Here is an 82,500-nt window from a genome sequence, read left to right as displayed (position 1 = left end):
CGGCCTTCCGCCCCCCAGACGGACGCGCTAACCAGGCTGCGCCACGGCCCGACGCTGGCCATATAGAGCGAAGCCGCCCCTTAGCACAAGGGGGTGCAAGCAGGTATTTTCGCATTTCCAGAACGAATTAACGCAGCGCCGAAAGGCGGTCGCGCAACGCGCCCAATTCGGCCGGGGCGGGTGGGGCGACGGTGCGCAGACGCACGGCGGCGGTGACCAGCCGGTCCAGCCAGTCGGCAGGTTGAACCCGGTCGATCCCCGAAAACAGCGGCAGCGGTTCGGCAGGGGCGGGGCGCGGCTTCTTCGCCGCCGGGCGTGGCCGGGCCGGTTCGGTTTTCGCGGCGGGGGGGCGTTGACCGGGTGCGGGGCGCACCAGTCGAACGGCGGGCGGGGCGTCCTCGGCAGGTGTTTCACCCAGCCTTGCGGCCCCGATCTCGCGCAGGCCCGCCCCGCGATCCGAGGCGATCAGGCGCTTGGCGCCGCGGATGCTCAGCCCGTCCTCGCGCAGCACCTGACACAGGCCCGCGACCAGCCGCACATCGTCGGGGCGGTAATAGCGCCTGCCGTCCGCGCGCTTGACCGGGGACAGTTGGGTAAACTGCGCCTCCCAATAGCGCAGGACGTGGGGTGCGACCCCGACAAGGCGGGAAACCTCTCCGATGGAACGAAAGGCGTCGGGGGATTTGCTCATGGCACCTTAGCGTTTGTTGCCCGCTGCGACCCGGTCCTTCATCAGATGCGAGGGGCGGAAGGACAGGACGCGCCGCGGTGTGATCGGCACTTCTTCGCCGGTTTTTGGGTTTCGGCCGATTCGTTCGTTCTTGTCGCGAACCGAAAACGTGCCGAAGGACGAGATCTTGACCTGTTCGCCCCGGACCAGCGCGTCCGAGATATGGGTCAGGACACTTTCGACCAGCTGCGCCGATTCGTGGCGGGACAGCCCCACCTCTCGAAACACTGCTTCAGCCAGATCCATGCGAGTCAGGGTGGAGTCGCTCATTGCCTCAACCTTTCTTTTCGTGGGCAGGATGGTCGTTTCGATGCTGCAAGTCAACAACCTGCATTGTGAATTTGTTCCCCTTTTCCACGGGTTGCCAGCGAAATGACGCCGGCTGCGTCTCAGCCTTTGGAATCGATTTGAATTCCGCCCGCGTTATCCTATCTGAATCAGCGGTCAGGTTGAGAGGTATCGCCATGGCAGGAGGGTGGGCGCGCGACGGCGCCGTGAACGAACAGATCGAGGCTTCGGTCTCGGACGAACTGGCCCGGATGCGGGCGCAAAACCTTGCCCCGCGCGGTCCCAGCCGCGCCGAATGCGAGGATTGCGGCGAGCCTATCCCCGAGGCGCGGCAGAAGGCCGTGCCCGGCGTGCGGCTATGCGTGGAATGCCAGCAGGAACAGGACCGTTCCTATCGCGACCGGGGCGGCGTCAACCGCCGCGGGTCCAAGGATTCGCAGTTGAAATAAGGGCTTACCAGCGCAGGACGACGCTGCCCCAGGCCAGGCCGCCGCCGATCGCCTCGGCCACCAGCACATCGCCCGGCTTGAACTGTCCCCGGCTGTCGGCCACCGACAGCGCCAGCGGGATCGAAGCCGCCGAGGTATTGCCGTGATCGGCGACCGTCAGCACGACCTTTTCCATCGGCAGGCCCATGCGGCGGGCGGTGGCCTCGATGATGCGCAGGTTGGCCTGATGGGGAACCAGCCAATCGACCTGCTCGGGCGAAAGCCCGGCCTTGTCCAACGCAAGATGGGCGGTCGCGGCCAGCTTTTCGACCGCGTGGCGGAAGACCAGGTTGCCCTGCATGCGCAGGTGCCCCGCCGTCCCGGTCGAGGCGACGCCGCCATCGACATAAAGCAGATCGCGATAGCGCCCGTCGCTGTTCAGGTCCAGCGCAAGGATGCCGCGGTCGGTATTGTCGCCCTTGCCCTCGGCTGCCTCAAGCACGACCGCACCGGCGCCGTCGCCGAAAAGCACGCAGGTCGAGCGGTCGGTCCAGTCCATGATCCGGCTGAAGGTTTCGGTCCCGATCACCAGCAAGCGGTCGGCCAGGCCCGCGCGCAGCATCGCATCGGCATTGGCCAGCGCATAGACGAAGCCCGCGCAGACCGCCTGCACGTCATAGGCAAAGCCGCGCTGTATCCCCAGCCCCGACTGGATCATCGTCGCGACCGAGGGGAATGTCAGGTCGGGGGTCGAGGTCGCGACGATCACCGCGTCGATGTCGGCGGCGCTCAGCCCGGCCTTGTCCAGCGCGGCCTGCGCGGCGCGCATGCCCAGGTCGCTGGTCGTCTGGCCGTCCTCGGCGAAATGGCGCCGCTCGATCCCGGTGCGGGTGCGGATCCATTCGTCCGTGGTGTCCAGCATCTGCTCGAAATGCTTGTTGTCGACGATCCTCTCGGGCAGGTAGTGACCTGTGCCCCTGACCACTGCCCGACGTGTCATCAGCTCTCCTTGGCTACGCCGGTGTCGCTGTCGCCCGGCGTGGCGTCCTTTTGCGATTCGTTTGCGATCGCCGCTTGCGATTGGGCGACCCGAGCCGCCAGTCTGTCCTGAAAGCCGGATTGTGCAAGTCGAAACGCCAGCTTGATCGCGGCGGAAACCCCGGTCGCATCGGCTGCACCATGCGATTTCACGACCGTTCCGTTCAGTCCCAGGAAAACGCCGCCGTTCACCCGGCGCGGGTCGATCCGCTTTTGCAGCCGCTTGAGCGAGGTCATCGCCAGCAATGCGGCGAACCTGGACAGGATCGAGTTGTTGAAGGCGTCGCGCATGAACCCGCCCACCAGCTTGGCGGTGCCTTCGCCGGTCTTCAGCGCGATATTGCCGGTAAACCCGTCCATGACGATCACGTCGACCTTGGACGAGGCCAGATCGCCCCCCTCGACAAAGCCGATATAGTCGAAATGCCCGCCGCTTTCGGCGGCGCGGGCGATCATTTCCTGCGCCAGCTTCAGTTCGGCCTTGCCCTTGTGTTCCTCGGTCCCGACATTCATCAGCCCGATGCGGGGATGTTCGACGCCAAGCCCGTTGCGCGCGTAAGAGGCGCCCATCAGCGCATATTGCAGCAGGTCCGGCGCATCGGCGCGCACATCCGCGCCCACGTCCAGCATGATGTTGAAGCCCTGCGGATTGCGCGACGGCCAGAGGCAGGCGATGGCGGGGCGGTTCACGCCGGGCAGCTTGCGCAGGCGAATCATCGAAAGCGCCATCAGCGCGCCGGTATTGCCGCAGGAAACGGTCACCGTCGCCTCGCCCGTGCGGACCGATTCGATGGCGGACCACATGCTGGTGCCTTCGCCGTTGCGCACGACCTGGCTTGGCTTGTCATGCATCGTCACGACGCCCGCCGCGTCGCGGACGGTGCAGCGGTCCGCCAGCACCTTGTGGCGTGCGATCAGCCGGTTCAGTTCGTCCCGGGGTCCGTGAACGACAAAGCGGACGTCGGGATTCTTCCCGGCGCTTTTCGCCATGCCCGCGACGACCACGGCGGGGCCGCGGTCGCCCCCCATGGCGTCAACCGAAATCACCACGCTGCTGCCGCTTTCGGCTGCGCGCGGTGAATTGGTGGAGGCGGCTGAAGACATATCCGCGGTCTGTCCGCTCAGGCTGCGTCGTCGTCCAGATCGACTTCGTTCGCCTGCGCAACGATTTCGCGGTCGCCGTAGTGGCCGCAGGACGGGCAGACGTGATGCGGGCGCTTCAACTCGCCGCAGTTGGTGCATTCGTTGGGGTTGCCCGCAACCAGCGCATCATGCGAACGGCGCATGTTGCGGCGCGAACGGGTAACTCGGTTCTGAGGGACGGCCATGTCTCAACCTCGGGTGGTTCGGGGGACCGTCGCCTTTGCGCGGCCCCGTGTGATGCGTTTCGTGTCGATGCGAGGCAATAGGCCAGACAGAGCGTGGCCGCAAGTCGAAAGGGGCCACGATCCGGGACCGCCCCGCCGATCGAATGAAGGCGCGAACATAGCCGGATTCCCGCATGGCGCAAGCGGAATATGCGCCGCCGGCAAGGCAAAAGCGCATATTTCGGCGGCACTGTGGCCCTGATGCCCCGTCCTAGCGGCCCAGCTTGGCGTGGACCTCGGCGATATCGACCTCGCCCTTGGGCATCTTGTTGTCGGGATCGTCGAAATCGTAGCGGAAAAGCTGGAAGTCCTTCTTGTAGACCTCCCACATCAGATGGCGCGACAGGTCGTCGAAATATTCGCTGACCTTGTGCAGGCGTTTCGGCCCGTGGCCTTCCGATTCGTTGAAGCGCGGGACGTCCTCGACATCGAGCTTGACCGGGGTGGGGGCGGCGTCCAGGACGCGCTGCATGCCCTCGTTGAACCTTTCGGTGAAAAAGATCTGGTCGTAGCGCCCGCCGTTCACGATGAAGGTGGCGATATGGCCCGACATGGCCGACCAGTGGATGTCCGGCTCCATCGGGCGGCGCCAGCGGATGGTGTCGCGCGCGAACAGCAGGAACCGGCGGAAGCTGCGGATCTGGTCGAACTCGAACCCGTTTTCGGGGTTGCCGACGTCGATGCCGTATCGCTGGATCAGTTGGGGGACCAGGTTGCCCCGATACCTGCGCCCGTTACGCTGGATGCCCGCGATCTTGTCGAAGAAGGACGACAGGATGCGCGCATAGGGGTTGCGCACGCAGGTGAAGGTGACGGCATCGCCCGCCAGCACGCGCCGCTCGATCGCTTGCTGGCTGTGTTCCTGCGCCCATTTGTGCAGGCCCGCCGTCGAATCGTGGATATCGCCGTCGAAATACCGGCCATGATCCGAATGGAACATGATCTGTCCGATGGACGAACATGCGCATTTCGGAACCACCCGATAGACCATGCTTTCGCTTTCCGTCATCCATGTGCCCGGAAATCCCATGTCCTGTCCCTCTTACTCGCTACAACATGCCGGCTGATATCCGCCCGGCTTGCCCTACCTGCTAAAATCGTTAGACACAAAATGCAAATGGCAGCCGGAACAGCGGCCGGTTTTCCGCTGAAGTCAGTGTTGTTGATTGGTATTTGGCCATCATGGCGAAGATCGCATTCATCCTGTTGTGCCACAAGGATGCGCCGGGCGTGATCGCGCAGGCGCGTCGGCTGACCGCCTCGGGCGATTTCGTCTCGATCCATTTCGATGGCCGCGCGGACCCCACGGCCCATGCCGCGATTCGCGCGGCGCTGAACGACAATCCTTCCGTCACCTTCGCGCAGCGGCGGCACAAATGCGGCTGGGGCGAATGGTCGCTGGTCGCCGCCACGCTCGAGGCGGTGCGGGCCGCCGTCGCGGCCTTTCCCACCGCTTCGCATTTCTACATGCTGTCGGGTGACTGCATGCCCATCAAGTCCGCCGAATATGCGCATGGCTTCCTGGATGCCGAGGATTGCGATTATATCGAGAACTTCGACTTCCTGACTTCGGACTGGATCAAGACCGGGCTGAAGGAAGAACGGCTGATCTATCGCTTCTGGTTCAACGAACGAACGCAGACGCGGCTCTACTATGCCTCGCTGACGATCCAGCAGAGGCTGGGGCTGACGCGGAAGGTGCCCGCCGACATCCGGGTGATGATCGGTTCGCAATGGTGGTGCCTGCGCCGCCAGACCGTCGAGAAGGTGCTGGAGTTCTGCGATGCCCGCCGCGACGTGCTGCGCTTTTTCGCGACGACCTGGATCCCGGACGAGACCTTCTTCCAGACGCTGGTGCCCCATCTGGTGCCGCGAAACGAGATCAGGGCGCGGACGCTGACCTATCTGATCTTCACCGATTACGGGATGCCGGTCACCTTCTACAACGACCAGTATGACCTGCTCTTGCGCCAGGACTACCTGTTCGCCCGCAAGATCAGCCCCGAGGCGCTGGAACTGCGCGCCCGGCTTGGCGAGCTGTGGACGGCCGAGGGGGTGCATTTCCCGACCTCGAACGAGGCGACGGGGCTTTTCCGTTTCCTGACCGGGCGCGGGCGCGTGGGCCGCCGTTTCGCGCCGCGCTTCTGGGAAACCGAGGGTTCGCTGGGGCGCAACAACTCGTTGCTGCTGGTGGTGTCGAAGAAATGGCATATCGCCAAGCGCCTGACCGAGGCGATCCGCCAGCACACTGACATTCCCGCCGTCGATTACCTGTTCAACGAGGACGAGGCCCATCTGCCCGACCTTGGCGGCGTGGAAAAGACGGTCGAGAAACGCCAGCGCCACCGCCGCGCGCTGCTGCGGCTGCTGTTCGCGCAATTCGGGCAAAACCGGCTGGTGATCTGCCTCGATCCTTCCGCGCTGGACCTGATCCAGGATTTCCTGGGCGACAAGGCCGATACCCGGCTGCTGCTGATCGAATCGCTCTTCGACGACGACTATCTGCGCGGCCATATCGAGCGTGTCGGACTGGCGGGCCGCAATGTCGATCCCGAGGTGGTCGAGCGGTTGCTGCCCACCGTCCGGCGCGACCTGCTTTATGAGGCCGAGCGCCTGCGCGACATGGAATTCGCGCGGTTCCATGTCATTTCGCCCGCCCGCGACATGGCCGCCAATGCCGGGGAACTTGCGAAGTTTCTGGATATCGCGCCCGATGTCGCCCATGATCTGGCGGCGACGGAACATCTGTTCAGCGACTGAGAGGACATGAGGACGAAATGCCCGAATACGACGACCAGAACATCTTTGCCCGCATCCTGCGCGGGGAAATTCCCAACGATACGGTGACCGAGACCGAACATACGCTGGTCTTTCGCGACATTCGCCCGCAGGCCCCGGTCCACCTGCTGGTGATCCCCAAGGGTCCCTATGTCAGCCTGGACGATTTCGCCGCCAATGCCTCGGATGCCGAACTGGTCGATTTCATGCGCACCGTCGCGAAGGTGTCGCGGGACGAGGGCGTCTCGATCGACGCCGGGGCGGGCTTTCGCGCGGTCGCCAATACCGGCGAACACGGCGTGCAGGAGGTGCCGCATTTCCACATGCATATCCTGGGCGGGCGCGTCCTTGGCCGGATGCTGCCCGAATAGGGCGCCCGCGTCAGGCCGATCCGGCGGCAGGCCGCTGGCCGGTCATCGACAGGAACACATCCTCGAGGTCAGGGGTTTCGCTGGCGATGTCGTTGATCGGCAGGCCGGCCCCCCGCAGCGCGTCGATGATCGCGTCGGCACGGATGCGCGAAGGGGGGTAGGACACCGCCAGCCGCCCGTCCTCGCGCCGCGCGGCACGGACATGGTCGGGCAGCGCCGGGATCGCGGCCATGCCGCCGGTGTCCATCACCAGCGTCTTGGCGTCGGCCTGTTCCAGGATCCGGCGGGTGTCGTCGCACAGGACCAACTGGCCGCGGTCGATGATGGCGATGCGGTCGCACATCTCTTCCGCCTCTTCCAGGTAATGGGTGGTCAGGATGATCGTCATGCCCTGGCGGTTCAGCTTGCGGACGTTGGACCAAAGCATTTCGCGCAGGGCGATGTCGACGCCCGCGGTGGGTTCGTCCAGCACCAGGATGCGCGGGCGGTGGACCAGCGCCTTGGCCAGCAGCAGGCGCCGCTTCATCCCGCCCGACAGGCTGCGGGCATAGCTTTCGGCCTGCTCGGTCAACCCGACCAGTTCCAGCAATTCGTCGGTCCAGCGTTCGGACCTGGGGACGCCGTAAAGACCCGCCTGCACCTCGAGGCTGGCGCGGGGGGTGAAGAACGGGTCCATGTTCAGTTCCTGCGGCATCACGCCGATCGCCGCGCGCGCCTGGCGGGGATTGCGGTCCTGGTCGAAGCCGTGGATGAGAACGCGGCCCGCCGACTTGCGCACCAGCCCGGCAAGGATGTTGATCGTCGTCGATTTGCCCGCCCCGTTCGGTCCCAGCAGGCCGAAGATGCTGCCCGCCGGGATCGACAGGTCCAGCCCCTTCAGCGCATGTTTGGCCGGGCTGGTGCCGCTGGCGGCGTAGGTCTTGGAAAGACCGGTGATCTGGATGGCGTTTGGCTGTCGAGGGTCTGGCATCGCGGCTTGGCTGTGGCTAATATCGGGGCCGGTTAAACCCCGTTTCGCGTCAAAGCTCAAGGAACCTCCATGACCATTCCGGCACCCGAGACCCAGACAGTCACCACCTGGAAGGTCGCCTGTGAAGGCGACGAAAGCCTGGCAGTGGGCCATCCCAGGGTCTGGCTGGTCATCCCGCCCGAACAGGGTTGGGTCGAGTGCCCCTATTGCGACAAGCGTTTCGTCATCGACCGCGATCACGCGCAGGCGGGTCACTGACGCCCGACGGCGGTCCGTCCAGGCAGGTCGCATCGCCGCCCCCCATCGAGGGGGCCGTCGATGCGCCGCGGCCTTCGGCCACGGTTTCGCCGCCGGGCCGCACGGCCCTTTGCCCCGCGCCCGGTTTCTGTCAAAACAGGGCGAGATTCGCGAGATTAAGGAGCGTCAGATGAGTTTCGGCAAGGGCCATCACCTTCACCTGATCGACGGATCGGCCTTCATCTTCCGCGCCTATCACGCGCTGCCGCCGCTGACGCGCAAATCCGACGGGTTGCCCATCGGGGCGGTCGCGGGTTTCTGCAACATGATCTGGAAATACATCCAGGACGCCGGCGGCTCGGATGCGCCGACCCATGCGGCGGTGATCTTCGATCATTCCTCGAAGACCTTCCGCAACGAGATCTATCCGCTCTACAAGGCCAACCGCCCCGACCTGCCCGAGGATCTCAAGCCCCAGTTCCCCCTGACGCGCGAGGCGACGCGGGCCTTCAACATCCCGTGCATCGAGGTGCAGGATTACGAGGCCGACGACATCATCGCCACGCTGGCCTGCCATGCGCGGGACGCGGGCGGGCGGGTGACGATCATCAGTTCGGACAAGGACCTGATGCAGCTTCTGGGCGGTGGCGTCGAGATGATGGACCCGATCAAGGGCAAGGCGATGGGCCCCGACGAGGTGCGCGAGAAATTCGGCGTCGGGCCGGATCGCGTCGTCGACGTGCAGGCGCTGGCAGGCGATTCCATCGACAACGTGCCGGGCGCGCCGGGCATCGGGATCAAGACCGCCGCCCTGCTGATCAACGAATACGGCGATCTTGAGCAGCTTCTGGCCCGCGCGGCCGAGATCAAGCAGCCCAAGCGCCGCCAGACCCTGATCGACCATGCCGAGCAGATCCGCATTTCGCGCCGGCTGGTCGAGCTGGATTGCGAAACCCCTCTGGATTTCACGCTGGAAAGCCTTGAGGTCCGCGACGCCGATCCCGAACCCCTGCTGGATTTCCTGTCGCGGATGGAGTTCCGCACCCTGTCGAATCGCGTCGCCGGCCGTTTCAAGGTCGAGGCGCCGGTGATCGCCATTCCCGCCCAGCCCGTGGCCCAGGACACCGCCGACGACACCCCCCCGCGCATCGACCATCAGGGCTATGTCACCATCCGCGACGCCGCCACGCTGAAGGAATGGCTGGACGAGATCGCCACGCTTGGCGCGGTCGCCATCGACACCGAGACGACCTCGCTTGACGAGATGCGGGCGGAACTGGTCGGCGTTTCGCTTTGCACGGGGCCGGGGCGGGCGGCCTATCTGCCGCTTGGCCATGTCGAGGGGTCGGCGGACCTGTTCGGCTCGGTCGAGCGGGTCGCGGGGCAGATGGACCCCGCCGAGGCGCTTGGCCTGCTGGCACCGATGCTGGAGAACGACGCGACGCTGAAGATCGGGCAGAACGTCAAATACGACTGGAAGATATTCGCCCGCCACGGCCAGAGCCTGCTGGGCCGCCCGATCCGCATGCACCCGGTCGAGGATACGATGCTGATGTCCTTTGCGCTGTCGGCAGGCGACGGCGGGCACGGCATGGACGAGTTGGCCGAGCGTCACCTGGGCCACCGCTGCATCCCGATCAAGGAACTGATCGGTTCGGGCAAGTCGCAGATATCCTTTGCCCAGGTCGAGATCGACAAGGCCGCGCGCTACGCTGCCGAGGATGCCGAAGTCACCTGGCATCTGTGGCACCGCCTGCGCGGGCAGTTGTCGCCCAACCGCGTGACGACGCCCTATCGCACGCTGGAACTGCCCATGATCCCGGTTCTGGCGGATATGGAGATGGCGGGGATTTCCGTCGATACCGGCCACCTGGCGCGCATGTCCAACGCCTTCGCGCAGAAGATGGCGCAGCTTGAGGACGAAATACATCAGCTTGCGGGCGAGCGTTTCAACGTCGGCAGCCCCAAGCAGTTGGGTGAGATCCTGTTTGGCAGGATGGGCCTCGCCGGCGGCAAGCAGGGCAAGACCGGCGCCTTTTCCACCAGCGCCGATGTGCTTGAGGACCTTGCCGCCGAGGGCCACGACCTGCCCGCCCGCGTGCTGGACTGGCGCCAGATCGCCAAGCTGAAATCGACCTATACCGACGCGCTGCAAACCCATGTCGATCCCGATACGGGGCGGGTCCACACCAGCTATTCGATCACCGGGGCGCAGACCGGGCGGCTGGCCTCGACCGAGCCGAACCTGCAAAACATCCCCGTGCGCACCGATGAGGGCCGCCGCATCCGCGAGGCTTTCGTGGCGGCACCGGGCCACAGGCTGGTCAGCCTGGACTACAGCCAGATCGAGCTGCGCATCCTGGCCCATGTCGCCGATATTCCCGCGCTGAAACAGGCGTTTCGCGACGGGATCGACATTCACGCCATGACCGCCAGCCAGATGTTCGGCGTCCCGGTCGAGGGCATGGATCCGATGATCCGCCGCCGCGCCAAGGCGATCAACTTCGGCGTGATCTACGGCATCTCGGGCTTCGGCCTTGCCCGCAACCTGCGCATTCCGCGCGCCGAGGCGCAGGCCTTCATCGACACCTATTTCCAGCGATTCCCGGAAATCCGCGCCTATATGGACCGCACCGTGGCCGATGCCAGGGAAAACGGCCATGTCCGCACGCTGTTCGGGCGCCGCATCCTGACACCCACGATCAACGACAAGGGACCGGCGGCGGGCGGTGCGCGGCGGCAGGCGATCAACGCCCCCATCCAGGGCGCAGCCGCCGACATCATCCGCCGCGCCATGATCCGCATGCCGCAGGCGATTCGCGGCCTGCCCGTCAGGATGCTGTTGCAGGTCCATGACGAACTGGTGTTCGAGGCCGAGGAATCCGCCGTGGACGAGCTGATCGCCGTCGCGCGCCAGGTGATGGAGAACGCCCCCGATCCCGCGGTCCGTCTGGCGGTTCCGCTGGTGGTGGACGCGGGGCAGGGCGACAACTGGGCGCAGGCGCACTGAGCGCAGGTTTTCGGCGAAAATCTGCCATGTTTTCAGATGCTCGCTTAATATTTGCGCGGCGGGTCCTATTCTGGCGCGGTGCAGGGGCGACGGTTGCCCCACCCTCGCCGGAGATCATATTCATGTTCCGTTACGCATTCGCGATTCTTTTCTCGATCATTTCTTCGGCCGCCGTGGCGCAGGACCGGGTTTACGAGACCGCCTCGGGCCAGATCAGCGCGCCGGTGGGCCTGACGGTGCAGGTCCGGTCGCTGACGGTCGGGGACAGCCTGACAAAGGTCGACCTGATCGCCAGCTTCGACGGTCGCGCCAGCCGTCTCTCGGCCGATCTGAATGGAAACCAGAACGCCTATATTTCCTGGGGACCCGAAGAACAGGAGCGTATTTATCTGCGCCGCGTCGCCGAAAACCCCCAGTTGACGATCGAGAACGGCCAGACCATGCAGGGCGAACTGATCTTCCCCGGCGTCATCCCCGCCGGTGTCCAGCAGGTGGAACTGGTCTTCAACCCCGGTTTCAGGTTCGACCATCCCCGCGCGCCGGGCATCAACCTGCCGCTGGAACTGGCCGAGTGATGCGCGCCCGAATCCTGGCCTTGTTGCTGGCGCTGCCCGTGGTGGCGATGGCGCAGAACGTGCCTGCGCCGCCAACGCCTCCGGCGATCCCCGAGATCCAGGTTCCCGAAATCCGCGTGCCCGAGATAGCTGTGCCCGACATTCGCGTGCCTGAAATCCCGCAGGCTCCGGTTGCCGAAATCCCCCCGCCTATCCCGTTCCCGGATATGACCGCCGAGGACGGCCCGCCGTCGACCTTCGCCCCCTTCGACCTGCCGCCTTCGCGTTTCGAGCCGCTGGACGAGGGCGGCAGCTTCGGCCCGACCGAGACCGGCTCCAGCTTCGGCCAGATCGAGATCGACCCCGAACTGCAAGAGCAGACGCTGGAAATCCTGTCCGATTTCGGCGCCGCCCCGCAGGATTCGCGCCTGCTGGTCACGCTGCCCGGAGACGTATTGTTCGATTTCGACAAATCCGACATCCGCCCCGATGCCGAACCCGTGCTGGAACGGCTGGCGACGGCCTTCGCCGCGCTGGACGGCAATGCCATCCTGATCCTTGGCCATACCGATTCCAAGGGCGCGGACGATTACAACCAGGCCCTGTCGGAGCGGCGTGCCGATGCGGTCCGCGACTGGCTGGCCGGGCATGACGTGCGCGCGGATGCGATGACCACCGAAGGGCGGGGCGAGGCCGAGCCGGTGGCCCCGAACCAGCATCCCGACGGTTCGGACGATCCCGAGGGCCGCCAGCAGAACCGGCGCGTCGAATTCATCGTCACGGCAAACTAGGCCGCCGGGGGCGGCGATCCGCCGGGAAACCTGCGTTTCCGGGGGCGGATTCGGTCCTTGGTTCTTGCTATGGCCCGCAAAATCCCATAGCTAACGCGCTGACAGCGGCAGGGCTGGCGTGGGCCGGGCCTTGGCGTCGCATGGCGTTGGGGGTCAGGCCCCTTGGGCCGCACCATGATGGATGAAGGAACACAGATGCAGGTCACGGAAACCCAGAACGAAGGGCTGAAGCGCGGCTACAAATTCACCCTGACGGCCGACGAACTGGCCGCCAAGGTCGATGCCAAGCTGAAAGAGGCCCAGCCTGAAGTCGAAATGAAGGGCTTCCGCAAGGGCAAGGTGCCGATGGCGCTGCTGAAAAAGCAGTTCGGCCCCCGCGTCCTCGGCGATGCCATGCAAGAGGCGATCGACACAGCCCTGCGCGAGCATCTGGAAAAAAGCGGCGACCGCCCGGCCTTGCAGCCCAAGATCGAGATGGAAAACGGCGAAGGCTGGAAAGAGGGCGACGATGTCGTCGTCGATGTCACGTATGAGGCGCTGCCTGCGATCCCCGAGACCGACCTTTCCGGCATCGAGCTTGAGCGTCTGGTGGTGAAGGCGGAAGAGGCCGCCGTGACCGAGGCGCTGGAAAACCTGGCCGACAACGCCAAGTCTTTCGACGACAAGAAAAAAGGCGCCAAGGCCGCCGACGGCGATCAGGTCGTGATCGACTTCAAGGGCATGGTCGATGGCGAGGCGTTCGAGGGCGGCACCGCCGAGGATTATCCGCTGGTCCTTGGCTCGGGCAGCTTCATCCCCGGCTTTGAGGATCAGCTTGTCGGCGCCAAGGTCGGCGATGCGGTCGAGGTCAAGGTCAAGTTCCCCGAGGAATATGGCGCACCGAACCTGGCCGGCAAGGACGCCGTTTTCGAAACCACGGTGAAGGCCGTCAAGGCGCCCAAGAAGGCCGAGATCGACGACGAGCTGGCCAAGAAATTCGGCGCCGAGGATCTGGACGCGCTGAAGACGCAGATCACCGAGCGGCTCGAGGCCGAGTATCAGGGTGCGTCGCGCCAGATCCTCAAGCGCGCGCTGCTGGACAAGCTGGACGAAATCGTCAGCTTCGACCTGCCTGAAGCGCTGGTCGATGCCGAGGCGGCGCAGATCGCCCATCAGCTTTGGCACGAAGAAAACCCCGATGTGCAGGATCACAACCACGACCACATCGAACCGACCGACGAACACAAGAAGCTGGCCGAGCGCCGCGTCCGTCTTGGCCTGCTGCTTGCCGAGATCGGCCAGAAGGCCGAGGTCAGCGTCTCGGACCAGGAAATGACGCAGGCCGTGCTGCGCCAGGCCCGCCAGTTCCCCGGTCAGGAACGTGCCTTCTTCGAATTCGTCCAGCAGAACCAGCAGGCCCAACAGCAGTTGCGCGCCCCGATCTTCGAAGACAAGGTCGTGGACCACATCGTCGAGGGCGCCAAGGTCACCGAAAAGACCGTGACCAAGGAAGAACTGGAAAAAGCCATCGAGGCGCTGGACGAAATCTGATCGTCCCGCCGAAAGGGCCGCCCGCCGGGGCGGCCCTTTTTCACTCCGCGCCGTCGTTCTTGCGGCGCAGATACCTGTCCACTTCGGAATTGAGCTCGGCCCCCAGCATGATGATGATCGAGGCGATCCACAGCCACATCATCGTCACCACGATTGCGCCGAGCGAGCCATAGGTCCGGTTGTATTCGGCGATATTGGCGACATACCACGAAAACCCGATCGAGGCGGCGACCAGCGCCACTGACGCCACGAAGGCGCCGGGGATCGCGCGCGGGCGCTTGCCGTTCCGGCTGGCGGGCGCCCATCGGTAAAGCATGGCGATGGCGACGGTCAGCGCGGCCAGCAGCACGGGCCAGCGGGCAAGGGCGATCAGGCTTTGCAATTCGGGCGGGAAATGCAGCCAGCGGGTGACGGCGGGCAGTAGCGTGATGACGCCAAGCGTCGTCAGCACCAGGAAGATCGCGCCAAGGGTAAAGGCCAGCCCGATCAGGTTCAGGTGGATCAGGCCGCGCGTTTCGCGCTGATACCAGGCCAGGTTCAGCGATTCGATCATCGCCTTCATGCCCCCGGTCGCGGAATAAAGCGCCATCAGCGCCGCCAGGATGCCCGTCGCCGACAGGGTCGCGCTGGAGGTCGCGGTGATATGCCGGATCTGCCCCTGCACGATGCCCACGACATCGCCGGGCAGGAAGCGGGCGAGCATCTCGATATGCTGGCTGATGGTCTGGGGGTCCGCGAAAAGGCCATAGATCGAAACGAAGGTCGTCAGCACCGGCACCAGCGCCAGCAGCACGAAAAAGGTGACGCCGCCCGCCACCGACAGCACGCGATCCTGGCTGAACTGCCCCACCACGCCGCGCAGGATATGCCACCAATCGCGCCAGCGCAGGTGGCGCATGCGCATGCGCGCGCCCTGTTGCGCATCGCTGCGGATTGCTTGCATGGGTCGCGGCCCCGTCCGGCTAAAGGCGGTGAAATCGGTCGGTATCGGCGTCCGGTGCGTCGTCGCGGTGTCGGGGTTCGGGCTGCCGGGGTTCCGCGCGGCGGTTCAGCAGGCCGCGAACCAGTTCGGCGGTATCGCCGAACTCTCGCGCGATGCTTGCGGCTTGCGAGGCGACGCTGCGAAACCCGGCGACCGCGGAACCCAGCGAGCCGACGACGCCATCGACGGTCCCGGTCAGGCGGCGGGTGTTTTCCTCGATCTCATCCATCAGATGCGGCTGCGGCGGCTTGCGGCGCGGCGCGGGCTGCGGGCGTGGGGCGACGGGTTGCGGGTCCTTGCGGCGGTGCGGCTTCGGTCCGGGTTCGCCCGCGATCAGATCGACGACATGGCGCATCGCCAGCACCGTGCCCGCCGTCGCGGCGGCGACCGCGATGCCGGTCCCGCCCCAGACGATCAGCCGCGCCGTCAGCGAGGGCCGCGGCCAGGCGCGTTTACCGTCGGGCGACACTTCGCCATGCGGGATGACCCGGCGCGATTCGTGGCGCTGCCCGTGCGGGATGTGGCCCTTGGGGACCGGACGCGGACCGAAGCGGGTCTGGCTGGTCCGATCGGCTTCGGTTTGGGGGGTGAACTCGTCACGGTCGCTCATCTCGCATCCTCTTCTGTCCGAACTTGCAGGATAAACCTTCCACGGGCGGGGATTGTTCCGGCGCAGGGGCGGGGCGCGCAACAAAAAACGCGCCGTCGAGGCGGCGCGTTTTCCGGTTTCTTGCGGTGATGCCCGATCAGGCGTCGCCGCGCGGGGCGATGTCGCCTTCGTCGTCGTCGCGGCCTGCGGCGCCGATGTCGTCGAACAGCTCGGCGATCTCGAATTCGGCTTCGGCCTCGGCTTCGGCGGCCAGTTCACGAATGGACTTGCCGGAAGCCTGCAACTCGGCCTCTTCCTGCGAGCGGGCGACGTTCAGCACGATGGTCGTGTCCACTTCGGGGTGAAGCTGGACAGAGACCTCGTGCAGGCCCAGTTCCTTGATCGGCGCGTTCAGGACGACCTGACGGCGCTCGACCTCGAAACCGGCGGCATTCGCGGCATCGGCGGCATCGCGGGTCGTGACCGAACCGTAAAGCGCGCCGGCGTCGGACGCCGAACGGATGATGATGAAGGTCTGGCCGTTCAGTTTTTCGGCCTGTTTCTGCGCCTCGTCACGGGTTTCCTCGTTGCGGGCGGCCAGATCGGCCTTCTGGGCCTCGAATGCCTGGATATTGGCTTCCGAAGCGCGCAGGGCCTTGCCTTGCGGCAGCAGGAAGTTGCGCGCGTAACCGTCCTTGACCCGGACGACCTCGCCAAGCTGGCCCAGTTTGGCCACGCGTTCCAGCAGGATGACTTGCATGATCGTCTCTCCTTACTTCACGGCGTAGGGCAGCAGGGCCAGGAACCGCGCGCGCTTGATCGCACGGGCCAGCTCACGCTGCTTCTTCGCCGAAACGGCAGTGATTCGCGAAGGAACGATCTTGCCGCGCTCGGAAATGTAGCGTTGCAGCAGACGCGTGTCCTTGTAGTCGATCGCCGGAGCATTATCGCCCGAGAAGGGGCAGACCTTGCGGCGGCGGAAAAAGGGCTTGTTCGCCATGTCTTTCAGATCCCCTTGCTCAGTTACGGTCTTCGCGGTCGCGACGTTCGCGGCGCTCGCCCCGGTCGCGGTCCTCGCGCTTCTGCATCTGGACCGACGGGCCTTCCTTGTGCTCATCGACCTTGATGGTCAGGACGCGCATGACGTCGTCGTGCAGGCGGGCCAGGCGTTCCATTTCCTGCACGGCGTCGGACGGCGCGTCCGAGCGCAGGAAGGCGTAATGGCCCTTGCGGTTCTTGTTGATCTTGTAGGCGAGCGTGCGGACGCCCCAATATTCGTGATCCACGACCTTGCCGCCGTTATCGGCCAGCACGGTGGAAAAATGTTCGATCAGCCCTTCGGCCTGCGCATTCGACAGGTCCTGGCGGGCGATCAGCACATGCTCGTAAAGCGGCATGGCGTTCCCTTTTCGATTCAGGCGGGCTTCACAGGCGGGTCATGCCCTTCCGCGCCCCGCCACGAGAGGCTGCGCCGGTTTCGCGATTGCGGAAGGATGCGGTCTTATAGCGGCACCGCCCGATTTTGCAACAGGATTCGCGCGAGCGATGATCGCGCCGCCATCACGGCAAATTCAAGAGCGAAAGCCTTGGTTATCGTGCAGGGTCGGCTTAGTCGTTCATTCAAAGCAACCAGTTCAGGGTAATACCATGAAATCGTCTTTCTTTGCCATTGCCGCCGCAGGCGCCTTCAGCCTTTCCGCCCTTGTCCCCGCCGTCGCGCAAGACAGCGTGCCGTCGGGTGAATATACCTTCGATCCCGATCACAGCGTCATTTCGTTCCATTACGACCACCTGGGCTTTTCGACCAGCTACGGTCTGGTGCGGGGCGTGACCGGCGCGATCAACCTGGATGTCGAAAACCCCCAGAATTCGTCGGTCGAGGCCAGCTTCCCGCTGTCGAACCTGCTGTCCGTGGCCGAGGAGATGGACGGGCACCTGCGCGGCGAGGATTTCTTCAACTCGCCCGAGGGCGATCAGCAGATCACATTCACCTCGACCAGCGTCGAACTGGACGATGACGGCGATGAGGCCCGCGTGACGGGCGATCTGACCCTGAACGGCGTCACCAAGGAGGTCGTGCTGGATGTCGAACTGAACAAGGCCGGCAACCATCCGATGGGCAATGTCCCGACCGTCGGTTTCTCGGCCGAAACCAAGCTGAACCGTTCGGATTTCAACCTGGGCGCCTTTGCCCCCGCGATCGCGGATGAGGTCGAGATCGAAATCTCGGTCGAGGCCAGCCAGCAGGCCGAATAAGCCGCTGCCGTCCAAGCGAATCGAAAAGGGCCTTGCGAGGCCCTTTTTGCCGTGCAGGCCGGTGCCTGCCACTTGCGGTCCCCCAAGGCGTGACCTGCCCGGCCCGACGGTCGTGGGTGACGGGCAGGGGCACGAATGCCCTCTGCCCCTGTTTTGTGTCCTTACATCGGTGCGGGCAGCGGCGTTTCGTCGCGGCGCATCGGCAGGATCGGGTGGACGACCTCGGGCTGGTCGCCCGTCAGCGTGTGCAGGAAGGCCACGATGTCGTCGACCTGCTCATCCGACAGTTCGGTGCCAAGCTGGGACGAGGACATGATCTGCACGGCCTCTTTCAGGTCCCAGACGACGCCCGAGTGGAAATAGGGCGCGGTCAGCGCGATATTGCGCAGCGGCGAGGCACGGAAGACATATTCGTCGTCCACGGTCTGCGTCACCTCAAAGCGCCCGCGGTCGCCTGCGGGCAGGACCTCGGCGCCCGGACGGGCGATCACGCCGAAGGGGTGATAGTCCTGGCCACCGAAGTTCACGCCGTAGTGGCAGGCGGTGCAGCCGGTTTCCATGAAGGCTTGCAGCCCGCGCTTTTCCTGTTCGCTCATGGCATCGTCGTCGCCGTTCAGGAACAGGTCGAACTTGCTGTTGGGCGTGATCAGCGTCGCCTCGAACTGCTCGATCGCCTCGGCGAAATTGTCGAAGTTCACCGGATCGTTGTCGCCCGGAAAGGCGGTCTGGAAGGCCTCGACATATTCGGGCATCGAGTTCAGCGTTTCCACCACCGCATCCGGCGTGTTGCTCATCTCGACGCTGGCCTGGACCGGACCCTTGGCCTGTTCGGCCAGGTCGGCGGCGCGGCCATCCCAGAACTGGGCGGCGTTGAAGATCGCGTTCAGCATGGTGGGCGAGTTGCGCGGCCCGGACTGCCAGCCGTGACCGATCGACACCGCCAGCCCATCAACGCCGCCAAGGCCGACGTTGTGGCAGGTCTGGCACGAGATCAGGCCCGAACTGGACATGCGGGGATCGAAGAACAGCCAGCGGCCAAGCTCGATCTTCTCGGACGTCAGGGGCACGCCCTCGGGCTGATCCTCGGTCTGCTTGATCACGCTGATTTCGGTGGGGATGGCTTCAAAATAGAATTGTGCCTCTTCCCGCAGTTCCGCATCTTCCGCCGCCAGGGCGGGAAGTGCGGAAAGGGCGACGGCTGTTGCCGACAAAAGGGGGACGAGTTTCATTGGCTCTCCATTGGCTTACTTGCTCGCGCGCGAGTCACTCCTAGCATTCACAATCGCAGGCGACATTGATCTGGGTCACATCCCGCCGCGATGTTGCCCCCCGACATCACCCCGTGGCGCGCTTGTCACTTGCCTGTGCGCGGTGCTGCGGGTAAATGCCGCCTCATGCTGCCCGAAGACAAGCTTGCCCAGATCATCCAGCGTTTCGAGTATCTCGAAGCGCAGTTGAACGCAGGGGCATCGCCGGACCAGATCGCCGCGATCAGCCGCGAATATGCCGAACTGAAACCCGTCGTCGCCCAGATCACCACCTGGCGCGCCGCCCGCGCCGAACTGACCGAGGCGCAGGCCATGCTGGCCGACCCCGAGATGCGCGAACTGGCCGAGGACGAACTGTCCCGCCTGCGCGGATTGCTGCCCGGCCTGGAGCAGGAGCTGCGCGTCGCCCTGCTGCCGCGCGACGCCGCCGACGCCCGCCCCGCCATCGTCGAGATCCGCCCCGGCACCGGCGGCGACGAGGCCGCGCTTTTCGCGGGCGACCTCTTGCGCATGTATCAGCGTTACGCCGAGGGCCGGGGCTGGGGCTTCCAACTGCTCGACCTCAGCGAATCCGAACTGGGGGGCGTCAAGGAAGCGGTCGCGCGGATCGAGGGCGAGGGCGTCTTTGCCCGGCTGAAATTCGAATCGGGCGTTCACCGCGTCCAGCGCGTGCCGGAAACCGAATCGGGCGGGCGCATCCATACCAGCGCCGCCACCGTCGCCGTCCTGCCCGAAGCCGCCGAGGTCGATATCGACATCCCCGCCAGCGACATCCGCATCGACACGATGCGCGCCAGCGGGGCGGGCGGCCAGCACGTCAACACCACCGATTCGGCGGTGCGCATCACCCACCTGCCCACCGGTATCGTCGTGACCAGCAGCGAAAAATCGCAGCACCAGAACCGCGCCAACGCGCTGGCGGTGCTGCGCGCGCGGCTGTTCGACATGGAACGCTCGCGCGCCGACGCCGAACGCGCCGCCGACCGCAAGTCGCAGGTGGGCAGCGGCGACCGCAGCGAGCGCATTCGCACCTACAACTTTCCGCAGGGCCGGATGACCGACCACCGCATCAACCTGACGCTTTACGCGCTGGACCGGATCATGCAGGGCGACCTGGACGATATCCTCGATGCGCTGGTCGCCCATGACCAGGCCGCGCGGCTGGCCGAGGCCGAATGACACCGCTGGCGGCCGAGGCGCTGCGCGTGGCGGCCGCCCGGCTGGCAGTGGCGGGGGTGTCCGATCCCGAACGCGATGCGCAGGTCTTGCTGGCCCATGCGCTGGACGTGCCGCGCCACCGGCTGCGCGACGCGCTAGCGGCGCCGCTGGGGCAGGCGGCGCAGGATCGTTTTCAGCGCGCCGTCCAGGCCCGCGCCAGCCGCCAGCCGGTCAGCCAGATCATCGGGCGGCGTGCCTTCTGGAAACATGAATTCGAGGTGACGCGCGACACGCTGGACCCCCGCCCCGAAACCGAGACCCTGATCGAGGCCGCGCTGGAACGGCCCTTCCGGCGGGTGCTGGACCTGGGAACCGGAACCGGGGCGATCCTGGTCTCGCTGCTGGCGGAACGTCCGCAGGCAGGCGGCACAGGGACCGACATTTCGCAGGCCGCGCTGGATGTCGCCGCCCGTAATGCCGCCCGGCTGGGGGTCGTGGCCGATTTCGTCCGGGCCGACTGGTTCGCGGGGGTGACGGGGTGCTATGACCTGATCGTGTCGAACCCGCCCTATATCGCGCTGGCCGAGATGGACGCGCTGTCCCCCGAGGTCCGCCACTGGGAGCCGCGCAACGCCCTGACCGACGAAGGCGACGGGCTTGGCGCCTATCGCCTGATCGCAGCCGGTGCGGCTTCCCACCTTGCCCCCGGCGCGCGCCTGATCGTGGAAATCGGCCCGACCCAGGCCGCCGAGGTCGCGGCGATCTTTCGGCTGGCGGGTTTCCCTGAAACCGGGATTCGCCGCGATCTGGATGGCCGCGATCGCGTGATCGTGGCCCAATGGCCCGGTTGAACTGCTAAAAACCGTCGCAAGGGGCGGTATTTCTGAAATTTGCCCTTGTAAGGCGGGCGCTGGCATGTTTATTCGAAACTGTGACGGGGGCAGGGTGCCCACGCACGGGTCAACCGTATCAGCTAAGCTAGGCAAAGATTTCGGGCGCGCCTCACCCAGATGGGTCGGTTGGCCGCAGACCCCCAACCATATCCGGCGCTATTCCGGTTAACCTGACAAACAAGCTGATGAGATCATCCAAATCACGTTCGCGCAACAAGTCGAACCGCCAACGCTCGTTGGGAAACATTGTCAACCGCGTCTTCGATTCGTCGGGACCCGAGGGCAAGGTTCGCGGAACGCCGCAGCAAATCATTGAGAAATACCTGACGCTTGCCCGCGACGCGCAACTGTCCAACGACCGCGTGGCCGAGCAGAGCTTCCTGCAACATGCCGAGCATTACACCCGCCTTCTGGGCGAGGCGCAGCGCGAGCAGGCCGAAAGGCAGCAACAGCAGCAAGCCAGCCAGCGCGACGACGACACGCGCGAGGACGGCGGCGATCCGCGCAATGGCGGCGGGCGGCAGGGCGAGAACGGCTCGGCCCGCCATCGCGGCGACCAGCAACCCCGGTCGCAGGCCCCCCGGCAGGACGAGGCCGGTGCCACGCCCGATCCCCAGCCGGTGGTCGAGGCGCCTGCGCCCGAACCCGAATCCGGCCCGCCCGCCGTGCAGGCATCGGACATCGGCCTGCCACCGGTCATCGCCACGGATGACGAGGCCGGTCCGGTCGAGACGCCCGAAGCGACCGCCGACACCGCAGCCGCCCCCGAGCCGCCGCAGGAGGCACCCCGCGCCGCCCCGCGCCGCCGGACCACGCGCAGCACCACCCCGCGCACGCGCAAGAAGCCCGCTGATCCCGAGCCCCCCGTCTCGAAAGAGCCTGCCAGCGAGGGCTGAACCCCGCCTTTCGTCCGGGCCGCATCGACCGCGCGAATCCGGTCCCCGCGCGTTTCCCGGCAACGGGTTGCGCGGCGGGGGAACTGTGCCTAGCATGATGCTATGAGCCTTGGGGGGAGGCCAGCCGGAATGCTCGATATACTGATCGTCGAGGATGAGCCGATCATCCTCGAAACCCTCAGCTTCCTGTTGTCGCATGAAGGTTGGACGGTGGATTCCGTCGGCCACGGCGATGAAGTGATGGGTGCCATCCGCCGCAAGCGGCCCGGCGTCGTCCTGCTGGACGTCATGCTGCCGGGGCGCAGCGGCTTCGACGTGCTGCGCGCGCTGCGTGCCGATCCCGACCATGCGGATACCCCGGTGCTGATCCTGACCGCGCGGGGGCAGAACCACGACCGGCAACTGGCGCAGGACCTGAAGGCCGACGCCTTCATCACCAAGCCCTTTGCCAATGATGCGCTGGTGGCGGGGGTCCGCCAGCTCATGACCCTGCGCGCCGGCCGCGCCCGGCAGGGCTGACCCCATGCCCGCGCCGAATCGCCACCGCGACGCCGCCTTTGCCGTGCCGCTGTTCGGTGCGGTGCTGCTGCTGCCGGTGTTCGTCAACCTGTTCAACCGCCGCCTGGCGATCTGGGGCGTCCCGCTCGAGGTGATCTATCTTTTCGCGGTCTGGCTGGGCCTTGCCGCAGGGGCGTTCTGGCTGTCGCGCCACCTGCGCCCCTCGGATGAGCCGACCCGTCGGCGAAGGGCGGGGAAGGACGGCGGCTGATGCTGTCGCCCGATTTCGTCATCCTGACCGCGGTCGCCTATGTCGGCCTGCTGTTCCTGCTGGCCTATCTGTCGGACGGGCTGGACCGGCGGGGGCGGGGCGGGTTCCTGCGCTCGCCCCTGGTCTATACGCTGTCGATCTCGGTCTACTGCACGAGCTGGACGTTTTACGGCGCCGTCGGCACGGCGGCGCTTTCGGGGCTGGAGTATCTGGCGATCTACATGGGACCGACGCTGGTCTTTGCGGGCTGGTGGTTCCTTCTGCGCAAGCTGTTGCGGATCGGGCACAGCCAGCGCATCACCTCGATCGCGGACCTGCTGTCCTCGCGCTTCGGCAAGTCCAGCGGGCTGGCGGTGCTGGTCACGTTGATGGCGGTCTTTGCCATCACCCCCTATATCGCGCTGCAACTGAAGGCGATCACCGGCTCGATCCAGGCGGTGTCCACGGCGCGGGGAAGCGGCGGCCCGCCCGCCGGGCTGGATGAAACCAGCCTGGCGCTGGCCGTCGCGGCGGGGATGGCGCTGTTCACGATCCTGTTCGGCACCCGCAACGTCGATGCGCGCGAGCAACACCTGGGCGTGGTCGCCGCCATCGCCTTCGAGGCGGTGGTCAAGCTGCTGGCGCTGGTCGCCGTGGGGCTGTTCGTCACCTTCGGGCTGGGCGGCGGCCCGGTCGAGATCCACGCCCGCGCCATCCAGGCCGCGGTGGATGTCCATGAAGGCGCGGGTTTCGGCAGCCGCTGGGTCACCGTGCTGCTGCTGTCGGCCATCGCGATCATCTGCCTGCCGCGCCAGTTCCAGATCACCGTGGTCGAGAACGCGGACGAGGATCACCTGCGCACGGCAAGCTGGGCCTTTCCGGCCTACCTGATCCTGCTCAGCCTGTTCATCGGGCCGATCGCGCTTTACGGGCTGGCGACCATGCCCGCCGGATCGAACCCGGACATGTTCGTGCTGACCCTGCCGATGGCCGCCGGGCAGGACGGGCTGGCGCTGTTTGCCTTCATCGGGGGGTTTTCCTCGGCCACCTCGATGATCATCATCGCCTCGATCGCGCTGTCGATCATGGTCTCGAACCACATCGTCCTGCCGCTGGCGCTGCGCATGTCCGACGACCTGCCGGGCCGCGACAGCCGGGGTATCGCGCGGCTGATGCTGTATAGCCGCAGGCTGTCCATCGCCGCGATCCTGCTGCTGGGGTTTCTCTATTTCCAGATGACCGGCGATTCGGGGGCGCTGGCGCCCATCGGCCTGATCTCTTTCGCCGGGGTGGCGCAGTTCATGCCGGCGCTTCTGGCCGCGCTTTACTGGCGCCGCGCCACGGTCAGGGGCGCGGTCTGGGGCATGGCGCTGGGTTTCGCCGTCTGGGCCTGGACGCTGTTCCTGCCCAGTTTCGCCAGCGGCAGCGCCGATATCGCCCGGCTCGTGGCCCACGGTCCCTGGGGCATCGCCCTTCTGCGCCCCGAGGCGCTTTTCGGCATGGTGGGCCACGACCCGCTGGTCCACGCGACGTTCTGGAGCCTCAGCCTGAACACGGCGGTGCTGATCGTGGTTTCGCTGGCCACCCGCCAAAGCGGGCTGGAGCAGGTGCAGGCGCGGGTTTTCGTCGATGTCTTTGCCACCGATCCTACCGGCGCGGATCCCGCCCCACGCCGTTCCGCCAGCGCCGAGGACCTGTTCTTCCTGGCCGAGCGTGTCCTGGGCCACCCGCGTGCGCGCGATCTGTTTCGGGCCAGCGGCATCCCGCGCGGCCCCGAGGCGCGCCAGCGGATGGTGCCCGCCGAGTTCATCCACCGGCTGGAACGCCAGCTTGCCAGCGCCATCGGCGCGGCCTCGGCCCATATCCTGCTGTCGAAGGTGGTCGGCGGCGACGCGCTGTCGCTTGAGGAAGTCGTGCGCATCGCCGACGAAACCCGGCAGGTCATTTCCCACTCGAACGAGCTGGAGCGCAAATCGCACGAATTGCGCCTGACCGCCCTGAAGCTGCGCGAGGCGAATGCGAAATTGCAGGCGCTGCACCGGCAAAAGGACGATTTTCTCAGCCATGTCAGCCACGAGGTGCGCACGCCGATGACCTCGATCCGCTCGATTTCCGAGATCCTGATGAAAGAGCCGGGGCTGGATGCCGGGCAGCGCCAGCGTTTCGTCAGCCTGATCCATCGCGAAAGCGCGCGGCTGACGCGGCTTCTGGACGAGATCCTGGATCTCAGCGCGCTGGAACATGGCGAACGCAACTGGACCAATGCGCCGGTCGAGGCCGAGGCCGTGCTGCTGCGCGCCTTCGACGTCTGCGAGGCGTGGGCGCGCCAGCATTCGATACGCCTTGTCCGGCGCAGCGAGGCGCCCGAGGCGATGATCCTGGGCGATCCTGACCGGCTGTGCCAGGTGTTCATCAACATCATCGCCAATGCCATCGCCCATAACCGCAATCCCGATCCGCAGGTCCTGGTCTGGTCGGGCCTGCGCGATGGGCCGGACGGGGGGCCAGACGGGGGGCCGGACGGGCGCGAATATGTCGTCGAGGTTTCCGACAATGGCGAAGGGATCGCGCCGGAATACCGCAGCGCCATATTCGACAAGTTCATGCGGGTCGGCGGGCCGCAAACCGCCGTCGCGGGTGGTGCGCCGGGGCTGGGGCTGGGGCTGAACATCAGCCATACGATCGTCGGCAAGCTGGGCGGGCGGATCGCGTTGGTCGATGGGCCGCTGCCGGGGGCGACCTTCCGCATTTCCCTGCCGTTGCTGGCCGAGGGGGACCAGATGCGCGATCAACCTCGGGCCAGCGAGGTCTCTTCCTGACGGTGGCCGCAGTTTTCGCGCGGGCAAAGCAGGCAGGACGGCCCGACGGGCACGCTGATGCGGCTGTCCGCCAGGTCCAGCCCGTGGGCGTAGACGGTGCGGTCGGCGTGGTGGATGTCGCAGGCCAGCATGATCGAGAAGGCCAGCGGTCGCTCCTGCCAGCTTGCGACCCGCTTCGACACCGATTTCGCGATCAGCAGGAAACGCGATCCGTTGGGAAATTCGGCCACCTGCCGCAGGATGCCCGGCGCTCCCGCCGCGCCGTAGATCGGCCACAGCAGGCAGCCATGCCCGCCGCCGGGCAGGGTCAGGCCCGGCAGGGGGAATCGCTTGGTCAGCCTGCCAGACGGGTCGGCGCGCAGGAAGCCGAAGGGCAGGCCCTCGTCATTGCGGCGGCGCAGGGTGATCAGCCGATGGGCGACCTGCTCGAAACTTGCGCGGTAGTGGTGGCTGAGCAGGTCGATGTCGTAGCGATGCGCCTCGGCATTGTCGCGAAACGCGCGGTAGGGCATGATCATCGCCCCCGCGACATATGAGGCAAGCGCGGTCAACGCGATTCCCCGCGCCTCGTCCGAGCGCAGCGCCAGGCCCTCGCAGGTGCGGGCCAGAACCTCGGTCGCGCCCAGTTCCGCGATCTGGCGGCAGAGGCGGAACTGGCGCGTGGCGTAGCGCGCCGATCCGCGCAGCCAGAGCGTTCCCGCCCTGCCGTCCATCCAGACCTGTTCAGCCGGTCCCGGTCCGTCGCTTCCGCCGCCTTCCGGCCAGACGCGGCAGGTGACGCCATATTCGCCGTGCAGATGCGCCGACAGTGCCGGTTCGCCGAATTCGCCCGCCACCGCCCCGCGCAGGGTCTGGGCGGCTTCTTCCAGTTCGGGGAAGTGGTTGCCCGCGGTGATGAAGGCATCCTCGACCTCGCGCATGGGCGAGATCGAGCGGCGTTGCAGCGAACTGCTGTCGAAATAGCGCACCAGCCCGTTGATCGACCCGGTGACCTCGCGCGCCTCATGCGTGATGGCGGCGATGAAGCGGTCGCGATCCGCCTCGGCCAGCCCCTCGACACCCGAGACGATCTCGGCGCTGGAGCGGATGCCGGCGATGCGGTTCAGCACCTCGTGCAGCATTTCGGCCAGCATCGGGTCGGAATGGAAGCGGTTGGCATAGGCCTCGATCTCGGCCCCGGCATCGCTGTAGCCGCGATGCAGCGCGATGACGACCTGCACGATCTCGGGGAAGCCGGCGATCAGTTCGCGCAGGTCGGTCTGATCCAGCGCCAGCCCCTGCAACAGCGGGTCGCCCAGGATCTCGCGCAGGCGGTGCAACTGCCTTTCGGCCCGCGTGCCGGTCAGTTCGTCGACGTCAAGCCGCAACTGCGCGGCGATGCGCAGCAGCAAGCTGCCCGCGATATCGCGCTTGTTCTTTTCGATCAGGTTGAGATAGCTGGCCGAGATACCCGCCTGACGCGCCAGCGCCGCCTGGGTCAGGCCCATCTCGATCCGCTTGCGGCGGATATGGCTGCCGGTCAATGCGCGCATGATGTCCCGTTGCGGTCCCGTATTGACAGAAGAACTCTTTCGTCAGCCCCGCATGTTTACAAGAAAGCGCATGAGTATCAAACGATTGTTTGCGCCGTTGTCAGATATCGCGGCGAAAGTCCTCAATCAGCGACATGACGACGGCGCGGAATGCCTCGTCCTGCCCGGCCCCTGCGGCGATGGCCTGCGCGTAAAGGCGGCGCTGGCGTTCGGCGGCGCTGCCCTTGGCGACCATGTCGCGCAGCCCCGCGACGGCGGGCTGGCTGTCCAGCGCGTCGGCATCCTCGGCGATGGCGGCCAGCCAGTCCTCGGCCAGTTGCTCGAAGGGGACCACCCGCCCGGTGCCGAAGTCGATCAGCCCCTCGGTCATGCCATAGCGCAGTGCCCGCCAGCGGTTTTCGCCCAGCAGGAAGTTGTCATATTCGCGCCAGCGCAGATTGTGGCGCGACATTCGCCACAGCATCCGCATCGTCGCCTGGATCAGCGCTGCCAGCGTGATCGTTTCCGACAGGCGCGGGCAGGCGTCGCAGATCCGCGTTTCCAGCGTGGGAAAGTTGCACGAGGGGCGCAGGTCCCACCAGATCTTGCTGGCGTCCTCGATCACCCCCGTCCCGGTCAGCGCCGCGACCGAGCGGTCGTATTCCGCCCAGCTTCCCATGCGTGGCGGCAGCCCGGTGCGGGGATAGCCGCCAAAGACCGTCGTGCGATAGGATGCCAGCCGCGTGTCGTCGCCCTGCCAGAACGGGCTGGAGGTCGAAAGCGCCAGCAATTGCGGCAGGAACCAGGAAAACTGGTTCATCAGGTCGATGCGCATGTCGCGGTCGGGGATGCCGACATGGACATGCATTCCGCAGATCAGCATCCGCTGCGCGACCCCGCCCATCTCGTGCCAGATCCGGTTGTAGCGGTCCTTGTCCGTATGGGGCTGGTCGCGCCAGTCGGCGACAGGGTGGCAGGCGACCGAAACCGGGGCCAGCCCGAATTCCGCCGCCTGTCGCGCGATGCTGCCGCGCAGGCGCGAAAGCTGCGCGCGCGCGTCGGAAATATCGGCGCAGACGGGGGTGCCGATCTCGATCTGGCAGCGCAGGAACTCGGGGCTGACCTGATCGGCAAGTTCGGCCTTGCAGGCGGCCATCAGCGCATCGGGGGCAGGGCGCAGATCACCCGTTTCGGCATCGACCAGAAGATATTCCTCTTCGATGCCGATCGTGAATTCCATGTCCTCGGCCATCGCGCTTCCCCTTGCTTGAACAGGGGGACAACCCGCGGCCGGTCGGGTTGTTCCGCGCGCCGCCGCCCGAACCCCCGTCAGCCGGGGGTGCGGGCCTTGGCGCCGGGCATGTCGATGTTGATTTCCAGGCTGGACAGGTCGTCGCTGCGTTCCAGCTTGATCTCGACCGCGTCGCGGTCGATCTCGATATGGCGGCGGACGACCTCGAGGATGTCGCGTTGCAGCGATGCCAGGAAATCCGGATCCGAACCGCCGCCGCTGCCGCGTTCATGCGCCAGCAGGATCTGCAAGCGTTCCTTGGCGGTCTGCGCCGAGCTTGGCTTGCGTGAACGAAGGAATCCGAACATGGTCAGCCCCCCCGTCCCAGAAGGCGCTGGAAGAAGCCGCGGCGTTCCTCGCCCTGCACGGCGCGGACTTCGGTGGTTTCACCCAGCAGGCGCCCGACGGCGTCCTGATAGGCGCGGCCCGCCGCCGATTTCTCGTCCAGCGCGACCGGCATCCCCTCGTTCGAGGCCTTCAGCACCGAACTGCTTTCGGGGATGATCCCAAGCAGCGGGATGGCCAGGATTTCCAGAACGTCCTCGACGCTCATCATCTCGCCCCTGGCCGAGCGGGCGGGGTCGAAGCGGGTCAGCAGAAGCTGGGCCTTGACCGCGCTGCCGTCGCCCTTTTCCGCAAGCGCGCTCTTGGAGTTGAGCAGCCCCAGCACCCGGTCGCTGTCGCGGACCGAGGACACTTCGGGGTTGGTCACGACGATGGCCTCGTCGGCGTAATACATCGCCAGATGCGCGCCGCGCTCGATCCCTGCCGGGCTGTCGCAGATGATATAGTCGAAATCCTCGCGCAATTCGTCCAGAACGGCCTTCACGCCCTCTTTCGTCAGCGCGTCCTTGTCGCGGGTCTGCGAGGTGGGCAGGATCGACAGGTTTTCCAGCCGCCGGTCCTTGATCAGCGCCTGCTTCAGCTTGGCGTCGCCCTGGATGACATTGATGAAATCGAAGACGACGCGGCGTTCGCAGCCCATGATCATGTCCAGGTTGCGCAGCCCCACGTCGAAGTCGATCACGACCGTCTTGTGCCCGCGCATGGCAAGCCCTGCGCTGATGGCGGCGGACGAGGTCGTCTTGCCGACGCCGCCCTTGCCGGAGGTGACCACGATAACCTTGCTCACGAACGCTTCCTTTCGGTCATTGGTATTGGAAGGGGTTACTTGAGGGATTCGATTTGCAGCCGGTCGCCGTCCAGCCATGCCTGCACATGCTGGCGTGGCGTGTCGGTGCCCATCTGCTCGCTGGTGCGGTAAAGCCCGGCGATGGCCAGCAGTTCGGCGTCCAGCGCATTGCAGAAGATCCGGGCCGAGGTATCGCCGTTCACCCCTGCCAGCGCGCGGCCCCGCAACCGGCCGTAGATGTGGATATTGCCCGCCGCGATCACCTCGGCCCCCGAACTGACGGGACCGACGACGATCAGGTCGCCACGGTCGGCAAAGACCGTCTGGCCGGAACGGACGGGCTGGGTGATCAGCCTTGCGGGTGCGGGGGGCTGTTCGACGACGGCGGGCGGGGTGGCCGCGGCAGCGGCGGGGCGCTTGCCGGGACGCGAGACGCGCTCCAGCGGCGCGTCGCGGCCCGCGGCCAGCGCCACCAGCCCGATCTCGCCCGCCGCCTGCGCCTGCACGTCGTCGCCCGACTGGATGCCGATGACGGCCAGCCTGCGGGCGCGCAAGGACTCGATCAGGGCCATCAGGTCGGCGGTGCTGTCGATGCCCTGCGCCTTTTCAAGGTCGATCACGACCGGCGCATCCTGGAAGAAGCGCGGGGTCTGGCGCAGGCGCATGTCCAGCGCATCCATGAATGCGTGGTCGGGGTGCCCTTCCAGGTGCAATGCGACCGCAGTCAGGAAACGACCGCGGATCTGTAGGGGTCTGACCGAGGCGACCGATTGGGCCGTCCTGCTGCCGTTGTGCATATGCTCTGCCGCTCTTTTCTTGTTCTGGCTTGTTCCGGGGCACCGCAACGCACGCGCCCAGGGTCGGGTTCTTCTAATCGTTCCGCGCGCCATCGTCCACGCCATGCGATGCCCTGACCCCATATCGGCAAAACCGCGCCGCCGGGGCAGGGGCGCGTTTCGCGGTCCGGGCGCGGTCACGAATGGGTGATCGGTGGTGCCGCAACGCGAACGGCCGGGTCCGCGCCCGGCCGCCTGCCTTGCCGATTCGGGCCTGCTCAGAAGGTCCGGGCCAGCGACAGCTTGAAGTTGCGCCCCGGCTCGGCCAGATAGGACAGGTTGTTCTTGTATTGGCGGTCAAAGACGTTTTCCACGCCCAGGTCCACGGCCAGCCCGGCCAGCGGGCCGGTTTCCGGTTCGTAGCGCAGGGTCAGGTCGTGGACCGCCCAACCCGGCCCTTCCGAGGTGGTGCCCGGACGCGCCAGTTCGACCCCCTTGGCGGCATGCATGTGCCAGGCCAGGTCGAATTCGCGCCAGCGTTGCCCGACGGTCAGGGTCAACTGGTCGGCGGCGGTATAGATATAATCCTGCCGGATCAGCCCCTCGGCTGCGGTATAATAGTCCTCGCTGTGGTTGTTGATCGTCAGCGCGCCGCGCGCGTAGAAGCCCTGCGCCATGTCATAGCGGGCCTCAAGCTCGACCCCGCGCATGGTGAAGCCGGTATATTCCGCCGATGCCGAGGTCGAGACGCCATAAAGCGCGTCCCAGATCACCGTCTGGTAGGCCGAGGCCGAGGCGGTCAGCCGGTCGCCCGCCGCCACCAGGTCGTTGCCCGCGTATTTCAGCCCGGCCTCCCACACCCGGCTTTTCTGGACCGTATCGCCGTAATAGGTGCCGCGCGTGGGCGAAAGCGAGGGCGCGACGTCCAGCGTCGCCAGCCCCTCGCCATAGGTGAACGAACCGAAGGCGCTGAAGCCCGCGCCCAGCCCCTTCTCGATCCCCAGGCCCGCCGTGCGGGCGGTGGTGGTGAATGGGCCGAAGGCGGCGCCGCCCTGTTCGGCACCCTCGATCTTCTGCCGCTCGACCCGCAGGCCGGCGGACAGGTTCAGGTCGCCCGCCAGTTCCATTTCATCCAGGACGAAGACGCCGAAGCGCGTGAACCGGCCCGAGGGCGTATAATTCGCCGCATCGCGTTCCTGCCGCTGCCAGTCCAGCCCCGCGCGCAGGTTGTGGGCGACGCCCGCATGGGCAAAGCGGGCCGTGTTCTTCAGCGTGATGCGGTCGGTGTCCAGGTTATAGCGCCCCTCGAACATGGCGGCGGGGGTGCCGGGGACCAGCGCCTCGATATCGACGACCTGCTCGGAGCGGGTGTATTTCAGTTCCAGGTCGATCAGGTCGTTGCCTGCGGGATCGTAATTCCACGCGACCGAGGCCACGGACCCCTCGCGGTCGCGGTTGACGTTGCCGAAGATGGGCGAGCCGGTGGCCTGCGCATAGGGCACGTCGCGTTCGGCGCTTTTCGAATCGGTGTAGGACAGGGTGACGGTGTTCGCCTCGTCGATGCGATAGCGCGCCTTGACCAGCAGCGAGGGCAGGTTGAATCCCTCGTTGGCGATGGTGTCGCCGTCGCCGTCCTCTTGCTCGGCCAGGCGGCGGCGGGAATAGTTCAGCAGGAAGTCGAAGCGATCATCCGCCTGCCATGCCAGCGTCGAGGACGTCACCCAGCCGTCGCCGTTGGAGTTGGCGCCCAGCAACTGGCGAAAGCGGTAGCCGGGCTGGCCGCCGGTCAGGTCGGCGCCGTTGATCGTGTCCAGCCGCACCGTGCCGCCATTGATCCCCGAACCATATTCCAGCGAGGCCAGCGGCCCCTTCAGCACCGAGGCCGAGCGCAGCAGCGCCGGGTCCGCCGCCTGTCCGGTCACGTTCTGATAGACCCGCCCGCCGTCGGTGTTCGTCCCGTCGATGGCCACCTGGACCGAGGGGTCGCTGGCCATATGCGCCGTTCCGCCGAAACCCCGGATATTGGGCGCCGCGCTCAGCACATTGCCGCGATGGGCGGCGCTGATGCCGGGCACATCGCGCAGGATGTCGGCGACCGACCCCGCTTGGCGCCGCGCGATCTCGTCCGCCGAAATCGTGGCGACCGGCGCGGTTCCCGCCGGTCCCTCGTCCGTGGCGGTCAGCACCACCTCGTCCAGCCGCACCTGGGGCAGGGGTGCCTGCTGCGCGGCAAGGATCAGCGGCCATGCGGCGGCGGTGAAGAGAGAGGAGGTGAAAAGGGCGCTCGGTCTCATCGATAGCTCCGTTGGAGAAGGGGATGAGGCTGGCGGGCGCTGGCGTTTCAACGGGCTTGTAGTCGTATCCTAGTGAAAGTGTCAAGAAATCATGCGGGTGTCGATCCCGTGTCTTGAACCAGCAGGTTCGCCTGCCGGTGCGCCAGGGCGTCGATCAGGTCGGTCCGGGTCACGATGCCGATGATGCGCTGGCCTTCAAGCACCGGCACCGCGTCGCAATCGCTGCGTGCCAGCAGCGGCAGCACCTCGGCCAGGGGTGCCGTCGCCGCGACCGAGGGCACCGTGACCGACATCACCTGCGCCGCCGAGGGCGGGGTGCCGGACTGCGGGCTCAGCAGCGAGCCGATCGAGCGCAGGAAGCCCTGATCCGTGCGCTCGGCCAGTTCCTGCCCGCGCCGGATCAGATGGATCTGGAAGATCAGCCCAAGATAGCGCGCATCCGGTCCCACCACCGGCAGCGAGGTGAAGCCGTGGTCCCGGAACAGCCGCGCGACATTGGACAGGCGGGTATCGGGGGCGACTGTGACCAGGTCGCGGGACATGACATCGGCGACCTCGATCCCTTCCATCTGGTGCTGGGCGGCCAGCATCTCGACCGCGCCGACCAGCCGGGCCAGATCCTCGACGCCGATGTTGGTGGTCTGGCGGAACTGTTGCAGGATCCCGGCCAGCTCGGCGCGCGTGACATGCAGCCGGTCCACGTTGTCGGTGGTGCCGTGGCGGTTGACCTCGTCCTGCTGGCGGAAGGGATAGCGCCGCCCGGTCAGCCGCGCCCAGATCACCGCCACCGCCGCAAGGCAGGCGGTTCCGGCAAGGACCGGGGACAGCGCGAAGCTCCAGCCGAGTTCGCGGATCTGTTCGGCCGACAGGGCGGCGGTCAGGGCGACCGCGCCGCCGGGCGGATGCAGGGCGTTGCACAGGTGCATGGCGAAGATCGCGCCGCCGACCGCCACCGCCATGCAAAGCGCGGGATCGGCCACGAAGAATACTGCCCCGACGCCTGCCAGCCCCGATACCAGGTTGCCGACCATCGCCGACCAGGGCTGTGCCAACGGGCTGTTGGGCACGGCGAAAAGCAGGACGGCGCTGGCGCCGAAGGGCGCGATCATGAACAGGCCGTAATCGTGGCGGGCCAGGAAGATCACCGCGACCGCCAGCAGGCCAAGCCCGGCAAAGGCGCCGATGCTGGCGCGCAGGGCCTCGCGCAGGCCCAGGAAGGGCATGGAAGGTCCAAGCTGCCGCAAGAACCTTGCCAGGGGGCCGGAGGGGGGCATCGCGGTCATTCCTTTCGGGAGGGGGGTCAGCCCTGCCGCGCGGCCTGGACGGCGCGGGCAAGCGTGCAGAACTGTTCCAGCCCGACCTCTTCCGCGCGGGCGGTGGGGGGGATGCCGCATTCCTCAAGCAGGCGCTCGATTTCCGGGTGGATCGATTTCAGCGAGGCGCGCAGCATCTTGCGGCGCTGGTTGAAGCCCGCCGCGACGACCGAGGAAAGCACCTTCGCATCGGCGGGATAGCGCGGTTGCGGCAGGGCGGTCAGGTGGACGACCGAGGAATGGACCTTGGGCGCGGGCACGAAAGCCTCGGGCGGGAGCGTCATCACGATGCGCGCGTCGGCCCGCCATTGCGCCAGCACCGCCAGCCTGCCATAGGCCTTGCCGCCGGGGCGGGCGGTGATGCGCTCGGCCACCTCTTTCTGGAACATGAGCGTCAGGGACTGCCAGAAGGGCGGCCATGCGGGCGGGGTGAGCCAGCGGATCAGCAGTTCGGTTCCGACGTTATAGGGCAGGTTGGCGACGATGCGCACCGGCGGCGCGACATGGGCCAGCGGGTCGATTTCCAGCGCGTCGCCGTTGATGACGGTCAGGCGGCCAGGGTAGGCGGCGGCGATCTCGGCCAGGGCGGGCAGGGCGCGGGCGTCCTTTTCGATGGCGAGGACGTGGCGCGCGCCTTCGGCCAGCAGGCCACGGGTCAGCCCGCCGGGACCGGGGCCGACCTCGATCACGTCGCACTGGCCGAGATCGCCTGCGGCGCGCGCGATCTTGGCGGTCAGGTTCAGGTCCAGCAGGAAGTTCTGGCCAAGCTGCTTTTTCGCGCGCAGGTCGTGGCGCGCGATCACCTCGCGCAGGGGGGGCAGGTTGTCGAGCGCGCTCATGGTTGCGCCGGCCGGGGGGCTGTCTGCCCCCCGGACCCCCCGAGGGTGTTTGAATGATGAAGAATCATCGGCGTTTCTGTGTCATGTTCTTTTGGGCCATGCTCTTTTGGGCCATGTCATGGGCCATCCGCAGGGCGGCGATGGTGCTGGTGGGATCGGCCAGCCCCTTTCCGGCGATGTCGAAGGCCGTTCCGTGGTCCGGCGAGGTTCGGATGAAGGGCAGGCCGAGCGTCACGTTCACCCCGCCCGCGAAGTCCAGCGTCTTGATCGGGATCAGCGCCTGGTCGTGATAGGCGCAGATCGCCGCATCGTAGTTTCGGCGCGCCGCCGCGTGAAACATCGTGTCGGCGGGCAGCGGGCCGGTCAGCGCGAATCCCTGTTCGCGCAGGCGGTCCGCGAGCGGGGCGATCCAGTCGCCTTCCTGATCGCCCATGACGCCGTTTTCGCCCGCATGGGGGTTCAGCCCGGCCAGGGCGATGCGCGGATGCGACAGGCCGAAGTCGCGGGCAAGGGCGGCGGCGGTGATGCGGATGGTGCGTTCCAGCAGCTCGGGCGTCAGCCTGTGCGGGACGTCTTCGAGCGCGATATGGATGGTCGCGGGCACGGTCCGGCAGGGTGGGTCAATGGTAGTCGAGGCCAGCATCATCGCGACATCTGCCCCGCCCGCGAGATGGGCGAGATATTCGGTATGGCCGGGAAAGGGGAAGGCGGCGCCCTTGACCAGTGCCTGCTTGTTGATGGGCAGGGTGCAGATGGCCGCGGCCTTGTCCTGCCGGGTCAGGGCGACGGCGCGGGCGATGACCTCGACCACGGCGGGCGCGTTGGCCGGGTCGGGCTTGCCGGGGGTGCGCGGTGACGGGAAGGAGTGGGGCAGCACGGCCAGATGCCCTGGCGGCACCGGCTGCGCGGGATCGGTCACGCCGGTCCAGCGGGTGCCGGGGGGCAGGTGGGCCGGGTCGCCAAGCCAGGCGAAGGGCACCCCCGCGTCAAGCGCAAGCGGGGCCAGTTCCGGCCCGATGCCCGCAGGCTCGCCACAGGTCAGCAGGATCGGGGGCATCCGCATGGTCCCGGATCAGCGCCGGATGATGGCATTGGCCTGCAACTCGGCCAGGTAGGCGTCGGCGGCATTCGAGATCTTGCGGTTGAAGACCACGTTGCGCACCGTGTCCAGATCGGGCAGCGCGTTGGAATCGGGGGCCTGCTCGGCGGGTTCGTCGGGCGCCACCGGCACCTGCGGCTGTTCGTCCGCCGAGGCCATCAGCGCAGGGGTGCGCTTGCACAGCATCACGACCTCGCCCCCGAAGGCGGTGGCCTCGTCGTCGTCGAGGCTGGCGAGGTAAAGCCCGATGTTCTGCGGGATCGCGCCAAGATTGCGCGTCTCGTGGACAAGGCGGTCGGCGGGCAGCCCGTTGGCCCGCACGAAGAGATCGCCGCAACTGCGCACGGTGGCGGCGATGCGGGCGGCCTCGGCGGGGTCGCCGTGGCGCAGGTGGACATATTCCAGCACCTGATCGCGCGCGCCCGAGCGCACCACGCCGCGCGTGTCGCGCAGCATGAACAGCACCACCGCGCCCGGAACGGTCAGCGGCTGGCTGACGCTGCCCGGCTGCAACGACAGGACGATGGGTTGCAGCGAGGGCGGCAGGTTGGCCAGCGGTGTCCAGGGCAGGCGTCCGCCTTCCTCGCGGCTTTGCACGGCGGAATATTGCCGCGCGGCGGCGGCGAATTCGCTTTCGGACGAGACGTTGGCGAGGATGTCCTCGGCCAGGCCCATCGCCTGGGCCTCTTGCCCCTCGGGTGCGGGGATGATCAGTTCGGACAGCAGGACGTCGGTGACGCGCGGGGTCTGGACGATCTTCTGGAATTCCTGTTCGACCTCGGCATCCGAGACGCGGACGGTCGGCACGACGCGGGCGCGCACCACGTCGCGCCAGACCACGCCCGAGACGATGAAATCGTGATAGATCTGCGGATCCACCCCGTTCTGGCGCAAGAGCTGCTCGAACTGGGCGGTGTCGAGGCCGCCGCGCCCGGCGAATTCGGCCAGCGCCTCGTCGATGGCTTCGTCCGTGGGGCGGATGCCGATCGAATCGGCGGCCTGCATGCGCAGCCGGTCCTCGATCACCGCGCGTTCGGCGGCGGCGCGGCTGGTGTCGGGGGCCTGCAACAGTTGAAGGAAGCGGGCACGTTGCTGGATGTCGAACTCGGTCACGACCGAGTCGTTGACATAGACGACCGGGCGGAACGGATTGGATTGCGCCAGCGCAGCCTGCCCGCCCAGCATCATCGCGGCCATTGCCGCGCCAAGAATTGCTCGCCGCATGAAAACCCCTCGCAGCATTGTTTGGCCGGACATTAGCGCAGGCAGGCGCGCCGCGCCACCGTTCCGCGGATATCTTTCTGGCTGCCGAAGCCTGCCAGGCGGATACCCAGCTCGAACGAGGTTTCGGGCCGCAGTTCGTCGGACGAGGTAAAGCGCCGCTCGACCGCCATTTCCAGCGACACGCATTCGTTGCGATATTCCAGCCCCAGCAGGGCCTTCTGCGCGCGGTCGGCGACGAAATCATAGCGCGTCTCGGCGATGCCCCACCAGCCGTCCGCGATCTGCCAGCCGCCGGTGGTGGTCAGTTCGGACACCCGATCCTCGCGCCCTTCCAGCGCGTCGCTGGTCATCCACAGGTAGCCCGCCGACAGTTGCAGGTCGGGGCGCGCCCAGCCAAGCCGCAGGTCGTTGCGGCTGATCGACAGGGAATCGTCGAACAGGGCGCGGTTGGCGATGGCCAGCCCGTCGGGGTGGCTGTATTGCGCCGCCAGCAGCCAGTCCGAGCGCCGCCCGTCCAGCGCCGAGGAATTCGCGAAGGCCGGATCGGTGCGGCTGCGGATCACGCGGCCCGCCGTCAGCGACAGGGTCGAGCCGTCGCGGTCCAGCCGGGTCCAGCTTAGCCCCAGGTTGGCGCGCAGCCCGGTTTCCCGCGCATCCCACCCCGGAAAGCGGTTGAGGGAGAAAAGGTTCCCCTCGTCGAACTCGATCAGGTGGCTGTCCTCGTTGGGGATATCGTCGCCCCAGTCTGAACGGCGCGACCAGACCAGTTGCACGACGGGTTCCAGGATATGGGTGGCGCCCCCATCGCTGCGAATCAGCGGCCAGCGCAGTTCCGTTGCCAGAACCGGGTCGATGCGCATGAACCAGTCGTCGAAGCGGCTGTCCTGCCGGATGCGGTAGACATCGGCATCGATGCTGGTCTGCACCGCGCCGACGAAGCCATGCGGCAGGATCTGGCTGCGCCGCCAGTCCAGCGAGACCGAGCCGCGCACCCCGTCGCGCCCCGTGATGTCCTGCGACGAGCGGCGGCGATGGCCATGCAGAGACCATTCGAAGCCCGCCTCTCCGCCGATCAGCGCGGGCCGCCAGCGGCGGTGCCACATCACGTCCACGACGCGGTTGGGGTCGTTGGCCTCGTCCGCCTCGTCGCGCAGGGATTCGTATTTTCCCGCGCGGGCGAAGAAGAAGCGGTCGCGGCGGACGCGGTCGATCATCAGCCCGCTCCATAGCCGGTCGGCGTCGGTGATGCCGTAGTCCAGCAGATAAGAGCGGTCGCTGACCGACTGGATCTGGCCGGTCAGGCGGTAGCCGCGCGGCAGCATGAACTGGCCCGCGCCGAACAGGTAGCCGCGCGTTTCGCCCTGGCGGATGTCGTCGCGCGACAACGCGCCGTCCCATTCCATCACGCCGTTGCGGAAGGCGTGGCGATAGCGCAGGTCCAGCGTGCGGGTGCGGCTGGTGGACAGGTAGGGCGTCAGGGTGACGTCGGCGTGATCGCCAAGCGTCACGAAATAGGGCAGCTTGATGCCGAAACCCAGCCGCGAGGTCGTGCGGAACTGCGGGCGCAGAAGGCCGGTCATCCGCTCGACCGTGGGGTCGGGCGCGGTCATGGCGGGCAGTGCGGCCAGCGGGATGCCGAAGGCGCGGAATTGCGGATTGTCGAAATGAAGTTGCCGCGTCAGCGCGTCATGGGTGATCCGGCGCGCGCGGATTTCCCACAGCGGCGTCGGGTCCGAGGCGCAGACCCGGCAACTGGATGCCACCACCCGGTCCAGCGTGGTCAGGCGGCCGTCCTGGCTGCGGTGGGCCTCGGCGGCGGCCAGTTGCAGCTCTCGCGCAAGCAGCAGGCGGGCGCCGCGCAGGATGCCGTCCTGCATGTTGGGTTCAAGCTGGGCGGCCTCGGCGATCAGGACCGCCTCGTCGGTGCTACCTGCCAGCGCGGGCTGCGATATGTGGATCGGCCCGCGCAGCGTCACGCCCCCGGACTGGCCGTCGTAGACCACCTGCTGCGCCACCAGCCGCGTGCCCTGATACCACACCACTACCCCGCCCGAGGCGGTCAGGGTGCGGTCGGGCGACAGCGAAAGATCCTCGGCCAGGATGGTGGCGGCGGTGCCGTCGGCGGGTTCGGGCCGCGAGATGCGGATCTCGGGCTGGGCCACCCGCAAGGGGCGGGGCAGGGTCAGGCCGGTGGTGCCGTCGCCCGTGCGTTCGCCGAGATGGAGGCTTTCCGTCGGGGCCAGCGCGGGTCCGCCGGGGCGCGGCGGTTGCGGGACAGGGCGGATGGGCGCCACCGTGGCCGGGACCCCCGCAAGGGGGGCGGCGGCGTCGGGTGGGACGGCCTGCGCAAGGGTGGCCTGCGGGGCCAGCGTCCAGCCGCAGGCGGCCAGCGCCAGGGCCAGGATCGGGGCGGGTGCAGAAAAGCCTTTTGCGGCCATCAGCCGTCCTCCAGTTGCAGCAGGGCGCCAAGCGCGAAGAGCAGCCCCACCAGCGGCGGTGCCCATCCTGCCAGGAGGGGCGGGATATCGCCATTGTCGCCCAGCACCTGCGCCATGTTGCGAAAGAAGAACAGGACGATCCCGCAGGCGAAGGCGGCCAGGACCAGCGTGCCCATCTTGCGCCCCCGGATGTGCCGCATGGTAAAGACCGCCGCGATCAGGATCATCGCGGCCATCAGCAGGGGCCGCGCCAGTTCCATCTGGAACCAGACCTTGTGGCGCTGTGCGGAAAAGCCCGCGGCCTCCAGCGTGGCGATATAGCCGGGCAACTGCCAGACCGGGACCGAATCGGGCTGGCCGAAGCCGTCGCGGATGCGTTCGGCGGTCAGTTCGGTCGGGATCTCGAAACTGTCCAGCACCCGCGCGGCGGTTTCGGGGTTGGGCGCGGTCAGCGGCCATTCCTTGGCATCCGTCAGCAGCCAGTTTCCGTTCGACAGCCGCGCCTCGCGCGCGTCGATGCGTCCGACCGGCCCTTCGGTCGGCGTGAACAGCATGAAGGTCGCGTCGTAAAGTGTCGCCGCATCGGGGCTTGCGCGGCTTGCCCGGATGACGATCTGCCCGCTTTCGGCCTGCCCGCCGGGGCGGGTGAAGCTGAGGCTCTGGCGCAGCCAGACCTCGGAATCGCCAAGGCTGATGGTGTCGCGGTCGCCCGACTGGATCCCGGCCACCAGCGCGTCGTATTGCTTGGAGGTCGCGGCGACCATCGGGTTCAGGATGGCGACGGACAGCACGCCGAACAGCATCGCCGTGATGGCGGGCGAGGCCACCGCCCGCATCCCCGACCGCCCCGAGGCGCGGATCGCCACCATCTCGGACGTCCGCGACAGGTTCACGAAAAGCGCGATCCCCGCCAGCACGGTGATCAGCGGCAGGATGGCGTAGAAGCTGCCGGTGATGTTGAGGATCGACAGATGCGCCGCGCCGCTCAGCCCGATGTTTTCATCGGCAAAGCGGCGGACCTGCTCGACCATCTCGACCAGGAACAGGATCGCCAGGAAGATCAGCGCGATCAGCACCAGAAGCCGCGCAAAGCGCCGTGCAAGATAGGCCGACAGGATCATGGCCGCGCCCCCTGCGCCGCGGGCCGCGCGACGCGCCGGGGCCGGGCGGCCCACCACAGCGCGCCGAACCCGATCGCCGCCCCCACGGCCGAGGGCAGGAAGGCCAGCGGCCAGCGCGTCGCGTCGCGCGCGACCTGGTTGGCCGCCGCCGTGTCCAGGAACTGCACCAGGATCAGCGCCACCACCGACCAGACCAGTTGCCGCCAGACGCCGAAGCGGCTGTAGCCGCCCAGAAGCAGCATGGCAAAGCCCAGCATGGCGGCGACGGGGGACAGCAGCGGCCTGGCGATCCGCTCGAACGCCTCGGCGCGGGCCTTGTCGGGGCTGGCGCCGGTCGCCTGCAACAACTCGGGCCCCGCCGCCAGCAGGGCGGGGGTGGAATAGGCGCGCAGGTCGCGCTTGCGTGCGTTCGAGGGACCGATGGCGCTGCCGATGTCCAGCGACATGTTGGCAAAGCGCGTCAGCGACAGCCGCTGTTCGCCGCCGCGCCGTTCCAGCACCTGCATCGAGCCTTGCATCATCACCAGCACCGGCCCGCTGTCGGAACGGATCAGCAGCGCTTCGGACGCGGAATAGGTCGTCTGGTTGTCCGGGTCGCGGGTGTCTTCAAAGAACATGTCGCGCAGCCGCCCGTCCGCCGCGATGTCGCGGATATACAGCGTCAGCCCCTCGGCCGGGAACTGGAACATGCCGGGGCGCAGGAACTGGGCGGTGACGTTTTCGGCCAGTTGCGCCTGCCGGTCGGCCATATGGGCGCGCGCCATCGGCACCAGCCCGTGGACCAGCGCCGCCGACATGGTGGCGACGATCAGGCCGTAAACCAGCACCGGGCGCGCCAGCCGGAAGGGCGACATGCCCGCCGCCTGCATCGCCACCAGTTCCGATTCGCCCGACAGCCGGTTGGTGCCATAGGCCGCCGCCGCGAAGGCCGCGATCGGCAGCACGACCGAGATCACAAGCGGCAGGGTCAGCGCCGTGAACTCCAGCACCACCAGTGCGGTCTGCCCGTCCGAGATCAGTTGCTCGAACAGCGAAACGGCGCGGTTGATCCAGTAGACCGAAACCAGCACCAGCGCGAAGAACCCGAACAGCGTCAGGAACTGCGACAGAATATAACGGTCGATACGCGGCATGTCGTCCTGCAGAAGGGTCGCGGTCTGCTTAACCTCTGCCAAGCGATTGGGGAAGTCCCGGCTCTGGTCAAGGGCGGACTTGGGCACTAGGTTTTCCCCTGACGAAATTTTCCGCGAGAGCCACAGATGACCAGACCCGTCGAAATCGCCTTTACCGAAACCGACACCTCCGGGCTTTCCGGTCGCAAGGGACGCATCGCGGTCCTGATCGGCGCGAATGCCCGCCCGCCCGCCGGCCTGCCCCGCCCCACCCGCGAGGCGGTCCTGCGCGCGCTGGAATCCGGGGCGTGGAAGGCGGTCAAGCCGGGCGGCGCGCTGGAACTGGCCTGGCCCGCCGGGCTGGCCGCCGAGGCGCTTCAGCTTGTTTCCCTGCCCGCCCGCGCCAGCGTGGACGAGGCGCGCAAGGCAGGCGCGGCCATCGGTGCGCGGCTTGGCAAGGTGGAAACGCTGGTGCTTGCCCCCCGCCACGCGCAGGCCGCCGAGGTGGCGCTGGGCATCGCGCTGCGCGCCTATGACTTCGACACCTACAAGACCCGCAAGGACGGTGACAGCGCCGATGCGCCCGCCGAATCCCCGCTGGACCCGCGTGCGCCGTCCGAGGTGCGGACCCCCGTGCCGGGCGCCTCGGTTTCTGCGGACGATGAGGCGCCCGACCCCGAAAAGGCCAGCGTCACCTTCATGACCCCCGAACCCGAGGCGCTGGCCCGCAAGGCTGCCGACGGCGCGGCGCTGGCCGAGGGCGTCTTTTTCACCCGCGATCTGGTCAACGAACCCTCGAACGTGCTGACCACCGGCGATTTCGCCGACCGCCTTCTGGCCATGCGCGAGATCGGGCTGGAGGTCGAGGTCCTGGACGAGGACCGGCTTGCCGAATTGGGGATGCGCGCCCTGCTGGCCGTGGGCCAGGGCAGCGAAAGCCCCTCGAAGGTCGTCGTCATGCGCTGGAACGGGGGCGGCGATCAGGCCCCGCTGGCGCTGGTCGGCAAGGGCGTCGTCTTCGACACCGGCGGCATCTCGATCAAGCCCGCCGCCGGGATGGAGGAGATGACGATGGACATGGGGGGCGCGGGCGTCGTCGCGGGCGTCATGCGCACGCTGGCCCTGCGCCGGGCGCGGGCCAATGTCGTCGGCCTGGTCGGGCTGGTGGAAAACATGCCCGACGGGCGCGCGCAGCGTCCGGGCGATATCGTGAAATCCATGAAGGGCGACACGATCGAGGTCATCAACACCGACGCCGAGGGCCGCCTGGTGCTGGCCGATGTGCTTTGGTATGCGCAGGAACGCTTCCAACCCGCCGCCGTGATCGACCTGGCCACGCTGACCGGCGCGGTCATCATCGCGCTTGGCCATGACAATGCCGGCGTCTTCGCCAATGACGATGCGCTGGCCGACGCGCTGCTGGGCGCCGCCAAGGCCGAAGGCGAAGGCGCATGGCGGCTGCCGCTGGGGCCGTCCTACGACAAGCTGATCAAGTCGCGGCTGGCCGATATCAAGAACACCGGCGGGCGCGCGGCAGGCTCGATCACGGCGGCGCAATTCCTGCAACGCTTCATCCGCAAGGGCACGCCCTGGGCGCATATCGACATCGCCGGGGTCGCGCTGCCGCCCTCGGAAACGGCGCTGGCGCCCAAGGGGGCAAGCGGGTGGGGCGTGATGACGCTGGACCGGCTGGTGCGCGACCAATACGAGGCCAAGGGCTAGGGTCGTGGGCGCGGCGCTGTTCTATCACCTGACCCGCTCGGCGCCCGAAGCGCTCTTGCCGGTGCTGATCGGCAAGAGCCTGGACGCCGGATGGCGGGTCGAGTTGCGGGGCCGCAGCGCCGGGACGCTGGCCGCGCTGGACCAGCGGCTCTGGCAGGGCGAGGGGTTCTTGCCCCACGGTCTTGCCGGCGGGCCGCATGATGCGCGCCAGCCCGTGCTGCTGACCCTGCCGGACCAGCCCGCGACGAACCTGCCCGCCTGCCTGATCGCCATCGAAGGGGTCGCGGTCGCCGCGCAGGATTGCACGGCGCTGGAACGGGTCTGCATCCTTTTCGACGGGAACGACGACGCCGCGCTGGACGTCGCGCGCCAGCAATGGCGCGACCTGACCGGGCAGGGGGTAGAGGCGCAATACTGGTCCGAAGCTTCGGGGCGCTGGCAGCGCAGGCAGTAGCCGCTAGCGTTCCAGCAGCAGGCGGTCGGCCTCCATGCTGACGCGGGCGAAGCGGCTGAGATAGGTCATCCCCAGCAACGACAGCTCCATCTCGCCGTCGATCACCACCGCCATCACGCGGTCGTCGGCGATATCGCCGATGCGGAAGCTGTCGATCATCACCGGCGCCGTCTGCACCAGCCCGTTGGCCGTCCGCGCCTGCCCGATATAGGCCAGCCCGTCCGTGTCGATCCCGATCCGTTCGGCGTCGCGGCGCGACAGCGCGATGGTGGTGGCGCCGGTATCGACGACGAAGCGGACCGGGGTGCCGTTCAGTTTCGCCGCCAGGTGATAGTGGCCGTCACGGCTGCGCGGGATCTCGATCCGCCCACCCTCCAGCACCTGCTGGCGCGGGGCGGCGCGATTCGAGAAATCTTCCCACAGCCCGGCGGCGGCGACGACGCCGACGAAGATCAGCACCCAGGCCAGCATCTGGCGCGACGCCTGGCCGGGGCGCTGGCGGAACTCGACCAGGACGAAGCCGCCGATGGCGACCAGCAGCAGGACCAGATAGGCCAGCCGACCGAATTCATCGCCCATGACGCCCACCTTCATGACCGCGCCTTTCCGGTGCGGGGCGTGAGATCGCAAGGTTGGCGCAGGAAGCTGACATCATGCCCGTTTATCGCGCGCCATGTATCCGATGCCAAGCCATGTTATCATGCATCGGGATATGGCCGGGCACCCGATCAAGGTTGCAAATTCACGCATTCGGGTTTTGCATTCCGCGCCGCGACATCTTAAATGAGTGACCGGGCCGCCAGTTCGCCCGGCAAGGAGCAAATCATGCTGAACAATATCGGTATCCCCGGCCTTCTGCTTATCGCGGTGGTTGTGCTCGTGCTTTTCGGCAAGGGCAAGGTGTCCTCGCTGATGGGTGAGGTCGGGAAGGGAATCACCGCCTTCAAGAAGGGCGTGAGCGAAGGCAACAAGGAAATCGAAAGCACCGAGGACGCGCTGCGCGACGTTCCGGGCGAAAAGGCGCGCGACGTGACGCCCAAGACGACCGACCAAGGCTGATCCTGGAAAGGTTGTCCCATGCTTGACGTCGGCTGGAGCGAGCTGATGCTGATCGGCATCGTCGCGCTGATCGTTATCGGCCCCAAGGAACTGCCGCAGCTTTTCCGCACATTGGGGCGGCTGACCGGGCGCGCCCGGCAGATGGCGCGCGAGTTTTCTTCGGCGATGGAAGATGCCGCCCGCGAGGCCGGCGTGGACGAGGCGGCGAAAAGCCTCAAGGACGTCAAATCGCTGACATCGAAGAAATCGCTTGGCCTCGACGCGCTGGACCGCGCGGTGGACAAGTTCGAGAAATGGGAACCCTCGCGCCCGCTGGCCAATGGCAACGGCGCGCAGGGCAAGGGGCAGGCCGATGCGGTCAAGCCCGATCCGGCGGCGCCCGTGCCGCCCGCCGCCCCTGCAAGGGCCGCCGAAAAACCTGCGGATGCCCAGACACAAGACGCCCCGGCACAAACCGCCGACGGACAGGATGCCGCCGCCAGCCAATCGCGCCGCCGCATCCATGCGATACGCCGTTCGGACATGAAAGATCGCTGACTTGGCCAAGAACGCTTCGACCCAGGACGACATCGACGACAGCGCCGCCCCCCTTATCGAGCATCTGGCCGAATTGCGCAGCCGCATCATCTGGGCGGTGGTGGCCTTCATCGTCGCGATGGTGCTGTGCTATACGGTGTGGAAGCCGATCTACAACTTCCTGACGCAGCCGATCTGTTCCGCGCTCGAGGTGCGGGGGCAGAATTGCCAGTTGCAGATCATCAAATTGCAGGAAGGTTTCTTCACGGCCATCAACATCTCGTTCTTCGGCGGTTTCGTCCTGGCCTTTCCGGTGATCGGCTATCAGCTTTGGCGTTTCGTCGCGCCGGGGCTTTACCGTTCGGAAAAGGCCGCATTCCTGCCGTTCCTGGTCGCCTCGCCGGTGATGTTCCTGATCGGGGCGGCCTTCGCCTATTACGTCATCCTGCCGATGGCCTACACCTTCTTCCTCAGCTTCCAGCAGGCCCCGGTCGTGGCCACGGCGGATGAGGTGACGACGACCGGCAACGTCGCCGGGATCGCCTTCCAGGGCTCGATGCAGGAATACCTGAACCTGACGATCAAGTTCCTGCTGGCCTTCGGGCTCAGCTTCCAGCTACCCGTGGCGCTGACGCTGATGGGCAAGGCGGGGCTGGTCAGCGCGCACAGCCTTGCCTCGGTCCGCCGCTATGCGGTCGTGGGGATTCTGATCCTTGCCGCCGTCGCCACGCCGCCCGACGTGATCTCGCAGATCGTGCTGTTCACGGTGGTCTATGCGCTATACGAGATCTCGATCCAGCTTGTCCGGCGGATCGAACGAAAGCGCGAACAGCAAGAACAGGAAGCCGATGTCTGAAGAATACCTCGCCCGGATCGCCGACGCGCTTGAGCGCCTGGCCCCCGCGCCCGCGCCCGCGCCTGCCTTTTCCGAAGCCGGGGCCTATGTCTGGCAGCCCGATCCCGACCGGCTGGTGGCCGTGGACAGCGTCAGCCGGGTCGATCTGGTGCAACTGATCGGCATCGACCGCGCCCGCGACACGCTGTTGCAAAACACCCTGCAATTCGCGCGCGGCCATGCGGCGAACAACGCCCTGCTGTGGGGCGCGCGCGGGATGGGGAAATCCTCGCTGGTCAAGGCCGTCCATGCCGAGGCCCGGCGCGAGGGCCTGCCGCTGATCCTGGTCGAGATCGCACGCGAGGATCTTGGCTCGGTCGCCCGGCTGCTGGCGATCCTGGCCAGGGCCGAGGACAAGCGTTTCATCCTGTTTTCCGACGACCTGTCCTTCAGCCACGACGATACGCAGTATAAATCGCTCAAGGCCGTGCTGGATGGCGGGATTTCGGGGCGGCCGTCCAACGTGGTGCTTTACGCGACCTCGAACCGGCGCCACCTGATGCCGCGCGACATGATCGACAACGAACGCGCCACCGCCATCCATCCGGGCGAGGCGGTCGAGGAAAAGGTCTCGCTCTCGGACCGTTTCGGGCTGTGGCTGGGGTTCCATCCCTGTTCGCAGGACGAATACCTGGCGATGGTGCGCGGCTATTGCGATGCCTATGGATTGGGCATCGACGACGATCAACTGCGCGCCGAGGCCATCGAGTGGCAGGCCACGCGCGGGTCCCGCTCGGGCCGGGTGGCGTGGCAATTCTTCACCGACCTTGCAGGCCGCCACGGCATTGCCGTCTAGGCGGTCATGCCGCGCCGGATCTGCCCTGATCGCGTCTGAAATCAACCGGAACTTAACGGTAATCCCACAAGCCGGTTGCAATGCGCCAAACTCCGGCGATAGTCTGGGAGTCGCAGAAAAAAGACGGCCACAGGGGGCGCGCAATCTTGTCCAGGACTTCGGCTGACGATGCGTTCGTCGTGTTTGATCGTGTTCAGAAAAGCTATGATGGTCAGTCGCTTGTCGTAAAGGATCTGAATCTTCAGATCGGCAAGGGTGAGTTCATGACGATGCTTGGCCCTTCGGGGTCGGGCAAGACGACCTGCCTGATGATGCTGGCGGGGTTCGAGACCGCCACGCATGGCGAAATCCGCCTGGACGGGCGCAACATCAACGACGTGCCGCCGCACAAGCGCGGCATCGGGATGGTGTTCCAGAACTATGCGCTGTTTCCGCATATGACGGTGGGCGAAAACCTGTCCTTCCCGCTGGAAGTGCGCGGCATGGGCAAGGTCGAGCGTGAATCCCGCATCATGCGCGCGCTGGACATGGTCCAGATGGGCAAGTTCCGCAATCGCCGCCCTGCCCAGCTTTCCGGCGGGCAGCAGCAGCGAATCGCGCTGGCCCGTGCGCTGGTCTTCGATCCCAAGCTGGTCCTGATGGATGAACCGCTGGGCGCGCTGGACAAGCAGTTGCGCGAACATATGCAGTTCGAGATCAAGGCTTTGCACGAACGCCTCGGCATCACCGTCGTCTATGTCACCCATGACCAGGGCGAGGCGCTGACCATGTCCGACCGCATCGCCGTCTTCAACGATGGCCGCATCCAGCAGCTTGCCCCCCCCGCCACGCTTTACGAGGCGCCGGAAAACAGCTTCGTCGCCGGTTTCATCGGTGAAAACAACGCCTTGCCCGGTGTTATCGAAAAGCTGGACGGCGACAATGCGCTGGTCCGCCTGGCCAATGGCGCGCTGATCGACGCCACTGCCGTCAACATCCGTGAAAACGGTCAGCCGACGACCGTCTCGATCCGGCCCGAACGGGTCGAGTTCAAGCCCGAGATGATGCCCCCCGATGCCCATACGATCGACGCCGAGGTGCGCGATGTCGTCTATATGGGGGATATCCTGCGCACCCGGCTGCGCGTCGCGGGATCCGATGATTTCGTGATGAAATGCCGCAATACCCTGGGCCAGACGCGCCTGTCGCCGGGCCAGCAGATCAAGATCGGCTGGCATCCCCGCGACGCGCGCGCGCTGGACCCGGTAACAACGCAACAAGGGAGCGTAAATTGAAAAAGACACTCATCCTGACTTCGGCACTGGTCGGCGTGGCGGGTGCCCCGCAGGCGCAGGAAGGCCAACTCAACCTGCTGTCCTGGGGCGGGTCCTATGGCAACAGCCATGTCGAGGCCTATGCCAAGCCCTTCGAGGCCGAAACCGGCATCCGCGTCACGATCAGCGATGCCGACAACCCCGCGACGCCGCTCAAGGCGCAGGTCGAGGCGGGCAACGTGACGACCGACATCGCCTCGGTCGAATATGCCGATGCGGTCCGCCTGTGCGATGAGGGCCTGCTTGAGGAAATCGACGCCTCGGTCCTGGTCGATGCCGAGGACGGCACCACCCCCGAGGACGATTTCATCGACGGTGCGATCACCGAGTGCTTCATCGGCACCGACGTCTATTCGATGGTCCTGGCCTATAACGACGACCAGTTCCCCGATGCCAAGCCGTCGGCCCCCGCCGATTTCTTCGACACCGAGAACTTCCCCGGCAAGCGCAGCATGCGCAAGGGCGCCAAGTTCAACCTGGAATTCGCCCTGATGGCCGACGGCGTTCCCGCGGATGAGGTCTATGACCTGCTGGGCACCCCCGAGGGCGTCGACCGGGCCTTTGCCAAGCTGGAGGAGATCAAACCCGACGTCATCTGGTGGGAGGCCGGGGCGCAGCCGCCGCAACTTCTGGCCGATGGCGAGGTCTCGATGGCCTATGCCTTCAACGGCCGCATCTTCGCTGCCGCGCAGGAAGACGATCTGCCCTTTGAAATCGTCTGGGACGGCCAGATCTACGAGATGGAAGGCTGGGTCATTCCGCAAGGCGCGCAGAACGTCGAGGCGGCGCATGAATTCATCGCCTTCACGACCGCGCCGCAGCATCAGGCCCGCGCGGCCGAGTTCATCAGCTATGGTCCGCCGCGCCGCTCTGCCGCCGCGCTGGTCGGCAATATGGAGGGCACGGATATCCCGATGGGTCCGAACCTGCCCACCTATGCCGAGAACATGACCAATGCGCTGGCGTCGAACCTCGATTTCTGGGTGGATCACGATGGTGAGCTGAACGAACGTTTCAGCGCCTGGCTGGCCCAGTAAAGCCGGGGTCCGGGGCGTTGCGCGCGGCCCGGACCTGCCGCCTTGCAAACAGGAATTCCTTGCCCGGCGTCGGGTCGGGGGTGTGTTGATGAACCTTGAAGGAACCGATGTCCCAAGCGCTTGATCCCCATGCCGCAACCGTGGCCAAGGCCGCTGGCGTCGAACCAGGTCCGCGGCTGACGACCGCCGATGGGCGCCCGCTGACACGCGCCCTTGCGCGCAGTTCACGCAAGGCGCGGCGCCGCGCCTTCCTGCTGGTGCTGCCGTTGCTTCTGTTCATCCTGATCACCTTCGTCGTGCCCATCGGGCAGATGCTGCAACGCTCGGTCAAGAACGACGGATTCTCGGCGAACATGCCGCAGATCAGCGCCTGGTTCGCGGAAAACCCCCGCGGGACCGAACCTGACGAAGCCGCCTGGGCGGCGCTGGCCGCCGACCTGCAACAGGCCGCCCGCGACCGCACCATCGGCATCGTCGGCACCCGGATCAATTATGATATGGCGGGCACGCGCTCGCTGTTCACCTCGGCCGGCCGGCAGGCCCGCAACGGGCTGGAGCCGCCCTATCGCGACGCCATCCTGGACATCGACGCCCGCTGGGAATCGCCCGCCCTGTGGTCGATCATGCGCGAGGCCTCGTCGGCCTATACCGCGAATTTCTATCTTGCCGCCCTGGACCGCACCCGCAACACCCAGGGCGATATCGTCATGGCCCCGTCCGAGCGGCAGGTCTATATCATGCTGTTCCAGCGCACCTTCGTCATGTCGGCGGTCATCACCTTCATGACCTTCCTGCTGGGCTTTCCCGTGGCGCATCTGCTGGCGACGCTGCCCCTGCGCAAGTCGAACCTGCTGATGATCTTCGTGCTGCTGCCCTTCTGGACCTCGCTACTGGTGCGCACGACCTCGTGGATGGTGCTGTTGCAGCAGCAAGGCGTCATCAACGACATCCTGGTGTGGCTGGGCATCATCGGAACCGGCCAGAGGTTGCAGATGATCTACAACCAGACCGGCACCATCATCGCGATGACGCATATCCTGCTGCCCTTCATGATCCTGCCGCTGTATTCGGTGATGCGCACGATCAACCCCAGCTATGTCCGCGCGGCGCGCAGCCTTGGCGCGACAAGCTGGACGGCCTTCCGGCGCATCTATTTCCCGCAGACCTTGCCGGGGCTGGGCGCGGGGGCGCTTCTGGTCTTCATCCTGGCCGTGGGCTATTACATCACGCCCGCGCTGGTCGGCGGATCGTCGGGGCAACTGATTTCCAACATGATCGCGATGCACATGATGCAGACGCTGAACTGGTCGATGGCCGCCGCGCTGGCCGCGCTGCTGCTGGCCAGCGTGCTGCTGCTTTACTGGGTCTATGACCGGCTGGTCGGCATCGACAACCTGAAACTGGGGTAGGACATGGCGCTTCCCAAATACGCCTCGCCGCTGGAAAAGATCTGGCATTACGCCTATCTGGTGATTTGTGCGCTGATCTTCTTCTTCCTGATCGCGCCGATCGTCGTGATCATTCCGCTGTCGTTCAACCCCACGAATTCCTTCACCTTTTCCCCGGCCATGCTGTCGCTGGACCCCGATGGCTATTCGCTGCGCTGGTATGACCGGCTGCTGACGCTGGGCATGTCGAACGGCGGCGCGCCGCGCGATGCAAGCTGGTGGGCGGATGCCTGGAACAATTCGCGCTGGGTCAATGCGGCCAAGAACTCGATCATCATCGGGGTGTTTTCCACCATCGTTGCGACGGTGCTTGGCACGCTGGCCGCGCTTGGCCTGTCGCGGCCCGAGATGCCGTTCCGGCGGGTGATCATGGCCGTGCTGATCTCGCCCATGATCGTGCCGATCATCATCACGGCGACGGGGCTGTTCTTCTTCTACTCGAACCCCTGCGAGCCGCTTGGCTGGTTCGGCTTTTCGGGCGAATGCGGACGGCTGACCAGCACCTATCTTGGGGTCGTGCTGGCCCATGCGACGCTGGGGATACCCTTCGTCATCATCACGGTAACGGCGACGCTGGTCGGTTTCGACCATTCGCTGTCGCGCGCGGCGGCCAGCCTTGGGGCGAACCCGCGCACGACCTTCTTTCGCGTCACCATGCCGCTGATCATGCCGGGCGTCATCTCGGGCGCGCTGTTCGCCTTCGTCACCTCGTTCGACGAGGTGGTGGCGGTGCTGCTGATCGCGGGACCCGAGCAGCAGACGATCCCGCGCCAGATGTGGAACGGTATCCGCGAGCAGATCTCGCCTTCGATCCTGGCGGTGGCGACGTTGCTGGTGATCTTTTCCATCGCGCTTTTGACCACGGTCGAGTTGCTGCGCCGCCGCTCGGAAAGGCTGCGCGGGCTGTCGCCGGGCTAAGCGCCCCTCAGGGCAGGACCGAGATCCAGAACCACACCGACAGGATCGACAGCGCCGTTGCGACCAGGACGGTCGAGGCTGCCACGCGCCGCGCCACGCCATACATCGAGGCGAAAAGATAGGCATTCACTCCCGGCGCCATGCTGGCCGTGATCACGGCCGAGCGTATCGAAGGCACCGGCAGGCCGAAGATTATCGTCAGAAGCCAGACCACCACCGGGTGGATCACCAGCGAACAAAGGCAGCAAAGCGCAATGGCCGTCGCGTCGCCCTCGGGCCTGTAGCGGTAAAGGATGCCGCCAAGGCCGAACAATGCCGCCGGCAGTGCCGAGGCCGCCATCATTCCGGCAGCGGACCAGAAACCGCCGGGCAGGGCCAGCCCCGCCTGCATCAGCAGGTTTACCGCCAGCCCACAGCAGATGCCGATGACCAGCGGCGTATGGAGCACCCCCGACAGGGCGCGCAAGGCGACGCGACCGATCGGCAGCCCCTGCCCGCGCGCCCGCGTGAACTCCATCACCGTGATGCCGAATGTGTAAAGCAGCGGCGAATGGATCGCGATGATGGCGAAGTTGCCCGCTATCGATTCGGGTCCATAGGCGCGCTCCATGATCGGAAGGCCCAGCAGGACCGAGTTGGAAAAGAGGCAGACGAAGCCGATGGCGACCGCCTCTTCCGGGCTGCGCCGAAGAAAGCGCAACGATACGCCCCAACCGATGAACCACGACAGGAAGGCGCCGCTGTAGAAGGCCAGCCACATCAGGGGGTTGAAGCTTTCCGCCAGGTCCAGCCGCGCAATCGACACGAAAAGCAGGGTGGGGACGGCGAAGCTCTGGGCGTAGGTCATCACCCCCTCGACCGCATTGTCGGAGAAAATCCTTTTCCATGCGGCAAGATAACCGAAGCCGATGATCAGGAAGACCGGCAGGATGACGTCGAATAGAACCGTCATCCGATTTCCAGAACCAGCCCGTCATGGGCCGGCACGACATTATGCGGGGTGTCGCGCATCACGGCGTCGTAATCCATGTCCAGATGCATGTTCGTGATGATGCCACGCCGCGCCCGCGATCGTGCGATCCATTCCAGCGTCAGTTCAAGATGAGCATGGCTGGGATGGGGCGTCCGGCGCAGCGCATCGCAGATGAAGGTATCGCAATCCATGATCGCGGGCCAGGACGCGTCGGGAATGCGGCGCACATCGGGCAGATAGACCAGCGCGGGACCGCTGCCCGAAATCCGAAAGCCGAGCGCCATGATGTCGCCGTGATCGACCTCGAAGGGGGTGAGGCGGATCGGGCCGCCTTCACCGTCGATCAGCACATCGCCCTCGATCCGGTTCAACTGCGCGATCGGCGGATAGGTCGAACCGGGGGGCGTGGCGAAGATATAGGAAAATCGCGCCTGCAGCGCCTGTTCGGTCAAGGCGTCGGCCCACAGCGGGATCATGCGCCGCATGTTGAAGGCGATCTGGCGCAGGTCGTCGATGCCGTGGATGTGGTCGGCATGCGCATGGGTGTAGACCACGGCGTCAAGTTCGGCGATATCGGCATCCAGCAGTTGCGGGACCAGATCGGGACCCGTATCGATCAGAACGCGGGTGACGCCTTGCGCCCCGACCCGCTCGACCAGAAGCGAGCAGCGGCGGCGGCGGTTGCGCGGGTTCGACGGATCGCAATCGCCCCAGCGGTTGCCAAGGCGGGGAATGCCGCCGGACGACCCGCAGCCCAGGACCGTCGCACGGATCATGGGCTTGCCTTGCTGAAAAGCCTGTCGAAATTGGCTGTGGTCGCAGCCGCGAATTCGGCGGGGGACAGCCCGAAAACCTCGGCCCCCGCGCGGGCGGTATGGGCGACGAAGGCAGGTTCGTTGCGCTTGCCGCGATGGGGCGGGGGGGCCAGATAGGGCGCATCGGTTTCGACCAGCACCCGCTCCAGCGGGACTTCGGCGAATATCTCGCGCAACTGGGTCGAGCGGGGGAAGGCGGCGATCCCCGACATCGAGATATAAAAGCCCAGGTCCAGCGCCTGCCGCGCCAGTTCCGCCCCGCTGGTGAAACAATGCAGCACGCAGGCGTAGGCGCCCGCGCGATACTCTTCGGTCAGGATGCGGGCCATGTCCTCATCCGCGTCGCGGGCGTGGATGATCAGTGGCAGGGCGGTGCGACGCGCGGCCTCGATATGCACACGCAGGCTTTCCTGCTGCTGCGCGGCGCTGTCGGCGGTATAATGATAGTCCAGCCCAGTCTCGCCTATGCCGACGAATTTGGGATGGGACGCCAGGGCGACCAGTTCCTCGACCGCGACCAGGGGTTCGTCGGCGGCATACATGGGATGGGTGCCCGCGGCATAGAACAGCCCGTCATGCGCCTCGGCCAGCGCGCGAACCTGCGGTTCGTTCTTCAGGCGCGTGCAGATGGTGACCATGCGCTTGACCCCGGCGGTCCGGGCACGGTCGATCAGCGCGGTCAGTTGCCCGTCGAAATCGGGAAAGTCGAGGTGGCAGTGGCTGTCGACCAGCTCGGGCACAAGGGAATTTTCGGTCATCGGCAGGGGTCCGGTCAACTGGAGGGTTTGCGTTGCGCCAGCCCGATCAGCATATCCAACACCAGTGCGGAAGGGTCAAGGTTGACGGCCCGCCCGGCCCGTGCCCGTGCCGAAAGCTGTGCCTGGGCGGCGGCCCAGTCACGCGCCACGCGGTCGTCGGGGGCGATGCGGGTGAACAGTTCGGCCTCGCCAGCAGCGGCCTCGGGCAGGGGCGGGCCGAGCAGCCCGGCCCTTGCGGCGCGCGATAAAAAGCGGTCGAGCAATGTCACGACAAGATCGAAGGGGTCGCCCTCGGGACCGGGGCGGGTACCCGCCAGGTCGGCAAGCCGCGCCGCCGCCTGGCGGTCAAGACGGGGCAGCGTGGCGAAAAGGTCGACGATCTGCTGATAGATCGCCAGCCCGTCCTGGCCGACAAGGCGCAGTGCCTCGCCAACCGAACCGCCAGAGAGCGCGGCAAGCCTGTCCCGGCCATCCTCGACGCCGAAACGGTGCAGAATTTCGTCCATGTCGCGGCCTGACACGGGGCCAAGCCGCAACAGGCGGCAACGAGACCGGATCGTGGGCAGCAGTTGCGCGGGTTGATGCGAGATCAGGAATATGATGGCGTTCTCGGGCGGTTCCTCCAGCAGCTTCAGCAGGGCATTGGCCGCGGAGGTGTTCATTTCATCGGCGGAATCGATGATGGCGACCCGCATGCCGCCATCCGTAGCGCTGAGGTGGAAAAAGCTCAGCAGTTTGCGCACCTCGTCCACGGTCAGTTCCGAGCGGGGGCGGCCCGTCTTGTCGTCGACCGACCGGCGAACCAATTGCAGGCGCGGCTCGGCCAGGGCGGCGATGCGGCGCGAGAGCGGATCGTCCGGGGGGATTTGCAACCTGTCGGGCTGTCCGGCCAGAAGCCAGCGCGTCAGCGTCCATGCCAGCGTGGCCTTGCCGGTGCCGCGTGGACCCGTGATCAGCCAGCCATGATGCAGACGTTCGCGCCGCGCCGTATCCATGAAGTCCTGAATCGCCGCGCCGTGGCCGATGGTGCGCTCGGCATGACGGGGGTGCGGTGCGCCCGGCACCTGGTCGGTTTCGAATGCGGGCTGATCCGTGTTCATGGCAAAGCGGCCAGAACGCGGGCCGAGACCTCTTCGACGCTGCCGGTGCCGTCGATCAGGCGCACCCGTTCAGGGGTGCTTTCGGCCAGTTCGCGAAATCCGGCGCGCAGTTTTTCCTGGAAGGGCAGGCCCATATCCTCGAACCGAACCTCGGCGCCGCCGCGTGCGGTTCCGCGCGCAAGGGCGAGTTCGGCGGGCAGGTCGATGACAAGGGTCAGGTCGGGTTCGATCCCGATCATCAACTGGTGAAGCTGGTCGACGGTCTGCCGCAGATCGCCCCGCGTCGCACCTTGGTAGATGCGGGTCGAATCCGCGAAACGGTCGGAGATAACCGTTCGTCCGGCCTTCAGGGCGGGGCGAATCAGTCGTTCGACATGATCCCGCCGCGCGGCGGTGAACAGCAGCAGTTCGGTTTCGGGCGACCAGCGGTCGGGTTCGCCCTCGACCAGCAGCTTGCGGATTTCCTCGGCGCCCGGACTGCCGCCGGGTTCGCGCGTCAAGGTTACATTCTTTCCCGCGTCGCGCAGATGGGCCGCAAGCCGCCTGGCCTGGACCGATTTGCCTGATCCGTCGATGCCTTCGAAGCTGATGAACATGGAAAGGCCGGCTCAGTTCATGATCGCGCCGACGGCGCGGTTGCCAAGGCGCATGGCCGCACCCTGCATCCGGCCGACGACCCCCGCAGCTTCCACATCCGAGGATACGATCAGCGGCACACGCGATTCGCCCGCGCCCGGAACCTTGACGACAAGATCGCCGACACGGGTGCCAGCCGCCAGGGGGGCATCCAGCGGGCCGTGGTAAACGGCCTCTGCCGTGACCCCGCTTTGTGCGCCTGCGGGGATCAGGACGCGAACGCCTTCTTCGGTGGTCAGGCCCACCTTGCTGCGATTGCCAAGCCAGACGGGAGCCTCGGTCACGATTTCGCCCTGGGGAATGACCGTGCGCATGGTGAATTGGCGGAATGCCCAGTTGACGATCCGTTCGGATTCCTCGGCCCGCGAGCGTTCATCCGCAAGGCCGTTCACGACAAAGACGATCCTGCGGTCGCCCTGTGTGGCCGAGGCGGCAAGGCCGTAGCCCGCCTCACGTGTATGGCCGGTCTTGAGACCGTCCGCCCCGATCCCCAGGTTGAGCAGCGGGTTGCGGTTGAAGCGGTTTGCGGGCGCGCGGTTGTCGAAGGGAAATTCCTTCATCGCGAAATAGGGATAAAGATCGGGGAAATCCTCGATCAGCCGGAGCGAGAGGATGCCGAGGTCGCGCGCGGACATCACATGGCCGGGCGCGGGCCAGCCCGATGCATTCATGAAGGTCGATTGCGTCAGGCCAATGGTCCGGCCACGTTCCGTCATCTGGCGGGCAAAGGCTTCCTCGGTTCCCGAAAGGCCTTCGGCGACGACGACGCAGGCGTCATTGCCCGACAGCACGACGATGCCCTTGATCAGTTCCTCGACCGTGGGCCTGTCGTTTTCGTTGAGAAACATCGTCGAGCCTTGCATCTGGCGCGCCTTGGTCGATACCGGGAAGCGGGTATCCATCTGGACGCGGCCTTCCTCAAGCGCCTCGAACAGCATGTAAAGCGTCATCAGCTTGGACATCGATGCGGGCGGCAGGGCCTGGTCCGAGTTCTTTTCCATCAGAACGGTGCCGGTCGCCATGTCATAGACCCACGCCGCGCGGGCATTGGTGTCGAAGGCCCCGGCGGGCAGGGCGAAGGCGGACAAAAGGGCGAAAAGGCTGAATATCCTGGCCCGCATGGCATTTCCCTTGGCTGCGAATTCGCGTCTATCGTTACAGCAGCGCACCGCGTCCCGCAATGACGGGCCGGATGGGATGCGTCATTTGTGATCCCTTTTGCCGGGCCGGCATTCGCAAGGTCAGTAGCTGCGGATCAACCCGACCAGGCGGCCCTGCACATGAACCAGGTTTTCGGGCAGCAGCCTTGTTTCATAGGCGGGGTTGGCAGCCTCCAGGGCGATCAGTCCGCCGCGGCGGCGGTAGCGCTTGAGCGTTGCCTCGTGCCCTTCGACCAGGGCGACGACGATATCGCCATTGTCGGCCGAATCCTGTTCGCGGATGATGACCACGTCACCGTCGTTGATCCCTGCGTTGATCATGGAATCCCCGCGCACCTCGAGCGCGTAGTGATGCGCGCGGCTGCTGATCATGTCGCCCGGCACCGCGATATGGTGCGAGACTTCCGAGATGGCCTCGATCGGGACGCCTGCCGCGATACGGCCCATCACGGGCAGTTCGACCGCCGAGCCGCTGGTCACCGGCATCGCCCCGCGCGGTGGCGGAGGCGGGCTGGCGGGCTTATCGCCTTCGATCACGCGCGGGGTGAAATCGCCGCCCTTGTTCAGCGCATCGGGCAGGCGCAGAATTTCCAGCGCGCGCGCGCGATGCGGCAGGCGGCGGATGAAGCCCCTTTCCTCAAGCGCGGTGACAAGGCGGTGGATCCCCGATTTCGACCGCAAATCCAGCGCATCCTTCATTTCGTCGAAAGACGGCGGGACGCCATCCCGCGCCATGCGTGACTGGATGAACTCCAGCAACTGGATCTGCTTTTTCGTAAGCATGTTCTGTTCCCTAAACCCGCCCGATCAAATCTGTTCGACTTATGTTCTAGAGGCGTTCACCCCATCCGTCAACGAACAGAGCAGATTCCTCTGAACAAATGGTTAACAACAGGGAATTTTTTGTCACAAAGCCAGATATTCGACGATTTCGCCCGGCTCGCGCGCCGGATCATGCGCGGGGCGCACCATCAGCGCATCCGCTTGCGACAGGATTTTCAACTGCGACGAACCCTGATCGGTGAAGGGGTGAAGCTGGGGCAGGTCGTCGCCCTGCACCAGCCGGGCGCGCAGGTAGTGCTGCCGGTCGCCCTCGGGCCGCAGGGGGGCGGCAAGGCGCGCGCGATGCAGTTCCGTTCCGATATCAACGCCCTGCATGCGATAGATCAGGGGCCGCATGAAGATCGTCGCGCAAACGATTGCCGAAACGGGATTTCCCGGCAGGCCAAGCATGGCGCGGCGGCCCATCCGGCCCGCCATCAGCGGCTTGCCGGGACGCATCGCCAGCTTGTAGAAGGCACGCTCCATCCCAAGGTCGGCGGCGACCTTGCCGACGAAATCGTGATCGCCGACCGAGGCCCCGCCGATGGTCACGATCAGGTCGGCGTCGCGGGCCATGTGAAAGCCCTGGGTGACGCTTTCCTCGGTGTCGCGGGCGATGGGCAGCAGCGTGACCTCGGCCCCGGCCTTGCGCGCGATGGCGGCGATGGCAAGGTCGTTCGAGCAGATGATCTGCCCCGGACCGGGCGTTTCGCCGGGGCGCACCAGTTCATCCCCGCCGGGCATGATCGCGACGCGGGGACGTCGCGCGACCTGAACCCTGGGCACGTTCATCGCGGCCAGCAGGCAGATATCGCCCGCGCGCAGGGGGCGATGGGGATGGAAGCCGTAACCTTGGGCGAAATCACTGCCTTGCGGGCGGATGTTCGGGTTGTCGCTGCCCCCGGAAACCGTGATCCGGTCGCCCTCGCGCCGGACGTTTTCCTGCATCACCACGCGGTCGTAGCCTTGCGGGACCGGGGCGCCGGTGAAGATGCGCACGGCGGTTCCGGGCCGGGCCTCGCCCTGCCACGGGTGGCCCGCGGACGACGTGCCGATGACCTGCACCGGACCCGGCAGGTCGGCGCCGCGCAGCGCGTAGCCGTCCATCGCCGACGCATCAAAAGGCGGTTGCGTCAGCGCCGCGACCGCCGGGGCCAGCAGCACCCGGTCCAGCGCGTCGGCGATGGCGATCTCTTCGCCCTCGGGCGGGGGGGCGAGGTCGAGGACCAGCGCAAGGGCCTTGTCCGTGGTGATCATGCTTCCACCTTGAAATCGCCGGATTTTCCGCCGGTTTTCGACAGCAGGCGGATGCCTTCGATCCGCATGTCCTTTTGCGCGGCCTTGAGCATGTCGTAGATGGTCAGGCAGGCGGTGGAAACGGCGGTCAGCGCCTCCATCTCGACGCCGGTGCGGCCGGTGGTGGCGGCGGTGGCGGTCACGCGGATACCGGGCAGGGCGGGGTCGGGGGTCAGTTCGATGGCGACCTTGCTCAGCGGTAGTGGGTGACACAGCGGGATCAGGTCGGCGGTGCGCTTGGCCCCCATGATCCCGGCCAGCCGCGCCACGCCCATGACGTCGCCCTTGGCCGCGCCGCCCTGCGCCAGCGCCAGCGTTTCGGGCGCCATGATCACGACCCCCTCGGCCACGGCCATGCGCGCGGTTTCCGCCTTGCCGGATACATCGACCATATGGGCCTGCCCGCGATTGTCGAAATGTGTCAGGCTCATGCCGCCAGTCCCAGGATCTCGCGGGTGGCGGCGGTCACGTCGGCCTGCCGCATCAGGCTTTCGCCGATCAGGAAGCGGTTGATCCCGGCCCCAGCCATCCGGTCCAGATCGGCGGGGGCGAAAAGGCCGCTTTCGCAGACCAGATCGCGGTCCGGGGGCACATGGGGCGCAAGGTCCAGCGTCACGTCCAGGCTGACCTCGAATGTGCGCAGGTTGCGGTTGTTCACCCCGATCAGCGGCGATTTCAGCCGCAGCGCGCGGTCCAGCTCGGCGCGGTCGTGAACCTCGATCAGCGCGTCCATGCCCCAGTGGAAGGCGGCGTCTTCAAGCTCCGCCGCCAGCGTGTCGTCGACCGAGGCCATGATAATCAGGATGCAATCGGCGCCCCATGCGCGGGCTTCGGCCACCTGATAGGGGTCATAGAGGAAATCCTTGCGCAGCGCGGGCAACTCGCAGGCGGAGCGGGCGGCGGTCAGGAACTCGGGCGCGCCCTGAAAGCTGGGCGCGTCGGTCAGCACGGACAGGCAGGCCGCGCCCCCCGCCTGATAGGCGCGGGCCAGCGCGGGCGGGTCGAAATCGGGGCGGATCAGCCCTTTCGAGGGGCTGGCCTTCTTGATCTCGGCGATCAGCGCGTGGCCGGTGGCGGCCTTGTCGCGTAGCGCGCGGGCAAAGCCGCGCGGGGCGTCGGCGGCGCGGGCGAGATCCTCGACGCCCGACAGAGGGCGGGCGGCCTTGGCGGCGGCGATCTCTTCCAGCTTGTAGGCCTTGATGCGGTCCAGAATATCCATGTCTCAACCTAACCCTGCAAATCGCGGCGGGAAAGCCCCGCCCAGTCTATCGGTGCCTCGCCCCGCGCGGCCAGCCAGTCGTTGATCCGGCTGAAGGGGCGCGACCCGAAGAAGCCCCGCCGCGCGGAAAGGGGCGAGGGATGCGCGCTTTCGATCACCAGATCCTGCGGTCGCGGCAGCCCGGCAAGGGCCTTTTGCGCATGTGCCCCCCAAAGCAGGAAGGCAAGCGGACGAAGTTCCTGCGCGCGCGTGACGGCCTCGCGCGCAAGCCTGCCCCAGCCCCATTTCGCGTGCGCACCTGCCTGACCGGGCGGAACCGACAGCGAGGTATTCAGCAGCAGCACCCCCTGACGCGCCCAATGAGCAAGATCGCCGCTGGCGGGGGAAGCGCCGATGTCGTCCTGCATTTCCTTGTAGATATTGCGCAGGGACCGGGGCAGGGGCGTCGTTTCGGAAACCGAAAACGCCAGCCCGTTCGCATGTCCGGGGGTGGGATAGGGGTCTTGCCCCAGCAGGACGACGCGGACCTTCTCGGGCGGGGTCAGGTCCAGCGCGGCGAAGAGGCGCGCGGGACCGGGCAACCAGTCGCCGCTCAAACGGTCGCGGATCGCGGGCCAGTCGCGGGCGAAGAAGGGCAGGTCGGCCCATGCCTCGGGCGGGGTCATGCCGGGGCGCCGGAGTGGCCCACGAGCGCGGCCAGCTTGGCCTTGGCCGCGCCCGAATCGATGGATTGCCGCGCGATCTCGACCCCCTCGCGCAGGTCGGTGGCGCGGCCCGCGATCAGCAGCGCGGCGGCCGAGTTCAGCAGCACCGCATCGCGATAGGCGCCCTTTTCGCCGTCCAGCAGCGCACGGGCGGCGGCAGCGTTCCGTGCGGGATCGCCGCCGATGATCGCCTCGAACGGGTGGACGGGCAGGCCGGCATCCTCGGGTGAGACCTCGAATTCCGCGATCTCGCCATCCTTCAGCGCGGCGACCCAGCTTGGTCCGGCGATGGACAGCTCATCCGTGCCGTCGCCGCCGTGGACCAGCCAGGCAGAGAGGGTGCCGAGATCGCGCAGAGTTTCGGCCATCGGACGGTTCCAGCGGCGGTCGAAGGTCCCGGTCAACTGGTGCCGCACCCCGGCGGGGTTGGTCAGCGGTCCCAGCAGGTTGAACAGCGTGCGGGTTCCCAACTCGGCCCGCGCGGGGCCGACATGGCGCATCGCGGGGTGGTGGACGGGCGCCATCATGAAGCAGATGCCGGTGGCGTCCAGCGTGGCCTGCGCCACCTCGGGCGAGGACATGATGTCGATGCCCAGATGCGACAGCGCGTCGGCAGAACCCGATTTCGACGACAGGTTGCGGTTGCCATGCTTGGCGACCGGCACGCCCGCCCCCGCCACGACCAGCGCCGAGGCGGTCGAGATGTTCAGCGTCCCCTTGCCGTCGCCGCCGGTGCCGACGATATCCATCGCCCCCTCGGGTGCGGTGATGCGGTTCATGCGCGCGCGCATGGCGCGGGTGGCGGCGGTGATTTCCTCGACCGTTTCGCCGCGCACGCGCAGCGCCATCAGCAGCCCGCCGATCTGGGCCGGGGTCGCGCGGCCTTCGAACAGGGCGGCGAAGGCGGCTTCGGCCTCGTCCCCGGTCAGCGAGCGTTCCGCGGCCAGGCCGATGATCGGGCGAATGTCCACCGGCGCGCTCATGCGGCCTCGCCCGACAGGTTCATGCAGCGGCGCAGGAAGTTTCGGATCATCTGGTGGCCATGTTCGGATGCGATGGATTCGGGGTGGAACTGCACGCCCTCGACCGGCAGGCTGCGGTGGCGCAGGCCCATGATCGTGCCGTCGGGGCTGGTCGCCGTGACCTCCAGCGCCTCGGGCAGGCTGTCGGGGTCCACGGTCAGCGAGTGATAGCGCGTCGCCTTGAAGGGCGAGGGCAGGCCCTCGAACACGCCCTTGCCGTCATGGGCGATTTCATCGACCTTGCCATGCACGACCCGGCCCGCGCGGATGACATGGCCGCCGAAGGCCTCGCCGATGGCCTGATGGCCAAGGCAGACGCCGAAGAGCGGCAAGCCCCGTTCGGCGGCTGCGCGGATCAGCGGCACGATGATGCCCGCCCGCGACGGCGCGCATGGACCGGGTGAGATCAGGATGCCCGAGGCGCCGCTTGCCAGCGCCTCGTCCACGGTCAGGGCGTCGTTGCGGCGCACCTCGACCCTTGCCCCTGCCTCGCCCATGTAATGGACCAGATTCCAGGTGAAGCTGTCATAGTTGTCGATCAGCAGGATCATGGTGGCCCTTGCTATTGGGGGATGAACCCCGGAAAAACTGCCGCTATAGATGTGCCAAAGGGCCGTGGCGGGTCAACCCCGCGCGGTCAGAAAAGCTGGTATCGGACAGGCGGCAAGATGGCGCGAGGCTTTGGGGCGGGACTGTTGCACGGGACATTGCTGGGCGCATTCGCGCTGGCGGCGGCGTCCCTGATCCTGCCGCCGCCGGTGCCGGACCTTGCCCCGCCCCAGGGCGCGCCGCAGGCCGATGCGCCCGAGCTGCGCGGTGCGGGCCGGACCCACGACGGCGATCCGGCGCCGCTTGCGCCCGATGCGCCCCATCCGATCGGTGCGCGCAATGCCGCGCCCCTGCAACCGCCCGCCGCCGCATCGGAACCCGCCCCCCGCCCGGCGGCCGAGGTCGGGGACCAGCCCCTGCCCGCAACCACCGTCCCGACCGCGCAGGTCCAGGCGACCGAGACCACGGCACCCGCCTTGCCCGCGCAGGGCGGCGACCGGGCCGCAGCGGCAGAGCGGCCCGGCGGCCTGCCGATGCCCGATGCCGACCGCGCCCCCGACCCCGGCGAGGCCCCGGCGCTGCCCGCCGCCCAACCGCCCATGTCCGGGGATTTGCCCCCGTCCCCGTCCGTGCCCCCAACCGCGCCCGTGCCGGATGACGGCGAAACGGATGGCGAAGGCACGGTCCCCTCGCTTGCGCCGAACCTGTTCCTGCCGCCCGATATCGGCAGCTTGGGCCTGACCCCCCGCAACTAGAGCAACCATATGCTGCCCCTGAACCCGACCTTCGCCCAGACCTTCCGCCCCCCGGTGATGGAGGCGCGGCGCTGGCTCGATGGTGTCGCCTTTCCGCCCGACCGTCCGCTGATCAACGTCAGCCAGGCCGCGCCGCTGGAGCCGCCGCCCGAGGGGCTGCGCCGCGCCATCGCCCAGGCTGCGCTGGAACTGCCGCAGGCGCATCTTTACGGTCCCGTCCTTGGCAACCCCGACCTGCGCGAGGCAGTCGCCGCCGAATGGACCGCCGCTTATGGGGCGGACGTCCAGCCCGCCCAGGTCGCGATCACGCAGGGCTGCAACCAGGCGTTCTGCGCCGCGCTGGCCTCGCTTGCCGGGCAGGGGGATGAGGTCGTCATCCCGGTGCCGTGGTATTTCAACCACAAGATGTGGCTGGACATGCAGGGCGTCCGCGCGGTGCCCTTGCCCTGCGGTCCCGGCATGATCCCCGACGCCGATCACGCCGCCCGGCTGATCGGCCCGCGCACCCGCGCCATCGTGCTGGTCAGCCCCAACAACCCCTCGGGGGCGGAATATCCCGCCGCGACGCTGCGCGCCTTTTTCGAACTGGCCCGCGACAGGAAGATCGCGCTGGTCGTGGACGAAACCTATCGCGATTTCGACAGCCGCGAAGGCGCGCCGCACGACCTTTTCGGCGATCCCGATTGGGGCGATGTGCTGATCCAGCTTTATTCCTTCTCGAAGGCCTATCGCCTGACCGGCCACCGCGTCGGCGCCATCGTCGCCAGCACCGCGCGCATGGTGCAGCTTGAGAAGTTCCTGGACACCGTCGCGATCTCGACCGGCCAGCTTGGCCAGATCGGCGCGGCATGGGGCATGGCCAACCTGCGCGGCTGGCTTGCGGGCGAACGGGCCGAGGTCCTGCGCCGCCGCGATGCGATGGCGGCGGGCATGGCCAGGCTGGAGGGCTGGCAGGTCAAGGGCTGCGGCGCCTATTTCGCCTGGGCGCGCCACCCCTGGGGGCTGTCCTCGGCCGAACTGGCGCAGCGGCTGGTGCGCGAGGCGGGCGTGCTGCTTCTGCCCGGCACGATGTTCATGCCAGAAGGCGACCCGACGGGGCATCAGCATGTTCGGATCGCCTTTGCCAATGTCGATGCCGATGCTATCGCGGAATTGATGTCCCGCCTTGCCGCCTTCCGCCCCTGATCGCCTCTTGTCGTTCGGTGGAATGCCGCGTTTCGCTTGCTCAACCCGAAGCGGCATCCTAAAGACGGCGCAACGAACAAGGAAAGCGGGACAAGACCATGAGCAAGGCCAAGTCGAAAGGCAAATCGACCATCGTCTGGGTGCTGATGGGGTTGCTCGTGCTTGGCCTTGGGGGCTTCGGGATCGAGAACTTCTCGGGCGGCGGTTCCAACGTGGGGCAGGTGGGCGAGGTTCGGATCACCGCCGACGACTATTCCCGCGCCGTGGACGGCGAGATGCGCGCCTTTGCCGCGCAGACCGGCCGCATGATGACCGGGGCCGAGGCGCAGGCGGTCGGCATCCCCGACAACGTGCTGCGCCGCCTTTTCCTGGCCGCCGCGCTGGAAGAACAGGCCCGCAGGCTGGGCGTCTCGATCGGCGACCAGGCGGTGGCGGACCAGATCCTTGCCGCCCCGGCCTTTCGCGGCATCGGCGGCAATTTCGATTCGGCGGTCTATGCCAATGTGCTGCGCCAGGAAGGGCTGAGCGTCGCGCAGTTCGAACAGCAGATTCGCATGGACGAGGCGCGGGCGATGATCCAGCGCGCCGTCGCCAGCGGGGCCAATGCGGGCGATGCGATGGTGGACCGCTGGACCACCTGGCTGCTGGAAACCCGCGACATCCGCTGGCACGAACTGACCGCCGGCGACCTGCCCAACCCGGTCGAGGAACCCGACGATTCGGCGCTGGAGGCATGGCATCAGGCCAATGCCGACCGCTTCACCGCGCCCGAGATGCGCCGGATCACCTATGCCTGGATCAACCCCGACATGATCGAGGGCAGCGTCGAGCTGGACGAGGAAACGCTGCGCGCCACATACGAACGCCGCATCGACGAGTTCCAGCGCCCCGAGCGGCGCATGGTCGAACGCATCGTCTTTGAAAGCGAGGACGCCGCCCTGGCCGGCAAGGCCCGCGTCGAGGCGCGCGAGCTTTCCTTCGAGGAACTGGGCGCCGAACGCGGCCTGTCGCTGGCCGATATCGACCTGGGCGAGGCGACCCGCGAATCCCTTGGCGCCGCGGGGGATGAGGTCTTTGCCCTTGAACAACCCGGCATTATCGGACCGCTGCCCAGCAATTTCGGCCCCGCGCTCTATTCCATGAACGCGATCCTCGAGCCCGTGGACATCCCTTTTGATCAGGCCATCCCCGAATTGCGCGGCGAGGCGGGCCTGGACCGCGCGCGCCGCCTGATCGAGGATCTGGGCATGCAGCTTGACGACCTGCTGGCAGGCGGCGCGACGCTTGAGGAACTGGCCGCCGAGACCGACATGGAACTGGGCCGGATCGACTGGGACGCCTCGATGACGCCGGAACATGGCAGCATCGCGGGCTACCCCGCCTTCCGCGAGGCCGCCGCCGCGGTGAGCGAACAGGACTTTCCCGAGGTGCGCGAACTGGACGACGGGGGCCTTTTCATCCTGCAACTGGACGAGATCGTGCCGCCCAGCCTGATCCCGCTGGACGAGGTTCGCGACCGCGTGGCCGAGGACTGGAAGGCCAGCGAAACCCATCGCCGCCTGCTGGCCCTTGCCGATGAGCTGAAGGTGAATGCCGTCGCCCGCTCGATCGGCGGCGCGGCCCGTGACGAACAGGGCGAGGCGGCCCCGGCCCCGGATGCGATCCAGCCCAATCCCGCGCCGGTGCCCGGCGCCGCGCAGATCGTCGCGCCGCTTGCATCGGGCGCGCCCCTTGTGCTGGCCGCCCCCGAGATCGAGGACTGGCACGAGGTCGCCGCCCTGTCCCGCAGCGGCTTTGTCGAGGGCGCGCCTGCCGCGCTGGTCTCGGGCGCGTTCGAGCTGTCCGAACCGGGCGAGGCCGAGGTGGTCGATGCCGACCGCCGCGTCTTTCTTGTCGCGCTGGACCGCATCAACCCGGTCGACCTGACCACGGACGAGGCCGAGCAGGTGCGCGACGCGGTCTCGCGCCAACTGTCCGACGGGCTGCAATCGGACCTGTTTGAATATTATACGCGCGCCATTCAGACCCGGCTGAACCCGACGGTGAACCAGGCCGCCGTGGATGCCGTCAAATCCCGGATGTGATCATGGACCTTTCGCCCGGTTTTGCCGATTTCGAACGTGGCTGGGCCAGCGGTCTGAACCAGCTTGTGACTGTCCGCCTTGCCGCCGACCTGGATACGCCGGTCAGCCTGATGCTGAAACTGGCCGAGGCCGCGCCGCTCAGCTTCATGCTGGAAAGCGTCACCGGGGGCGAGTTGCGCGGGCGCTATTCCTTCGTGGGGATGAAGCCGGACCTGATCTGGGAATGCCGCGACGGCGCTGCGCGGGTGAACCGCCACGCGCGCTATTCGCCGGAATTCGTGCCCGACGACCGCCCCGCGCTGGACAGCCTGCGCGCCCTGATCGCCGAAAGCCGGATCGAGATGCCCGAGGACGTCCCGCCCGGCGCCGCCGGTCTGTTCGGCTATCTGGGCTATGACATGATCCGGCTGGTCGAGCATCTGCCCGACGTCAATCCCGATCCGCTGGGCCTGCCCGACGCGATGCTGCTGCGGCCTTCGGTCGTGGCGGTGCTGGACGGGGTGAAGGGCGAGGTCACGCTTTGCGCCCCCGCCTGGCACGACCCGGACCTGCCCGCCCGTGCCGCCTATGCCCAAGCCGCCGAGCGGGTGATGGAGGCGCTGCGCGCGCTGGACCGCCAGCCGCAGGAGCCGCGCACCCTTGGGCCCGACATGCGGGTGGGCGAGCCGCGCTCGAACTTCACGCGCGAGGGCTATCTGGCCGCCGTCGAGCGCGCGCGCGAATACATCCGCGCGGGCGACATCTTCCAGGTTGTCCCCAGCCAGCGTTGGGCGATGGATTTCCCGCTGCCGCCCTTCGCGCTCTATCGCAGCCTGCGGCGCACGAATCCCTCGCCCTTCATGTTCTTCCTGAATATGGACGGTTTCCAGATCGTCGGCGCCAGCCCCGAGATCCTCGTCCGCCTGCGCGACGGCGAGGTCACCGTCCGCCCCATCGCCGGGACCCGCAAGCGCGGCGCCGATGCCGAAGAGGACCGCGCGCTCGAGGCGGACCTCTTGGCCGACGAAAAGGAACTGGCCGAGCATCTGATGCTGCTGGACCTGGGCCGCAACGACGTGGGCCGCGTCGCGAAGATCGGCACCGTCCGCCCGACCGAGCAGTTCATCGTCGAGCGCTACAGCCACGTCATGCATATCGTCTCGAACGTGGTCGGCGAATTGCGCGAGGGCGAGGATGCGCTGTCCGCCCTGCTGGCCGGGATGCCTGCCGGCACCGTGTCGGGCGCGCCCAAGGTCCGCGCCATGCAGATCATCGACGAGCTTGAGCCTGAAAAGCGCGGCGTCTACGCTGGTGCGGTCGGCTATTTTGCCGCCAATGGCGAGATGGACATGTGCATCGCCCTGCGCACGGCGGTTCTCAAGGACGGCCAGCTTTACATCCAGGCGGGCGGCGGCGTCGTCTACGACAGCGACCCCGATGCCGAGTTCGAGGAAACCGTGAACAAAAGCCGCGCGCTCCGCCGCGCCGCCGAGGAAGCGGCGCGGTTCGTCAGGGGGAATGGGTAGGGGCGGGCGTCCGGTGCGCGGGTGGCGTGGATGTTTGTCGGGTGGAAAGATCTCAGCCGGTCAGAAAATCGCGCAGCGGGGCCGACAACGCCGCAGGTGCCTCGATCGGGATCATGTGCCCTGCCTCCACGACCTCAATCCGTGAGTTCGGGATTGCCGCATGCATTTCCGCGGATTCATCCAGAGACCGCAGCCGGTCCTTGCTGCCTGCGACGATCAGCGTCGGACAGGTGATGGCAGGCAGATCCTTCAGGTCGCCGTCGCGCCTGAACAGGGCTTGGCGGCGAAAGACCTCTACCCCCAATCGTATGCCCATCGCCTGTATCCTGTCGATGATGACTGCCTCGTCCCGATGATCCGGGGCCAGCGAGCGGCGTATGGACGCCTTGCTCAGCCCCCGGAACGTGGAAAGGCCCGCTGCGGCAACCGTAGCTTTCCTTTGTGCCTGAACCGTGCCATCGCCCCGCGCCGAAGTCGCGATCAACACGAGTTTCGACACGCGCTCAGGCGCTTTGCGTTGCACCTCGCGCGCGACATAGCCGCCCATCGAAAAGCCGATGATCGTAAACGCACCGGGCGCGGCGGCAAGGGTTTGGGCGGCCATCTCTTCAATGGAGCCGGCATGCGCCGGATCGGCATGAATGATGGGGCCGAAAGGTTCGAGATCATGGGAAATGTCGGACCAGAGGTCTACGTCCAGCATGAAACCGGGTATGAGGACAATCGCCATTCAGAACCTTTGACAGCTTCATATGCAGGCATGTTTGCGTGGCAAGGGGATCGCCGGCGATGACGGGGACAAGGGCTTACCGCTCGGTCTGCCGGCGGGCCCGCCCTCAATCCTCGCCGCGATAGGGCTGGACGTATTGCAGGGCCATGTCCCAGGGGAAGAAGATCCAGGTGTCCTGGCTCACCTCGGTCACATAGGTCTGGACCATCGGGCGGCCCTTGGGCTTGGCGTAGACGGTGGCGAAATGGGCCTTGGGATACATCTTGCGCACATGCTCCAGCGTGCGGCCCGAATCGACCAGATCGTCGATGACCAGAATGCCGTCCCCGTCCTGCATCACGGCGGGGTCGGGGGCTTTCAGGACGTTCACGTCGCCCCGTTCCTGCCCGCCCTTGCCGTGGTAGGACTTGACCGAGATCGTGTCGATCACGCGGATGTCCAGCTCGCGTGCGACGATCATCGCCGGGGCCAGCCCGCCGCGCGTGATCGCCAGAATGGCGCGCCATTGGCGATCCTCCAGCCGCCATGCAAGCGCGCGGGAATCGCGATGGATCTGGTCCCAGCTTATGTGAAAGCCGCGCTCATGGGGCAGGGGGTCGATCATCGAAGGGGGTCCTTTCAGTGGTTGAGGATCAGGATCACACCAAGCGCCGCCATCGCCGCAGCGGCCGCCCGGTCGATCCAGAATCTGGCCGAGAAATAGCGCAGCCGCATTGCCGCTGTCGACATGCCAATTGCGACCAGCCCATACCAGAAGACTTCGGTCGCAAGACAAAGGCCGAAGACCGCCGCCTGCTGGACGTGGCCAAGGGGGTTGGGAAAGACCGACAGGATCAGCGTGGCGTAGAACAGCGCGGGCTTGGGGTTCGACAGGTTCAGCGCGATGCCGCCCAGAAAGCCCCGGCGCACGCCGCCCGCAGGCGCAGGCAGGGGCTGCGTCGAGGCGCGCCACAGCGCCCATGCGAACCACAGCAGATAGAACCCGCCAAACACCTTCAGCGACGCAAACAGCAGCGGGTTCAGCCGAAAGACCACCGCAAGCCCCGCCAGCGCCATCAGGCACCACAGCGAGGCGCCCAGGGCCAGCCCCATCGCATAGGGCAGGGCATGGGCGCGGCCCCGCTGAAAGGCCGCCTGAACGGTTGCGATGATCGCGGGACCGGGCGTCAGGATCGCCAGTGAAAGCGCGCCGAACAGCGTCAGGACCTGTTCGGCGCTCATCCGCCTTGCCTCGGTGCATCGGGGCGGCGGCCCACGGGGGTCAGTCTTTCTTCACCGTCTCGATATCCGGCGCATCGACCGCCTTCATGCCGACGACATGATAGCCCGCATCGACGTGATGGGTCTCGCCCGTGACGCCGGAACCCAGATCGGACAGCAGGTAAAGCGCGGACCGCCCGACCTCTTCCTGACTGACGTTGCGTCGCAGGGGCGAGTTCAGCTCGTTCCATTTCAGGATATAGCGGAAATCGCCGATGCCGCTGGCCGCCAGCGTCTTGATCGGCCCGGCGCTGATCGCATTGACGCGGATGCCGTCCTTGCCGAAATCCTCGGCCAGATAGCGCACGGACGCCTCGAGCGCGGCCTTGGCGACGCCCATGACGTTGTAATGGGGCATCACGCGCTCGGCCCCGTAATAGGTCATGGTCAGCATACTGCCGCCGTCGGTCATCATCGCAGCGGCCCGGCGCGCGACGGCGGTAAAGGAAAAGACGGAGATGTCCATCGTCATCAGGAAGTTGTCGCGCGTCGTATCGGCATAGCGGCCGCGCAACTGCTCCTTGTCGGAAAAGCCGATGGCGTGGACCACGAAGTCCAGCTTGTCCCAACGCTGGCCCAGTTCGGTGAACAGCCTGTCGATCGAGCCTTCGTCGGCGACGTCGCATTCCAGCACGAAATCCGAACCGATCTGTGCGGCCAGCGGATCGACGCGCCGTTTCAGCGCCTCTCCGTGGTAGGAGAAGGCCAGTTCGGCGCCTGCGCCGGCAAGGGCTTTGGCGATACCCCAGGCGATGGACTTGTCGTTCGCCAGCCCCATGATCAGGCCGCGTTTACCCTTCATCAATTCCAGGCCGCCATTGCTTGACATATCCTTGCCTCTCGCGGTTTTTACCCATGAGGTCATGGATTAGGCCAAGTGCCGCGGGGCATCAAGGTCAGGAGCGACGAAGAAATGAATGAGCGTGACGGAATTTTCGCAGGCGACGATCCATTCGAGATCGCGCGCCGCTGGCTTGCCGAGGCGGAATCGGCCGAGCCGAACGACCCCAACGCCGTTGCCCTGGCAACCGTCGATGCGCAGGGCCTGCCCGATGTGCGGGTTGTCCTGCTCAAGGAAATCGAAGGGCAGGACGAGGACGGCACCTTCGTTTTCTATACGAATTACGAAAGCGCCAAGGGGCGGCAGATCGAGGATACCGGCACCGCCGCCTTCGTCATGCATTGGAAAAGCCTGCGCCGGCAGATTCGGGTTCGCGGCGACGTGACCCGCGCGCCGTCGGCGCAGTCTGACGCCTATTACGACTCGCGCCCGCTGGATTCGCGCATCGGGGCCTGGGCTTCGGCGCAAAGCCGCCTGTTGGACAGCCGCGATACGCTGATCTCTGCCGTCGAAGAAGGCAAACGCAGCCTTGGATCGCATCCCGCGCGCCCCGCCTGCTGGGGCGGCTACCGCATCCGCCCGCGCGAGATCGAGTTCTGGGCCGACGGCGCTTTCCGCCTGCATGATCGTTTCAAATGGGTGCGGCGGAAAATCGACAGGCCGGACAACGGCTTGCCGCAGGGGTGGACGGAATCTCGGTCGGGAACGTGGCGAATTGCGCGTCTTGCCCCTTGATTCCCGGCCCTGATAAATTCATGGTAAGGACAACCTGACCATGAAGGCTCGGTTTACGCTCATATCCACATTTGTGATTGAGAGTTTGATGGGGCTGTGGTCCCTTAGATCGACCTTTGCCGCCGGACCAAGAAAGGCAACGCGAGAACTATGAACGAATCCGAAGGCCAGAAACGCCCTGTTTCAGGCGTGATAAAGTGGTTCGACGCCGCGCGGGGATTCGGATTCCTCGCGGTGGACGACGGCAGTTCGGATGTGCTGCTGCATGCCAACGTGCTGCGCAATTTCGGGCAAAGCTCGGTCGCCGACGGCGCGCGGGTCGAGGTGATCGCGCAAAACACCTCGCGCGGGATGCAGGCGGTCGAGGTGCTGTCGATCGAGCCGCCCGCCGCCCCCGGCGCGGCGCCGCCCATCGCGGACCTGGACGGCACCGCCCCCGAGGACCTTGAGCGGCTGCCCCTGCTGCCTGCCCGCGTCAAATGGTTCGACAAGGCCAAGGGCTTTGGTTTTGCCAATATCTTTTCGCAAAAGGGCGATGTCTTCCTGCATATCGAGGTCCTGCGCCATTGCGGTTTCGCCGACCTGACCGTGGGTGAGGCGATCGCCCTGCGCGTGGTCGAAGGGCGCCGCGGCCTGATGGCCGCGCAGGTCATCGCATGGGACCGGGTGACGGGCGGGGACGAGGCGGATTCGGACCCCTCGGGCGAATCCCATACGCACAAGCCCCGGCTGGTCGTCGGGGGCGCATGAGGACGCTTGCCACGGCGCTGATGATGGCTTTCCCGGCCCTGCCTGCGTTGGCCGGTGTCGCCTGCGAAGCCGATAAGGCCGTTTTCCTGACCGACAACGATCCGGTGACGATCCGGGTCGAGCTGGCCGACACCCCGCAGGCCCGTGCGCAGGGCCTGATGTTCCGTCGGGAACTGCCGCGGGGCGAAGGCATGCTGTTTGTCTACGAACAGCCCGGCCCGGTCAGTTTCTGGATGCGCAACACCTTGATTCCACTGGACATGATCTTCCTGGACGCGCAGGGGGTCATTCGCCATATCCACCCGATGGCCCAACCGCTGGACGAGACCCCGATCCCCGGCGCGCGCCCCGGCGATCCCGATCCCGCACGACTGATGGTCGTCGAGATCGCGGGGGGCGAGGCCGCCCGCCTTGGCCTGAAGCCCGGCGCGGCGATGGCCCATCCCCGCGTTCCGCAAGACCGCGCCGCAGCGCCCTGCGACTAGGACCTGCACAGGCTTTTTCGGCTTTCATCCCCGTCCCTTTGCGGCTAAGACCATGCCGTTCGGGGCGTAGCGCAGCCTGGTAGCGCGACGGTTTTGGGTACCGTAGGCCGGAGGTTCGAATCCTCTCGCCCCGACCACCATCTCGGGGTGCCTGCCGCGTCGTCCCCTTCTCCCTAAACCCACCGTTTCATTTCATTCCCCGATTTTGGGGAATGGCGCCCCTCGGCGGAAACATGCCAATGTATAGGTATGTCCATCGGGGTCCGCAGCTTTGCGAATTCCTCGCTCCTGGGGGCATATCTGTCTGTTAACGAGTGCGTTGTTTGAATCGCAAGCGATGAAACGATATGCGCGGACTGGACGCCGGTTCGCGCATATCATATTTTTTCACGGTCCCGCGCCGAAGAAGGTCCACATGTCCCGCCCGCCAAAGCCGACCGTCAGCAGAAGGGCCGTTGTCATGGCCGGGGCCGCCGCCGCCCTGCTGCCCGCCTTGCCGGTCCTTGCCCGATCGCGGCCCATGCTGACGATCAAAGAGCCTTCCGGCACCGTCAGGGAACTGACGACCGAGGATATCGAAGCCCTGCCCTGGCAACGGATCGACACGCATACGCGCTGGACCGAAGGTGTCCAGAGTTTTCGCGGACCCTATCTGACCGACGTTCTGACCAGCGGCGGCATGTCCCGGGCCGATTTCGCCGGGCACAACCTGCTGATGCGGGCGCTCAACGATTTCGGGATGGTCATGCCCGCCGACGATGCCTGGAACTTCCAGCCCATCCTTGCCTGCGAGATGAACGGCAAGCGGATGCGGGTGCGCGACAAGGGGCCGATCTGGCTGGTCTTTCCGCGCGATCAGCGGATCGAGTTGCAAAACTCTTCGATGGATGCACGCTGGATCTGGCAACTGTTCGAAATCGACGTCGTCTGATGCCGCTGAAAGGCTCTTACCTTGCGCTTGCGACCTTCGCGAGCTTCATCGTCCTGTTCGCCTACTCGCTGATCCAGCTTGTCAATATCGACCGGGCCTTTCGCATGGATGCCGTCGAGACGAACCTCTGGGTCGCCACGCAGGCGGATCGCGAGGCGCAGAACCTGCTGCTGACCCTCTATCGCGTCAGCCTTGACCGCAATATCGACGATGTCCTGCTACGTTTCGACATCCTCTATAGCCGCGTCGGGCTGATGATGGACCAGCCGCAGGCGGAATATTTCCAGTCGATCGGGGCGGGCGATCAGGTCAGGCAGGCGCAGGCCATGCTGGACGACCTGGACCAGACGATCCTAGCCGACAACCTGGACTTCGCGGAAATCGTGACCCTGATCCAGCCCACCATCGCGCTTTCCTCGGTCGTGCATGACATCGCGCTGGCCGCGATGCAGGACGGCCGCCTCGACCGGCACGACCGGCGCGAAGAGATGCTGCACGCCTTTCGCCTGCTGCTGCTGGCCGTGTTCGGCGTCTTTGCGATGGGCATGGTCATGGCGGGGCTTTTGTGGCGCAACATGCGCCGCGTGATGCGCACGCAAGAGGAATTGACCCTGCACCGCGCCCAGCTTGAGGAAACCGTGGCCGCGCGCACCAGCGAATTGCGCGACCTGCTGGAGGCCGAGCGCCGCAGCAAGGAAGTCTACCGCAGTTTCATCGTCACCGTCTCGCATCAGTTCCGCACGCCGGTCTCGATCATCCACATGATCGCGCAGCGGCAATTGCGCAACAACGCGGCCAGCCTGCCCGAGGGGCTTCAGCCCAAGTTCAGCCGCATCCTGGATGCCGCGCAGCGGTTGGAACGGCTGCTGAGCGGCTTTCTTCATTCCGTCAGCAGCGAGGGGCAGGCCATCACCCTGTCGCGCCGCACCGTGGATTTCAACCAGATCGCCGAAACCGCCGCCGCGCAGACGCAAGAGGCGGATCCGGGGCGAATTCTGGATATCTGCCTGTCCGAAACGCCGCTGCCCGTCGACGGCGATCCGGTGCTGCTGGAACAGGTGGTGCTGAACCTTCTGTCCAATGCGATGAAATATTCCCATGCCCCCGCCCCTGTCCTGCTGGAAACATGGCGGGAAGGCACGCGCGTCCTCTGCCGCGTCGGCGATCAGGGGCTGGGCATCCCCGAAAGCGCACAAGCTGCTGTTTTCGACAGGTTCTATCGCGCGCCAAATGCCCATACATTGCCGGGTGTCGGAGTCGGGTTAAGTCTGGCCCGCGACATCGTTTCGCTGCATGATGGCGAGATCACGTTCACTTCGCATATGGGTGAGGGGACCATGTTCATCGTCGCTTTGCCCGCCCTGGGGGACAATACGGATGAGCGCGCGGATAACGGGGACGATCCTTTGCGTCGAGGATGAGCGTTTCCTGCTGGAAGAGCTGGAAGAGGAACTGACCGCGCGCGGCCACAAGGTTCTGACCGCGCAAAGCAGCGCCGAGGCCGAGGCCATCCTGTCCCGACATTGCCCCGATATCGTGCTTTGCGACGTCATGCTGCCCGACCGCAACGGCTTTGAACTGCTGGAGGGGTTGCGCGGATCGGACAGGCTGGCCGAAACGACCGCCTTCATCTTCCTGACTGCCCTGTCCTCGCGTGAGCCGCAGTTGAAGGGGCTGCGCGCCGGGGCTATCGACTACCTGACCAAGCCCATCGACCTGGACCTGCTGCATCTGAAGATCGAGAATACGCTGGCCTTCACCCATCGCCTGCGCGGCGGGCCGGTCCCCGCGGGCGAGGCGCCCGATGTCCATCTTTCACGCCGCGAAAAGCAGGTCCTGTCGCTGCTGGGGCAGGGCGAACGCACCGGCTCGATCGCCTTGGCGCTGGAAATTTCCGAACATACGGTCAGCCATTACATCAAGGAACTCTACCGCAAGCTGGGCATCAACAACCGCGCCGAAGCGGCGCGGGTGGCCATTCTGCTGCGGCTTGCCGCATAGCGGCAAGAGGTCCGGCCCGGCGACCGCACCGCTTGGGCGGGCGTTGCAGGCGGCGCCCGGCCAGCCGCGGGCGCCGCGCTTTGCGGGTTCAGTAACCCACCGTCGCAGCACCCGCCCGCCGGGGGTCCGAGGCGCCCAGCAGGACGCCGCTTTCCGGGTCGCGCATGACCGATTGGGTCGAACCCATGACCTCTTCCAGTGACAGCCGGTGCCCCTTGGCCTGAAGCGCGCGCTGCGTGTCAAGGCTGATGCCCTGTTCGATGCGCAGCTCATCGGGCAGCCATTGGTGATGGATGCGCGGGGCATGGCTGGCCTCGGCCACGTTCATGCCGTGGTCGATCATGTTCATCACGACCTGCAAGACCGTGGTGATGATCCGCGCCCCGCCGGGCGAGCCGGTGACCAGCCAGATCTCGCCATCGCGCAGAACCAGCGTCGGCGTCATCGAGGACAGCGGGCGCTTGCCCGCCTCGACTGCATTGGCATCGCCGCCGATCAGCCCGTAGGCATTGGGCACGCCGGGCTTGGCGGAAAAGTCGTCCATCTCGTTGTTCATCAGCACGCCCGTGCCCTCGGCCACCAGCCCCGACCCATAGGAAAAGTTGATCGTGTAGGTGTTCGAGACCGCGTTCCCGTCCTTGTCGATGATCGAATAATGCGTCGTCTGGTCGGATTCGTAAGGCGCCAGATCGGCGGGGCGGATCAGTTCCGAAGGCGTCGCGAAGCCTGTGTTGATGCGGGCGCGCATCTCGGCGGCGTAATCCTTGCCGGTCAGCGCATCCACCGGCACATCGACGAAATCCGGGTCGCCCAGATATTCCGAGCGGTCGGCATAGGCGATCTTCATCGCCTCGGCCATCAGGTGGATCGTCTCGGACGAATTCTCGCCAAGCGCGCCGATGGGATAGCCCTCCAGCGCGTTCAGGATCTGGATCAGGTGGATGCCGCCCGAGGACGGCGGCGGCATCGAGACGATTTCATATCCGCGATAGGTGCCGCGCACCGGCTCGCGCGTGACGGCGCGGTAGTTCGCCAGGTCCTCGGTGGTCATGTCGCCGCCCGCCTCGGTGACGGCGCGGGCGATGGCCTCGGCCACCTCGCCGCGATAGAAACCGTCCGGGCCTTCCTCGGCGATCTTTCGCAGCGTATTGGCCAGATCGGCCTGAACCAGCGTGTCGCCGGGGCGATAGAACTCGCCCCCTTCCTTGTAGAAGATCCTGGCAGCCGAAGGATAATGTGTCAGCCGTTCCTGCATCGCCTCAAGGCTGTCGGCCAGGTCGGGGGTGACGGTGATGCCTTCCTCGGCCAAGCGGATCGCGGGGGCGACGATCTCGGCCCAGTCCATCGAGCCGTATTCGTCATGGACCAGCTTCATCCCCGCCACCGTCCCCGGCACGCCCGAGGCCGCGCCGGAATAGCGCGACAGCTCGCTGTCGGCATTGCCCTCGGCGTCAAGGAACATGTCGCGGGTCGCGCCCGCCGGGGCCATCTCGCGATAATCGATGGCGTGGGTTTCGCCACTTTCGGCGTCATGGACCAGCATGAAGCCGCCCCCGCCCAGATTGCCCGCGCGCGGCAGGGTCACGGCCAGCGCGAAGGCGACCGCGATGCCCGCATCGACGGCATTGCCGCCCTGGGCCAGGATATCGCGTCCGATCTCGGCCGCGAGTTGTTCCTGGGCCGACACCATGCCGTTCTCGGCCCAGACCGGATGAACGCGGTCCATGCCGGAATAGATCGCGGCCTCTTGCGCCGCGGCGGGCATGGACAGCGCCGCCAGCAAACCCGCCGCGCCGGACAGCCGGAATCGGGAAATCATCGTCATGGTCGTCCCCCTTTTTGAAAATGCACTGCAATATGGCCCAGCATGGCCAAGCCCAACCACAAGCGCAAGTTTTCCGGGATCGCGGGGGATGGAACTGGTGGAGCCGAGGTCCGCCACACTGATGTTTCCTATTATCGCAGGCGGCATCTTAAAACTCATTAATATTTATGTTTATCTGTAGTTTATACTCCGATACTGTCTCGTGCAGACTCTTGACCTCTCACCAGATCGCAGCATAATTGTGGGGCTGACTGTGGGGCTGGACCCTCAACCCCACAGCGCCCGCCCGCCGCGCCCGGCACGATGGCAAGCAAGGAAAAGGTGAGAGAATGGCCCGAACATTAAACCGGCTGACCGCCCGAACGGTCGAGACAGCGGCAGCAGGAAAGCACAGCGACGGCGGCGGGCTTTACCTGATCGTCGCACAGGACGGGCGGCGCAAGTGGTCGTTCATCTATACCAGCCCGGCAGGACGTCGCCGGGAAATGGGGCTTGGCGTTGCCGGTAAGGGCGGCGTTGCGCTGGTGGACGCCCGACAGCTGGCCGCTGCGGCGCGTGACCATCTGGCGCATGGTTTCGATCCAATCGACAAGCGTGACGCAGCGCGGGAAGCGCAGGCCGAAGCCGAACAGGAAAGAAAAAGGGTGAAGGCGGCAACCTTCGCGCTATGGGCGGAACGCTACATCGCGACGCATGAGCACGCTTGGCGCAACGCCAAGCATCGTTACCAGTGGCGGGCTACACTTCTCAAGGATGCCGCTGCGCTGGGCGACAAGCCCGTGGCACAGGTCACGCGGGCGGATGTTCTGGCGGTGCTGGAACCGATCTGGCGCAAGAAGCCCGAGACCGCGACCCGGCTGCGCGGGCGGATCGAAAGGGTGATGGATGCCGCCATTGCCGCAGGCGACCGCACAGACCCCAACCCGGCGATCTGGAAGGGAGGGCTTGAACCTTTGCTGGGGGCCATGCCCAAGGCCGCCCGTGTGATCCACCAGCGGGCGCTGTCGTGGAAGGATGTGCCTGCGTTCGTTCATGCCCTTCGGGCGCGGCAGGGCGACAGCGTCGCGGCGCTGGCGGCGGAATGGCTGGTGCTGACCGCCGCCCGCACCGGGGAAGTGATCGGGGCGACGTGGGGCGAGATCGAAATGCAGGCGGAAGGCGGGCCGGTCTGGCGGGTGCCCGCGTCGCGGATGAAGGCCGGGCGTGAACATGTCGTGCCGCTGGTGCCGCAGGCCATCACCCTTCTTGAAAGGGCCAAGCCGCTGACCGGAGGTGCAGCGGATGCGCCGATCTTTCCCGCCCCGCGCTGGAAGGGCGGTAAACCCGTGGGGTTATCAAACATGGCGATGCTGGTCCTGCTGGACCGCATGGGCTGGCGGGACCGGACGACCATGCACGGGCTTCGGTCGGCCTTCCGTGACTGGTGCGCGGAACAGACCAGTTTTCCCCGTGAGATTGCCGAGGCGGCGCTGGCCCATGTCAATGCCGACAAGGTGGAAGCGGCCTACCTGCGCACCGGCCACCTGACCAAGCGACGCAAGCTGATGCAGACATGGGCGGGGTGGATCGACAAGGGCGTTACCCGGCTGGACCGGGGCGACGCGGACGGTAGCGCGAACGTGGTGCCTATCGCCCCCCTATCAAGGGTGACGGGATGACGGGCGCAAAGAACAAGCTGGCCGCCGAAGATTGGCAGGGGATCATTGCCGCAATGAAGCGCGATCTTGCACACACGCCGTCCTGTTCGCTGGACTATGAACCCCGCCGGGCACTTCTGGCGCGTGTCATGGCTGCTGCCCCTGTCGGCAGAGGGAACCTTTCACGGGATTTGCGGGCGCAGCGGGCCGCACTGGCTGGCGCGGCGGACTGGGGCAAGCGGTTGGGGCTGTGGTCGGTGCAGGTTCTGGCAAACAATCTGCGCGGCGACGGGCTGGACCACCCGCCGGGGGAACAGAAACTAACCCGATGGATCAGAAACCGCTACGGCGGGCACGACGGGGGCGTTCCGTCACCGGATGAGGTTCAGGCGTTTCAGCGCGGACTTGGCGGGTTCGCCTTTCCTGAACAGCTAACGCTGGCGGCGGCACTGGCCCGCGACAACGCCGACAAGGCGGCAGAACTCGAACGTCTGTTTCGCGAAGCGGGCAAAACCCCGCCGGAATGGGCGGGTGAATATCTGTCACTGTGCGACCGCAACGGGCTTGTGGGATCGGCAGACGACGAACGGCGCAAGTTGATAAAGGTGCTACGCGCCATCTGGCTTACAGAATAGGCATTTCTGTAAGCATAGGATTCCATTGAAGCAAACGGGCTTGGACGCCACCTTTTCAGACAGATGCCGCGCAACCTGCGGCACACAGCCTGAAAGGACAGAACATGCAACACGCAACGCCCTTCACCCTTTTTCGTCTGCCGCAAGGGGTGCCCCCGCTGCCTGCCGACGCTGAACTGCTGACGGTCAAGGAACTGGCAGCGCGGCTGCGCGTCGCGCCCAGCACGATCTGGCGTTGGGCCAAGGATGGAAAAATCCAGCCCGTCCGTATCGCTGGTTCAACCCGCTGGCCCGTGTCGATCATTGACGACGCCCTTGCCGGGCGGCTGGCGTGAGGGGGTGGGGCAATGACTGTCCAAGTTCAATCACCGTCTTTAATCAACGACGACGTCGACGACAGCACTGAATCCCTGCTCGCAGCGCTGGAACGATCCACGGCACAGCGCAAGGAACAGGCGGAAAAGGAAGCGGCAGCCGCTAAACAGGAAAAGGCCAGACGCGAAGCTGACCGGGCAGCGGAACACGCGGCTTGGCTGCAATGGACCGCGTTGCGGGACGCCCGCGAACAAGCCGAAACTGCCGAGGCGCTGGCTGCGGCAAACCTCACAGCGGCAGCCAGCGCGATGGAAATCACAATGGCGAAGATACGGGCGGGCGTCGATCACTCGGTGGCCGACCAGACAGCCCATTACCTCGCCTTGTATGGGGTGAAGGCTGTGCAAGCGGCAGACAACCTGCGCCAGTCGGTGTTTCTCGCTCAAGACGGTGGCCGTGTGGGGATGCATTACGACCCGGAAGCGCGGAAGGCAGAGGCCAGAAGGGATGCCGAACAACTGACTGCGGCACTGTTTGCGCTCTTTCACCATTGGCGGATAGGACACGGTGTCTTGCTGGCGTTGCGCGAGACGCTCTTGCCTAAATGACCGAACGCCCCCGCCGCGGCAGCTGCGGGGGCGCTTCTTGTCTATCCCGACATATCAACCAGAAACAGCGCCCGGCGAGGCGCAAACGAAAGTTTACGTCTATGAACAACCATAGTTCAATCACCCCACAGGGGCAAGTGAATGCTGCCAAATCCCTGCGGGATCAGGCGCTTGAACTGGCGGCCAAGGGCTACGCTATGCTGCCCGCTACATTCAAAAAGGCACCCGCCGCCGACACCGGCGGTTGGAATAACGCCAGCAGCGACCCGCAGGCCGTTGCTTCAATGCAATGGGACGCCAATGCCGGGCGCATGGGCATCAGGCTGGGGGAATACCGGCTGTCGGATGGCCGGGTGGTGCATCTGTTCGGCTTCGATCTGGACCCACCCAAGCGCGTGACCATGAATGATGCGGATTGGGCCTCTCACCCTCTCGGGCAGGTTTTCTTTGGGCTGCTAGCAGAACTACGGGGGCGCTGCATTGTGGGGCGCACCCCACGCGGCTGGCGATTGTTCGTTCTCATGGACGGGGCGACTGTTCGTGCTACAGGATCAAAGGCGCTGGGCACCGATGACGGGGCGAAGCTGGAATTTCTGTCCAAAGGCGGTGCGCTGGTCGCGGGAACGATCTTCTATGATCGCGATGGAAAGGAAGTGCCGGAAACTTCGCCAGCCGCTGTGCAGCGAGGAACCTATCAGACGCTGGAAGGGGGCGATCTGCGCCTTGACCAGTTGGCCGTCGTGCCCGCGTCACGTCTGGAACGGTTACGGGCTGATTTTGCCGAGGCGAACAAGGCGAATAATCGGCCCGCCCAGCCTGCACAAATGGCACCAGCAACGCCGCCATCACCTTCTCTTGACGGGCAGGCGATGCCCACAGGAACCACGGGGCGGCCCGCTGACGGGCAAGTTGGGTTTTCTGGTGGTCAGCCCTTGGTCGGGCGGGGCGTGGCCCCTGCTGCGCCCGCGCAGAGTCCGCCAGCGCATATTGCCGGGGGTCCGCCCGTCCGCAACATGGCGGCGGTGCGGAAGTCAGACCCGGCAGAGGTCCGCGACGCAATGCTGCACAAGATCGCGGCGGACAAGGCGGCGGGCGAGGATACCGGCGACCGGGACTATTGGCTGAACACCGTCAAGCTGCCCTTGGCGGGCGACA

The 82,500-nt window shown here is 66.4% G+C and carries 85 protein-coding genes and 1 tRNA gene; 41 read left to right on the top strand and 45 right to left on the bottom strand.

The annotated features are described in order from the left end of the window. Positions 1 to 127: 127 nt before the first annotated feature. On the bottom strand, positions 128 to 691 hold the full coding sequence (locus Q0O97_RS05110) for a MerR family transcriptional regulator (protein ID WP_294925880.1): 564 nt from the start codon (positions 689 to 691) through the stop codon (positions 128 to 130). A gap of 6 nt (positions 692 to 697) precedes the next feature. Then, on the bottom strand, positions 698 to 1,000 hold the full coding sequence (gene ihfA, locus Q0O97_RS05105; RefSeq protein ID WP_294925878.1) for an integration host factor subunit alpha: 303 nt from the start codon (positions 998 to 1,000) through the stop codon (positions 698 to 700). Positions 1,001 to 1,194: 194 nt separating this feature from the next. Here ihfA and Q0O97_RS05100 point away from each other — a divergent pair, with 194 nt between their 5' ends. Then, positions 1,195 to 1,467, top strand: coding sequence for a DksA/TraR family C4-type zinc finger protein (locus tag Q0O97_RS05100; RefSeq protein ID WP_294925876.1), 273 nt, complete (start codon positions 1,195 to 1,197; stop codon positions 1,465 to 1,467). 4 nt (positions 1,468 to 1,471) lie between these two features. Here Q0O97_RS05100 and Q0O97_RS05095 read toward each other — a convergent pair whose 3' ends face one another. From Q0O97_RS05095 to Q0O97_RS05080, 4 genes are all read right to left on the bottom strand, one after another. After that, positions 1,472 to 2,446, bottom strand: a complete 975-nt coding sequence (locus Q0O97_RS05095) for a beta-ketoacyl-ACP synthase III (RefSeq protein ID WP_294925874.1) — start codon at positions 2,444 to 2,446, stop codon at positions 1,472 to 1,474. Further along, positions 2,446 to 3,588 (bottom strand): phosphate acyltransferase PlsX, encoded by a 1,143-nt coding sequence (gene plsX, locus Q0O97_RS05090; RefSeq protein ID WP_294925872.1) that lies wholly within the window; start codon positions 3,586 to 3,588, stop codon positions 2,446 to 2,448. Before plsX ends, Q0O97_RS05095 begins: the two co-directional genes overlap by 1 nt. Positions 3,589 to 3,605: 17 nt before the next feature. Further along, complete coding sequence (gene rpmF / locus Q0O97_RS05085; RefSeq protein WP_294925869.1) at positions 3,606 to 3,812, bottom strand: 50S ribosomal protein L32; 207 nt, start codon at positions 3,810 to 3,812, stop codon at positions 3,606 to 3,608. A 250-nt stretch (positions 3,813 to 4,062) separates the two neighbouring features. Continuing rightward, positions 4,063 to 4,881: a sulfotransferase family protein gene (locus Q0O97_RS05080; protein WP_294925867.1), complete on the bottom strand. Its 819-nt coding sequence runs from the start codon at positions 4,879 to 4,881 to the stop codon at positions 4,063 to 4,065. A gap of 152 nt (positions 4,882 to 5,033) precedes the next feature. On the opposite strand from Q0O97_RS05080, the gene Q0O97_RS05075 reads away from it, so the two are divergent. Further along, on the top strand, positions 5,034 to 6,611 hold the full coding sequence (locus tag Q0O97_RS05075; RefSeq protein ID WP_294925865.1) for a DUF5928 domain-containing protein: 1,578 nt from the start codon (positions 5,034 to 5,036) through the stop codon (positions 6,609 to 6,611). Between the two features lie 17 nt (positions 6,612 to 6,628). Then, entirely contained in the window at positions 6,629 to 7,000 is a 372-nt protein-coding gene (locus Q0O97_RS05070) for a histidine triad nucleotide-binding protein (RefSeq protein ID WP_294925863.1), read from the top strand. Between the two features lie 10 nt (positions 7,001 to 7,010). Here Q0O97_RS05070 and Q0O97_RS05065 read toward each other — a convergent pair whose 3' ends face one another. Then, a complete protein-coding gene (locus Q0O97_RS05065) occupies positions 7,011 to 7,970 on the bottom strand; it encodes an ABC transporter ATP-binding protein (protein ID WP_294925861.1) in 960 nt (319 codons plus the stop codon). 69 nt (positions 7,971 to 8,039) lie between these two features. Between Q0O97_RS05065 and Q0O97_RS05060 the strand changes: the two genes are divergently transcribed. From Q0O97_RS05060 to tig, 5 genes are all read left to right on the top strand, one after another. Beyond that, positions 8,040 to 8,228 (top strand): zinc-finger domain-containing protein, encoded by a 189-nt coding sequence (locus tag Q0O97_RS05060; protein WP_294925859.1) that lies wholly within the window; start codon positions 8,040 to 8,042, stop codon positions 8,226 to 8,228. A gap of 169 nt (positions 8,229 to 8,397) precedes the next feature. After that, entirely contained in the window at positions 8,398 to 11,217 is a 2,820-nt protein-coding gene (gene polA, locus Q0O97_RS05055; RefSeq protein WP_294925857.1) for a DNA polymerase I, read from the top strand. Positions 11,218 to 11,339: 122 nt separating this feature from the next. Further along, positions 11,340 to 11,792 (top strand): hypothetical protein, encoded by a 453-nt coding sequence (locus Q0O97_RS05050; protein WP_294925855.1) that lies wholly within the window; start codon positions 11,340 to 11,342, stop codon positions 11,790 to 11,792. After that, on the top strand, positions 11,792 to 12,562 hold the full coding sequence (locus Q0O97_RS05045) for an OmpA family protein (protein ID WP_294925853.1): 771 nt from the start codon (positions 11,792 to 11,794) through the stop codon (positions 12,560 to 12,562). Before Q0O97_RS05050 ends, Q0O97_RS05045 begins: the two co-directional genes overlap by 1 nt. A 195-nt stretch (positions 12,563 to 12,757) precedes the next feature. Then, a complete protein-coding gene (gene tig, locus Q0O97_RS05040) occupies positions 12,758 to 14,092 on the top strand; it encodes a trigger factor (protein ID WP_294925851.1) in 1,335 nt (444 codons plus the stop codon). A gap of 40 nt (positions 14,093 to 14,132) precedes the next feature. On the opposite strand, the gene Q0O97_RS05035 is transcribed toward tig, so the two are convergent. From Q0O97_RS05035 to rpsF, 5 genes are all read right to left on the bottom strand, one after another. Further along, on the bottom strand, positions 14,133 to 15,035 hold the full coding sequence (locus Q0O97_RS05035; protein WP_294925849.1) for a YihY/virulence factor BrkB family protein: 903 nt from the start codon (positions 15,033 to 15,035) through the stop codon (positions 14,133 to 14,135). 19 nt (positions 15,036 to 15,054) lie between these two features. After that, positions 15,055 to 15,684, bottom strand: a complete 630-nt coding sequence (locus tag Q0O97_RS05030) for a hypothetical protein (RefSeq protein ID WP_294925847.1) — start codon at positions 15,682 to 15,684, stop codon at positions 15,055 to 15,057. A 136-nt stretch (positions 15,685 to 15,820) separates the two neighbouring features. Continuing rightward, on the bottom strand, positions 15,821 to 16,423 hold the full coding sequence (rplI, locus tag Q0O97_RS05025) for a 50S ribosomal protein L9 (RefSeq protein WP_294925845.1): 603 nt from the start codon (positions 16,421 to 16,423) through the stop codon (positions 15,821 to 15,823). A 12-nt stretch (positions 16,424 to 16,435) separates the two neighbouring features. Continuing rightward, positions 16,436 to 16,663, bottom strand: coding sequence for a 30S ribosomal protein S18 (gene rpsR, locus Q0O97_RS05020; RefSeq protein ID WP_011747229.1), 228 nt, complete (start codon positions 16,661 to 16,663; stop codon positions 16,436 to 16,438). A 19-nt stretch (positions 16,664 to 16,682) separates the two neighbouring features. Further along, positions 16,683 to 17,060 (bottom strand): 30S ribosomal protein S6, encoded by a 378-nt coding sequence (gene rpsF / locus Q0O97_RS05015; RefSeq protein ID WP_294925838.1) that lies wholly within the window; start codon positions 17,058 to 17,060, stop codon positions 16,683 to 16,685. 250 nt (positions 17,061 to 17,310) lie between these two features. Between rpsF and Q0O97_RS05010 the strand changes: the two genes are divergently transcribed. Next, entirely contained in the window at positions 17,311 to 17,919 is a 609-nt protein-coding gene (locus Q0O97_RS05010) for a YceI family protein (RefSeq protein ID WP_294925836.1), read from the top strand. Between the two features lie 161 nt (positions 17,920 to 18,080). Here the strand turns inward: Q0O97_RS05010 and Q0O97_RS05005 are convergent, their stop codons facing one another. Further along, entirely contained in the window at positions 18,081 to 19,148 is a 1,068-nt protein-coding gene (locus Q0O97_RS05005; protein WP_294925833.1) for a cytochrome-c peroxidase, read from the bottom strand. Between the two features lie 165 nt (positions 19,149 to 19,313). Between Q0O97_RS05005 and prfA the strand changes: the two genes are divergently transcribed. The 6 genes from prfA to Q0O97_RS04975 all read left to right on the top strand — a co-directional run bounded on the left by prfA (position 19,314) and on the right by Q0O97_RS04975 (position 25,701). Further along, positions 19,314 to 20,366, top strand: coding sequence for a peptide chain release factor 1 (gene prfA / locus Q0O97_RS05000; RefSeq protein ID WP_294925831.1), 1,053 nt, complete (start codon positions 19,314 to 19,316; stop codon positions 20,364 to 20,366). Continuing rightward, complete coding sequence (prmC, locus tag Q0O97_RS04995) at positions 20,363 to 21,196, top strand: peptide chain release factor N(5)-glutamine methyltransferase (RefSeq protein WP_294925829.1); 834 nt, start codon at positions 20,363 to 20,365, stop codon at positions 21,194 to 21,196. The genes prfA and prmC overlap by 4 nt, the downstream gene beginning before the upstream one ends. 227 nt (positions 21,197 to 21,423) lie before the next feature. Further along, positions 21,424 to 22,134: a DUF4167 domain-containing protein gene (locus Q0O97_RS04990; protein WP_294925827.1), complete on the top strand. Its 711-nt coding sequence runs from the start codon at positions 21,424 to 21,426 to the stop codon at positions 22,132 to 22,134. 129 nt (positions 22,135 to 22,263) lie between these two features. Further along, positions 22,264 to 22,653 (top strand): response regulator, encoded by a 390-nt coding sequence (locus Q0O97_RS04985; RefSeq protein WP_294925825.1) that lies wholly within the window; start codon positions 22,264 to 22,266, stop codon positions 22,651 to 22,653. Between the two features lie 4 nt (positions 22,654 to 22,657). Further along, complete coding sequence (locus Q0O97_RS04980) at positions 22,658 to 22,903, top strand: hypothetical protein (RefSeq protein ID WP_294925823.1); 246 nt, start codon at positions 22,658 to 22,660, stop codon at positions 22,901 to 22,903. Further along, positions 22,903 to 25,701: an ATP-binding protein gene (locus Q0O97_RS04975; RefSeq protein WP_294925821.1), complete on the top strand. Its 2,799-nt coding sequence runs from the start codon at positions 22,903 to 22,905 to the stop codon at positions 25,699 to 25,701. Before Q0O97_RS04980 ends, Q0O97_RS04975 begins: the two co-directional genes overlap by 1 nt. On the opposite strand, the gene Q0O97_RS04970 is transcribed toward Q0O97_RS04975, so the two are convergent. From Q0O97_RS04970 to lptF, 13 genes are all read right to left on the bottom strand, one after another. Then, positions 25,671 to 27,233: a short-chain fatty acyl-CoA regulator family protein gene (locus tag Q0O97_RS04970; protein ID WP_294925819.1), complete on the bottom strand. Its 1,563-nt coding sequence runs from the start codon at positions 27,231 to 27,233 to the stop codon at positions 25,671 to 25,673. The two genes, Q0O97_RS04975 and Q0O97_RS04970, sit on opposite strands and share 31 nt — an antisense overlap. Positions 27,234 to 27,333: 100 nt before the next feature. Continuing rightward, entirely contained in the window at positions 27,334 to 28,464 is a 1,131-nt protein-coding gene (locus tag Q0O97_RS04965) for a carboxylate-amine ligase (protein WP_294925817.1), read from the bottom strand. Between the two features lie 77 nt (positions 28,465 to 28,541). Next, positions 28,542 to 28,811 carry a cell division topological specificity factor MinE gene (gene minE, locus Q0O97_RS04960; protein ID WP_294925814.1) on the bottom strand — a complete coding sequence of 90 codons (270 nt, stop codon included), beginning with the start codon at positions 28,809 to 28,811 and terminating at the stop codon, positions 28,542 to 28,544. A 2-nt stretch (positions 28,812 to 28,813) separates the two neighbouring features. Then, positions 28,814 to 29,635, bottom strand: coding sequence for a septum site-determining protein MinD (gene minD / locus Q0O97_RS04955; RefSeq protein ID WP_294925768.1), 822 nt, complete (start codon positions 29,633 to 29,635; stop codon positions 28,814 to 28,816). Positions 29,636 to 29,670: 35 nt separating this feature from the next. Continuing rightward, on the bottom strand, positions 29,671 to 30,432 hold the full coding sequence (gene minC, locus Q0O97_RS04950) for a septum site-determining protein MinC (RefSeq protein WP_294925765.1): 762 nt from the start codon (positions 30,430 to 30,432) through the stop codon (positions 29,671 to 29,673). Between the two features lie 257 nt (positions 30,433 to 30,689). Beyond that, the gene (locus Q0O97_RS04945; protein ID WP_294925762.1) at positions 30,690 to 32,705 is read right to left on the bottom strand and encodes a TonB-dependent receptor; all 2,016 of its coding nucleotides are present in this window, start codon (positions 32,703 to 32,705) and stop codon (positions 30,690 to 30,692) included. Positions 32,706 to 32,794: 89 nt separating this feature from the next. Then, a complete protein-coding gene (locus tag Q0O97_RS04940) occupies positions 32,795 to 33,979 on the bottom strand; it encodes an HPP family protein (protein ID WP_294925759.1) in 1,185 nt (394 codons plus the stop codon). A 26-nt stretch (positions 33,980 to 34,005) separates the two neighbouring features. Further along, entirely contained in the window at positions 34,006 to 34,857 is an 852-nt protein-coding gene (rsmA, locus tag Q0O97_RS04935) for a 16S rRNA (adenine(1518)-N(6)/adenine(1519)-N(6))-dimethyltransferase RsmA (RefSeq protein WP_294925756.1), read from the bottom strand. A gap of 64 nt (positions 34,858 to 34,921) precedes the next feature. Beyond that, positions 34,922 to 35,920, bottom strand: coding sequence for a 4-hydroxythreonine-4-phosphate dehydrogenase PdxA (gene pdxA, locus Q0O97_RS04930; RefSeq protein ID WP_294925753.1), 999 nt, complete (start codon positions 35,918 to 35,920; stop codon positions 34,922 to 34,924). 9 nt (positions 35,921 to 35,929) lie between these two features. Then, on the bottom strand, positions 35,930 to 37,180 hold the full coding sequence (locus Q0O97_RS04925; protein ID WP_294925750.1) for a peptidylprolyl isomerase: 1,251 nt from the start codon (positions 37,178 to 37,180) through the stop codon (positions 35,930 to 35,932). Between the two features lie 32 nt (positions 37,181 to 37,212). Beyond that, a complete protein-coding gene (gene lptD, locus Q0O97_RS04920) occupies positions 37,213 to 39,618 on the bottom strand; it encodes an LPS assembly protein LptD (protein WP_294925747.1) in 2,406 nt (801 codons plus the stop codon). Beyond that, the gene (lptG, locus tag Q0O97_RS04915; RefSeq protein WP_294925744.1) at positions 39,618 to 40,739 is read right to left on the bottom strand and encodes an LPS export ABC transporter permease LptG; all 1,122 of its coding nucleotides are present in this window, start codon (positions 40,737 to 40,739) and stop codon (positions 39,618 to 39,620) included. Before lptG ends, lptD begins: the two co-directional genes overlap by 1 nt. Then, a complete protein-coding gene (gene lptF / locus Q0O97_RS04910) occupies positions 40,736 to 41,872 on the bottom strand; it encodes an LPS export ABC transporter permease LptF (protein WP_294925741.1) in 1,137 nt (378 codons plus the stop codon). Before lptF ends, lptG begins: the two co-directional genes overlap by 4 nt. Before the next feature lie 126 nt (positions 41,873 to 41,998). Between lptF and Q0O97_RS04905 the strand changes: the two genes are divergently transcribed. Together Q0O97_RS04905 and Q0O97_RS04900 are read left to right on the top strand one after the other, a co-directional pair. Then, a complete protein-coding gene (locus tag Q0O97_RS04905) occupies positions 41,999 to 43,573 on the top strand; it encodes a leucyl aminopeptidase (protein ID WP_294925738.1) in 1,575 nt (524 codons plus the stop codon). 4 nt (positions 43,574 to 43,577) lie between these two features. After that, positions 43,578 to 44,027 carry a DNA polymerase III subunit chi gene (locus Q0O97_RS04900; RefSeq protein WP_294925735.1) on the top strand — a complete coding sequence of 150 codons (450 nt, stop codon included), beginning with the start codon at positions 43,578 to 43,580 and terminating at the stop codon, positions 44,025 to 44,027. A 3-nt stretch (positions 44,028 to 44,030) separates the two neighbouring features. Here Q0O97_RS04900 and Q0O97_RS04895 read toward each other — a convergent pair whose 3' ends face one another. Continuing rightward, positions 44,031 to 44,621 carry a TIGR02281 family clan AA aspartic protease gene (locus Q0O97_RS04895; protein ID WP_294925732.1) on the bottom strand — a complete coding sequence of 197 codons (591 nt, stop codon included), beginning with the start codon at positions 44,619 to 44,621 and terminating at the stop codon, positions 44,031 to 44,033. A 231-nt stretch (positions 44,622 to 44,852) separates the two neighbouring features. Between Q0O97_RS04895 and Q0O97_RS04890 the strand changes: the two genes are divergently transcribed. The 8 genes from Q0O97_RS04890 to Q0O97_RS04855 all read left to right on the top strand — a co-directional run bounded on the left by Q0O97_RS04890 (position 44,853) and on the right by Q0O97_RS04855 (position 52,009). Continuing rightward, the gene (locus tag Q0O97_RS04890; RefSeq protein ID WP_294925729.1) at positions 44,853 to 45,086 is read left to right on the top strand and encodes a twin-arginine translocase TatA/TatE family subunit; all 234 of its coding nucleotides are present in this window, start codon (positions 44,853 to 44,855) and stop codon (positions 45,084 to 45,086) included. An 18-nt stretch (positions 45,087 to 45,104) separates the two neighbouring features. Further along, complete coding sequence (gene tatB, locus Q0O97_RS04885) at positions 45,105 to 45,623, top strand: Sec-independent protein translocase protein TatB (protein ID WP_294925726.1); 519 nt, start codon at positions 45,105 to 45,107, stop codon at positions 45,621 to 45,623. A gap of 1 nt (position 45,624) precedes the next feature. Continuing rightward, on the top strand, positions 45,625 to 46,458 hold the full coding sequence (gene tatC, locus Q0O97_RS04880) for a twin-arginine translocase subunit TatC (protein ID WP_294925723.1): 834 nt from the start codon (positions 45,625 to 45,627) through the stop codon (positions 46,456 to 46,458). Then, positions 46,451 to 47,293, top strand: a complete 843-nt coding sequence (locus tag Q0O97_RS04875) for an ATP-binding protein (RefSeq protein WP_294925720.1) — start codon at positions 46,451 to 46,453, stop codon at positions 47,291 to 47,293. The genes tatC and Q0O97_RS04875 overlap by 8 nt, the downstream gene beginning before the upstream one ends. Positions 47,294 to 47,439: 146 nt before the next feature. Further along, positions 47,440 to 48,567 carry an ABC transporter ATP-binding protein gene (locus tag Q0O97_RS04870; RefSeq protein WP_294925717.1) on the top strand — a complete coding sequence of 376 codons (1,128 nt, stop codon included), beginning with the start codon at positions 47,440 to 47,442 and terminating at the stop codon, positions 48,565 to 48,567. Continuing rightward, positions 48,564 to 49,643, top strand: coding sequence for an ABC transporter substrate-binding protein (locus Q0O97_RS04865; RefSeq protein ID WP_294925714.1), 1,080 nt, complete (start codon positions 48,564 to 48,566; stop codon positions 49,641 to 49,643). Before Q0O97_RS04870 ends, Q0O97_RS04865 begins: the two co-directional genes overlap by 4 nt. Positions 49,644 to 49,750: 107 nt before the next feature. Then, a complete protein-coding gene (locus tag Q0O97_RS04860; RefSeq protein ID WP_294925711.1) occupies positions 49,751 to 51,052 on the top strand; it encodes an ABC transporter permease in 1,302 nt (433 codons plus the stop codon). Positions 51,053 to 51,055: 3 nt separating this feature from the next. Then, positions 51,056 to 52,009 carry an ABC transporter permease gene (locus tag Q0O97_RS04855; protein ID WP_294925708.1) on the top strand — a complete coding sequence of 318 codons (954 nt, stop codon included), beginning with the start codon at positions 51,056 to 51,058 and terminating at the stop codon, positions 52,007 to 52,009. 7 nt (positions 52,010 to 52,016) lie between these two features. Here Q0O97_RS04855 and Q0O97_RS04850 read toward each other — a convergent pair whose 3' ends face one another. The 13 genes from Q0O97_RS04850 to Q0O97_RS04790 form a co-directional block, all read right to left on the bottom strand. Beyond that, entirely contained in the window at positions 52,017 to 52,961 is a 945-nt protein-coding gene (locus tag Q0O97_RS04850; protein WP_294925705.1) for an AEC family transporter, read from the bottom strand. Further along, positions 52,958 to 53,758, bottom strand: a complete 801-nt coding sequence (locus Q0O97_RS04845) for an MBL fold metallo-hydrolase (RefSeq protein WP_294925702.1) — start codon at positions 53,756 to 53,758, stop codon at positions 52,958 to 52,960. The genes Q0O97_RS04850 and Q0O97_RS04845 overlap by 4 nt, the downstream gene beginning before the upstream one ends. Next, positions 53,755 to 54,555 carry a TatD family hydrolase gene (locus Q0O97_RS04840; RefSeq protein ID WP_294925699.1) on the bottom strand — a complete coding sequence of 267 codons (801 nt, stop codon included), beginning with the start codon at positions 54,553 to 54,555 and terminating at the stop codon, positions 53,755 to 53,757. Before Q0O97_RS04840 ends, Q0O97_RS04845 begins: the two co-directional genes overlap by 4 nt. A 14-nt stretch (positions 54,556 to 54,569) precedes the next feature. Next, a complete protein-coding gene (locus tag Q0O97_RS04835; RefSeq protein ID WP_294925696.1) occupies positions 54,570 to 55,655 on the bottom strand; it encodes a DNA polymerase III subunit delta' in 1,086 nt (361 codons plus the stop codon). Further along, complete coding sequence (tmk, locus tag Q0O97_RS04830; protein WP_294925693.1) at positions 55,652 to 56,251, bottom strand: dTMP kinase; 600 nt, start codon at positions 56,249 to 56,251, stop codon at positions 55,652 to 55,654. Before tmk ends, Q0O97_RS04835 begins: the two co-directional genes overlap by 4 nt. Positions 56,252 to 56,263: 12 nt before the next feature. Continuing rightward, entirely contained in the window at positions 56,264 to 57,412 is a 1,149-nt protein-coding gene (locus Q0O97_RS04825) for a D-alanyl-D-alanine carboxypeptidase family protein (protein ID WP_294925690.1), read from the bottom strand. A 120-nt stretch (positions 57,413 to 57,532) separates the two neighbouring features. Further along, entirely contained in the window at positions 57,533 to 58,234 is a 702-nt protein-coding gene (lexA, locus tag Q0O97_RS04820; RefSeq protein ID WP_294925687.1) for a transcriptional repressor LexA, read from the bottom strand. A gap of 123 nt (positions 58,235 to 58,357) precedes the next feature. Continuing rightward, entirely contained in the window at positions 58,358 to 59,530 is a 1,173-nt protein-coding gene (glp, locus tag Q0O97_RS04815; RefSeq protein ID WP_294925684.1) for a gephyrin-like molybdotransferase Glp, read from the bottom strand. Next, positions 59,527 to 60,000, bottom strand: coding sequence for a cyclic pyranopterin monophosphate synthase MoaC (gene moaC, locus Q0O97_RS04810; protein WP_294925681.1), 474 nt, complete (start codon positions 59,998 to 60,000; stop codon positions 59,527 to 59,529). Before moaC ends, glp begins: the two co-directional genes overlap by 4 nt. Further along, complete coding sequence (gene trpC, locus Q0O97_RS04805) at positions 59,997 to 60,788, bottom strand: indole-3-glycerol phosphate synthase TrpC (protein WP_294925678.1); 792 nt, start codon at positions 60,786 to 60,788, stop codon at positions 59,997 to 59,999. Before trpC ends, moaC begins: the two co-directional genes overlap by 4 nt. An 8-nt stretch (positions 60,789 to 60,796) precedes the next feature. Next, complete coding sequence (locus tag Q0O97_RS04800; RefSeq protein ID WP_294925675.1) at positions 60,797 to 61,453, bottom strand: uracil-DNA glycosylase; 657 nt, start codon at positions 61,451 to 61,453, stop codon at positions 60,797 to 60,799. Next, a complete protein-coding gene (gene trpD, locus Q0O97_RS04795) occupies positions 61,450 to 62,475 on the bottom strand; it encodes an anthranilate phosphoribosyltransferase (RefSeq protein WP_294925673.1) in 1,026 nt (341 codons plus the stop codon). The genes Q0O97_RS04800 and trpD overlap by 4 nt, the downstream gene beginning before the upstream one ends. After that, positions 62,472 to 63,065, bottom strand: coding sequence for an aminodeoxychorismate/anthranilate synthase component II (locus tag Q0O97_RS04790; protein WP_294925670.1), 594 nt, complete (start codon positions 63,063 to 63,065; stop codon positions 62,472 to 62,474). The genes trpD and Q0O97_RS04790 overlap by 4 nt, the downstream gene beginning before the upstream one ends. Before the next feature lie 117 nt (positions 63,066 to 63,182). Here Q0O97_RS04790 and Q0O97_RS04785 point away from each other — a divergent pair, with 117 nt between their 5' ends. The 4 genes from Q0O97_RS04785 to trpE all read left to right on the top strand — a co-directional run bounded on the left by Q0O97_RS04785 (position 63,183) and on the right by trpE (position 68,592). Next, entirely contained in the window at positions 63,183 to 63,818 is a 636-nt protein-coding gene (locus Q0O97_RS04785) for a hypothetical protein (protein ID WP_294925667.1), read from the top strand. A 9-nt stretch (positions 63,819 to 63,827) separates the two neighbouring features. Then, positions 63,828 to 65,003, top strand: a complete 1,176-nt coding sequence (locus tag Q0O97_RS04780; RefSeq protein WP_294925664.1) for an aminotransferase — start codon at positions 63,828 to 63,830, stop codon at positions 65,001 to 65,003. A gap of 98 nt (positions 65,004 to 65,101) precedes the next feature. Continuing rightward, a complete protein-coding gene (locus Q0O97_RS04775; RefSeq protein ID WP_294925662.1) occupies positions 65,102 to 67,087 on the top strand; it encodes a peptidylprolyl isomerase in 1,986 nt (661 codons plus the stop codon). Between the two features lie 2 nt (positions 67,088 to 67,089). Further along, positions 67,090 to 68,592: an anthranilate synthase component I gene (gene trpE, locus Q0O97_RS04770; protein ID WP_294925660.1), complete on the top strand. Its 1,503-nt coding sequence runs from the start codon at positions 67,090 to 67,092 to the stop codon at positions 68,590 to 68,592. Positions 68,593 to 68,644: 52 nt separating this feature from the next. Here trpE and Q0O97_RS04765 read toward each other — a convergent pair whose 3' ends face one another. The 4 genes from Q0O97_RS04765 to fabI form a co-directional block, all read right to left on the bottom strand. Continuing rightward, positions 68,645 to 69,322 carry an alpha/beta hydrolase gene (locus Q0O97_RS04765; RefSeq protein ID WP_294925658.1) on the bottom strand — a complete coding sequence of 226 codons (678 nt, stop codon included), beginning with the start codon at positions 69,320 to 69,322 and terminating at the stop codon, positions 68,645 to 68,647. 106 nt (positions 69,323 to 69,428) lie between these two features. Beyond that, entirely contained in the window at positions 69,429 to 69,926 is a 498-nt protein-coding gene (gene gpt / locus Q0O97_RS04760) for a xanthine phosphoribosyltransferase (RefSeq protein ID WP_294925655.1), read from the bottom strand. 14 nt (positions 69,927 to 69,940) lie between these two features. Continuing rightward, positions 69,941 to 70,543: a LysE family translocator gene (locus tag Q0O97_RS04755; protein WP_294925653.1), complete on the bottom strand. Its 603-nt coding sequence runs from the start codon at positions 70,541 to 70,543 to the stop codon at positions 69,941 to 69,943. A 40-nt stretch (positions 70,544 to 70,583) separates the two neighbouring features. After that, positions 70,584 to 71,411, bottom strand: coding sequence for an enoyl-ACP reductase FabI (gene fabI / locus Q0O97_RS04750; protein WP_294925650.1), 828 nt, complete (start codon positions 71,409 to 71,411; stop codon positions 70,584 to 70,586). Between the two features lie 84 nt (positions 71,412 to 71,495). On the opposite strand from fabI, the gene pdxH reads away from it, so the two are divergent. The 7 genes from pdxH to Q0O97_RS04715 all read left to right on the top strand — a co-directional run bounded on the left by pdxH (position 71,496) and on the right by Q0O97_RS04715 (position 76,325). Then, the gene (pdxH, locus tag Q0O97_RS04745) at positions 71,496 to 72,158 is read left to right on the top strand and encodes a pyridoxamine 5'-phosphate oxidase (protein WP_294925647.1); all 663 of its coding nucleotides are present in this window, start codon (positions 71,496 to 71,498) and stop codon (positions 72,156 to 72,158) included. Between the two features lie 150 nt (positions 72,159 to 72,308). Then, positions 72,309 to 72,908 carry a cold shock domain-containing protein gene (locus Q0O97_RS04740; protein WP_294925644.1) on the top strand — a complete coding sequence of 200 codons (600 nt, stop codon included), beginning with the start codon at positions 72,309 to 72,311 and terminating at the stop codon, positions 72,906 to 72,908. Next, positions 72,905 to 73,393 (top strand): DUF192 domain-containing protein, encoded by a 489-nt coding sequence (locus tag Q0O97_RS04735; RefSeq protein WP_294925642.1) that lies wholly within the window; start codon positions 72,905 to 72,907, stop codon positions 73,391 to 73,393. Before Q0O97_RS04740 ends, Q0O97_RS04735 begins: the two co-directional genes overlap by 4 nt. 60 nt (positions 73,394 to 73,453) lie before the next feature. Next, positions 73,454 to 73,530 (top strand) — tRNA-Pro (locus tag Q0O97_RS04730). Positions 73,531 to 73,853: 323 nt separating this feature from the next. After that, the gene (locus tag Q0O97_RS04725) at positions 73,854 to 74,324 is read left to right on the top strand and encodes a molybdopterin-dependent oxidoreductase (RefSeq protein WP_294925639.1); all 471 of its coding nucleotides are present in this window, start codon (positions 73,854 to 73,856) and stop codon (positions 74,322 to 74,324) included. After that, positions 74,324 to 75,745, top strand: a complete 1,422-nt coding sequence (locus tag Q0O97_RS04720; RefSeq protein ID WP_294925637.1) for a HAMP domain-containing sensor histidine kinase — start codon at positions 74,324 to 74,326, stop codon at positions 75,743 to 75,745. Before Q0O97_RS04725 ends, Q0O97_RS04720 begins: the two co-directional genes overlap by 1 nt. Next, positions 75,702 to 76,325 carry a response regulator transcription factor gene (locus Q0O97_RS04715; RefSeq protein ID WP_294925634.1) on the top strand — a complete coding sequence of 208 codons (624 nt, stop codon included), beginning with the start codon at positions 75,702 to 75,704 and terminating at the stop codon, positions 76,323 to 76,325. Before Q0O97_RS04720 ends, Q0O97_RS04715 begins: the two co-directional genes overlap by 44 nt. Positions 76,326 to 76,413: 88 nt before the next feature. Here Q0O97_RS04715 and ggt read toward each other — a convergent pair whose 3' ends face one another. After that, complete coding sequence (ggt, locus tag Q0O97_RS04710; RefSeq protein WP_294925631.1) at positions 76,414 to 78,150, bottom strand: gamma-glutamyltransferase; 1,737 nt, start codon at positions 78,148 to 78,150, stop codon at positions 76,414 to 76,416. Positions 78,151 to 78,479: 329 nt separating this feature from the next. Between ggt and Q0O97_RS04705 the strand changes: the two genes are divergently transcribed. The 5 genes from Q0O97_RS04705 to Q0O97_RS04685 form a co-directional block, all read left to right on the top strand. Next, positions 78,480 to 79,808, top strand: coding sequence for a site-specific integrase (locus tag Q0O97_RS04705; RefSeq protein WP_294925628.1), 1,329 nt, complete (start codon positions 78,480 to 78,482; stop codon positions 79,806 to 79,808). Then, positions 79,805 to 80,422: a hypothetical protein gene (locus Q0O97_RS04700; RefSeq protein WP_294925626.1), complete on the top strand. Its 618-nt coding sequence runs from the start codon at positions 79,805 to 79,807 to the stop codon at positions 80,420 to 80,422. Before Q0O97_RS04705 ends, Q0O97_RS04700 begins: the two co-directional genes overlap by 4 nt. A gap of 104 nt (positions 80,423 to 80,526) precedes the next feature. Further along, positions 80,527 to 80,757, top strand: a complete 231-nt coding sequence (locus Q0O97_RS04695) for a helix-turn-helix domain-containing protein (protein WP_294925623.1) — start codon at positions 80,527 to 80,529, stop codon at positions 80,755 to 80,757. Positions 80,758 to 80,769: 12 nt separating this feature from the next. Continuing rightward, positions 80,770 to 81,345, top strand: coding sequence for a hypothetical protein (locus tag Q0O97_RS04690; protein WP_294925620.1), 576 nt, complete (start codon positions 80,770 to 80,772; stop codon positions 81,343 to 81,345). 101 nt (positions 81,346 to 81,446) lie between these two features. Then, the coding region (locus Q0O97_RS04685; protein ID WP_294925617.1) for a bifunctional DNA primase/polymerase at positions 81,447 to 82,500 on the top strand (1,054 nt) is incomplete at its 3' end.

Origin of the sequence: uncultured Paracoccus sp., from assembly GCF_945915435.1 — a bacterium.
Lineage (GTDB): Bacteria > Pseudomonadota > Alphaproteobacteria > Rhodobacterales > Rhodobacteraceae > Paracoccus.
Note: the sequence above shows the minus strand (reverse complement) of the source record. Positions and strands in the feature narration are given on the sequence as shown.

Excerpts from the sequence above, each read along its gene's own strand:
- Q0O97_RS05110 (WP_294925880.1), bottom strand. The coding sequence starts at position 691 with ATGAGCAAATCCCCCGACGCCTTTCGTTCCATCGGAGAGGTTTCCCGC.
- ihfA (WP_294925878.1), bottom strand. The coding sequence starts at position 1,000 with ATGAGCGACTCCACCCTGACTCGCATGGATCTGGCTGAAGCAGTGTTT.
- Q0O97_RS05100 (WP_294925876.1), top strand. The coding sequence starts at position 1,195 with ATGGCAGGAGGGTGGGCGCGCGACGGCGCCGTGAACGAACAGATCGAG.
- Q0O97_RS05095 (WP_294925874.1), bottom strand. The coding sequence starts at position 2,446 with ATGACACGTCGGGCAGTGGTCAGGGGCACAGGTCACTACCTGCCCGAG.
- plsX (WP_294925872.1), bottom strand. The coding sequence starts at position 3,588 with ATGTCTTCAGCCGCCTCCACCAATTCACCGCGCGCAGCCGAAAGCGGC.
- rpmF (WP_294925869.1), bottom strand. The coding sequence starts at position 3,812 with ATGGCCGTCCCTCAGAACCGAGTTACCCGTTCGCGCCGCAACATGCGC.
- Q0O97_RS05080 (WP_294925867.1), bottom strand. The coding sequence starts at position 4,881 with ATGGGATTTCCGGGCACATGGATGACGGAAAGCGAAAGCATGGTCTAT.
- Q0O97_RS05075 (WP_294925865.1), top strand. The coding sequence starts at position 5,034 with ATGGCGAAGATCGCATTCATCCTGTTGTGCCACAAGGATGCGCCGGGC.
- Q0O97_RS05070 (WP_294925863.1), top strand. The coding sequence starts at position 6,629 with ATGCCCGAATACGACGACCAGAACATCTTTGCCCGCATCCTGCGCGGG.
- Q0O97_RS05065 (WP_294925861.1), bottom strand. The coding sequence starts at position 7,970 with ATGCCAGACCCTCGACAGCCAAACGCCATCCAGATCACCGGTCTTTCC.
- Q0O97_RS05060 (WP_294925859.1), top strand. The coding sequence starts at position 8,040 with ATGACCATTCCGGCACCCGAGACCCAGACAGTCACCACCTGGAAGGTC.
- polA (WP_294925857.1), top strand. The coding sequence starts at position 8,398 with ATGAGTTTCGGCAAGGGCCATCACCTTCACCTGATCGACGGATCGGCC.
- Q0O97_RS05050 (WP_294925855.1), top strand. The coding sequence starts at position 11,340 with ATGTTCCGTTACGCATTCGCGATTCTTTTCTCGATCATTTCTTCGGCC.
- Q0O97_RS05045 (WP_294925853.1), top strand. The coding sequence starts at position 11,792 with ATGCGCGCCCGAATCCTGGCCTTGTTGCTGGCGCTGCCCGTGGTGGCG.
- tig (WP_294925851.1), top strand. The coding sequence starts at position 12,758 with ATGCAGGTCACGGAAACCCAGAACGAAGGGCTGAAGCGCGGCTACAAA.
- Q0O97_RS05035 (WP_294925849.1), bottom strand. The coding sequence starts at position 15,035 with ATGCAAGCAATCCGCAGCGATGCGCAACAGGGCGCGCGCATGCGCATG.
- Q0O97_RS05030 (WP_294925847.1), bottom strand. The coding sequence starts at position 15,684 with ATGAGCGACCGTGACGAGTTCACCCCCCAAACCGAAGCCGATCGGACC.
- rplI (WP_294925845.1), bottom strand. The coding sequence starts at position 16,423 with ATGCAAGTCATCCTGCTGGAACGCGTGGCCAAACTGGGCCAGCTTGGC.
- rpsR (WP_011747229.1), bottom strand. The coding sequence starts at position 16,663 with ATGGCGAACAAGCCCTTTTTCCGCCGCCGCAAGGTCTGCCCCTTCTCG.
- rpsF (WP_294925838.1), bottom strand. The coding sequence starts at position 17,060 with ATGCCGCTTTACGAGCATGTGCTGATCGCCCGCCAGGACCTGTCGAAT.
- Q0O97_RS05010 (WP_294925836.1), top strand. The coding sequence starts at position 17,311 with ATGAAATCGTCTTTCTTTGCCATTGCCGCCGCAGGCGCCTTCAGCCTT.
- Q0O97_RS05005 (WP_294925833.1), bottom strand. The coding sequence starts at position 19,148 with ATGAAACTCGTCCCCCTTTTGTCGGCAACAGCCGTCGCCCTTTCCGCA.
- prfA (WP_294925831.1), top strand. The coding sequence starts at position 19,314 with ATGCTGCCCGAAGACAAGCTTGCCCAGATCATCCAGCGTTTCGAGTAT.
- prmC (WP_294925829.1), top strand. The coding sequence starts at position 20,363 with ATGACACCGCTGGCGGCCGAGGCGCTGCGCGTGGCGGCCGCCCGGCTG.
- Q0O97_RS04990 (WP_294925827.1), top strand. The coding sequence starts at position 21,424 with ATGAGATCATCCAAATCACGTTCGCGCAACAAGTCGAACCGCCAACGC.
- Q0O97_RS04985 (WP_294925825.1), top strand. The coding sequence starts at position 22,264 with ATGCTCGATATACTGATCGTCGAGGATGAGCCGATCATCCTCGAAACC.
- Q0O97_RS04980 (WP_294925823.1), top strand. The coding sequence starts at position 22,658 with ATGCCCGCGCCGAATCGCCACCGCGACGCCGCCTTTGCCGTGCCGCTG.
- Q0O97_RS04975 (WP_294925821.1), top strand. The coding sequence starts at position 22,903 with ATGCTGTCGCCCGATTTCGTCATCCTGACCGCGGTCGCCTATGTCGGC.
- Q0O97_RS04970 (WP_294925819.1), bottom strand. The coding sequence starts at position 27,233 with ATGCGCGCATTGACCGGCAGCCATATCCGCCGCAAGCGGATCGAGATG.
- Q0O97_RS04965 (WP_294925817.1), bottom strand. The coding sequence starts at position 28,464 with ATGGCCGAGGACATGGAATTCACGATCGGCATCGAAGAGGAATATCTT.
- minE (WP_294925814.1), bottom strand. The coding sequence starts at position 28,811 with ATGTTCGGATTCCTTCGTTCACGCAAGCCAAGCTCGGCGCAGACCGCC.
- minC (WP_294925765.1), bottom strand. The coding sequence starts at position 30,432 with ATGCACAACGGCAGCAGGACGGCCCAATCGGTCGCCTCGGTCAGACCC.
- Q0O97_RS04945 (WP_294925762.1), bottom strand. The coding sequence starts at position 32,705 with ATGAGACCGAGCGCCCTTTTCACCTCCTCTCTCTTCACCGCCGCCGCA.
- Q0O97_RS04940 (WP_294925759.1), bottom strand. The coding sequence starts at position 33,979 with ATGCCCCCCTCCGGCCCCCTGGCAAGGTTCTTGCGGCAGCTTGGACCT.
- rsmA (WP_294925756.1), bottom strand. The coding sequence starts at position 34,857 with ATGAGCGCGCTCGACAACCTGCCCCCCCTGCGCGAGGTGATCGCGCGC.
- pdxA (WP_294925753.1), bottom strand. The coding sequence starts at position 35,920 with ATGCGGATGCCCCCGATCCTGCTGACCTGTGGCGAGCCTGCGGGCATC.
- Q0O97_RS04925 (WP_294925750.1), bottom strand. The coding sequence starts at position 37,180 with ATGCGGCGAGCAATTCTTGGCGCGGCAATGGCCGCGATGATGCTGGGC.
- lptD (WP_294925747.1), bottom strand. The coding sequence starts at position 39,618 with ATGGCCGCAAAAGGCTTTTCTGCACCCGCCCCGATCCTGGCCCTGGCG.
- lptG (WP_294925744.1), bottom strand. The coding sequence starts at position 40,739 with ATGATCCTGTCGGCCTATCTTGCACGGCGCTTTGCGCGGCTTCTGGTG.
- lptF (WP_294925741.1), bottom strand. The coding sequence starts at position 41,872 with ATGCCGCGTATCGACCGTTATATTCTGTCGCAGTTCCTGACGCTGTTC.
- Q0O97_RS04905 (WP_294925738.1), top strand. The coding sequence starts at position 41,999 with ATGACCAGACCCGTCGAAATCGCCTTTACCGAAACCGACACCTCCGGG.
- Q0O97_RS04895 (WP_294925732.1), bottom strand. The coding sequence starts at position 44,621 with ATGAAGGTGGGCGTCATGGGCGATGAATTCGGTCGGCTGGCCTATCTG.
- Q0O97_RS04890 (WP_294925729.1), top strand. The coding sequence starts at position 44,853 with ATGCTGAACAATATCGGTATCCCCGGCCTTCTGCTTATCGCGGTGGTT.
- tatB (WP_294925726.1), top strand. The coding sequence starts at position 45,105 with ATGCTTGACGTCGGCTGGAGCGAGCTGATGCTGATCGGCATCGTCGCG.
- Q0O97_RS04875 (WP_294925720.1), top strand. The coding sequence starts at position 46,451 with ATGTCTGAAGAATACCTCGCCCGGATCGCCGACGCGCTTGAGCGCCTG.
- Q0O97_RS04860 (WP_294925711.1), top strand. The coding sequence starts at position 49,751 with ATGTCCCAAGCGCTTGATCCCCATGCCGCAACCGTGGCCAAGGCCGCT.
- Q0O97_RS04855 (WP_294925708.1), top strand. The coding sequence starts at position 51,056 with ATGGCGCTTCCCAAATACGCCTCGCCGCTGGAAAAGATCTGGCATTAC.
- Q0O97_RS04850 (WP_294925705.1), bottom strand. The coding sequence starts at position 52,961 with ATGACGGTTCTATTCGACGTCATCCTGCCGGTCTTCCTGATCATCGGC.
- Q0O97_RS04845 (WP_294925702.1), bottom strand. The coding sequence starts at position 53,758 with ATGATCCGTGCGACGGTCCTGGGCTGCGGGTCGTCCGGCGGCATTCCC.
- Q0O97_RS04840 (WP_294925699.1), bottom strand. The coding sequence starts at position 54,555 with ATGACCGAAAATTCCCTTGTGCCCGAGCTGGTCGACAGCCACTGCCAC.
- Q0O97_RS04835 (WP_294925696.1), bottom strand. The coding sequence starts at position 55,655 with ATGAACACGGATCAGCCCGCATTCGAAACCGACCAGGTGCCGGGCGCA.
- tmk (WP_294925693.1), bottom strand. The coding sequence starts at position 56,251 with ATGTTCATCAGCTTCGAAGGCATCGACGGATCAGGCAAATCGGTCCAG.
- Q0O97_RS04825 (WP_294925690.1), bottom strand. The coding sequence starts at position 57,412 with ATGCGGGCCAGGATATTCAGCCTTTTCGCCCTTTTGTCCGCCTTCGCC.
- lexA (WP_294925687.1), bottom strand. The coding sequence starts at position 58,234 with ATGCTTACGAAAAAGCAGATCCAGTTGCTGGAGTTCATCCAGTCACGC.
- glp (WP_294925684.1), bottom strand. The coding sequence starts at position 59,530 with ATGATCACCACGGACAAGGCCCTTGCGCTGGTCCTCGACCTCGCCCCC.
- moaC (WP_294925681.1), bottom strand. The coding sequence starts at position 60,000 with ATGAGCCTGACACATTTCGACAATCGCGGGCAGGCCCATATGGTCGAT.
- trpC (WP_294925678.1), bottom strand. The coding sequence starts at position 60,788 with ATGGATATTCTGGACCGCATCAAGGCCTACAAGCTGGAAGAGATCGCC.
- Q0O97_RS04800 (WP_294925675.1), bottom strand. The coding sequence starts at position 61,453 with ATGACCCCGCCCGAGGCATGGGCCGACCTGCCCTTCTTCGCCCGCGAC.
- trpD (WP_294925673.1), bottom strand. The coding sequence starts at position 62,475 with ATGAGCGCGCCGGTGGACATTCGCCCGATCATCGGCCTGGCCGCGGAA.
- Q0O97_RS04790 (WP_294925670.1), bottom strand. The coding sequence starts at position 63,065 with ATGATCCTGCTGATCGACAACTATGACAGCTTCACCTGGAATCTGGTC.
- Q0O97_RS04785 (WP_294925667.1), top strand. The coding sequence starts at position 63,183 with ATGGCGCGAGGCTTTGGGGCGGGACTGTTGCACGGGACATTGCTGGGC.
- Q0O97_RS04780 (WP_294925664.1), top strand. The coding sequence starts at position 63,828 with ATGCTGCCCCTGAACCCGACCTTCGCCCAGACCTTCCGCCCCCCGGTG.
- Q0O97_RS04775 (WP_294925662.1), top strand. The coding sequence starts at position 65,102 with ATGAGCAAGGCCAAGTCGAAAGGCAAATCGACCATCGTCTGGGTGCTG.
- trpE (WP_294925660.1), top strand. The coding sequence starts at position 67,090 with ATGGACCTTTCGCCCGGTTTTGCCGATTTCGAACGTGGCTGGGCCAGC.
- Q0O97_RS04765 (WP_294925658.1), bottom strand. The coding sequence starts at position 69,322 with ATGGCGATTGTCCTCATACCCGGTTTCATGCTGGACGTAGACCTCTGG.
- gpt (WP_294925655.1), bottom strand. The coding sequence starts at position 69,926 with ATGATCGACCCCCTGCCCCATGAGCGCGGCTTTCACATAAGCTGGGAC.
- Q0O97_RS04755 (WP_294925653.1), bottom strand. The coding sequence starts at position 70,543 with ATGAGCGCCGAACAGGTCCTGACGCTGTTCGGCGCGCTTTCACTGGCG.
- fabI (WP_294925650.1), bottom strand. The coding sequence starts at position 71,411 with ATGTCAAGCAATGGCGGCCTGGAATTGATGAAGGGTAAACGCGGCCTG.
- pdxH (WP_294925647.1), top strand. The coding sequence starts at position 71,496 with ATGAATGAGCGTGACGGAATTTTCGCAGGCGACGATCCATTCGAGATC.
- Q0O97_RS04740 (WP_294925644.1), top strand. The coding sequence starts at position 72,309 with ATGAACGAATCCGAAGGCCAGAAACGCCCTGTTTCAGGCGTGATAAAG.
- Q0O97_RS04735 (WP_294925642.1), top strand. The coding sequence starts at position 72,905 with ATGAGGACGCTTGCCACGGCGCTGATGATGGCTTTCCCGGCCCTGCCT.
- Q0O97_RS04725 (WP_294925639.1), top strand. The coding sequence starts at position 73,854 with ATGGCCGGGGCCGCCGCCGCCCTGCTGCCCGCCTTGCCGGTCCTTGCC.
- Q0O97_RS04720 (WP_294925637.1), top strand. The coding sequence starts at position 74,324 with ATGCCGCTGAAAGGCTCTTACCTTGCGCTTGCGACCTTCGCGAGCTTC.
- Q0O97_RS04715 (WP_294925634.1), top strand. The coding sequence starts at position 75,702 with ATGAGCGCGCGGATAACGGGGACGATCCTTTGCGTCGAGGATGAGCGT.
- ggt (WP_294925631.1), bottom strand. The coding sequence starts at position 78,150 with ATGACGATGATTTCCCGATTCCGGCTGTCCGGCGCGGCGGGTTTGCTG.
- Q0O97_RS04705 (WP_294925628.1), top strand. The coding sequence starts at position 78,480 with ATGGCCCGAACATTAAACCGGCTGACCGCCCGAACGGTCGAGACAGCG.
- Q0O97_RS04700 (WP_294925626.1), top strand. The coding sequence starts at position 79,805 with ATGACGGGCGCAAAGAACAAGCTGGCCGCCGAAGATTGGCAGGGGATC.
- Q0O97_RS04695 (WP_294925623.1), top strand. The coding sequence starts at position 80,527 with ATGCAACACGCAACGCCCTTCACCCTTTTTCGTCTGCCGCAAGGGGTG.
- Q0O97_RS04690 (WP_294925620.1), top strand. The coding sequence starts at position 80,770 with ATGACTGTCCAAGTTCAATCACCGTCTTTAATCAACGACGACGTCGAC.